General features: G+C 64.6%; 83 protein-coding genes and 2 pseudogenes. 36 read left to right on the top strand and 49 right to left on the bottom strand.

What is annotated here, in order from left to right:
• The 3 genes from ACX80O_RS12190 to putP all read left to right on the top strand — a co-directional run.
• Positions 1 to 1,045 (top strand): HNH endonuclease signature motif containing protein (locus ACX80O_RS12190; protein ID WP_459333610.1); only part of this gene is annotated, 1,045 nt, incomplete at its 5' end.
• Positions 1,046 to 1,153: 108 nt separating this feature from the next.
• Entirely contained in the window at positions 1,154 to 1,351 is a 198-nt protein-coding gene (locus ACX80O_RS12185; RefSeq protein WP_459333609.1) for a hypothetical protein, read from the top strand.
• Positions 1,352 to 1,569: 218 nt separating this feature from the next.
• A complete protein-coding gene (gene putP, locus ACX80O_RS12180) occupies positions 1,570 to 3,081 on the top strand; it encodes a sodium/proline symporter PutP (RefSeq protein ID WP_459333608.1) in 1,512 nt (503 codons plus the stop codon).
• 86 nt (positions 3,082 to 3,167) lie between these two features.
• On the opposite strand, the gene htpX is transcribed toward putP, so the two are convergent.
• The 4 genes from htpX to ACX80O_RS12160 all read right to left on the bottom strand — a co-directional run bounded on the left by htpX (position 3,168) and on the right by ACX80O_RS12160 (position 7,136).
• Positions 3,168 to 4,046 carry a zinc metalloprotease HtpX gene (gene htpX, locus ACX80O_RS12175; protein ID WP_459308128.1) on the bottom strand — a complete coding sequence of 293 codons (879 nt, stop codon included), beginning with the start codon at positions 4,044 to 4,046 and terminating at the stop codon, positions 3,168 to 3,170.
• Positions 4,047 to 4,154: 108 nt separating this feature from the next.
• Positions 4,155 to 5,435: an MFS transporter gene (locus ACX80O_RS12170; protein WP_459333607.1), complete on the bottom strand. Its 1,281-nt coding sequence runs from the start codon at positions 5,433 to 5,435 to the stop codon at positions 4,155 to 4,157.
• A gap of 254 nt (positions 5,436 to 5,689) precedes the next feature.
• On the bottom strand, positions 5,690 to 6,391 hold the full coding sequence (locus ACX80O_RS12165) for an esterase/lipase family protein (RefSeq protein WP_459308126.1): 702 nt from the start codon (positions 6,389 to 6,391) through the stop codon (positions 5,690 to 5,692).
• Positions 6,378 to 7,136, bottom strand: a complete 759-nt coding sequence (locus ACX80O_RS12160) for an alpha/beta fold hydrolase (RefSeq protein ID WP_459333606.1) — start codon at positions 7,134 to 7,136, stop codon at positions 6,378 to 6,380. Before ACX80O_RS12160 ends, ACX80O_RS12165 begins: the two co-directional genes overlap by 14 nt.
• Before the next feature lie 104 nt (positions 7,137 to 7,240).
• Here ACX80O_RS12160 and ACX80O_RS12155 point away from each other — a divergent pair, with 104 nt between their 5' ends.
• Complete coding sequence (locus ACX80O_RS12155; protein ID WP_459308124.1) at positions 7,241 to 7,690, top strand: Fur family transcriptional regulator; 450 nt, start codon at positions 7,241 to 7,243, stop codon at positions 7,688 to 7,690.
• Positions 7,691 to 7,746: 56 nt separating this feature from the next.
• A complete protein-coding gene (locus ACX80O_RS12150) occupies positions 7,747 to 9,240 on the top strand; it encodes a catalase (RefSeq protein ID WP_459333605.1) in 1,494 nt (497 codons plus the stop codon).
• 64 nt (positions 9,241 to 9,304) lie between these two features.
• Here ACX80O_RS12150 and ACX80O_RS12145 read toward each other — a convergent pair whose 3' ends face one another.
• The 7 genes from ACX80O_RS12145 to ACX80O_RS12115 all read right to left on the bottom strand — a co-directional run bounded on the left by ACX80O_RS12145 (position 9,305) and on the right by ACX80O_RS12115 (position 18,381).
• Entirely contained in the window at positions 9,305 to 9,940 is a 636-nt protein-coding gene (locus tag ACX80O_RS12145) for a TetR/AcrR family transcriptional regulator (protein WP_459308122.1), read from the bottom strand.
• 60 nt (positions 9,941 to 10,000) lie between these two features.
• Positions 10,001 to 12,568 carry an MMPL family transporter gene (locus ACX80O_RS12140; RefSeq protein ID WP_459333604.1) on the bottom strand — a complete coding sequence of 856 codons (2,568 nt, stop codon included), beginning with the start codon at positions 12,566 to 12,568 and terminating at the stop codon, positions 10,001 to 10,003.
• An 81-nt stretch (positions 12,569 to 12,649) separates the two neighbouring features.
• Positions 12,650 to 13,315 (bottom strand): TetR/AcrR family transcriptional regulator, encoded by a 666-nt coding sequence (locus ACX80O_RS12135; protein ID WP_459333603.1) that lies wholly within the window; start codon positions 13,313 to 13,315, stop codon positions 12,650 to 12,652.
• Between the two features lie 140 nt (positions 13,316 to 13,455).
• Positions 13,456 to 13,851: a DUF779 domain-containing protein gene (locus ACX80O_RS12130; protein ID WP_459308119.1), complete on the bottom strand. Its 396-nt coding sequence runs from the start codon at positions 13,849 to 13,851 to the stop codon at positions 13,456 to 13,458.
• Between the two features lie 9 nt (positions 13,852 to 13,860).
• Entirely contained in the window at positions 13,861 to 15,384 is a 1,524-nt protein-coding gene (gene exaC, locus ACX80O_RS12125; RefSeq protein WP_459308118.1) for an acetaldehyde dehydrogenase ExaC, read from the bottom strand.
• 111 nt (positions 15,385 to 15,495) lie between these two features.
• Entirely contained in the window at positions 15,496 to 16,803 is a 1,308-nt protein-coding gene (locus ACX80O_RS12120; protein ID WP_459308117.1) for a GAF domain-containing protein, read from the bottom strand.
• Positions 16,804 to 16,941: 138 nt separating this feature from the next.
• Complete coding sequence (locus tag ACX80O_RS12115) at positions 16,942 to 18,381, bottom strand: FAD-dependent oxidoreductase (protein ID WP_459333602.1); 1,440 nt, start codon at positions 18,379 to 18,381, stop codon at positions 16,942 to 16,944.
• Between the two features lie 193 nt (positions 18,382 to 18,574).
• On the opposite strand from ACX80O_RS12115, the gene rarD reads away from it, so the two are divergent.
• Entirely contained in the window at positions 18,575 to 19,549 is a 975-nt protein-coding gene (gene rarD, locus ACX80O_RS12110; RefSeq protein WP_459308190.1) for an EamA family transporter RarD, read from the top strand.
• A gap of 40 nt (positions 19,550 to 19,589) precedes the next feature.
• Here the strand turns inward: rarD and ACX80O_RS12105 are convergent, their stop codons facing one another.
• From ACX80O_RS12105 to ACX80O_RS12090, 4 genes are all read right to left on the bottom strand, one after another.
• Positions 19,590 to 20,432, bottom strand: a complete 843-nt coding sequence (locus ACX80O_RS12105) for a universal stress protein (RefSeq protein WP_459333601.1) — start codon at positions 20,430 to 20,432, stop codon at positions 19,590 to 19,592.
• Positions 20,433 to 20,556: 124 nt separating this feature from the next.
• Complete coding sequence (locus tag ACX80O_RS12100) at positions 20,557 to 22,074, bottom strand: APC family permease (RefSeq protein WP_459333600.1); 1,518 nt, start codon at positions 22,072 to 22,074, stop codon at positions 20,557 to 20,559.
• A 5-nt stretch (positions 22,075 to 22,079) separates the two neighbouring features.
• Positions 22,080 to 23,042 (bottom strand): universal stress protein, encoded by a 963-nt coding sequence (locus ACX80O_RS12095; protein WP_459333599.1) that lies wholly within the window; start codon positions 23,040 to 23,042, stop codon positions 22,080 to 22,082.
• A gap of 5 nt (positions 23,043 to 23,047) precedes the next feature.
• Entirely contained in the window at positions 23,048 to 24,415 is a 1,368-nt protein-coding gene (locus ACX80O_RS12090) for a flavin monoamine oxidase family protein (RefSeq protein WP_459333598.1), read from the bottom strand.
• A 174-nt stretch (positions 24,416 to 24,589) separates the two neighbouring features.
• On the opposite strand from ACX80O_RS12090, the gene ACX80O_RS12085 reads away from it, so the two are divergent.
• The 4 genes from ACX80O_RS12085 to ACX80O_RS12070 all read left to right on the top strand — a co-directional run bounded on the left by ACX80O_RS12085 (position 24,590) and on the right by ACX80O_RS12070 (position 26,606).
• Positions 24,590 to 25,252: a TetR/AcrR family transcriptional regulator C-terminal domain-containing protein gene (locus ACX80O_RS12085; RefSeq protein ID WP_459333597.1), complete on the top strand. Its 663-nt coding sequence runs from the start codon at positions 24,590 to 24,592 to the stop codon at positions 25,250 to 25,252.
• Between the two features lie 299 nt (positions 25,253 to 25,551).
• Positions 25,552 to 26,193: a hypothetical protein gene (locus tag ACX80O_RS12080; protein WP_459333596.1), complete on the top strand. Its 642-nt coding sequence runs from the start codon at positions 25,552 to 25,554 to the stop codon at positions 26,191 to 26,193.
• Complete coding sequence (locus tag ACX80O_RS12075) at positions 26,194 to 26,364, top strand: hypothetical protein (RefSeq protein WP_459308109.1); 171 nt, start codon at positions 26,194 to 26,196, stop codon at positions 26,362 to 26,364.
• Positions 26,364 to 26,606, top strand: a complete 243-nt coding sequence (locus ACX80O_RS12070; RefSeq protein WP_459308108.1) for a helix-turn-helix domain-containing protein — start codon at positions 26,364 to 26,366, stop codon at positions 26,604 to 26,606. The genes ACX80O_RS12075 and ACX80O_RS12070 overlap by 1 nt, the downstream gene beginning before the upstream one ends.
• 101 nt (positions 26,607 to 26,707) lie before the next feature.
• On the opposite strand, the gene gabT is transcribed toward ACX80O_RS12070, so the two are convergent.
• Together gabT and ACX80O_RS12060 are read right to left on the bottom strand one after the other, a co-directional pair.
• Positions 26,708 to 28,084 (bottom strand): 4-aminobutyrate--2-oxoglutarate transaminase, encoded by a 1,377-nt coding sequence (gene gabT / locus ACX80O_RS12065; protein ID WP_459308107.1) that lies wholly within the window; start codon positions 28,082 to 28,084, stop codon positions 26,708 to 26,710.
• A 15-nt stretch (positions 28,085 to 28,099) separates the two neighbouring features.
• On the bottom strand, positions 28,100 to 29,539 hold the full coding sequence (locus ACX80O_RS12060; protein WP_459333595.1) for a gamma-aminobutyraldehyde dehydrogenase: 1,440 nt from the start codon (positions 29,537 to 29,539) through the stop codon (positions 28,100 to 28,102).
• Positions 29,540 to 29,701: 162 nt separating this feature from the next.
• Here ACX80O_RS12060 and ACX80O_RS12055 point away from each other — a divergent pair, with 162 nt between their 5' ends.
• Together ACX80O_RS12055 and ACX80O_RS12050 are read left to right on the top strand one after the other, a co-directional pair.
• On the top strand, positions 29,702 to 31,147 hold the full coding sequence (locus tag ACX80O_RS12055; RefSeq protein ID WP_459333594.1) for a PucR family transcriptional regulator: 1,446 nt from the start codon (positions 29,702 to 29,704) through the stop codon (positions 31,145 to 31,147).
• 98 nt (positions 31,148 to 31,245) lie between these two features.
• Complete coding sequence (locus ACX80O_RS12050) at positions 31,246 to 31,833, top strand: DUF1349 domain-containing protein (RefSeq protein WP_459308104.1); 588 nt, start codon at positions 31,246 to 31,248, stop codon at positions 31,831 to 31,833.
• Positions 31,834 to 31,886: 53 nt separating this feature from the next.
• Here ACX80O_RS12050 and ACX80O_RS12045 read toward each other — a convergent pair whose 3' ends face one another.
• From ACX80O_RS12045 to ACX80O_RS12035, 3 genes are read right to left on the bottom strand one after another with little or no spacing between them, the layout of a single operon-like run.
• The gene (locus ACX80O_RS12045; protein ID WP_459333593.1) at positions 31,887 to 32,621 is read right to left on the bottom strand and encodes an SRPBCC family protein; all 735 of its coding nucleotides are present in this window, start codon (positions 32,619 to 32,621) and stop codon (positions 31,887 to 31,889) included.
• A complete protein-coding gene (locus tag ACX80O_RS12040; protein WP_459333592.1) occupies positions 32,576 to 32,878 on the bottom strand; it encodes a Clp protease N-terminal domain-containing protein in 303 nt (100 codons plus the stop codon). Before ACX80O_RS12040 ends, ACX80O_RS12045 begins: the two co-directional genes overlap by 46 nt.
• Positions 32,875 to 33,117, bottom strand: coding sequence for a hypothetical protein (locus ACX80O_RS12035; RefSeq protein WP_459333591.1), 243 nt, complete (start codon positions 33,115 to 33,117; stop codon positions 32,875 to 32,877). The genes ACX80O_RS12040 and ACX80O_RS12035 overlap by 4 nt, the downstream gene beginning before the upstream one ends.
• A 255-nt stretch (positions 33,118 to 33,372) precedes the next feature.
• Between ACX80O_RS12035 and ACX80O_RS12030 the strand changes: the two genes are divergently transcribed.
• Genes ACX80O_RS12030 through ACX80O_RS12020 form a run of 3 tightly spaced genes read left to right on the top strand, consistent with a single transcriptional unit; the run spans position 33,373 to position 35,713 of the window.
• Positions 33,373 to 34,362: a hypothetical protein gene (locus ACX80O_RS12030; protein WP_459333590.1), complete on the top strand. Its 990-nt coding sequence runs from the start codon at positions 33,373 to 33,375 to the stop codon at positions 34,360 to 34,362.
• A complete protein-coding gene (locus ACX80O_RS12025; RefSeq protein WP_459308099.1) occupies positions 34,335 to 35,018 on the top strand; it encodes a class F sortase in 684 nt (227 codons plus the stop codon). The genes ACX80O_RS12030 and ACX80O_RS12025 overlap by 28 nt, the downstream gene beginning before the upstream one ends.
• A 5-nt stretch (positions 35,019 to 35,023) precedes the next feature.
• The gene (locus tag ACX80O_RS12020; protein ID WP_459333589.1) at positions 35,024 to 35,713 is read left to right on the top strand and encodes a 4'-phosphopantetheinyl transferase family protein; all 690 of its coding nucleotides are present in this window, start codon (positions 35,024 to 35,026) and stop codon (positions 35,711 to 35,713) included.
• A gap of 44 nt (positions 35,714 to 35,757) precedes the next feature.
• Here the strand turns inward: ACX80O_RS12020 and ACX80O_RS12015 are convergent, their stop codons facing one another.
• Positions 35,758 to 36,117 (bottom strand): TraR/DksA family transcriptional regulator, encoded by a 360-nt coding sequence (locus ACX80O_RS12015; RefSeq protein ID WP_459333588.1) that lies wholly within the window; start codon positions 36,115 to 36,117, stop codon positions 35,758 to 35,760.
• 350 nt (positions 36,118 to 36,467) lie between these two features.
• Between ACX80O_RS12015 and ACX80O_RS12010 the strand changes: the two genes are divergently transcribed.
• A complete protein-coding gene (locus ACX80O_RS12010) occupies positions 36,468 to 37,151 on the top strand; it encodes a GAF and ANTAR domain-containing protein (RefSeq protein WP_459333587.1) in 684 nt (227 codons plus the stop codon).
• 17 nt (positions 37,152 to 37,168) lie between these two features.
• Positions 37,169 to 37,882 carry a GAF domain-containing protein gene (locus tag ACX80O_RS12005; RefSeq protein ID WP_459333586.1) on the top strand — a complete coding sequence of 238 codons (714 nt, stop codon included), beginning with the start codon at positions 37,169 to 37,171 and terminating at the stop codon, positions 37,880 to 37,882.
• A gap of 473 nt (positions 37,883 to 38,355) precedes the next feature.
• On the opposite strand, the gene ACX80O_RS12000 is transcribed toward ACX80O_RS12005, so the two are convergent.
• On the bottom strand, positions 38,356 to 39,303 hold the full coding sequence (locus ACX80O_RS12000; RefSeq protein WP_459333585.1) for an alpha/beta hydrolase fold domain-containing protein: 948 nt from the start codon (positions 39,301 to 39,303) through the stop codon (positions 38,356 to 38,358).
• A gap of 71 nt (positions 39,304 to 39,374) precedes the next feature.
• On the opposite strand from ACX80O_RS12000, the gene ACX80O_RS11995 reads away from it, so the two are divergent.
• The 4 genes from ACX80O_RS11995 to ACX80O_RS11980 all read left to right on the top strand — a co-directional run bounded on the left by ACX80O_RS11995 (position 39,375) and on the right by ACX80O_RS11980 (position 41,716).
• Positions 39,375 to 40,007 (top strand): putative glycolipid-binding domain-containing protein, encoded by a 633-nt coding sequence (locus ACX80O_RS11995; RefSeq protein WP_459308093.1) that lies wholly within the window; start codon positions 39,375 to 39,377, stop codon positions 40,005 to 40,007.
• Between the two features lie 111 nt (positions 40,008 to 40,118).
• On the top strand, positions 40,119 to 40,760 hold the full coding sequence (locus ACX80O_RS11990) for a trimeric intracellular cation channel family protein (RefSeq protein ID WP_459308092.1): 642 nt from the start codon (positions 40,119 to 40,121) through the stop codon (positions 40,758 to 40,760).
• Positions 40,761 to 40,820: 60 nt separating this feature from the next.
• A complete protein-coding gene (locus ACX80O_RS11985) occupies positions 40,821 to 41,249 on the top strand; it encodes a hypothetical protein (protein ID WP_459308091.1) in 429 nt (142 codons plus the stop codon).
• 71 nt (positions 41,250 to 41,320) lie between these two features.
• Entirely contained in the window at positions 41,321 to 41,716 is a 396-nt protein-coding gene (locus ACX80O_RS11980) for an HIT family protein (protein WP_459308090.1), read from the top strand.
• A gap of 121 nt (positions 41,717 to 41,837) precedes the next feature.
• Here ACX80O_RS11980 and ACX80O_RS11975 read toward each other — a convergent pair whose 3' ends face one another.
• The 4 genes from ACX80O_RS11975 to ACX80O_RS11960 all read right to left on the bottom strand — a co-directional run bounded on the left by ACX80O_RS11975 (position 41,838) and on the right by ACX80O_RS11960 (position 46,092).
• Positions 41,838 to 42,662, bottom strand: a complete 825-nt coding sequence (locus ACX80O_RS11975; RefSeq protein ID WP_459333584.1) for an endonuclease domain-containing protein — start codon at positions 42,660 to 42,662, stop codon at positions 41,838 to 41,840.
• Positions 42,663 to 42,909: 247 nt separating this feature from the next.
• A complete protein-coding gene (locus ACX80O_RS11970) occupies positions 42,910 to 44,013 on the bottom strand; it encodes a polyprenyl synthetase family protein (RefSeq protein WP_459333583.1) in 1,104 nt (367 codons plus the stop codon).
• Positions 44,014 to 44,022: 9 nt separating this feature from the next.
• Positions 44,023 to 45,339 carry a geranylgeranyl reductase family protein gene (locus ACX80O_RS11965; protein ID WP_459333582.1) on the bottom strand — a complete coding sequence of 439 codons (1,317 nt, stop codon included), beginning with the start codon at positions 45,337 to 45,339 and terminating at the stop codon, positions 44,023 to 44,025.
• On the bottom strand, positions 45,340 to 46,092 hold the full coding sequence (locus ACX80O_RS11960; protein ID WP_459308086.1) for a demethylmenaquinone methyltransferase: 753 nt from the start codon (positions 46,090 to 46,092) through the stop codon (positions 45,340 to 45,342).
• 89 nt (positions 46,093 to 46,181) lie between these two features.
• Between ACX80O_RS11960 and ACX80O_RS11955 the strand changes: the two genes are divergently transcribed.
• From ACX80O_RS11955 to ACX80O_RS11935, 5 genes and pseudogenes are all read left to right on the top strand, one after another.
• Positions 46,182 to 47,522, top strand: a complete 1,341-nt coding sequence (locus ACX80O_RS11955; protein WP_459308085.1) for an isochorismate synthase — start codon at positions 46,182 to 46,184, stop codon at positions 47,520 to 47,522.
• Between the two features lie 130 nt (positions 47,523 to 47,652).
• Entirely contained in the window at positions 47,653 to 48,447 is a 795-nt protein-coding gene (locus tag ACX80O_RS11950; RefSeq protein WP_459333581.1) for a transporter substrate-binding domain-containing protein, read from the top strand.
• A gap of 86 nt (positions 48,448 to 48,533) precedes the next feature.
• The gene (locus tag ACX80O_RS11945) at positions 48,534 to 49,319 is read left to right on the top strand and encodes an amino acid ABC transporter permease (RefSeq protein ID WP_459308083.1); all 786 of its coding nucleotides are present in this window, start codon (positions 48,534 to 48,536) and stop codon (positions 49,317 to 49,319) included.
• Positions 49,316 to 50,080, top strand: coding sequence for an amino acid ABC transporter ATP-binding protein (locus ACX80O_RS11940; RefSeq protein WP_459308082.1), 765 nt, complete (start codon positions 49,316 to 49,318; stop codon positions 50,078 to 50,080). Before ACX80O_RS11945 ends, ACX80O_RS11940 begins: the two co-directional genes overlap by 4 nt.
• A 61-nt stretch (positions 50,081 to 50,141) precedes the next feature.
• A pseudogene (locus ACX80O_RS11935) lies at positions 50,142 to 50,753 on the top strand (M15 family metallopeptidase); the annotation flags it as partial.
• An 846-nt stretch (positions 50,754 to 51,599) separates the two neighbouring features.
• On the opposite strand, the gene menD reads toward ACX80O_RS11935, so the two are convergent.
• The 4 genes from menD to ACX80O_RS11915 form a co-directional block, all read right to left on the bottom strand.
• Positions 51,600 to 53,285 carry a 2-succinyl-5-enolpyruvyl-6-hydroxy-3-cyclohexene-1-carboxylic-acid synthase gene (gene menD / locus ACX80O_RS11930; protein ID WP_459333580.1) on the bottom strand — a complete coding sequence of 562 codons (1,686 nt, stop codon included), beginning with the start codon at positions 53,283 to 53,285 and terminating at the stop codon, positions 51,600 to 51,602.
• 105 nt (positions 53,286 to 53,390) lie between these two features.
• Positions 53,391 to 55,553 (bottom strand): PhoX family protein, encoded by a 2,163-nt coding sequence (locus ACX80O_RS11925; protein WP_459308080.1) that lies wholly within the window; start codon positions 55,551 to 55,553, stop codon positions 53,391 to 53,393.
• A 168-nt stretch (positions 55,554 to 55,721) separates the two neighbouring features.
• A complete protein-coding gene (locus ACX80O_RS11920; protein ID WP_459333611.1) occupies positions 55,722 to 56,654 on the bottom strand; it encodes an o-succinylbenzoate synthase in 933 nt (310 codons plus the stop codon).
• Positions 56,655 to 56,764: 110 nt separating this feature from the next.
• On the bottom strand, positions 56,765 to 57,445 hold the full coding sequence (locus ACX80O_RS11915) for a hypothetical protein (RefSeq protein WP_459333579.1): 681 nt from the start codon (positions 57,443 to 57,445) through the stop codon (positions 56,765 to 56,767).
• A gap of 93 nt (positions 57,446 to 57,538) precedes the next feature.
• Between ACX80O_RS11915 and ACX80O_RS11910 the strand changes: the two genes are divergently transcribed.
• Entirely contained in the window at positions 57,539 to 58,450 is a 912-nt protein-coding gene (locus tag ACX80O_RS11910) for a phosphatase PAP2 family protein (RefSeq protein WP_459308078.1), read from the top strand.
• On the opposite strand, the gene ACX80O_RS11905 is transcribed toward ACX80O_RS11910, so the two are convergent.
• From ACX80O_RS11905 to pdhA, 8 genes are all read right to left on the bottom strand, one after another.
• A complete protein-coding gene (locus tag ACX80O_RS11905; RefSeq protein WP_459333578.1) occupies positions 58,447 to 59,688 on the bottom strand; it encodes an MFS transporter in 1,242 nt (413 codons plus the stop codon). The genes ACX80O_RS11910 and ACX80O_RS11905 overlap by 4 nt on opposite strands.
• A 54-nt stretch (positions 59,689 to 59,742) precedes the next feature.
• Positions 59,743 to 60,180, bottom strand: a complete 438-nt coding sequence (locus ACX80O_RS11900) for a hypothetical protein (RefSeq protein WP_459308076.1) — start codon at positions 60,178 to 60,180, stop codon at positions 59,743 to 59,745.
• Entirely contained in the window at positions 60,177 to 60,638 is a 462-nt protein-coding gene (locus ACX80O_RS11895) for a cupredoxin domain-containing protein (protein ID WP_459308075.1), read from the bottom strand. The genes ACX80O_RS11900 and ACX80O_RS11895 overlap by 4 nt, the downstream gene beginning before the upstream one ends.
• Positions 60,639 to 60,783: 145 nt before the next feature.
• Positions 60,784 to 61,659, bottom strand: a complete 876-nt coding sequence (locus ACX80O_RS11890) for an MBL fold metallo-hydrolase (RefSeq protein WP_459308074.1) — start codon at positions 61,657 to 61,659, stop codon at positions 60,784 to 60,786.
• A gap of 35 nt (positions 61,660 to 61,694) precedes the next feature.
• Entirely contained in the window at positions 61,695 to 62,558 is an 864-nt protein-coding gene (locus ACX80O_RS11885; RefSeq protein ID WP_459308073.1) for an endonuclease/exonuclease/phosphatase family protein, read from the bottom strand.
• Positions 62,545 to 64,095 (bottom strand): dihydrolipoamide acetyltransferase family protein, encoded by a 1,551-nt coding sequence (locus ACX80O_RS11880; RefSeq protein ID WP_459333577.1) that lies wholly within the window; start codon positions 64,093 to 64,095, stop codon positions 62,545 to 62,547. The genes ACX80O_RS11885 and ACX80O_RS11880 overlap by 14 nt, the downstream gene beginning before the upstream one ends.
• Positions 64,092 to 65,168, bottom strand: a complete 1,077-nt coding sequence (locus tag ACX80O_RS11875) for an alpha-ketoacid dehydrogenase subunit beta (protein WP_459333576.1) — start codon at positions 65,166 to 65,168, stop codon at positions 64,092 to 64,094. Before ACX80O_RS11875 ends, ACX80O_RS11880 begins: the two co-directional genes overlap by 4 nt.
• The gene (pdhA, locus tag ACX80O_RS11870; protein WP_459308070.1) at positions 65,165 to 66,328 is read right to left on the bottom strand and encodes a pyruvate dehydrogenase (acetyl-transferring) E1 component subunit alpha; all 1,164 of its coding nucleotides are present in this window, start codon (positions 66,326 to 66,328) and stop codon (positions 65,165 to 65,167) included. The genes ACX80O_RS11875 and pdhA overlap by 4 nt, the downstream gene beginning before the upstream one ends.
• Positions 66,329 to 66,542: 214 nt before the next feature.
• Between pdhA and ACX80O_RS11865 the strand changes: the two genes are divergently transcribed.
• On the top strand, positions 66,543 to 66,986 hold the full coding sequence (locus ACX80O_RS11865; protein WP_459308069.1) for an Lrp/AsnC family transcriptional regulator: 444 nt from the start codon (positions 66,543 to 66,545) through the stop codon (positions 66,984 to 66,986).
• A 333-nt stretch (positions 66,987 to 67,319) separates the two neighbouring features.
• Positions 67,320 to 69,857: a sensor domain-containing protein gene (locus ACX80O_RS11860; protein WP_459333575.1), complete on the top strand. Its 2,538-nt coding sequence runs from the start codon at positions 67,320 to 67,322 to the stop codon at positions 69,855 to 69,857.
• Here ACX80O_RS11860 and ACX80O_RS11855 read toward each other — a convergent pair.
• From ACX80O_RS11855 to paaA, 7 genes are all read right to left on the bottom strand, one after another.
• A complete protein-coding gene (locus ACX80O_RS11855) occupies positions 69,847 to 70,626 on the bottom strand; it encodes an enoyl-CoA hydratase/isomerase family protein (protein ID WP_459333574.1) in 780 nt (259 codons plus the stop codon). The genes ACX80O_RS11860 and ACX80O_RS11855 overlap by 11 nt on opposite strands.
• Positions 70,627 to 71,610: 984 nt before the next feature.
• On the bottom strand, positions 71,611 to 72,519 hold the full coding sequence (locus ACX80O_RS11850) for a TIGR01777 family oxidoreductase (RefSeq protein ID WP_459333573.1): 909 nt from the start codon (positions 72,517 to 72,519) through the stop codon (positions 71,611 to 71,613).
• 382 nt (positions 72,520 to 72,901) lie between these two features.
• Complete coding sequence (gene paaE, locus ACX80O_RS11845) at positions 72,902 to 74,074, bottom strand: 1,2-phenylacetyl-CoA epoxidase subunit PaaE (protein WP_459333572.1); 1,173 nt, start codon at positions 74,072 to 74,074, stop codon at positions 72,902 to 72,904.
• Entirely contained in the window at positions 74,075 to 74,605 is a 531-nt protein-coding gene (paaD, locus tag ACX80O_RS11840; protein WP_459333571.1) for a 1,2-phenylacetyl-CoA epoxidase subunit PaaD, read from the bottom strand. It abuts the gene before it with no gap.
• A gap of 13 nt (positions 74,606 to 74,618) precedes the next feature.
• Entirely contained in the window at positions 74,619 to 75,443 is an 825-nt protein-coding gene (gene paaC, locus ACX80O_RS11835; RefSeq protein WP_459308063.1) for a 1,2-phenylacetyl-CoA epoxidase subunit PaaC, read from the bottom strand.
• Positions 75,440 to 75,787 carry a 1,2-phenylacetyl-CoA epoxidase subunit PaaB gene (gene paaB / locus ACX80O_RS11830; RefSeq protein WP_459308062.1) on the bottom strand — a complete coding sequence of 116 codons (348 nt, stop codon included), beginning with the start codon at positions 75,785 to 75,787 and terminating at the stop codon, positions 75,440 to 75,442. Before paaB ends, paaC begins: the two co-directional genes overlap by 4 nt.
• Positions 75,788 to 76,780, bottom strand: a complete 993-nt coding sequence (gene paaA, locus ACX80O_RS11825; protein WP_459308061.1) for a 1,2-phenylacetyl-CoA epoxidase subunit PaaA — start codon at positions 76,778 to 76,780, stop codon at positions 75,788 to 75,790.
• A gap of 200 nt (positions 76,781 to 76,980) precedes the next feature.
• On the opposite strand from paaA, the gene ACX80O_RS11820 reads away from it, so the two are divergent.
• The 4 genes from ACX80O_RS11820 (at position 76,981) to ACX80O_RS11805 (ending at position 80,944) form a co-directional block, all read left to right on the top strand.
• Complete coding sequence (locus ACX80O_RS11820) at positions 76,981 to 77,289, top strand: PadR family transcriptional regulator (RefSeq protein ID WP_459308187.1); 309 nt, start codon at positions 76,981 to 76,983, stop codon at positions 77,287 to 77,289.
• Entirely contained in the window at positions 77,286 to 77,936 is a 651-nt protein-coding gene (locus ACX80O_RS11815; RefSeq protein WP_459333570.1) for a hypothetical protein, read from the top strand. The genes ACX80O_RS11820 and ACX80O_RS11815 overlap by 4 nt, the downstream gene beginning before the upstream one ends.
• A gap of 83 nt (positions 77,937 to 78,019) precedes the next feature.
• Positions 78,020 to 78,613, top strand: a complete 594-nt coding sequence (locus ACX80O_RS11810; RefSeq protein ID WP_459333569.1) for a hypothetical protein — start codon at positions 78,020 to 78,022, stop codon at positions 78,611 to 78,613.
• A gap of 150 nt (positions 78,614 to 78,763) precedes the next feature.
• Positions 78,764 to 80,944: a S9 family peptidase gene (locus ACX80O_RS11805; RefSeq protein ID WP_459333568.1), complete on the top strand. Its 2,181-nt coding sequence runs from the start codon at positions 78,764 to 78,766 to the stop codon at positions 80,942 to 80,944.
• Here ACX80O_RS11805 and ACX80O_RS11800 read toward each other — a convergent pair.
• Both ACX80O_RS11800 and ACX80O_RS11795 read right to left on the bottom strand, forming a co-directional pair.
• Positions 80,881 to 81,966, bottom strand: coding sequence for a LacI family DNA-binding transcriptional regulator (locus ACX80O_RS11800; RefSeq protein ID WP_459333567.1), 1,086 nt, complete (start codon positions 81,964 to 81,966; stop codon positions 80,881 to 80,883). The two genes, ACX80O_RS11805 and ACX80O_RS11800, sit on opposite strands and share 64 nt — an antisense overlap.
• 39 nt (positions 81,967 to 82,005) lie before the next feature.
• Positions 82,006 to 82,434: pseudogene (locus tag ACX80O_RS11795) on the bottom strand (family 1 glycosylhydrolase); the annotation flags it as partial.
• Between the two features lie 726 nt (positions 82,435 to 83,160).
• Between ACX80O_RS11795 and paaK the strand changes: the two are divergent.
• Both paaK and ACX80O_RS11785 read left to right on the top strand, forming a co-directional pair.
• The gene (gene paaK / locus ACX80O_RS11790; protein ID WP_459333566.1) at positions 83,161 to 84,498 is read left to right on the top strand and encodes a phenylacetate--CoA ligase PaaK; all 1,338 of its coding nucleotides are present in this window, start codon (positions 83,161 to 83,163) and stop codon (positions 84,496 to 84,498) included.
• Positions 84,498 to 85,121 carry a TetR/AcrR family transcriptional regulator gene (locus ACX80O_RS11785; RefSeq protein ID WP_459333565.1) on the top strand — a complete coding sequence of 208 codons (624 nt, stop codon included), beginning with the start codon at positions 84,498 to 84,500 and terminating at the stop codon, positions 85,119 to 85,121. The genes paaK and ACX80O_RS11785 overlap by 1 nt, the downstream gene beginning before the upstream one ends.
• 40 nt (positions 85,122 to 85,161) lie before the next feature.
• Here the strand turns inward: ACX80O_RS11785 and paaZ are convergent, their stop codons facing one another.
• Positions 85,162 to 87,246 (bottom strand): phenylacetic acid degradation bifunctional protein PaaZ, encoded by a 2,085-nt coding sequence (gene paaZ, locus ACX80O_RS11780; RefSeq protein WP_459308054.1) that lies wholly within the window; start codon positions 87,244 to 87,246, stop codon positions 85,162 to 85,164.
• Between the two features lie 177 nt (positions 87,247 to 87,423).
• Between paaZ and ACX80O_RS11775 the strand changes: the two genes are divergently transcribed.
• Positions 87,424 to 87,774 (top strand): PaaI family thioesterase, encoded by a 351-nt coding sequence (locus ACX80O_RS11775; RefSeq protein WP_459308185.1) that lies wholly within the window; start codon positions 87,424 to 87,426, stop codon positions 87,772 to 87,774.
• 66 nt (positions 87,775 to 87,840) lie between these two features.
• On the opposite strand, the gene ACX80O_RS11770 is transcribed toward ACX80O_RS11775, so the two are convergent.
• Complete coding sequence (locus tag ACX80O_RS11770) at positions 87,841 to 88,596, bottom strand: tyrosine-protein phosphatase (RefSeq protein ID WP_459333564.1); 756 nt, start codon at positions 88,594 to 88,596, stop codon at positions 87,841 to 87,843.
• Positions 88,597 to 89,293: the final 697 nt, after the last annotated feature.

The raw sequence follows: 89,293 nt of genomic DNA, 5'->3' as shown, positions 1-89,293 counted from the left end.
CCGCACCGCGACCGACGAGTTTGCCGCCGACTACGAGAGCAGACTTATCACGCTGGCGGGCCGGACCACGGTGACGAAGTTCTGCCGTCAGGCCGGGCGGTTACGCGAGGCGCTGCACCCCGAATCGATTAGCACCCGGCACCAGAAAGCGGTCAGGGAACGCGAAGTGCTCCTCAACCCGGCCTATGACGGGATGGCCTGGCTCGCAGCGTATTTGCCCGTCGAGGATGCCGCGGGAATCTACCACCGGGTGGACACTGCTGCCCGGAACATGCAGGGCCCCGACGAACCCCGCACGTTGACCCAGTTACGCGCCGATGTCCTCGTGGATGTCCTCACCGGCGCCGGCCCCACCGGATATATGACCAGCGGACACAAGGCTACCGGGCCCGGACCCGCAGGTACTGACGCCAGGACGAAAGGTGAGGCGAACGCCCGAGTGAAGGATGGAGCCGATAAGGACAGCGGGAACGGATCGGCTCGCGGTAGCCGACGGAAAGGTCAGTCGTGGGAGGGCAACCAGTTTTGGGGTGTGCAGGCGAAGGTCTTCGTGACGGTCCCGGTGTTGACCCTCATGGGTGGGGATGCGCCGGGTGAGCTCGAAGGGTACGGGCCAATCGACCCGGACACTGCCCGGAGGCTCGCTGGGCACGCGCCGTCGTTTACGAGGATCCTTTGCCACCCCCACACGGGGGCCAGGCTGGGCGCTGATGCAACCACGTACCGGGTCCCCAAAGACCTCCAAGATGCTGTGAGAGTCAGAGACGGGACCTGTCGGCATCCGGGGTGCAACAGGCTGGCGGTGTTCTGCGAACTCGACCACACGATCCCCTGGTCCCGGGGCGGGACGACCAGTTACTCAAATCTTGCAGCGCTCTGTAAACGTCACCATATGTTCAAAACGGAGGGTTTCTGGCACTACACCCAACCCGAACCCGGGACGATCATCGCGATCTCCCCCGCCGGGGAAACCTACACCACCAAACCCAACCCACCACCCACACCACCACCAAAACCGCGACCAGAAACCTCACCACCGTTCTAGGATGATGCCCCCGAGGCGCCGCTATTCTCAAGACATAGCGACTCAGAACACCGTCGACCCGCCAGATCTCACGCCTCGGCTGATACGAGGCGCCGGTAGGCTCGGGGGATGACGACGACGAAACGAACTGGGGTTTCATCCAATAGGGCACTCGGCGAAGGTCTTGGCGGTACGGCACTTGCCGTACTGGCGATAGTCTCGTTCCTCGATTCGGAGACCTGGTACATGGTCCTCGGATCCTGCGTGATCGCCCTTGGCGCGGCCGTGTTCGGTGCGCGGGCGATCATCGCGCTACGCCGCGGCTAGAACTGCCGTCGGCTGCCGGAATGGGCTGGTCTCAGCCCCACCGGACATGCCAGACACACCAGGCACGCAGCCCCCGCCCGCCGGGAGGGGCGGGTAAAGGGGACAGTGCTGGTCCGGGTACGTGAGCGCAATCACATTATTGGCTTATAGCGCTCGTCTTTGGCATAGTCGGCGGCTGCACTCAGCGAATTCCAAGAAAATCATGAGAGGACCTCGTCATGCCCGACCAGACATTCCAAATCATCGCCATGGTGATCTATATGGGCGCCATGCTCGGAATCGGATGGTATGCCTTCAAGAGAACCTCGAACCTCGACGACTACATGCTCGCCGGCCGCGGACTCAAGCCGGGCGTGGCAGCCCTCAGCGCAGGAGCCTCCGACATGTCAGGATGGCTCCTCCTCGGACTCCCGGGCGCGATCTATGCGTCAGGTTTGATCGAAATCTGGATCGCCATCGGCTTGACCGCCGGAGCCTGGCTGAACTGGAAATTTGTTGCCCCACGGCTGCGAAGCTACACCGAGGTGTCAAACAATTCGATTACCGTCCCGAGCTTCCTGGAAAACCGGCTCAAGGACAAAACCCGCATTCTGCGGGTCGTCTCCGGAATCATCATCCTGGTGTTCTTCACGTTCTATGTCTCATCCGGAATGGTCGCCGGCGGGGTCTTCTTCGAAAGCTCCTTCAACTCCAACTACACCCTCGGCATGATCATCGTTGCCGCCGTCACCATTGCCTACACCCTGTTCGGCGGCTTCATGGGCGCCACCTACACCGACGTTGCGCAGGGTTTGCTGATGCTGGTCGCCCTGATCCTCGTGCCGGTTATCGGCCTCGTCCAGGTCGGCGGCTTCGGTGGCCTGACCAACTCTATCCGCGAAGTCGATCCGTCTCTGCTGAACATCGTCGCCGGCGGTTCAACGGTCGCCATCATCTCCGCAGCATCCTGGGGTCTCGGCTACTTTGGCCAGCCGCACATCATCGTCCGATTCATGGCTATGCGCACCCCGCAGGATGCCGTCGCCGGACGCCGGATCGGTATCGCCTGGATGCTCCTCACCGTCGTCGGTGCCATTTCCACTGCCCTGGTCGGCATCGCCTACTTCCAGCAGAACCCGGATCTGTCGCTCACCGACCCCGAGGCGGTTTTCCTCGACCTGTCGCAGGCTTTCTTCCACCCCTTCGTGGCCGGCATCATCCTCGCCGCGGTCCTCGCAGCAGTCATGAGTACCATCTCCTCCCAGCTGGTGGTTTGCTCCTCGGCCCTCGTCGAAGATCTCTACAACATGGTCTCCAAGCGCACCCTGACCAACAAGCAGGGTGTAGTCCTCGGCCGGCTCGGCGTGCTGGTGGTCGCGATCGTTGCCATCATCCTGGCGTCCGGCCGGAACGAATCGATCCTGTCACTGGTCGCGTTCGCGTGGGCCGGCTTCGGTGCGGCGTTCGGCCCCACCGTCCTGTTGTCCCTTTACTGGAAAAAGCTGACCATGCCCGGCGCCCTCGCCGGTATGGTCGCCGGCGCCGTCGTGGTGTTCACCTGGGGCAACTCAGCCCTCGCCGACACCATGTACGAGATCGTCCCGGGCTTCTTCCTGAACCTGATCATCGCCGTCGTCGTCAGCAAACTGACCTATAAGCCCGACGCCGCCATCGACGCCGAGTTCGATCTCGCCGTCAAGGGGACCCGCTCCTTCAAGCGGATAGCTGCCGAAGACAAGGTCACCGTGTAACCCAGACCCCCTCGCAACACCCGAGTACGACGACGGCGGCGCCTCCCTAAATGGGGGGCGCCGTCGTCGTCGTCACGATGAGAGGCCTACCGAAGCGGCTGGCCCGCCATCCGCTCGAGGCGCTGGACCCGATCGTCCATCGGTGGGTGGCTGGCGAACATCTTCTGCACACCACCGCCCTTGAAGGGGTTGGCGATCATCAGGTGCGAGGTGTTGACCAACTGCTGGCTCTGCGGCAGGGGCGCCTGCTGGGTACCGCGCTCCAGCTTGCGCAAGGCCGAAGCGAGAGCGAGCGGATCGCCGGTGAGCTTGGCCCCGTCCTCGTCAGCATCGTATTCACGGGTTCGCCCGATCGCCGAACGCACCAGGACGGCGGCAAACGGCGCCAAAACCGCCAGCAGAATCGCCGCGATGGGGTTCCCACCCGAGTTGCGGTTGCCGCCCATCATGCCCGTGAACGCGAACATCTGAGCCACGGAGGTGATGACGCCAGCCACCGCGGCGGCCATGGAACTGAGCAGAATGTCGCGGTTGTAGACGTGCATCAACTCGTGGCCCAGCACGCCGCGCAGTTCGCGTTCGTTCAGGAGATTCAGGATGCCCTGGGTGCAGCACACTGCCGAGTTCTCGGGATTACGGCCGGTAGCGAAGGCGTTGGGCGCCATGGTGGGTGACACGTACAGACGAGGCATCGGCTTGTTGGCCTTGGTGCTCAATTCGCGCACAATCCGGTACATGGCCGGCGCCTGCTGTTCGGTGACCGGCACCGCCTGCATGGCACGGATGGCCAGCTTGTCGCTGTTCCAATAGCTGTAGGCCACCGAGCCCACGCCGATCAGGGCGAAAATCCAGATGAACGCCGAGCTGCCCGTGGCGCCAGCAATGACCGCCCCGAACACCAGGAAGATGCCCATCAGGGCGCCGAACAACATGAGGGTCTTCGGTCCGTTGAAATGATTGTGCACTGAAACTGCCAACTCCTTGATGTGACGGCCATTCACCCCGTATAACGCACCAAAATACCGTGCTGTTCCACATCCCGTTCCGACCCGGTCTGTGGCTATAGTCTGTGGCTACGGTTCGGGGTTACGTGAATCGTACTGCGCGAAGCGGGGCTGACGCTTCATCAGGATGATCACCAGCAGGATGCAGACCAGCCCACCGAAGACAGCTGTCCAGCCTTCCCCCAGCCACTCGGCGTTTCCGCCTGCCACCATGTCACCCAGGCGGGGACCGCCGGCCACCACCACAATGAACACTCCCTGCAACCGGCCGCGCATCGCATCGGGCGTCGCGGACTGCAGGATGGTGCTGCGGAACACCCCGCTGATGGAATCTGAAATCCCCGCGAACACCAGGCACAACGCTGCCGGAATGATCCACGGGGACAGCGCGTCCGGCGGCACCGCCTGGGAGTTGCCGGCCATCACCACCACCAACCCGAAGGCACTGATCGAGGCGCCCCAGCCCACCACCGACCACATCACAGCCAGTCCCTGGCGATGGATGTGGCCCAGCGGTCCCGAAAACAGCCCCGCGAGGACAGCTCCGACGGCGACCGACGCCAGCAGTATCCCGACAGTCAGCTCACCGCCGCCGATCAGCACCGCGCCGATTGCTGGCAGCAGCGCCCTCGGCTGCGCCATCACCATCGCTGCCAGGTCGATCAGGAAGGTCATCCGGATATTGGGGCGGGTCCCCAGAAACCTGAACCCCTCCAGCACCGTTGCGAGACCAGCCTTCCGGACTTTGCCCTCCGGTGGCAGCGGCGGCAGCTTGAACAGCGCCCACAGGGCGGCAGTGAACGTGACGACATCGATCGTGTAGGTCCAGCCGTAGCCCACCTGCGCCACCAGCAGGCCGGCGAACAGCGGACCCACCGTCATGGCGAGCCCAAACGTGATCATGCTCAGGGCGTTGGCTGCCGGGAGCAGTTCGGGGCGCACCAGACGCGGAATGATTGCCGTCCGGGTGGGCTGGTTGATGCCTGCCGCTCCGGAGTGGACAGCGACCAGCGAGTAGAGGAGCCACACGTTGTCGACCCCGGCCCAGGCCTGGGCGGCGATCGCCATGGTGCTCCCCCACAGGAAGAACCCGGAGACCAGGGCTACCTTCCGGCGGTCGTGAGCGTCGGCGATAGCACCGCCGTAAAGCCCGGCCACGACGAGCGGCACGAGCGCGAACAACCCGAGAAGGCCGACACTCAGGCTGGACTGGGTCAGGCTGTAGACCTGCAGGCTCACCGCCACCAGGGTCAGCTGGGTGCCGACAGCCGAAAGCGCCATCCCGTAGAACAGCCGACGGAACGCCGGGCTCTCTTTGAGAGGCGTGATGTCGGCGAGAAGTTTGGGCACCTACGAAGTGTAGCGGCGAAGTTGTTTCCCCCAGCAACTACCGCTGGCGTGGGTAAAAAGGCGAAAATCCGCGACACTTCCGCCGCGGTCCATTCCCCTGAGCGCGCCCGATTCATACGAACGCGCCCGATACCGGCAACGGCACCCGATTCCGGCGAACGCCCCCGATATATCTGGCGCGTTCGCCGGAATGGGGTGCGCGATACTCCTGGCGCGGGTCAAGCAAGAAATGGAGCCCGAAATACCCGGGAGAATCAGGTGGACTGGTGGTCGGCAATCGCCTGATCGACGACGTCGAGCAGCCGCTTATCGCCGATGATCCTGAAGTGCCCCATCGTCTCCAATTCGATGTTCATAGCGCCCGGAAGTTCGCTCCCTTGCGGAATATGCGGATCGAAGCTGCTGTAGATGGACGTGATCCGCGCGTTCGACCCACTATTGGCCAGCTGTGTCAGCAGGAACTTGTTCCGCGGAGAGAACGCCCTGATACTCGGCAACACAAAGAAGTTGGCATAGGTGGAGCCGGAGAACGGCGTATTCACGGCAATCAGCTGCCGTACCCGGTTCCCGACGTCGGGCTGCGTCATCACATATTTGCCGATCAGTCCGCCCTTGCTATGGGCGACCAGCACGACGTCGGTGAGATCGTGAGCGGCGAGGTAGTCAGCCACATACCTACCCATGGACTGGACGGTTCCCCGGTTATACCCCAGTTGCTGCACCACATGAACCGCGTGCCCCGCCGCCGCAAGGTGGACGGCGACCGGACGCATGAACTGCCAGGTCTCATAGATGCCGGGAATGAGGAGCACCGGCGGACGGGCTCCGGCGTCGGGGCCGACGTCGGGCGTGAGGTAGCGGGTGGGGTCCTCACGAAAAAGGAAACCGTGAACCTGCCAGAACCCCACGTAGGCGTAATCCAGCAGCCAGGACCAGCCACGCCTAAGGAACAGCATGGGAGGTTTCTCCGAGGCAGTGCCGGGCGGTGGCCTCGGGCGAGCGATACATCATCACGTGCGGCTCACCGGGAATCTCGGCGGTGGTCACGTCCCGGCCGATCGCGGCCAGCCGAAGCACCCAGTCTGCCGGCACGATCGGGTCCCGACTGCCGCGGACCAGGGCGACCGGGCAGCCAATGTCCGGCAGCACCTCCTCCACCCGGTGCTGTAGCATCGACGGGAGGGTTTTGAGGTACCACCTCATCCCGGCCCGGAAATAGTCAGACACCACGATGTAGTTCGCGGCCGGTGACTCCCGCAGGGTGTCCTGCGCCAACCGCATCAGCTGCGTCGCTACGGTCCGCTCCTGGTCGTTGATGGTGGGCGCCAACAGAACCAAACGTTCCACCAGATCGGGTGCCGCGCGCACCGCCTCAGCCGCCACCTGGGAACCCATCGAGTGTCCGACGACGACGGCGTCGCGCACCCCCACAATCCGCATCACCGCGGCGGCGATTCTGCCGAACTCCTCGATGGTCAGACGCCGGCGCGGCGCCGGCATTGACCCGAAGCCCGGAAGCTCGATGGCGTGGACGGTGCAGGTCAGTGCGAGATGGGCGGCCAACGGCTCGAAATAGCGGGCGGAGACACCGATCCCATGGATCAGGACCACCTCACGGCTGCCCGTTCCAACGGTGCGAACCGCGCAGGACACCTCGCCCACCACGACTGTTTGGGACTGCTCCCAGATGGACCGGTTCATGGATTCCCCTCTCAGTGATCCATCAACGGTACCTAACGGTCGCCCCTTCACAGCCAACGGCACGCCTATTATGAGTTCCTCACAATAGATGGTTGACTGGGTCCATGACCAGGATGGCACCCTCGCCGAACGCCGCAGAGACACTGTGGGCCACCGCCCTGCGTGCCCACGGTCGTCGGGTGACCCGTCAGCGCCTGGCCGTGCTGGCCGCCGTCGAGCTGTCGCCCCATGCAACCACCGATGACATCGCCGCCAATGTGCGGACCAGGTTGCCGGACATCACCGTCCAGTCGGTCTACGTGGTGCTCGCTGACCTGACGGAGTTGGGTTTGCTGCGCCGGATCGAGACACCCCATTCCCCCGCCCGCTACGAGACCCGCGTCGACGACAACCACCACCACGCCGTCTGCACCGGCTGCGGACGCATTGAGGATGTCGACTGCGCCGTCGGGCATGCCCCCTGCCTCACCCCGCAGTGGCCTGCCGGCGCCACCCCCATGACCATCCAGATAGCCGACGTCGTCTATCAGGGCCTCTGCACGGACTGCCGCTAGTTTCCACCCACCCCACAAACCACCCCAATTCATAACCGAAGAAACAAAGGAGCCAGATGTCCACGAACTTCAGCACTACCCAATCCGGTGCACCAGTCGTCGATGACGCCAACTCATCCAGCCTCGGCCGCGACGGCGCGATTCCCCTGACTGACCACTACCTGATCGAGAAGCTGGCGCAGTTCAACCGCGAGCGCGTCCCCGAGCGTGTGGTCCATGCAAAGGGCGGCGGCGCCTTTGGCGTCTTCGAAACCACGTCAGACGTCAGCCAGTACACCAAGGCGTCGCTGTTCCAGCCGGGCGCGATCACCGAAACGCTGCTGCGCTTCTCCTCGGTCGCCGGCGAGCAGGGCTCCCCCGACACCTGGCGCGACCCCCGCGGGTTCGCCCTGAAGTTTTACACCGACGAAGGCAACTACGACCTGGTCGGCAACAACACCCCGGTCTTCTTCATCCGCGACGGGATCAAGTTCCCCGACTTCATTCACTCCCAGAAGCGCCTGCCAGGTACCAACCTGCGCGACGCCGACATGCAGTGGGACTTTTGGACCCTCAGCCCCGAATCAGCACACCAGGTGACCTGGCTGATGGGCGATCGCGGCCTACCCAACTCGTGGCGCACCATGAACGGCTACGGCTCGCACACCTACCTGTGGATCAACGAAGGCGGCGAGAAGTCCTGGGTGAAATACCACTTCAAATCCAACCAGGGCCACGAGGTGCTGACCGGAGACGAAGCGGGGGCGCTCGCTGGCTCAGACGCCGATCACCATCTCCGCGACCTCTCGGAAAACATCGCTGCGGGCAACTTCCCCAGCTGGGATCTCAAGGTGCAGGTGATGCCATACGACGACGCGAAGGGCTACCGTTTCAACCCGTTCGACCTGACCAAGGTCTGGCCACAGGGCGACTACCCGCTGATCCCGGTCGGTAAGCTCACCCTGAACCGCAACCCTGAGAACTACTTCGCGCAGATCGAGCAGGCCACGTTCGCGCCGTCGAACTTCGTTCCAGGCATCGCTGCCAGCCCCGACAAGATGCTGCAGGCCCGCATCTTCTCCTACGCGGATGCCCACCGCTACCGCGTAGGGACCAACCACGCGCAACTGCCAGTGAACGCGCCGAAGAACGAGGTCCGCAACTACTCGAAGGACGGAGCAGCACGGTATTCATTCAACTCGCCGTCCACCCCGGTCTACGCCCCGAACTCTGTCGGCGGCCCCGCTGCGGATCCGGCACAGTACGGCCCACATGGTGGCTGGGAGAACGACGGCGATCTGGTGCGCGCCGCTCACACCCTTCACGCCGAGGACGACGACTTCGGTCAAGCCGGAACCCTGTACCGCGAGGTGTTCGACGACGGCGAGAAGGCCCGCTTCCTCGACACCATCACCGGTGCCGTGGGCGGCGTGACCGTTGACGCCATCAGGGAACGTGCCATCCAGTACTGGACCAACGTCGACGCCGAACTTGGCGCCAAGCTCCGCGCGTCCCTGGGCAGCGATGCCACCGGTGGCAACACCGAGGCCGAAGCAGCTAACAAGCTCTAACCGAAGCATCACCTACCGGTGGGTACAGGAAGGGCGGGCCCGTGGAGGACCCGCCCTTCCTGCCTTAACCTGTTGGCTGAGGCCCCTGGGCGCTGTCGCCCGACCGCCGCTGCAACTCGAGGGCCCGGTCCAGGCCATCGAAGAAGTAGTCCATCATCAGGAGCAGCGCAGCCTCAACTGACTTGCGGTCCTGGTTGACGACGAAGTCATACTGCAGACCATAAACTCCTGACAGGTGGAGCCGGGCGGCAGTATCCGCCCGGGCAGCCGACATGCCCTGGGACAGTAGCCAGCCTCGAATGAAGCCATGCCAGTAGTCGAACTTCGCCGCAGCGCTCAGCCGCGGAGTGGCGCTGACAGCGTCGTGGAGGGATGCCTCAAACTCCAGCCGCTGCAACTGGCGGTTACGTTCAATCTGCGTCCAGCGCCACGACGCCAGAGACCAGACGCGGAACTCTTCCCGGCTGAGGTCCTCCGGGTGAGGCAGCTTGACGGACTCGTCACGACACTCAATGTGATTCACGATCTGGTTGACGAGTTCCTCGCGATTTCCGAAGTGGTACACCAGCACATAGCTGCTGATGCCAAGACCGTCGGCAAGCGTGCGGAAGCTGAGTCCGGCGAAGGTCTTGTCCAGCAAGTAGTCGAGGATCTGATCGAGCAGTTCCTTCTTGCGTTCCGGGTTGGGAGGTCGGGCCATATCTCGAATGGTACGTCGGCCCGGCACCTATCCACGCCCACAACGTAGGACGCTCCCCTCTCAGCCCTTGATCGTGACCTTATCGACACTGTCCGACGCGTTCTGGTGGGCTTCCGGCTCGGTCCGGGACAGCCGGGCGCCCTCCACATCAACGTCGGGAAGCATACGGTCCAACCACTTCGGCAGCCACCAGGCGTGCCTGCCCAGCAGGTACATGGCCGCTGGCACCAGGGTCATCCTGACAACAAACGCGTCGACCAGCACGCCGAAAGCCAGGCCAAAGCCGATGGGCCGCACCATGGTCAGGTGCGAGAACACGAACCCTGCGAACACTGCCACCATGATGATAGCGGCGGCTGTCACCACCCGTGAACCGTGGCTGAAGCCCACCCGCACCGCGCTCTTCGCACTGCTGCCATGTACCCAGGCTTCGCGCATGCCCGACACCAGGAACATCTGATAGTCCATTGCCAGCCCAAACAGGACACCGATCAGGATGATCGGGAGGAAGCTCAGGATAGGTCCCGGGTTGGTCACCCCGAAGATGTCACCGAACCAGCCCCACTGGTAGATGGCCACCGTCGCCCCAAAGCTTGCCAGCAGTGACAGGAGGAAGCCCGCCGTCGCAATCAGAGGGACCAGGATTGACCTGAACACGAGCAGCAGCAAGACCAGTGACAGGCCCACAACAATCCCGAGGTAGAGGGGCATTGCCTCCATCAGCTGCGCTGACACGTCAATGTTCGCGGCGGTCTGACCGGTCACCGAGATCAACACACCGGTGTCCGATTCAATGGCGGGAGCTGAATCGCGCAGTTCGCGGACCAGTTCCTCGGTGCTCTCGCTGGCCGGTCCCTCGGTGGGGATGACCTGGAAGATGCCGGTGCGCCCGTCGTCGCTCACCCCTGCCGGTACCGCAGCGGCAGTGTTGTCCACTGTCGCAAGTCGGTCGGCTACCTCCAGTTGCAGTTCACTCAATTCAGTATCTGACTCGGTCGCGGGGAGGTTTGCCACGACCAGCAGCGGACCGTTGGTCCCTTCACCGAAGTACTCCCCGGCCAGCTGATACGCCCGAAAAGCAGTGGAATCGACCGGCTCGGATCCGCCGTCGGGCAGACCCACCCTCAGCTCGAGTGCCGGCAGCGCGACGACCGCCAGCGCTGCCACTCCCGCGATCAGCGTGAGGATCGGCTTGCGGGTAGCGAACCCACCCCAGCCGCGACCGCTGGCGGCCTTGTGATCGGCCTTGCGCTGAAACTGCTCCTGCGACGCCTGGAAACCGGACTCGGCCTCAGCTTTGGCCCACCGGCGACGGGAGATGACTTTGCGGCCCATGAACCCGAGCAGGGCCGGGGTCAGGGTGAGCGCCACGAGTACCGCGACGGCGACTGTGCCGGCGGCCGAGAGCCCAAGGAGGGTCAGGAACGGCAGACCAGGTACGGCGAGCGCGGCGAGCGCAATAATCACCGTGATGCCAGCAAACAGGACAGCGTTGCCTGCGGTTCCGGTGGCACGGCCAATCGATTCCTGCAGGACCATGCCGCGGAGCAGCTGGGTCCGGTGCCGGTTCACAATGAACAGTGAATAGTCGATCCCCACGGCGAGCCCGAGCATCAGCGCCAGTACGGGAGTGATGGAGCTCATCGAGATGACCCCGGTCAGAGCGAACGTCACCCCCACACCTATCCCCACGCCGACGATGGCCATCAGCAGCGGCAACCCGGCGGCCACCAGAGTGCCGAGCATGACGATCAGGACGATGACCGCCACCAGCAGGCCGATGATCTCGGCAAACCCGAAGATTTCGGAGATGTCCTGGACGATTTCCTTGCTGTAAAACACGGTGACGCCGGTGTCTGTCGCCGCATCGGTGGCCACCTGCACCGCTTCGCGGGTCTCCAGCGTTACGGCGTCCACTGGTGAGTCGAACTGGACGCTGGCTACCGCTGCGGCGCCATCGTCGGAGACGAACTGGATTCCCGACGACGCATCGAGGGTGCGCTCCGCGAGGTCAAGCTCGGTGCGACCGGCTTCGAGCGAGGTCCGCCCGTCCTCAATCTCGGCGAGCGAGGCGTCCAGCTGAGCTTGACCGTCATCGAACTGACCCTCGATGGCCAGGGCCTGCTCCGGCGGGAGCAGGTCGCGGCCCTGTTCGAACGCCGTACGGTCGGCGTCGAGCTGTGTCTGCCCAGCCGCGGCCTGCTGCGCACCGGCGTCCAGATCGGTGGTGCTTTGCTCAAGCTCCGCCCGGCCCTCCTCGATGCCGGTCCGACCCTCCTCAAGCTGACGGGACACGTCGAAGGGATTGATGACCGCTTCGACCCCCTCAACCTGTTCCAGGTCGGCGAGGGCGTCCTCGACGGCGGTCTGTTGCTCGGCGGTCATGGCTCCGTCCGGGTTTTCGAAGACAATTGTCCCCATTCCTCCGATGGCGTCGGGCATGGTTTCGCGCAGCTGGTCAAGGACCCGCTGGGATTCGGTGCCCGGGATGGAGAAGTTGTTGCTGAGCGTTCCCGAGAACGCTGCAGCAGACCCTCCGACCGCCACCAGGATGGCGAGCCAGGCGGAGACAACCCACCAGCGCCGTCGTGCTGCAAACTTGCCTAGGCGGTACAGCAGGTGTGCCATGAAGTGTTCCTCGGTTCGTTCAGTTAATGGGAGCGGTACTGGCGGAAAAGCAATGGGAGGCGGTCGGCGGTGACCGCCGGGCTAGCTGGGGTCGCTGAATCCGTCGCGCAGCATCGACAGCGCGCCGACAATCTGGTCTTCGAGCTCGGCTGCCGAGCCGCCCTGTCGGTCTTCGGCGGCTGCAGCCCACACCTGCATCGCTGCCTTGACACAGGAGAGCACAGCTCCCACGAGGGCCAGCAGGTAGAGGGGGTCGAGGTTGCCGCCCATGCGTTCGCTCACGGCCTGGCCAATCCGGGCTTCAGCCCGTTCCCACGCGTGCAGCTGACTGCGCATCAGTTCCGGGCTTCCCTCGGCCATCCGGAAGAGCTCGCCGCAGACGCTGAGGTTGTCCGTCTTGGCTATGGCGGCCAGCGCGGCAATCATCGCATCCAGCAGCGGCTCATCGGCGGGCCTGGCCATGAATTCTGCAGCGGCCAACTCGAGCAAAGCATCGGTGGAGGTGGCGAGCGCTTCCTCGGCACTGTGGAAATAGTTGAAGAAGGTCCGGCGTGAAACTCCTGCCTCCGCAGCCACCTGATCCACGATAAAATTCCCGAGCCCATGGGCGCGCGCCAGGTCCAGGGCCGATGCCGCGATGGCCCGTCGGGTGTCGAGCTTGTTCTGTTCACGGCGGCCGGGCGCTACGACGACGTCGGCGGTTTCCGGCAGCGGTGCGGCACCAGTCGGCGCGATCGATTTGCCCATACAGTTACACTAAGTGCATTTTTGCATTCTGTGCAAGTATCACCGGCATCATACCTACCACCCAGCACGGCAGAAACCGGCGAACGCACCGGATATATCTGGTGCGTTCGCCGGTTTCTGCAACCTATAGAGGAAACGTGCTAGAACATCAGCCGGGATCGGATCAGGAACCGCACTCCTTCGGGGGCCTCGACCGAGAAGCCGCTCCCCCGGCCGGGCACCACATCGACGGTCAGATGAGTGTGCTTCCAGTACTCGAACTGTTCACGGGACATCCAGAACTCGATCAGTTGAGTCGACTCGCCCGTTCCAGCACCAACATCCAGCACGCCGAGCAACACGTCGGCCTCAGCGGTGATGAAGTCACCCGCCGGGTAGCACATTGGCGAAGACCCGTCGCAGCAGCCACCCGACTGGTGAAACATCAGCGGACCGTGGAGGTCCCACAATTTCCTCAACAGTTGCACCGACGGTTCAGTCAGCGCCACCCTGGAAAAATCCTCCCCGGGGAGCACAATGGTGGCCTCGACTGTCATCACCCCTCCCTAGAAAAAGCCCAGCTTGTTTTCGCTGTAGCTCACCAACAGGTTCTTGGTCTGCTGGTAATGATCCAACATCATCGTGTGGTTCTCACGGCCGATGCCGGAAGACTTGTACCCGCCAAATGCTGCACCGGCAGGGTAGGCATGGAAGTTGTTCACCCACACCCGGCCAGCCTGGATTTCACGTCCCGCGCGGTAAGCGACGTTGCCGTTCCGCGACCAGACGCCAGCGCCCAACCCGTACAGGGTGTCGTTGGCAATCTGCATGGCTTCGGCGTAGTCGCTGAACCGGGTTACCGACACGACCGGACCGAAAATCTCCTCCTGGAAGACCCGCATGGCATTGGTGCCCTCGAAGATGGTCGGCTTCACGTAGAACCCCTCGGACAGGTCACCATCCAGGGTGATCCGTTCACCACCGGTGAGGACCTTCGCGCCCTCCTGCCGCCCAATGTCGAAGTACGAGAGGATCTTCTCCAACTGGTCGTTGGAAGCCTGCGCACCTACCTGGGTGTCGGTGTCCAGCGGGTTGCCCTGGATCATCTTTTCGGTGCGGGCGACGGCGTCGGCCATGAACGAGTCGTACATCGACTCCTGCACCAATGCCCGCGAGGGGCAGGTGCAGACCTCGCCCTGGTTGAATGCAAACAGAGCGAATCCTTCAAGCGCCTTGTCATAGAACGCGTCATTCTTGTCGGCAACATCGCCGAAGAAGATGTTCGGGCTCTTTCCACCGAGTTCGAGGGTGACCGGAATGAGGTTCTGGCTGGCGTACTGGCTGATCAACCGGCCCGTGGTGGTTTCGCCGGTGAAGGCGATCTTGCGGATCCGTTTCGATGACGCCAGCGGCTTGCCGGCCTCCACACCGAAACCGTTGACCACGTTCAGCACGCCGGGCGGCAGGATGTCGCTGAGGAGTTCCATCAGTACCAGGATCGATGTCGGCGTCTGCTCAGCGGGTTTGAGTACGACGGCGTTGCCCGCGGCCAGCGCCGGGGCAAGCTTCCACGTGGCCATCAGGATGGGGAAGTTCCAAGGGATGATCTGGCCCACGACGCCCAGTGGCTCGTGGTAGTGGTACGCCGTGGTGTCATCATCCAGCTGGGACAGGCGGCCCTCCTGCGCCCGAACGGCACTGGCAAAGTAGCGGAAGTGGTCTGCGGCGAGCGGCAGGTCTGCGGCCAACGCCTCGCGGATGGGTTTGCCGTTGTCCCAGGTTTCTGCCACCGCCAGCATCTCCAGGTTTTCCTCGATCCGGTCGGCGACCCGGTTGAGGATTGCTGCGCGTTCGGCAACGGAGGTCTTTCCCCAGGACGGGGCGGCCTTATGGGCGGCGTCGAGGGCCAGTTCGATGTCCTCGGCAGTGCCGCGCGCCACCTCGCAGAAGACCTTGCCGGTCACAGGGGAGATGTTTTCGAAGTACTGGCCCTTCACCGGGGCAGCCCATTCGCCGCCGATCCAGTTCTCGTAGCGTGGCTTGAACGTAATCTTGGATCCATCCTGGCCAGGCTGGGCGTAAACAGTCATGTGTTTAACTCCTTGGGTTCCGATAAGGACGTCTTCGTCCTTATTCCGAAGTGTAGGCAGGCGTCAGTTGCACGGGGGTTGCACCCGGAGCCCGCCCAGTATGCCGTACGGTCAGGGTAGGTTCAGCTCGGCTTCCAGCCGCTCCACATGGGCGACGACGGCAGCACGCCGCGGCGACCGTGGCGGGAGTACTTTCAGCGCTGCAGTCCAGGCCTCGGCGTCGTCGTTGGCTTCGGGCAATTGCAGGTACTGGAGCACGGCGTCCGCAGCGCCGTCGTTGAGGACTGCTTCGCGGAGCAGCGAACTGACCTCCGCGCGGAGCCGAACAACGGCCGGCGCCTCGGACCGGGGCAGCACCGGTCCCCGGTAGAGATTCAATGCCATCCGGTGCGCACCACGCTGCAGGTAGTCCAGAACCTGAGACGCGTCGACCGGCACCTCGCGGGGCATGCGGTAGGGCCGGGAGCGCGGTACCAGCGACGGCAGATGCTGTGCGAGGATGCGCCGCAGCCGCAGCATCTCGGCGCGCACCGTGGTGACCGAAACGTGTTCAGGGTAGGCCATGGCGGCGAGTTGTTCGGCGCTGAGACCGGCCGGATGCAGGGCGAGCAGGGTCACGAGCTCGGCATGCCTGGCGCTGAGCTCAACCGATCGGCGCCCCAACTGGAGGACACCATGGTCCAATCCCAGGATTCGCAGGCCATCCCGGTAGACGGAATTCGCCTTGGTAGGGGCCAGCTTCCGGGCGGGCTGCCGGGCCAGCAGGCGGTGCAGACTGAGGTGGGCCTCCGCTGCCGCAACCGTGGCCTCCACCAGCGACAAGGTATGGACCGCCACGGCGTCGTCGGCACCAGTAATATCGACGACCCCCAGCACCACTCCCGAATCCGGGTCGTGCACGGGCACGGCAGTGCAACTCCACGGATGGACCCGACGGCTGAAATGTTCGGCTCCGGCGATCTGCACGCTTTGCCCGAGGGCCAGTGCGGTACCGGGCGCGCTGGTGCCGACGGCGCGCTCCGACCAGTCGGATCCGGCCACGAACATCATGCCCTCGGCCCTGCGGCGCAACTTCCGATCACCATCGACCCACAGCAGCCGTCCGTTCTCATCGCCAACAGCGACCAGCAGGCCGCTGTCGATGCTGGGCTGGACCAGGAGCTTCTGAATAATGGGCAGGACCGCGGCAAGGGGGTGGCCGAGCCGGTACGCCTCAAGCTCGTCATCGGTGTAAAACAAGGGGGCCTGGACGGCGTCGGGGTCGGGAAGATGTTTAAGGGAACGGAGCCAGGACTCGCCGACGAGCGTGCGCACGCCGTACGGCGCGCCGCTGCCGAGCTGTTCGTGCGCACGGTTGGCGTACTGCTGCAGGGTTCTCGACGTGAGTCCCCCCGGAATCGGCAGTTGCTGCTGCGTCATCGACACTCCGCTTCATGGTCTCCCCGCCGGTGCGGTGGAACCAGTCTAGTGCCGGTGACGGCGGTCTGTCGCGGGGTGTCCGAAGGTTTTTCCTGAGCGGGACGTCGGGTAAACCACTTTCCGGCCGGCGGGTCCTCCCTACTGGCTGACCGACGAGGTGTCGCAGGAGATCGCGATCATCTCGTCCCGGGGCACAACCTTCACACGTTCCCTGACCAGTTCGGCGTTCGTACCGCCGTCGTGCACAAAGTTGGCGCCGAGTTTCAGCTCGTGGGCGTCCAGCTTCAGCCAGCCTTCCCAGGTGGTGTATCGGATGCCCCGGTCAGTGAGCAGATCGATGATGGCGTTCTCGGACGGGTCCTGAGCCGGTGGCAGGTTCAGGCGGTCTTCCAGAAGGAACCCGATGGTCTCCAGGGCGTCGCCCTTGGTATGGCCGATGAGGCCCACCGGGCCGCGTTTGATCCAGCCCGTGGCGTAAATCCCAGGAACGGGGGCACCCTGCTGGTCGATGACCCGCCCGCCCTCGTTGGGGATGACACCGCGCTGACCGTCAAATCCCACCTCGGGTAGCTCGGAGCCGAAGTACCCGATGGCCCGGTAGACGGCCTGCACCGGGTAATCGATGAACTCTCCGGTCCCCCGGACACTACCCTCGCCGGTGAGCTCGGTGCGCTCGAACCTCATGGTCGCTACCTTGCCGGGGGTCTCGGGCGTATCGGTGATTTCGACTGGAGAGTGCAGGAAGTGCAGGTGCAGTCTGCGGGAGGCGCCGGTCGGTTCGTCGTCGACCAGCCAGTTGGTGAGGGTCTTTACCATGGTTTTGGTCTGGTTGTTGGTGGCGATCAGCTGCTCGGAGGCTTCATCGAAGTCGAAGTCCTCCGGGTACAACACAATGTCCACGTCCCGGGAGTGGGACAGTTCCCGCAGCTCCAGCGGGGTGAACTTCACCTGTGCCGGGCCGCGGCGGCCAAACACGTGAACGTCAGTGACGGGTGATGCCTTCAGGCTCGCGTAGACGTTGTCAGGGATCTCGGTGGCGAGCAGGTCATCGGCGTGTTTGGAGAGCATGCGGGCGACGTCGAGCGCGACGTTGCCGTTGCCGATCACGGCGATCTCGGTGGCGTTCAGCGCCCAGTCGCGCGGCACATCGGGGTGTCCGTCGTACCAGGAGACGAACTCGGCGCCGCCGAACGATCCTTCGAGATCCACGCCGGGGATGTCCAGCTCGGCGTCCTTGATGGCACCGGTGGAGAAGATCACCGCGTCGTAAAACTTGCGGAAGTCCGATAGCGTGAGGTCCCGCCCGTAATTGATGTTCCCAAGGAAGCGGATATCGCCGCGGTCCAGTACCTTGTGCAGGGCGTTGACGATGCCCTTGATACGGGGGTGGTCAGGCGCCACACCGTAGCGGATGAGGCCATAGGGCGCCGGGTGTTGGTCGAAGAGGTCGATGCTGACGGCGAAGTCGCCGCCCTGGACTTCCTGGGATTTCGTCAGAATGTCGGCGGCGTACACGCCTGCCGGACCGGCACCGATGATCGCTACCCGCAGCGGACGTCCCGCAGCTGAGGTGGACACTGATTGGCCTTCTTCCCTAGTCGACTAACAGAGACGCACGTTTAGCGCACAGTTTCCTATTCTAAATGCCCTACGGGGTGCAGTCTAAACCTGTGATGGCCGTCTCCCCGCGCCGCCCTCACCGAAACTGGTTGTCGGCTGGAATAAATTTCACCAAGCCGGTGTTTGAGCGGACGTGACTCCTACCGAAACCATGAGCAAGCGCGAGCCCCGGAGCGAAAATTCGACGGGCATCCTGTACGGAGTTGGCGCGTATGGCCTCTGGGGTCTGCTGCCCTTGTACTTCCTGATCCTGCTACCTGCTAGCGCGATTGAGATTGTCGCTAACCGCGTCCTCTGGTCGCTGGTGTTCTGTGCGCTGCTGCTGACAGTCATGAAGTCCTGGCGGGCAGTCCGCTCCGCCGCGGCAAATCCACGGATCCTCGGCACGCTGGCCCTGGCGGCCCTGCTGATCGCGGTGAATTGGTTCGTGTACACGTATGGCGTGACAACCGGCCACGCGATCGAAGCGGCGCTGGGCTACTTCATCAACCCGATCGTGTCGGTGCTGCTCGGCGTCGTGGTGTTGCGTGAGAAGCTGCGCAGGCTGCAGTGGGCAGCGGTCGGCGTCGGCATCATCGCAGTGGTGGTGCTGGCCATTGGTTACGGCAACGTGCCCTGGATTGCGTTAACCCTGGCCTTCTCGTTTGGCTTCTACGGTTTCGTCAAGAAGCGGGTCGGGTCAAAGGTTGATGCGGTGTCGAGTCTGAGCATTGAGACGGCCGTGCTCACCCCGATCGCCGCGGGCATCATGATCTGGCTGAGCGCCACCGGCGCGGCGACCGTGCTGACCGAGGGTCCGGGACATTTCTGGATCATGGCTGCGTCAGGAGTCATTACGGCCGTCCCGCTGATCTTCTTCGGCGCTGCGGCGCGGCGCCTCCCACTGACCACCATCGGGCTCCTGCAGTACCTCGCTCCTGTACTGCAGTTCCTGCTGGCACTCTTCGTGATCAAGGAAGAGATGCCACTGGAACGCTGGGTCGGGTTCGGGCTGGTCTGGGTTGCCCTCGCCATGCTCACCATCGACATGCTGCACACGGTCCGCAAGAATTCCAGGCCGCGCCTGCCCCGCGCTCCCCGCCGGCCCGGCACTTCAGCACCGGCCCAAGAGACCGCCGCCGTCTAGCAGCGCCCTAAAGCCTCTAGCTGGGTGGTGACGGTGAGTCCTACGCTGCTGGGAGATTCCAGTCCCGGGGGACCACGATCATTGGGACGGGCAGCGCGCGAAGCATCTTGTTGGCAGTTGATCCGAGGAACAGCTGGCTGCGCTTCGCAAGGCGGCTTGACCCAACGAAGACAATCTCTCCCGGATCCCATTCGATGTCATCGATCGCTTGCTCGATGGTTCGTCCGTGGGCGACGGTGATTGTTGTTTCATGTCCCTCGGGAAGCTGTGCCCCCGCGCGGGCCAGCACCGAGTTGGCGTGCTGATGTGCCAGGTTGATGGCCTCACCGGAGTCCGACTGCTCATTGACGTCGAGTGCCACCAGGGAAATCAGCCGCAATGGCATGCCGCGGCGTGCTGCCGAGTCGACTGCCACATCCAGGACCGCCTCGGCGCCGGCGCGGGTGCCGACCGCGCAGGAGAGCCTGGTCATCCGGTCGCGGTGGCGGTAGCCGCGTGGGGCTAGGCCCACCGGCACGGGGGACGAGTGGAGCACCGCGTTCGCCACACTGCCCACAGTGAACCGCCGCAGCAGCCCGTTGCTGGCGGCCCCAATGACGATCAGTCCAGCGTCAAGATCCGCTGCCACCTCAAGCAGGCCCTCAGCGAAGGAGTCGGCCAGTTTGATGTGGGGCACCACCTCGAGGCCGCCGGGGATTCCTGCGATGGCTTCCTCCAACGCGGCAAGAGCCCGGTTGGTGCCGGCGCCCACGCTGCCGTCCTGGGGACGGTCGAGGACCGTCACCAGGTCGATGCTCGCACCCTGGGTCCGGGCCAGCGACGTCGCCAGTGCCAACGCGTCGCGGCCGCGATCGTTGTTAGTGAAGCCGACTACATAACGCATACGGGCGTGCCTTCCGGTTCGGATTCTGACCGGCGCCTCGGGATTACCGCCGCAGATCTGCTCCCGCAACCCTATCGCGGACGACGGCCAGCGCACTCCTCGCACTGGCCACCGGGATGCGCAGCTACCGGACCCCGGCCGGCGCGCTCCCCTTGACGAGGGTCTCACCGCGGAAGAAGCCGGGATTGACCCGGTACATCACCAGCATGAGCACTGCGCCGAGGAGGATCACGCCGGTGCCGAGAATAAACACCAGCCCCACTCCCCCGATCGCCGATCCTGAACCATACTCGGGATCCATCGAGTCGGTTGCCGTCTTCACAAACATCACCAGCAGGATCACGCCGCCCAGCAGTGGTGCGAGGAACTTCAAGGCGAAGTTACGGGCGCTGCTGAACGCTACCGCCCTGAAATACCAGACGCAGGCCATGGCGGTGATCCCGTAGTAGAAGCAGATCATCATGCCGAGGGCGGTGATGGTGTCATACAGGGCGTTTTCGGACACCAGTCGGGTGATCACATAGAACGCCGACGCTGCGACGGCAGCGGCTATGGTGGCGTAGCTCGGAGACTTGTAGGTGGGGCTGATCTTCCCGTAGTTCGCGGGCAACGCCCGGTAGTGACCCATGGCGAGCAGGGTGCGGGCGGGCGAGACGAAAGTCGACTGCAGGGAGGCAGCGGAACTGCTCAACACCGTCAGGGACATCAGAATGGCGAATGGCCCCATCACGGGCCCGGCGAGGACAGCAAAGATACTTCCCTGGTTGTCTTCGTTTCCGACACCGAACTCGCCATCGCCCACACCAGCGAAGGATAGCGTCGCCAACGCGACGGTCAGGTAGATCACCACGATGACGACGACGGTGAGCGTGGCCGCCCGGCCCGGGGTCCGCTCTGGATCCTTGGTCTCCTCGTTCATGGTCAGGGTGACGTCCCAGCCCCAGTAGACGAAGATCGACAGGGAGACACCGGCGGCGAAGGCTGAGAACGATTCGACAGCAAACGGGTTGAACCAGTCGGGGCTGATGGCTGTGGCGTCGAAGGCCGTGCCGTTGGCCACGTGGACAAATGCGGCGATGGCGAACCAGCCCAGGACCAGCAATTGGAAGCCCACCAGCACGTACTGGACCGCCTTGGTCGTCTCCATCCCGCGGTAAGAGACCCAGCAGGCCAGGGCAACAAAGACCAGGGTGGTCGCGATGTTCAACGGCAGGTTGAGTGTCAGGTCGGCCAGCGACTCGTTGCCCGTCAGCTGCGCGAGCATGAGATAGAAGAAATCGACGGCGACAGCTGCAAGATTAGACAGCACAATGACCGTCGCCGCGATCAGCCCCCAGCCGCCCATCCAGCCGATCCAGGGACCGAACGCCCGGGTGGCCCAGGTGAAGGAGGTGCCGGCGTCGGGCATCGCATTGTTCAGTTCGCGGTAGCCGAGGGCGACCAGCAGCATCGGGATGAACCCGACCAGGAAGATGGCCGGCAGTTGCACTCCCACCTCAGCGACTGTGGGGCCCAGCGCGGCGGTCAGCGTGTAGGCGGGTGCAATGCAGGACACACCGATGACCACGGCCCCGAGCAGGCCAACCGACCCGGAGTTCAGGCCTTTCTGGCTCAGTCCGGTGGGGGAATCCTTTGTAGGCATGATGCTCACTGCTTCACCTCGGTAGGTTGGACGTCCTTGCCCTCACCGGCATCGGAGCGTTTGGTAGCGAACCGCTCCGGCTGGCGCGGCGGGTCCTCGGTTAGTACGTAGCTGCGCGGTACAACGACCATGGGTACGGTCAGCGCGCGCAGGATTTTGTTGGCAGTGACCCCGAGGAAGAGGCGGCTGTGCTGGGCGAGCCGGCTGGATCCGACCAGGAGGATTTCGCCTTCGTCCCAGGCCAGAGCCCCGATTGCTGCCTCGACGGTGGCGCCCTGCACCACTTCGACGCTGACCTGACCGCCGGCGGCGAGCGACGCCGCCGCCTCAGCCAACCGCGTGTTCGCGTGCTCATGCGCCGCCTCCACCGCAGCGGCGTCAGCGCCTCCGTCGGTGCCCGTGGCCGGGTCAAGCGCCACCAGCGAAACCAATCGTAACGGCAGGCCGCGCCGGCCAGCGGAATCGACGGCGACGGCGATGACCTCGTTGGCGCCTTCCCTGGTACCCACGGCGCAGGTGAGCCGGGTGATCGGATCGAAGCGTCGATAGCCCTGGGGTGCCAGTGCAACCGGCACCGGCGAGGCGTGGAGGAGAGCTCCCGCGACGCTGCCGACGTTGAACCGTTTACGCAGCCCCCGGGAGCTCGCTCCGATAATGATCAGGGAAGCGCCGGAATCGACTGCGGCATCGATGAGGCCACCCGCCTGCGAATCGGCGCTGATGACGTGCGCCCGGGCGGTGACGTCGTCGGGAACCAAAGCGAGCCCCTCGGCCAGCCATTCCTGCAGTTGCGCCGAGAGGATGCTTTCGAATCCCCGCACGGGAGGGTAGACGGCGTTGTAGGGTGACTGCTCCGGCATCACCATCACCAACTGCAGGTTTGCGTCCTGGCGGCGAGCGAGCGCGACGGCGAGGCTGACGGCATCTCGGCCGCGTTCGTCAGCTGTGTACCCGACGATGTAGTCCATGCGGGTCATGCTCCTTCGGCTGCAATACTCAGGATGTTACGGGCAGTTTGTTGACCCATGCGGACGGCTCCCTCGACGTGCTGGTAGCCCTCCGCCGCGAGGTCGGAACAGGACCAGTGAATCGGGCCGACGGGGGTCAGCTGGTCCGGGCCATAGCGGTGGAGGCCGCCGAGGTCGTAACTGGTGGCGTAGGCGCCCCTGGTCCATTCCTCGGAGCCCCAATCGGACTCATAGTAGACCTCGGGGGTGAGTCCCTGGGTGCCGAGGAAGCCGGCGATGGATTCGAGGATTGCCTGCTTGCGGGCCACGGGGTCCAGCGCGAACATGGCGTCGGCCTTCTCGTCGGACACGAATCCGACCAGCGTTCCGCGGGAATCCTCGTGATTGGTGTTGTCGTAGACCTCCTGCACGATCGACGACGCGCTGAATCCGGTGCCGGACAGGCCGTCGGCCCGCCAGAACGGCGTCGCATACACGGCGTGGACCTTGATGACCAGGCCCAGCGACTGGTGCTGGTGCATCTGATGCTGGCGGCGGGGAAGCGGCGGTTCGTAGGACACCCGCGAGTACAGGTTCGGCGGAACAGCCATCACGGCGTACCGTGCCCGAACGGTCGCGGCGTCGGAGACCGCGGTGACGCCGTCGTCGTCGGACCACCGCAAGGTGCGGACCGGACTGCCCAGGACGACGTCGTCGCCCAGACGCTCCGCGAGGCGTTCCGACACTTGTTGCATGCCGCCGATGACCCGTTTGTCGAGGATGAAGTTCTCGTCGACGAGGTTGGAGAAGGAACCGGCCGAAGCGGCCATCAGCACCGCCTGCAAAGCGGAGAAGGCGTGCGCCGGTTTGGTGAGCATCCCGCCGGCGATGAAGAGTCCGATGTTGTTGCAGGCTTCTTCATCGGATGACTGTTCGCGGAGCCAGTGGTGGAAGGAAACGGTGTCCAGGGCTCTCGCCTCGGGGTGGGTCCACGGGGTTTCAGGGCCGGCTTCAGCTGCCAGCCGATCAAGCAGGTCGATCAACCGGTTCATTTCCGCTTCGGTGGTGGCCGACACGGGGAACATGTCGCCCGTGTAGCGGGTGCGGGTACCGTCAGCGCCGATATAGACGGAATCGCCGCTGCGATACCGGTCATAGGTATCCAGGCCCAACTCGTCGAGCATCCCCTTCAGCGCTGTCTGGTCCGGTGACACCCATTGGCCGCCGATCTCCAGCATGGCGCCGTCAATGGTGTCCGTCCAGGTGCGTCCACCGACGCGGTCCCGCGCTTCCAGGACGGCGACGCTCAGACCCGCTCTCCTCAACTCCCACGCCGCGGTGAGACCTGACGGCCCCGCTCCGACGATCACTACGTCACGTTCCAGATGCTCCACAGTTGCCTTTCACGATTGGGTATGGCGCAGGCCACAAAATGAACGTCATTCATTTATTAGGGATACTGTAGCGATACTCACCCGGGTTTGGAAAGGGCGGAGCCACCAAAGGGGATGACAGTGATGGGGCACCGTAGAATAAATCCCCAACAACGCGACGGCGAAGGGGCGGTCATGGGAAGTGCGGGAGCGTCGGACACTCGTCGTCGGGCGGGCCGACCGCCGCGTGGCCTGCTGTCGCGGGACCTGATCACCGATGCGGCGCTGGGTCTGATCGCCAGCCAGGGATACGAGGGGCTCACCATGTCGGCCCTCGCGCAGCGGCTGCGAGTGGCGCCGTCGGCCCTCTATAACCATGCGGAATCCAAGCAGGAGGTGCTGCGGTGGGTCGAGGACCGTGTGATGGCCCAGGTAGATTTCAGCTCGTTCGCCTCGGCCCCGTGGGACGAAGCGGTCCGCGCCTGGGCGTGGTCCTACCGGAACGTGTTCGCCGCCCACGCGCCACTGATTTCAGTGATCGCGGTACTGCCCGTCACCGGCGCCCCCGAAACGTTGGCCATGTACGAGGCAGTGACCACTGGTTTCCTCGACGCCGGCTGGCCCGAGGATCGCATCATCCCGGCCATCGTGGCGCTCGAATCGTTCATCTTCGGGTCAGCGTTCGACGTCGCCGCCCCTGAGGACATTTTCGAGTCGGGCAGTCTGGGCCCTGACTACCCGAGGTTCACTGCAGCAGTCCGCCGCCGCGACACATCGCAGGCGGATTCCGCCGATGCCGCCTTCACCATCGGCCTTGAAGCGCTCATCGCGGGCCTCCGGGCACAGTTGGCCGACTGACCGAGCGTTCAACAAACCCTCCGCGGATACCTCAGCCTCGGGGAGGCAATAATCTGCCGTCCAGCCGAACCTCTCGGAAATGCGCAGTTGTGGGGGGTCGTTGCAAACAACTGTTCAGTCGTGGTGGGTTGAGGCGCGTTCAACCCACCACAAGTGCGCAAGATTTCCCGACGGCGGCGCTCCCGGACACGGCAACCCACCGCCCACCCGCTATCCCCTCGGCGACAGGAAGGTTATCGACAATCGTAAAGTTAACGTTTATCGTTAGTAGCGATAAACGTTAACCATTGGAGGACGCCATGACTGCAGCACCACCTACATCCCGCCGAGGAACGTCGCTCCGTACTGCCGAACGACTCGGACTGGTTACCGTCCAGGTGATCACTGGCCTTCTCACCGTGATCGTTCTCACCGTGCTCACTGTTTTCCTGGTGCTGGCCTCGCAGGGAAAAACCGAGCTGTATCTGCCAGCGGTCACCCCTGAGGGATCTTTGGCTGGGCTGGGTCCACAAGTATCCGAGGCCTACTTCGACACTGTGACTCTCAGCGTTGAAGGCGTCAGTGGTGCAGCAATAGCGCCCTATGCGGCCACCATGACGGTCGGATTCCTTTTCGTCGCAGCGTCGTTGCTCTTCTTCCTCCACCTCACCCGGCGGGTGCAGCGTGGGCGGCCTTTTGGGCGGTTGATGACGGCAGGTCTAGGCATCCTCGCACTGTTTTTCACTGTCGGATCGCTCATCCTGCCAGCGATTCTCTCCTCTGCGCACACAGAGATCATGGCCGACCTTGCTATCGATCTGGCTGCCGCACCCTTCAGTACCGGCTATTACTTCGGGGCAACTGACTTGCTGTCCCTGATCACCGGAATCTTCTGCGCGCTGTTTGCCGGAGCGTTCAGCATCGGCTCCCGGCTGCAACGCGAAACCGAAGGACTGATCTAGGTGGCAGCTCACACGACTAACCGCCTGGACCGTGGTGCGGCAATCGCCGTCACAGCCGCCTTCATGCTGGCTGCGGCAGGGATTCTCGCTACGGCCATTGGTTCCTTCGCTGTTCCGAGCGCGTTTGAAGCCGCGCATCGGCTCGATCGCGACACCGAGGGCCTGATCTAGTGGCCCCTACTGAATCGGAAACCACCGGCATCCACTGCCGATTGGATGAACTCCTGGCGGACAGGAACATGACCCTCACTGAACTCGGACGACGAGTCGAGATGAGCATCGTGAACCTGTCCATCCTCAAAAACGACAGGGCTCGGGCCATCCGGTTCTCGACCCTACAAGCCATCTGCGAGGTGCTTGAGTGCCAGGTGGGTGACCTCCTGGAAATCCGCCCCGCGTCGCCGGAAGCCTGACCCCCGTTGGAGGCGAAACCCCCTTTCGCCGAAGCGCTACGTCTGATGGGATCGGCGGTCGCCAACCCACCAAAGCTGGCGCTTCGGCGACGGGGAAGTTGCTACCTCGCGGCGCGGATGGCCGCTTCCAAGACGTCCAGCCCGTCGTTCAACAGCTCATCACCGATCACAAGCGGCGGCAGCAGCCGGACCACATTGCCGTAGGTGCCACAGGTCAGGATGATGACGCCCTCCTGCAGGCACGCAGCTGCGATGGCCTTGGTGGCGTCCGGGTTCGGCGTCTTCGTCCCGGGAAGCACGAACTCAAGCGCAAGCATTGCGCCACGGCCGCGGATTTCCCCGATGATCGACTCGGATCCCAGGTCTTCCTGCAGCGCACGCAGCCGGGACGTTGCCAGTTCCTCGATCGCCAGGGCACGGACAACGAGATCCTGCTCCTGCATCGTGTCGATTGCAGCAAGCGCGGCGGCGCACGCCACCGGGTTGCCACCGAAGGTGCCACCGAGGCCGCCGGGGTGGACGGCGTCGAGCAGATCCGCCCGGCCGGTGATGGCCGACAACGGCATGCCGCCAGCGATCCCCTTGGCCATGGTGATGATGTCAGGCACTACTCCCTCATGGTCGACGGCGAACCAGGCGCCGGTGCGGCAGAAGCCTGACTGCACCTCGTCGGCGATGAACACCACCCCATTGGCTTTGGCCCAGGCGGCCAAGGCCGGCAGGAAGCCTTCGGCGGGAACGATGAAGCCGCCCTCGCCCTGAATGGGCTCGATGATGATCGCGGCCAGTGAACTGGCCCCAATCTGCTTCTCCATCATGGTGATGGCGCGCTGCGCTGCTTCGGCCCCGGTAATCGAGGGGTTCTCCTCACGGAACGGGTAGCTCATCGGCAACCGGTAAACCTCGGAGGCGAACGGGCCGAAGTCCCCGGAGGGGCCACCCTTGTACGGGAGGGACTTGGCGGTCAACGCCATCGTGAGATTGGTCCGCCCGTGATAGGCGTGATCGAACGCGGCGACGGCGGTGCGACCGGTGGCCAGACGAGCCACTTTCACAGCGTTCTCGACAGCCTCGGCACCCGAGTTAAACAGCACCGTGCGCTTCTCGAAGTCGCCGGGAGTCAGCTCGGCCAGCTTCTCGGCGACGGCAATATAACCCTCATACGGGGTGACCATGAAGCAGGTGTGGGTGAAATGCTCCACCTGCTCCTTGACGGCACCGACGACGGCGGGATCCGACGCCCCGACGCTCGTCACTGCAATGCCTGAGCCGAGGTCGATGAACGAATTGCCGTCGACGTCGTGAATGATGCCGCCGTCGGCGTCGGCCACATACACCGGCACGCCGGAGGCGACCCCCTTCGCCACCACTGCTGCACGACGCGCGGCCAGCTCGGTGGATTTCGGGCCCGGGAAGTCGGCGATGATCTTGCGCTTCTGCTCAAGCCGGAACTGCGGCTGGATTGCCTGGGTGGTCATAGTGAAACTGCCTTTCTAAACATCCAGCGCGCTCATGACGTGCTTGATCCGGGTGTAGTCCTCAACGCCATACATCGAAAGATCCTTGCCGTAGCCGGAGCTCTTGAAGCCTCCATGCGGCATCTCGGCGGTGAGGAGAATGTGGGTATTGATCCAGACGGCGCCAAAGTCGAGGTCACGGGAGACCCGCATCGCGGTGCCGTGATCGGTGGTCCAGATGCTCGACGCGAGTGCGTATTCGACGTCGTTGGCCAGTTCAATTGCCTCGCCCTCGGTGGTGAACTTCTGCACCGTGATGACGGGGCCGAAGGTTTCCTGCTGCACAATATCGTCATTTTGGCGTGCTCCGGTGATGACCGTCGCTTCGTAGAAGTACCCTTTGTCGCCGGAACGCTTGCCGCCGATCTCCACCTTGCAATGCTCCGGCAGGGCGTCCATCACCGCGTTGACCGCGTTGAAGTGGTTGATGTTGTTCAGCGGCCCGAAGTAGTTCTGCGAGTCGTCAGCGTTACCGGTCTTCAGCGTTTCGGTGTGCGCCACCAGGGCCGCCACCAGTTCGTCGTGCGCCGAATCCTGTACCAACACCCGAGTGATCGCCGTGCAATCCTGACCAGCATTGAAGAAGGAGAACTCGGCGATCGCCGCGGCGGTCTTTTTGATCTCCGCGTCAGCGAAGACGACGGCGGGAGCCTTGCCACCGAGCTCCAGATGGGCCCGCTTGAGGCGCTTGGCAGCTCCGGTGGCGACGGCGATTCCCGCGCGAACCGACCCGGTGATCGACACCAGTCCGGGCACCGGATGGTCGACCATGGCCGCGCCGGTGGTGCCGGTCCCGAGCACCACGTTCAGCACCCCGGGAGGCAGGATCCCCTGGGTCAGCTTCGCCAGCACCAGGGTGGACTCGGGGGTGGTGTCACTGGGCTTGAGGACCACGGTGTTCCCGGCGGCGAGCGCCGGGCCGATCTTCCAGATGGCCATCAGCAGCGGGTAATTCCACGGCGCCACCTGGGCCACTACGCCGATCGGTTCGCGGCGGACATAGGAGGTGTGCCCCTCCACGTACTCGCCGGCCGACTTTCCTTCCATCAGGCGGGCAGCGCCAGCGAAGAACCGGAGCTGGTCCGCGCCCACTGCCACTTCCTCGGCGGCGATCAGGTCGCGCACCTGACCGGTATTGCGATGCTGGGCTTCGACCAGTTCATCGCTCGCCCCTTCCAGCGCGTCCGCCAGTTTCAGCAGCATCAGCTGACGCTGGCCGGGGGTGACGTGTTTGAAGGTGTTGAAGGCAGCCGACGCCGCGGTCATGGCCGCGTCGACGTCCGATGCCAGCGAAACGGGTGCCTTCGCCACGACTTCGCCGTTAGTCGGATTGACGACATCCAGCAACTCTGTGCCGGTCGGCGTCACGAACTCGCCGTTGATGAAGTTCTGGAGGGTGGTTACCACGGTATTCATCCCTTGTCTGGTGATGGGCTGACGGAGCGCTGCGGATCCGTCGCAGTGTAAATCCATTGCCGACCCTACGCCCACTAACATTCCTTGGCCTAGGGTGATCCGCACAACAACCTCCGCCAACCGTAATGCAACCGCACAGTGCACCGGTTCTATAGTTGGGGGATGGCCCTCACCCTCCCCACCCTCCTCACGGCCGCCGGTCTCGGACTTCAGCCGGTGGGGTCCGCCAACGCCCCTGCCATTCCGATTCAGTGGGTCGCGGTCACCGAACTTGAGGATCCTCTCCCGTTCCTCAGCGGCGGAGAGGTGGTGTTGACCACCGGTCTGCGGCAGAAAACGACGACGGCGCAACGCGCTTTCGTCCGTCGCGTCCACGAATCCGGGGCGTTGGGAATCGGCTTCGGCACTGGCCTGGGGCATCGACAGGTTCCGGCCGCGCTGGTCGACGAAGCCGACGCCCTGGGACTTCCCGTTTTTCGTGTGCCCTATGAGACGCCGTTCATCGCCATCGGGAAGATCGTCGCCGATTCCCTCTCAGCCGACCATTATTCGCGGCTCGAGAGCCTCCTGAAGGGCCATCAGATCCTAGCGTCGGCGCTCCTCGGCGAGGGTGGTCTCCCCCAGTTGCTCCGCGAACTCGCCGCCATGCTCGGCACCGACGTCGTGCTATCCCAGTACGGGGCCCAGCTCTTCACCACCGTCCCGGCCCAGGTCCCGGGCGGGCGACCGGGTAAAACAGGATTGGCCGACCAGCACTGGCACCGCCTGCCGGTTGCCACTGGCCTGAAGGACCGCTGCACCCTGGCCATTGCCGAACCGTACACCCCCGAGCCCATCGTGGCGTACGCGCAAAGCTTGATCAGCGTCGAGTTGAGCAACCAGGCCCGACGACGAGCGAGCGAACGGGCGGTGGCGGGTCAGCTTTTCCAGGACGTGGTGCGAGGCACCCTCGCGGGGCCCGACGCCGTCGCACGCCTTGGTGGCGCAGGTATCGACACCACGCTACGCCAGGTGGTGATGATCATCGAGGTAGCGTCGGGGCAGCGCCGGGCGCTGCGGACCCTGCCGACACCCCTCGGATTCGAACCGGGTCTCACTGCGCTGGTGGACGAGCGCCTGGTCATCGCCGTGCCGGAGGGCGACGGCGCCGCACTGAGCCGGCAGATGGGCGACTACCTTCATGGCGCCGGGCTGACCGCCAAGGTGGGCTTCGGCGGCGCGTATGCGCAGGCCAGCGGATTCCGATGGAGCTACTTCGAGGCGCGTGAATCGTTGAGCCGGGGACTATCGGTCAACACCCCCGACCGGCTGAGCCTGACCTCCCTGCTCATGGCGAGCGAAGACGTGCCGCTCGCCGATCTTGCTGCTGAGGCGCTGGACCCGGTGGCCGCGTTCGACCAGCGCCACCACGCCGAGTTGATGGTAACGCTTGAGCGATATCTGGCGCTGAACGGGTCGGTGGCTGCTGTGGCGGAGGCCCTGCAACTTCATCGGAACACCGTGCGGTACCGTCTGCAGCAGATCCAGGACCTGAGCGGTTACGACCCCGGCATCACCGCCGACCGCGTCCATTTGTACCTCGCCCTGAATGTGAGGGGACTGCGGTAGCCAGCTGGACTGTGCTGATGCCTCAGCACAGCGAGTGCTTCGGGTACCCCGCGCACAGCCCTACACCTCGAGCAATGTCAACGGAAAGGCAACGAGCAATGACCAATATCGCGTGGACCGAGGGTTCGTGGACGACACCGCCCGCCCACGAAGAAATCAGGGACGACGGACTACATGTCACCGCCCACGAAGACAGTGACGCGTGGCGGGTCACCGCCTACGGGTTCATCCACGACACCGAGCATGCACTGCTGACGCCGTTCAACCAGAACACGGCCGTCGAGGTGTCATTCCACCTCAGCTTCTCCGCCCAGTTCGATCAGGCGGGGGTGTTTATCCGGGTGGACGACACCACCTGGATCAAGACGGGCATCGAGTGGAGCGACGGCGAGGCAAGCCTTGGCGCGGTCGTCACGCGCGACGTTTCTGACTGGTCGCTGTCGCCTGTCCCCGAGTGGGACGGCCGGCTGGTGACCATCCGAGCCAGCCGCTCCGGGGACGCCCTCACAATCCGGGCAAAGGTCGACGACGGACCGTGGCGGCTGGTGCGCGTTGCGCCTCTGGACCCTGACGCCGTCGTGACGGCAGGGCCGTTCTGCTGTGCCCCCTCCAGAGACGATCTGACGGTGCATTTCACTGCCTGGCACACCACTGCCGCGGACGCCAGCCTGCACCCCGGTTCGTAGCGCCGTCGGTTGAGGGCGCGCCATGCCACCTCGGTGCGACTCCGGCATCTGCTCTAGCGGAAAACCCGGCTGATACCGGCCCCGATCTGGACGATTGTCAGCCAGGTGAGAAAGTGCTGCAGCGGACGCAGGGGCTTGGCGACGATGCTCCGCCAACCGTTGCTCCGTGTCCACGAACCCGTCAGGTGCAGTTGTGTCCCACCGGGGGTTGATCTCAGGGAGATAGTCAGGACATTGGTGTTGCTCCGCAGTGGATCAGGGTAGCTGAAGCGCCAGCCAATGCGAGCGGGCGGGTGTGTCGCTACCAATTCCATCTGGCGCCGTCGGTATTTCGCCTTGATCCGGAGCGGCTTGCCGTCGGGTTTCCGGCTAACCGGGAGGGCAGCCCAGATGGTCGTCGGGGGTGCGGCCTGTTGATGTACCTCGCCAGCTTCAACCGATCCCACGCCGGGGTTCCATTCGGGCATCCGCAGAGGGTCCGACAAGAGCGCCCACACGTCGTCGATGGGCGCCGGGATGAAGGCGGCAACCTGGCACGTCAACATATCGGAGATGCGTGGGTGTTTGTCATGCGAGGCTGTCGGCGGGCGTTCCCCGGCGAGGGCGGTCGTAATTTCGCTGATCGAACTTCCCAGTCGGTTGAGGAGGTCGTGAATCAGCCCGCTTGGCTCGGCAAGCAATTCCTGCAGCACCGCAGACGCATCGCCAACGTTTTTGCCAGCCCCGGCCCGTTCAATAACCTTCAGCGCGCGCGCCGCCCACTCGTACCCGCGCGTCTCGTGGAACACGATCCGCCCCGGATCGGACCGATCTGCCGTGACACACTGCGTAATTGATCAGAGTGCATGGCGTCGACGGCCGACCGCGCCCCGTCCAGGGTGATCCCCGCTTTGCGTAGCGCCCTGCCCGCCGCTTGATCGTTGATTACCAGAGCGAGGAACAGGTGTTCAAGGTCCGCGTTGCGCAGCCCGCGGCGTGAGGCCTCTTCCATGGCTGCCAACGAAAGCGTCTGCACCGACGCAGCAGCGGAGATGAATGAGGTCATAGTTTCCTCCGTGGAATAGGAATGGCCGGATCAACACGTCTTCCATATTTTTCGTGGACCGCCTGCCGGGTTACGCCGAGCGCATCAGCAATCTCACTCCAACTCAGATCGGGGCGAAGTGCAGCCTCGACCTGCCGCAATTCAAGCGCATCAGCCAGCGCCCGGAGGGAAACGATCGCTCGTAGCCCAGCCCGCGGATCCTCAGAGCGCGCCGCTGTTACCAGCTGGTCGTTGTCCATACAAGCAACCTACGTTGCCTATTTGGGGTGAGCAAACCTCATGACTACATGAATGGCCCCGAGTCTCGCCGCAAAAACGGAAGCGGAGCCGGATTTCTGCTACGGAACTGAAACTTTCCCAAAAAGTGCTGGTATTCCACGATTTGGCGTGATCAAATTACGTCAGCCGAAAAGCAACCGCACCTGCGACGCGCGTCCGGCGGATGCCGCTCAAGGGGGACTTGGGGGCCTACCTCAAGGAAAAGACGTGGTTTCATGACGCACCGTAATCGCCTGCTGACTTTCGGCACCTGCACAGCACTTATGGCCGGTTCGGCTTTCCTCTCCGCAGCGCCCGCCGCAGCGCAAACCAACCCGACAACCTGTGTCTCGGTGCAGGTAGCGCTTGGGAGTGCCTTGGACTCGGCGTCAGTGGATATCGAACTGGCCTACCAGCTCAAAGCAGCCATCGCCGCCATCGAAGCCGCCGGTCTAGCCTTCTCTGAGGCTTTGGAGGCCGCCGATCTGGCTGCCGCCGAGGAATACGCAGCGTTCGATGAGGCCATCCAGGCCTACGAGGCGGCCGCAATGGCCGTCGAAGGGACCCAGGCAGCTCTCGATGCGGCGCAGACGGTCAAAATTCTCGCCGACGATCGGGTCGAAGCAGCCGAGCTGGCACTGGCAGCGGTGGTCGATGGCGACGACGCCGGTCGGGTCGCAGCCGAAGCGGAACTAGCCGCGGCGCTGGTCGCCCAGGCGGATGTAACAACCGCACTGACCGTCCGGCAGACGGAACGCGATGCGGCACCGGCAGCGCTTGCCGCGGCTGACGCCATCCTGATGGAAGCTCAAATAGCGTTGGACGCCGTCCTCTATACCGAGGCAGTGAGCACCGCCGAGGATAACTACTTCTCCGCCGTTGAGGCCGCTGAAGCGACCCTTGCGGCTCTGGGAGGTACAGGCACCAGCATTGAAGAGGTACAGACGCTGGTCGACGCCGTGGTCACGGCCTGCGCAGCACCGGGCGGCGACGACGGAGCCGGGCCATCTGTTGCGGCGCCGGTTGTCGTTGTCACACCAAGTGCGCCAACGGCACCGGCACCGGCCGCCGTCGCCGTGACCAAACGGGGTCTGAACGTGCAGACCGCAGCCGGTGACACTGCCGGAGCAAGGGATGATTCCCTAGCCCTCGGGGGCGCGGCAGGAGGGGCACTACTGCTCCTCTCCGGTGCCGCCGTGTGGCTACGGCGATCTGCCAGGGGCTGACGATGGCTGGCTGGCGGCGCCCCGCTACCCGGTGGACGGGCTTGGCGCTGTCGGCTGCCCTGATCATGGGTGCCGCGCCGGTTGTCGGCGCGGCACCCCCGGCAGCTGATTCGGGACGCCAGGTCCACGCTGCCGGGTTCATGCCAACCCCCGCGGCACTCGCCGCGTCGCCCGCACCGGTACCAACCACTGCTCCCGCCCCGGAACCAGGGGCGTCCGCGCCAGGTTGGCTGACCGTGGACGCAGCCGACATTGACATGCAGATTTTGCCGCTGACCCCGTCCGCGGCGGATCTGTCCTCCCAGTCGATCGTGCCGCCGTTGACAGTTGACGCGTATTGGTTGACTTCCTTCGGAACGCCTGGTCTTGCGTCGGAAGACACCACCTACATCACCGGCCATAGCTGGGAGGGCCGCGACGCCCCCTTCAACCGGCTGAGCACCGAGGCTGAGGTGGGCGATTCGATTGTGCTCACCACCGAGACCGGTGTCCTCGACTACGTCATCGATTCGGTGACCACCCACGACAAGAACACCCTGAAGGACAGCGAGATCTGGGACATCGTGCCCAACCGACTGGTGCTGATCAGCTGCTACACCGAGGATATTTGGGGCAAAAACGTGGTCATCACGGCAAGCCCTGCGGGGGACGCCTAAAAGCTGTGGCGGTTCAGTACATTGCGGAGACCGCGTTGAGCGTTGCCCGGGCGCTCGAGCCGCTGGGAGGGCTCGACCGGTTCCTGCCGGCTTCGGTCCGGGCTACGGCCGGTCACCATCAACATGAACAGGACCGGGTGACCTACCGTGCGGCGCACGCAGTGTTTCGCCTCCTGGCAGCTCGGGTCCTCGGCGGCACCCCGTCCCAGGCCGCCGAACTGCACGTGACACGCTCCTGCCGGGCCTGCGGCTCGGATCTGCACGGCAAACCGGCAATTGGCGGAGTGGAGCTGAGCCTGTCCCGTTCCGCTGAGGCCATCTTGATTGCTTCAGCACCGGCGGGGCGCCCCATCGGTGGGGATATCGAGCGCATCCCCGACGTCCTCTTCGACGGCTTCGACGCGTACACCCTCTCTGCCCTGGAGCGGGATCAATTCCGGCCCGACGACGCCGGCTCCCGGCTCCGACTGTGGGTCGCCAAAGAGGCTGTGCTCAAGGCGGTTGGGCATGGACTCACCGTCGAACCTCACACGCTCACCATCTCGGGGAACTCCTGTCTAGGTCTACCGGAAGCGCAGGACCTGCGCCTGACGTGGTTTACAGGCCCTACCGGGCTTGCCGGGTACGCTGCCGCACTCGCCGCACCCGCTGGCCAGGACCCATCCCGGCTTGCGCTAGCCGACGTGCTCGGTTGAACTGGGTTGCCGAAACTCATCCGAACCATGATTTTTTCGAACCGTCACCGCCCGGACGCGTGAACAATGCAATACGGTGTCCACGGCCTGGCCTCGAGGCGTCCGGCAGCGATCGCCTGGCCGCAGATAGCGCACACGCCGAAGCTCTCGCCGTCGAGCCGCTCCAGAGCAGCCCGGATCTCCTCTGACCGGTGCCTGGCGTCCCGGGCGAGAACCGCCACCTGCGAGAGCTCGGAGGCGATCGTGGTGCCCTCCGGGTCATGTTCGTCGTCGACGTTTGAATTATCCCGGGCAGCGGTCACCGATCGGCTATCAGCATCCAACGCAGCGAGGCTCGCACGGGTTCGGGCAAGCTCGGCGTGCAGCAGCGGGCGATAGCGTTCGAACCTAGTCTCAGGTGCCATTTAGCTATGCTAAGGGTGCCTCAGCTACCGGCGTTCTCCGGCGACTGGGTAGGTGAAGCGTTCGGCAGCCAATCCCCCGGTTCAGGTAGCTGATCACCATGGTCCCCGTGTAGAGGATGCCTCTGGTGGTGCGGGAGGCCAGCACCCAGGCATCTCGGACACCACTTAGAGAATAGGTGCCGTCCACCGGGCCGGCTGGGAAATGGCGGAGGCGCTGGAAAATCGGAAGCCCTGTATCTTCGGTGGGCGGATCGACTATCGTAGGATCATAGGCATCCCGCCCCGCGGGTTCGCCGTTGGGCTTGAGGATCGCCCAGCCATACGGCAGGAGCGGCAGAGATGTCAGGGGAATGATGGTTGAGCGGTCTCCTTCCACAACAATTGGTGATGGCGCTAATCTTTGCACCCCATATCTGCAGGAACTGCCGGTCACCGGTGCAGCGATTTCAGTCTTCGGCGGTTCCGTTCAGGAAACCGTCTGCTGCAGTGACGATCTGGCCCACCAGCTCGATGAGCTGCAATTCGAGCTCGGGGAGGGCCCGCGTTGGGAAGCTACGGCGAGCCGCCTGCCGGTCTTGATTCCTGATGTCACCGAAGACTGGCATACCCGCTGGCCCGTCTTCGGCAACGCGGTGCAAGCCACTGAGGTCAGGGCTATCTTTGTCTTTCCCCTCATTCTGGGCGCCATCGATATTGGGGTTGTCGAGCTGTACCGCACCCGCCCAGGGGATCTGAGCAGCGCCAACCAGACCGCGGCGTCGGTCCTTACCGATAGAACTTCCTGGATCCTGCTACGCCGGATGCTGTCCCGGGAGCCCGGTCACAACGAGTCGTTCGGCGGGAACGACGGGTCGTCGCTCTCCCGGCGGGAGATCCATCAGGCCACCGGGATGGTGCTGGCCCAGGCGAACATCGACGCCACCGATGCCCTCCTACTGCTGCGTGGCTACGCTTTTTCGGAGGGACTTCCCCTCACCGCGGTAGCCACGTCAGTTGTTGAACGCAGGCTGGACTTCACGCCGAACTCGGAATAGCGGAGTAAACTTATTCCATGGTGACTTCGACCCGGGCTGAGCGCGTGTGCGCTGCTTTCGTAAAGATCGCTGACACGTTGGTCGACGACTACGACGTTCTTGATCTTCTGCATGCTCTGGTCGAGGAATCGATTGAGATCCTCGACGCGACGGCGGCCGGGCTGTTGCTCGTCGACCAGTATGGCGAACTTCAGGTATTGGCGTCCACCCGCGAGGAGAGTCAACTGGTGGAGGTGCTGCAGCGCGAAGCCGGCGCTGGCCCCTGCGTGGAGTGCTTCCAGACCGGAGGTGTGGTCACCGTGGACGACATCGCCGATCTGGGAGACCGTTGGCCGCAATTCAAGCAGGCGGCCCTGTCCCAGGGATTCCGTTCGGTACATGCCATCCCTCTTCGCATTAGGGGCAGGACTATCGGCGCTCTCAACCTCTTTGGGGTGGTACCGGGAGCCATTTCCAGCGAAGATGCCGCGATCGGCCAGGCACTCGCCGATGTAGCAACGATCAGTATTTTGCAGGAGCGCGCAATCCGCGAGGCAGAAGTGGTCAACGATCAGCTTCAGCGCGCCCTGACCAGCCGCATTCTGATTGAGCAGGCGAAGGGCGTGGTGGCTCAGCTGAGCAACGTCGATATGCACGAGTCGTTTACCCGGATCCGCAATCATGCCAGGCGGAACCACGTCACCCTGCATGAGACTGCGGCGCGGATTGTCGATCGGTCGCTGTCGCTGTAACTGATGAGTCGCTGTAACTGGCGACACCGCTGACCTAAAGTACCTCACGAACTGAAGTGCGCTGCCAGCCGACCCGGTGGCTGGGGGGAATACCGGGTCGGCTGACAACGCAAGTTGTCAGGTTGCCGTCAGTGAGTCGATGTACCTAACCGACTTACTGACCGCGGTTTAGCTGCCATATGATCTCCTTCTAAGTGTCGTGTGACTGTCTCAGAACTCATTACTCATATACCTCCCCGAATACCGACGATCTTGAGGATTAGCTGCGCTGCCCCAGCTTGTGAGCTGGAACCGCCCGAATGAGGAACCCTCCACAGGGCTGGGAATCTCATCGTCGCGAGACATTGAAAGGAAAATGCCCCTACCGGATACATCCGCGGAATGTTTCTTACTCGACACGGTGCCGGGGTCTGGGGCAGTACCTTCAGCATAGTCGCTCCTGATGGCGCCGTCTACGGCTGGGCTGGTCTATTTCACCGGGGCAATAGTCCACCGACGGTCGCCCGAATATTCCTGAACACGGCACGCGATTCGGGCAGCCACGGGAGCCCCACGAAGACATGGAAGGCACCCGGATACCGGTGGAAGGCGAGGTCGCCGCCGTCGCTCATCAGACGATCGAAGGCAACGGCATCCGCCATGCAAATGTCCCAACTCCCCTGATAGAGCGACACCGGCGGAAGGCCGACCAGTGCTGCCGGAGTGGCGAAGACCGGGCTCAGCAACGGTTCCCGGGGGTCCTCTCCCCCGGACCACCAGATACCTGCCTCAACTGCGCCGGGGACGGCCAGCATCGGGTCCACCCGATCGTAATGGGGGATGTCCGGGTTGGTACCGGTGATGTCCAACCAGGGTGAGAAGAGGATCAACCGTCCGGGCCGCGGCAGATCGAGGGCGGCAAAATACAGCGCCTGGCCCACCGCCAGCCCGCCACCCGCGGAATCGCCGGCCAGGACGACGTCGGCCGCGTCGGTGGTGCCGAGCACCATCTGATAAACAGCCGCGAGGTAGTCATACGCTTCCCTAAAGGTGTGTTCGGGAGCCAACCGGTAGAGCGGCACTGTCACTGTTGCCCCGGTGGCTTTGACCAGCGCGGCGATGATCCACCAATGGGGGCGGGCCAGTTCGTTGATGTAGGTTCCGCCGTGCGTGTAGATGATGTGCTGCCTTGACGCCCCGGATCGCGGACGCAGGGTGAGCGTGCGGACGCCGTCGACCTCCCGATCCTCGACGGTGCATCGCCGCCGCAGCGATCGCGTCACCGGTGCGGGTCCGGGATAGCTGCGCTGCATGTATTGCCCTCGCATCCACTCGGGCGACGAGTAATGCCGCTTGGTCGGTGTCAGGCGGAGCGCCGCGCTGACCAGTCGCATCGGGGCACTGGCTGGTGGTTCCGCGGCCGGGCGGAGAGTCGAAGTCATGGGCTTAACAGTGCCATGGACTCGTGCCTCAGGGTCTGGCGTCAGTGCGCGGCGCTCCCTAAGGTAGGAGGATGGCAAACCCATCGCACACCAGCCTCCAGCACAGCTGGCAGGGCTCGGACGATCCCGGCCGTCTCGACACGGCGACGATCAATCTTGAAACCAACCGACTCACTGCCCACGGCACGTCGAGGACAGCTGACTACGCTGTCAGTTGGGCACTTGCGACGGCGTCGGGCTGGGTGACCCAGCGGCTCACCGTGACCGTCCACGGGCAGGGCTGGAGCCGCCATCTCGAGCTGATGAGATCGGACGATGGCGTCTGGTCCAGTGAAACCCTCAGCGCCGGGGACACCGACCTGCCCGAGCCCGGGATCTCCGACCCCGAGGGGCTGGCGGGAGCCCTCGATTGCGATCTCGGGCTGTGCCCGGTGACCAACACGATGCCAATCCTTCGACTTAACCTTGTCTCCGGCGACGGCGCACCGGTCGGCGAGACAGAACTGACCATGGCCCGGGTTGAAGTGCCGAGCCTGCGGGTAGTGCCCAGCACCCCGGTCTACAGCCACGTGCGGGCTGCCCGGTCGGACAGTCCCGCCCTGATGCTGTACAACTCCGGAAACGGTGGATTCGCTGCCGAGCTGACCATCGACCAGGACGGGGTGGTGCTCGACTATCCGGGACTCGCACGGCGGATCAGCTAGGGCCCACCGGGCGAGCATCCCCCGGCAGCCAGCACTGGGTAAACTCATGCTGGCCGGGAATGCCTCCCGCGCAGACCCAAAACCCAAGCAGCCCGGACGACGAGGATCCCCATGACCAACACGGTGGACGTTGCCCTGCTGATCGACCTACTCGGGGTCTTTTTCTTCGCCGTTTCCGGATCCCTGCTGGCGGCCCGCAAAGGGTTCGACCTCGTGGGATCCCTACTGCTGGCCTCCCTGGCCGGACTGGGCGGCGGAGTGGCACGCGACCTGATCATCGATACCGTTCCGGCGGCGTTCTCGAATCCTGCCTACCTGATTCCACCGGTGCTTGCGACCCTGCTCGTGTACTTTTTGTTCTCCGGTGTGGAGCGGGCGAGCAACTTGCTAGTCCTTTTCGATGCCGCGGGCCTGGGCCTGTTCTGCATCACCGGCACGGTGAAAGCCCTGGAGTTTGGCCTTCACCCGGTGGCGGGCATCCTGCTGGGCGTGACCACGGCGGTGGGTGGCGGGCTGCTGCGCGATGTGGTGGCCAACGAGGTGCCCCAGCTCTTCGACCCCCGGGACATCTACGCGCTTCCCGCAATGCTCGGGGCCGGGTTGACCACGCTGCTCGTCAGTACCGGCTGGTTCAACGTGGTGACGGGCGCCGTCGTCGCTGCTCTGGTGTTCATCCTGCGGGTGCTCGCCTGGCGCTTCAGCTGGCGCGCACCGCTGGCAGTCCTGGGCTGGAAGCGGCCCGGGCCGTCGTAGCCCGACCCGCGGCGGGGGCTAGGATGGGTATATCCCCCAACCCCACCCCTGGAGTTCAAATTGACTGAGCTATTCCTGGACAAATTTCGTGCCCTGGTTCCGGCGTACTTCGATGACCAGTGGTCGGCGGAAGATGGCCTGTCGATGGAAGAACTCCAGGACCTGATGGACGGTCGGGACTTTGACCTCCCACTCGCGCTGCGCGACTTCTACCTCGCCGTCGGCGCTGTCGAGGACATTATGGAGGCCTACCACTTTTTCTGGGATCCCGACGAGCTGACCGTCGAAGACGGCCACCTGCTCTTCCTTGAGGACGAAGAGGAAAAGTACACCTGGGGAATCCGCGTGGACCAACTGGATGTCCCCGATCCCATCATCTGGCGTCGCAACAATGCACGGGGCACATGGAAGAGCGAAGAGGGCACGTTCAGTGAATACGTCCTCGACATGTTCGAGTGGGTGTTCGAAGAAGACACGGACGAGGATTGACCGGCTGGGTGGGGCACGCGCCGGACGGTTACCTGTGCCCCTTCTGTGACCTCGCCTCCGGGGACTTTCGGGTGCCCAGTAACCTTTGCCGCCCCGGAGATGTCGTGTACGCGGACGACCTGGTGCTGGCCTTCATCGCCTCCCACGGCTTCGACCCGCACCCCGGCCACGTACTAGTCACCCCTCGGGCCCACTTCGAGCTGTTGTATGAACTGCCCGACGACGTCGCCGCCCGCATCATGACCGTCACCCGCGACATGGCGGTAGCCATCAAACGGGCGTGGTCACCGGACGGCATTTCCACCCGCCAGCACAACGAACCGGCCGGCAGCCAGCACGTCTGGCACTATCACCAGCATGTTCTCCCCCGCTGGCACGATGACGGCTTCTACTTCACCCCAAAGCGGCCCATCGTGGATCCGGCCGAGCGGGCCCGGAAGGCGGCCGAGCTCCGCGCGGTCCTATAGCCACACCGGCTGTTGCCCGTGCAGGTTTGCTCAGGTTTCAGGCCCTCCCTTGCGCGCCGTTGCCTGACACGCCGGCAAACGGCCCGTTCCTGGATCAGTACCTGGGCAAACCTGCATGCCATCAGCGGATTGCGCGACCGGCCAGAACCTGTCGGATCTCCCTGAGCACGTCGTCCGGGTGAAACATGACGTCCTCGTAGATGTAGCGCAGCACCAAATACCCGCCCACGATCGTCGAGTTGTTCCGGTGGAGATCCCGCCTGAGTGCTCGCCGGTCAGAATGGTAGGCGGCACCGTCCACTTCGATCACCAGAAAACCTTCCAGCAGGAAATCCACCCTACCGACGCCGGCCAGTGGCACCTGCGTTTCAACGTGGAACCCGGCCTCAACGAACAGGAACCGGGCCACCACTTCAAGCGGAGATTCGGCCGCACAGCTGACCTTGGCCAAGGTCGCGCGGGCCCTGGAATTGCGGTCACCCGGCAACCGGTCCAGCAGGAAGCTGCGGATAGTGTCACCCCTGCGCAGGGAACACTCGACCATGACGGCCGCCTCCAACGGCGGGAGGCAACGAAGGGCATGGACCAGCACATCAACGACCCCCAGCAGCGGCTCCCGCGGATGGACTGGAACGGTACGCTGCCGATGATTGGTGAACCCGGTACCGCGCCCATGGCTGCAGCTCAGGTGGAGTCGAGCCGCCGGTCTCAGGAGCCACAGGTTGTAGGCTGTCGCCGCCGACAGGCAGGTCAGCCGACCGTCGTTGAGCACTGCGGTGACGTAATCCGGCCGGGCATCGGGCAGCGCAATGACACCAGCGCGCGGCCGGATCATCTCGCCAACCGCCACGTGGCGCTCAATCTGACGGCGGCTCACCCCACGGCCCACGATCTCGCGGGTCCTGGCAACCGACCCAAGACTACGGAGGGTATTGATAGCATCCATCGATCCAGTGCAGCCCCTCTGGACCGACACCTCGGTTGCGTGCGGAGGTTATGTGGACGAGCGCAGCGCAAGGCCGACTGTGGAGGCGAAGTCGGGTCGGGCTATCGGCCGAGGCACGCAAGTTTGCTCAGGTACTGGCCGTCAAGGCGCGTGTCGGCAGTCGACTCGCCGTCGGGCCCGGGATTGGGGACCGACAACCTGGGCAGGCGTGCACACGCGGGGGACAAACACCGCGAGCGGGATCGAACTAGACGTCCCGGGTCACCACCGCCTGGGCAAAGGCCGTGAGCGCCTGCTTGACGGTGCTCTCCGGGAGCGGCTCCAGAGCTGCGACGGCGTCGTCGGCCCACTGCTGAGCGACGGCCCAGGCGTCCTGCGTTGACGGGTGGGTGCTGACGGCGGCAACCGCGTCAGCCAGCGCCTCGTCCGAGGTGAGGTCACCATCAACCAGGTCCAGCACTGCGACGGCGGAGGCGTCGCCGGCGGCCGCGGCCCGCCGGATCAAGAGAATCGGCAGGGTCGGCACGCCTTCGCGGAGGTCGGTGCCGGGCGACTTGCCGGAGGTGACTTTGACGCCGGTGACGTCGATGACGTCGTCGGCAAGTTGGAAGGCCACTCCCACCTTCTCACCGTAGGAGAGCATCACGTCGATCGCCGACTGAGGGGCCTGCCCGAACAACGCACCGAGTTGCCCCGACGCGGCGACCAGCGAGCCGGTCTTGTCGGCGATGACTGACAGGTAGTGCTCCACGGGATCTTCATCCTCGCGGGGTCCCACCGTCTCATGCAGCTGGCCCAGGCAAAGCCGTTCGAAGGTCCGTGCCTGGATGCCGAGCGCGCGACCGCCCAGTTCCGACACCAGAATCGATGCACGGGCGAAGATCAGGTCCCCGGTCAGGATGGCGACCGAGTTGCCCCACACCTCATGAGCCGTCGGGGCACCGCGGCGGTACGGCGCGGAGTCCATGACGTCGTCGTGATAGAGCGTGGCCAAGTGGGTCAGTTCGACGACGACGGCGGCCTGCACCACCTCGGGACGACTGGAGTCGCCGAGGTGCGAGGCGAGAATCGTCAACAACGGCCGGATCCGTTTGCCGCCAGCTTCCACCAGGTGACGGCTGGTGGCGTCGGCGAGGGGGTCCGAGCTGGCGATGGCTTCCCGCAACTGCTTCTCCACCTTGGCCAGGCAGGTGGAGACCGCCGGACCCAGCTCGGGATCCTCGGCGATCAGGGCGAACCCGGGAGGCAGCCGAAGGCCGGTGGCGATGGCACCGGTGGCCGTGTCGAGCTCGCCACTGTCGGAGCGCGGGTGCCCAGCGCTGGTCCAGCCGGGGTTAGCAGATTCTGTCACTGTCCAAGACTAACTAGTAGGGCGCGCGGAGCCGGCATGGGCCCGCGTGCGTGGATGGGATTGGTTGCTGACGGCTGGCACCAGCTGCTCCAGCAGGTGAATTACCCGATCCTCGAAGCCTTTGCCGCCGGTATCGGTCAGGTTGGCGAGCATCCGCACCACAAACCGCATCAGCACCGGGATGGGCATGCCGGTCCTGAGCGCGAGACGCAGGATCGCTGGCTTGCCGATCAGCTGAGCAAAGATGGTCCCGAGGGTGAAATGGCTGCCCCAGAGACCTCGCACGTGCGGGGCGTATCCGGCCAACACCTGATCGCGGCCCAGCGGTGAACTCACTTGCTCGGCGCTGACGATGAACTCGGCTGCGTACCGCGCCGACTCCATGGCGTAGGAAATGCCCTCCCCGTTAAACGGCGAGACCATCCCACCAGCGTCGCCGAGCAGCAGCATTCCCGGGCTGTAGTGCGGCGTCCGGTTGAACCCCATCGGCAGGGCGGCGCCGCGAATCTCGCCGACCTGCTGCTCCGGGACGAACCCCCATTCGGCAGGCATTCCGGCAGTCCAGTCGCGCAGGACCTGCTTGTAGTCGAGCTTGCCGAACTCGGCCGACGAATTCAGGATGCCCAGGCCCACGTTGGAGGTACCGTCCCCGACGCCGAAGACCCAGCCATAGCCGGGCAGCGGCTTCCCCGTCGCGTCGGGCAGTTCAAGCCAGCCCTCCATCCACGGATCCTCGTGGCGGGGGCTGGTGAAATACGTGCGTACCGCCACACCGAGCGGCCGGTCATCACGCTTGGCCAGGCCGAGGCTCACGGCGGTGCGGGTCGAGTTGCCGTCGGCGGCCAGGATGGTGTCGGCGTGAAACTGTCGGGTCTGACCCGTTTTACGCCCCGCCGGGTCGAGGATATTGACGACGACGCCGGTCACCCGGCCGGCGTCGTTGCGGATCGCCGAGCTGACCGAGTGGCCCTCCAGGATCACGGCGCCCGCCGCCCGCGCGTGTTCGGCGAGCTCCTCGTCAAACCCGAGGCGGGTGCGGACTAATCCGTAATCCGGGAAGTCGGTCAGATCCGGCCAGGGCACTTCAACGGTGCGGCCACCGGCTTTGAGCCGTAGCCCTACGTTGCGGCGCCACCCCGCCGACTCCTCGTGAGGCAATCCGAGCAGCTGGATTTCGCGGACTGCCCGGGGCGTAAACCCGTCACCACAGACCTTTTCCCGCGGGAAAATTGACTTTTCGACGACTGTGACGTCCACCCCGGCGCGCGCCAGGTAATAGGCGGCGGTGGAGCCGGCGGGGCCGGCCCCGACGATCAGTACCGACACTTAGTTGGCTGCCCGCGTGCTGCGGCGACGCAGACGGTCCTGGGCTGCATCTGCCACGTCAAGGGGCTTCGTGGCCCGGTGGACTGCCACGATGCCTCCGTTGAGGTTACGGTAAGCAACGTTCTCCCACCCCGCGTCGGAGAGCCAGCCGGCAAGCGAGTCCTGATCCGGCCAGGCTCGGATGGACTCGGCCAGATAGACGTAGGCGGTCGGGTTCGAACTGACCTTGGTCGCGATGGCTGGAAGTGCCCGCATCAGGTATTCGGTGTACATGGTGCGCCACAGCGGAACAGTGGGCTGAGAGAATTCGGCGATCACTAGTTTGCCGCCGGGCTTGGTCACCCGCAACATCTCCGCGAGGGCCCGCTGCGGGCGGTGCACGTTGCGCAGACCGAAGGAGATGGTCGACGCGTCGAAGGAGTTGTCGGCGAACGGAAGGTCAGTGGCGTCGCCGGCAATGAAGTCGATGTCCGGGCGGCGGCGCTTGCCGACCCGCAGCATGCCCAGGGAGAAGTCGCAGGCCACCACATACACACCATTGTCAGCGTAGGGCTCGCTGGAGGTGCCCGTTCCGGCCGCCAGATCGAGAACCTTTTCGCCTTTCACTGCGCCGACCGCATCCACCACAATGCGGCGCCAGCGGTGGGTCTGCCCGAGGGACAGGACGTCGTTGACGACATCGTATTTGGGCGCCACGTCGTCAAACATGGCGGCTACTTCTTCGGGACGCTTTTCCAGTGATGCACGGTTCACCCTTGTATTGTCTCAAACAATTCACTGGTCCCTAATCGGGCCGGGCGACCCGACCGACGCATCCCCGGGCAAGAGTAGGCTTGGAAGTCATGAGCACCCCGTCCACCATCGCGGCCGCGCCGCCCCTGACACCAGTGCGCGGCCTCCGCAGCATCACCATTCCCCGGGGACAGCTCGACGACACCACCGGGCTGCTCGACTATGTGGCACGGAATGACATTCACACCTGGGTCAGGCGCGGCGACGGCCTGGTTGCCTTCGGCGAAAGCGCCCGGTTCACCGCAATGGGCCCCAACCGGTTCACTGACGCCCAGGAGTGGTGGCGCACTCAGCTTCTGGCAGCCGACGCCGTCAACCCGCTGGCTGTTCCCGGCTCCGGCCTGGTAGCCTTCGGCTCGTTTGCCTTCTCCAAGACGTCCCGGCACCCGTCCCGGCTGATCGTGCCACGCGTGGTGGTCGGCTGCCGCGACGGCCACAGCTGGTTGACCTACATCACCGACGACGAGGATGCCGAGGTAAGCGCCGACGCCGCGGAGGCGGCCCTGGCCGGCTACCTTGACGAGACCGCCGTCGAACGGGACCCGAACCCGGCGGACCACCTTGCGCCGGGCATCCTCTCGGAGGAGCAATGGATGACGGCGGTGGAACAGGGAATCGAGCACATCCGGACCGGCGAGCTAAGCAAACTTGTGCTCGCCCGTGACGTGGTGGCTGAACTCGGTTCACCGGTGGCGACGGCGCAGGTACTGCGCGAACTGGCCGTCAGGTACTCGGACTGCTGGACGTACTCGGTGGACGGGCTGATCGGTTCAACACCGGAAATGCTGATCAAGGTGGAAAACTCGACGGCGCGGGCCAGGGTCCTCGCCGGTACGCTGGACCGCGCCAACGCCCCGGCCGACGACCCGGACTACGCCCAGCGGGTACTCGCCGGCTCCGAGAAGCAGTTGCACGAGCACCAGATTGCTATCGACTCCCTGACCCAGCAGCTCGAACCGTTCACCAGCACCATGACCTCGCACAGCGAGCCCTTCGTTCTGGAACTTCCCAACGTGTGGCATCTGGCCTCCGATGTGACGGCGCAGCTGGAACCGGGCGCCAGTGGCGATGTGCCGACGTCGTTGGCCCTGGTCGGTGCCCTGCATCCCACGGCGGCGGTCTGCGGGACCCCAACAACTGTGGCAGGGGGCCTGATCCGGGAACTTGAGCATCTGGAGCGCGGCCCCTACGCTGGCCCGGTCGGTTGGATGGACGCCCGCGGAAACGGCGAGTGGGGCATAGCGCTGCGCGGTGCGATGATCGAAAGCCCCACGCGGGTGCGGATGTACGCGGGGTGCGGGATCGTCGCCGGCTCGGATGCGCAGGCCGAGCTGGCGGAATCGTGGAGCAAGTTCAGACCCATGATCGAGGCGCTGGGCATCCGGCGGTAATGTCCGCCGGCCGTTGCGAGCAACTCTTCCTATTGGTTACCAATACGCAATGCCTGTAGCCTGTGATGCACATCTCTATGCAGCTAGAATTTGAAACGAAGTTTTCCCCGTCCACAAATGAGGTATTTGCATGTTCGTCAAGCGCTCGACAGTTCCCAAGACACTAGCCATCGCGGCCATCGGCGCGTTGGCGCTCAGCGCCTGCGGCGGTTCCGATGAGCCAGCCGCCGACGAATCAGGGCTCGGCCTCGTTGCCGAAGGCTCCCTGACCGTGTGCTCGGACATCCCCTACGCACCATTCGAATACGAAGAAGACGGCGAGTACGTCGGCTTCGACATGGACATCATGCGCGCCATCGCCACCGGAATGGACCTCGAACTCGAGGTAGTCGACGTTGGCTTCGACGGTCTCGCCAGCGGGGCTGTCCTCGCCTCCAATACTTGCGACGTGGGAGCCAGCGCCATCACCATCACCGAGGAACGTGCCGCGAACCTCTCGTTCTCCGAGCCGTACTACGACTCCCTGCAGTCACTGCTGGTCCCAGTCGATTCCGACGTCGCGTCCATCGATGACCTGGCAGGTATGCAGGTGGGCGTCCAGGCTGGCACCACCGGCGAGTCCTACACCCGCGAGAACGTTCCCACGGATACCGAGGTTATTGCCTTCCCGAGTGACGCCGAACTGTATGCGGCGCTGCAGGCCGGTAACGTCGCGGCCATCCTGCAGGACCTTCCGGTGAACCTCAGCCACACCGAGGACGGCACGTACACGATCGCCGAAGAATACGAGACCGATGAGCAGTACGGTTTCGCGATGACCAAGGAGGGCAGCGAGGATCTCCTGGCAGCCGTCAACGAGCAGCTCGCCGAGCTGCGGGACAACGGCGAGTACGACGAGATTTACGACACCTACTTCACCGAGTAGGAATTCTGGCCCGGAGCCCGCGTGGAACTCTTTGATTCCGCCGGGCTCCGGGACGTCGTGTCCTTGAGAAAAGATTGGCTCCCCACGTGAAACGCTCAACCCGCAGACGTCTGACCCGCGGCGCCCTGTACGCACTCTTCATCTTCGCCGTCGCTCTTGTCGTCTCGCTCGCCGACTGGAATGCGATCAGCACCTACTTCTTTGATCTGGACATTGCCGCTGAGGCTTTCCCGGACGTCATCCTGGTGGCAGCGAAAAACACCGTCCTGTACACGGCCATCGCGTTCGTCGGCGGGCTCATTCTGGGGCTGATCCTGGCACTGATGAAGCTCTCGCCGGTGCTGCCCTACCGCTGGGTGGCCACCGGTTTCATTGAGCTCTTCCGCGGCCTGCCCGCACTGCTGGTGATCTTCGGGTTTGCCTTCGCCGTGCCGATCGCGTTCGAATGGCGTCCGCCGGGCGGCAGCACCGGTGCGGGCCTGATCGGCCTGATCATCGTGTCCTCCGCCTACATTGCCGAGACCATTCGCGCCGGGATCCAGGCTGTGCCACCAGGTCAGGTGGAAGCCGCCCGATCCCTGGGCATGCGCCCCACCTGGGCCATGATCTCGGTGGTCCTGCCGCAGGCGTTCAGGATCATCACCCCACCGCTGACCAACGAGCTGGTCATCCTCATCAAGGACACCTCCCTGCTGTTCATTGTCGGGATGGCCCTGGCCGATCGGGAGCTGACCACGTTCGCTCGCGACCTGACCTCAGCGACCGCCAATGCAACCCCACTCGTGGTGGCCGGTCTGATGTATCTGATCATCACCTTGCCGCTCACCCAGTTGGTGGCCAAACTTGAACGACACAACAAGAGAGGGCGGTGAGCATTGTGACTGATGCAGCGCTCCGCACGGATGTGCCGGCCATTGAGGTCCGCAACCTGCACAAGAGCTTTGGCGACAATGAGGTCCTGAAGGGTATTGATTTCCATGTGGATCAGGGCGAGGTGGTCTGCGTCATTGGCCCGTCCGGTTCGGGCAAGTCGACTCTCCTGCGATGCGTTAACCGCTTGGAGGAGCCCACCAGCGGCACCATCCTGGTGGAGGGTATCGACATTACCGATGGCGAGACCGACCTGGATCGCGTGCGTACCCGTATCGGCATGGTGTTCCAGCAATTCAACCTGTTCCCCCACCTGAATGTGACCCGCAATCTGACGCTCGCTCAGCTCCGGGCGAAGAAACGCAAGAAGGCCGACGCCGAGGAAATCGCCAAGCGCAACCTCGCCAAGGTGGGTCTCGCCGAGAAGGCTACGGCCTTCCCTGCTCAGCTTTCCGGCGGCCAGCAGCAGCGTGTGGCGATCGCCCGGGCACTGTCGATGGACCCCGACATGATGTTGTTCGACGAGCCCACCAGCGCGCTCGACCCCGAGTTGGTGGGGGACGTGCTGGACGTGATGAAGCAGTTGGCCAAGGACGGCATGACCATGATGGTCGTCACCCACGAGATGGGCTTCGCCCGTGAGGTCGGTGACAGGGTGGTGTTCATGGACGGTGGAGTCGTTGTTGAACAGGGCACGCCCGCGGAGGTCCTCGGCAATCCGCAGCACGCTCGCACCAGGGAGTTCCTCTCCAAGGTCCTCTAGCGCCAGACCGGACCGCGTGGGACGATAAGTCCACCAGACCCTCCTACCTGCGGGAATCCTCATGTCCTCATCCACCCGGGCTGCGCACCTTCGCGCGCGTCTCGTCGGCGTCGTCGTCCTGTGCTGTGCGCTCCTGGGTGGAATGCTGTCGGTCCAGCCGGCGACCGCCGCCGTTCCCGTGAGCGACCCCAACAGTTATCACGTGTTCGTCACCAAATCCCGGCCGCTGAACCCGCTCAACTATGTTGCACCGGACCTCGTGTATCACCCGGGTACCAGCTATGTGCTGCGCCGCGCGGTCTCAGCGAACCTGCAGAACCTCTTCGCTGGAGCCCGAAATGCTGGCGCCCCATTGAGCGTGGTCAGCGCCTACCGGTCCTACGATGAGCAGGCCGCGCTCTACAGCAATTATGTGGCGCTGTACGGGCAGGCGGTAGCGGATACCCTGTCGGCACGGCCTGGCCACAGCGAGCACCAGACGGGACTCGCCGTCGACGTCGGCAACGCTGACGGATCGTGCGGTCTGGGGTCCTGCTTCGGGAACACCGCTGGCGGCCGGTGGGTAGCGATGAACGCGTACAAGTACGGGTTCATCGTTCGGTACCCGGACGGCTATCAGTCGACGACCGGGTACACCTACGAGCCGTGGCACTTGCGCTACGTCGGTCGGCCGTTGGCCACCGAGATGAAGACCCGTGGCATCCCGACGCTCGAGCACTATTTCAACGGGGCCAACCCCGCCATCAAAAGTGCAAGCGGTCTCACCGCCGTCGACTCGTCAGGTGTGTTGTGGACGTACCCGCCCACCTGGTCCGGCGGACTCCTCAAGCGGGCCCGGGTGGGCAGCGGGTGGGGCGGGCTGAAGGCCGGCTTCGCTACTGACTGGAACGCGGACGGCGTCCAGGATGTCCTCGCACAGTGGCGCGATGGCAGGCTGACCCTGTACCGCGGACTGCGCGCTGGCGGGTTCCAGGCGCCCATCACGATCGGCAGCGGGTGGGGTGCCAACGAGATCACCGTCGGCACCTGGTGGCGTGGGAGCCGTTACCCCTCAGTGGTCACGAAGGACGGTGCCGGCCGGCTCTGGCACTACGCCAACAGCACCGGTGGTGCCTTGTCCTCGAAGGCGCGCGGGCAGATTGGCGCGGGCTGGCAGGATCTCAGGATCACGCTGGCCGATTTCGACCGGGACGGCAACCAGGACGTCCTGGCAACCAGAGCCAGCGGAGAACTGGTGCTCTACCGGTCGAACGGTAAGGCACGGTTTATCGCCGAGAACCAGCGGACCATCGGTTCCGGCTGGCAAAACATTGACGGCGCCCGAGTCGTTTCGGGCTTTCAGGGGCCGGGTTCCTACGGGTTGACGGGGCGGACCGGTTCCGGTGCCCTCAAGCATTACCCGATCACTCAGAGTGGCTGGGGCGGCTCCTTCACCATCGGCTCAGGATGGCAGGGGTACAAGATCTTCCGGTAGGGCTCGGCGATTTTCTTCAGCCGTCCTTCTTGTCCGCTGCCCACGTTACAGAACCCCCGCGATGCGTGCCCGGATTGCGGCGTGCAGAGCGCGCAGCCCCGACCGGTCGGCCCTAATCTCGACGACCGAGCGTCCCCGAATGGGCAGCGCCAACACAGCATCGAGGTCAGCCGCTGACGCGACCAGCTGATGCCTCACCCCGTAGCCACGGGCCAGCGCCCCAAGATCGGCAGTGTGAGGGGTGCCGAACAGCCGCTCGACGGCGACGCCGTGGCGGCCCACGTTTCCGTCCTCGCCGTGTTCCAGTAAACCGAAAATACCGCCCCCGGCGTCGTTGAGCACCACCACCTGCAGATCAGCCTCGTCCTCCCCAGGTCCCAGAAGCAGCCCCCCGGCGTCGTGCAGGAAGGTCAGATCCCCCACCAGAAGGCGCGTGGGAACCCCCGTCGCGAGGGCCACCCCGGAGGCGGTGGAGATGGTGCCGTCGATTCCCGCGAGGCCCCGGTTGGCGTAGACCTCCAACGGGTGCCAGCCTGGGGACGCCATCAAATCGGCGTCGCGAATGGGGTTCGAGGATCCCAGCACCAGGTTGCCGTCGGTGGCCTCCCAGACGGCGTCCGCCACCTGCAGCCCGTTCAGCGAGGTGGTCTCCGCGAGCAGTGAACGGAGTGCGGCGTCCGCATACGACCCGGCCTGCTGCCACCGTTCCAGCCAACCTGGCTCACCCCGGCCAGCGAACTGCAGCAGCTCCTGGAGGGACTCGATGATACGTTCCCGCCGCCGGCCCTCCGTGAACCAGGCCACCGGTCCCGGAAGGTAGAGCGCTTGTTCCACCTCCGGCCGGGCCAGCAACGCGGCGACCGGGCGGGAAAGGGTGGGCCGCCCGAAGACGACGACCCGTTCGACGTCGGACCCCAGATGCTCCAGAAGCAGCCGGTATTGAGCCACCGCGTTTGGGCCGAAGCGGGCGTTGGAGGAGGGCTCAGCGAGCAACGGAAGGTTGAGATGCTGGGCAAAAACCGCTGCCAGCTCTCCGGCGCCGTGGCCCGCGACGACGACGGTTCGCGCAGTGGTGGTGGGCGCTACGGTGGTGGGCGCTACTGCGGAGGGGGCAGCCAGGACCGTGGTCGTGGTTGCAGGTTCACCGCCGGGCTGCGCAATGTGTGCGGTGGCTGCGGCGGGATCGGGGACCAGTGGGTCGCGGAACGCGAGATTCAGCTGCACCGGACCCTGCGGACCAACGAGGGCCTTCGCGAGCGCTTCGGTGACGAACGGCGAAGGGTCGGCACCGGCCGGGACGTCGAGAGCACATCTGACGTGCGACCCAAAGAGACCCACCTGGTTGGTGGTCTGGTTGGCACCGCTCCCCCGCAACTCCTCGGGCCGGTCGGCGGACAACACCACCAGCGGCACAGCGGCGTGGTTGGCCTCCATCACCGCTGGCAGCAGTTCACCGACGGCGGTTCCCGACGTCGTCAGGACCGCGACGGGTCCCTGGACTCCCTGCGCCAGACCGAGTGCGGTGAACCCGCCGACCCGCTCATCGATGCGCACATGCAGCCGCACCGCTCCAACGCCTTCAGCTTCGGCCAGCGCGTACGCCATCGGGGCACTGCGTGATCCCGGGGCGACGACAACGTGACGGATGCCTGCTGCGGTCAGCGCGGCGACTGCCAGCCGGGCGGCGTCGATGGAGTTCAGCGGCTCATTCACGCCTCCATCCTCACACATTCCGGGCTGCCCCCGGCGCCCCGGACCCCGCCCGGCCGGGCAGGGTCTGGGGCTGGCCACCCCCGGATCGGAGGTCGCGTTCAGCGGAGGTGGCGAACAGTCGCCCTACGCTTTCGCTTCCCTGCCGCCGCGGTTGTCATCGTCGCGCGACTTTCCGCGGCCTCGGCCACGACCGCGGCGCTTGTTGTCGCCTGGAAACACCTGCACCACTGATGGTCGGGGCACTGCGGCATCTCCCCGGCGCGGTTCGCTGCCCTCGGCCACATAGTCGGGAAAGAGGGAGGTCTGGTTTCCCCAGACCCCGTCCTCGCCCGGATGTTGGACGGCGACGAAGACGTGACGGTCCTGGTCTTTGATGATCGGTCCGCACGTCTCGCCGTCCCGGGGCACCGCCAGGAACTGCTCTACCTTGCCGCGTTCCTCACCCTCAAGCGTGACCTGGAACAGGCCATCGCAGTACCCGATGGTACCGGGTTGTCCATCAGTGGAGATCCACAGGTTGCCCACCGAATCAAACGCCAGGTTGTCCGGGCACGAGATGGGCGACACCTTGTCCGCCGGGAAACCACTGAAGTAAACGGTGGGATCCTTGGCCGGGTCCCCGCAGACCATCAGGAGGTTCCAGGTGAACCGTGCTGACGTCTGGTCCCCGCCGTTCTCGGTAATTTCGACTACGTGGCCCGACCGGTTGGCGGTTCGCGGATTCGCCTCGTCGGCGGGTGAGTTGGCACCGACACCGCGATTCGTATTGTTCGTGCAGGCCACGTAAACCTTGCCGGTGCGTGGGTTGGGCTCGACGTCCTCCGCCCGATCCATCTTGGTGGGCCCCACCTTGTCAGCTGCCAGCCGGGTGTAGACGGCCACTTCTGCTGCGCTCATCCCCGACACGGCCGACTCGTTGTTGATAATCAGTGGCAGCCACTCTCCGACGCCGTCGAACGACCCGTCGGTCGGCACCCTGCCCGACCCGTCGATCTCCACCGTCGAATTGCCCTGGAACCGTGCCACATAGAGTGACCCTTCGGAGAGCAAAGACATGTTCTTCCGCCGGGCGGAGGGCGTGCCGGAGGTGTCCATCCGGTTCTTGGATACGAACTTATAGAGGTAGTCGAACCGCTCGTCGTCGCCGGAGTAGGCGACCACCCTGCCGTCACCGGCCACGATCACGTTGGCGCCCTCGTGCTTGAAGCGACCCAGCATCGAGTGCTTCTTCGGCGTCGACTTGCTATCGAAGGGGTCAACCTCAACGATGTAGCCGAAGCGGTTGGTTTCGTTCTGATACCCCGGGTTGCGGGTGTCCAACCGAGGCTCGTCAAGCTCCCAGCCGCGGGCTGTCGGCTTCGCGGTGAGCCCGTACCGGCGGTCCGAGGCGCTGGTTCCCGGGCTAACAAAGTACCCGTTGAAGTTCTCTTCCCCGGACAGGATGGTTCCCCAGGGTGTGGTGCCGCCAGCGCAATTGCCGAGGGTTCCGAGAATGGTGCGGCCCGCTGGGTCGTCGATGGTCTTGACCAGATCAGATCCGGCGGCGGGACCGGTCAGTTCATAGGGGGTGTCCAGCAGGAAGCGGCGGTTCAGCGGTGCGCCCTGCACATACTTCCAGGGCTTCGACGCATTCTTTCGTTCCAGCTCGACAACCGTCAGACCGTGAGCGGCGCGGCCGATGCCGCGCACCTCGGCGGCAGGCATCGTGGGTGGCACCATGATGGGCTCGTTGGTGTACTCGTGATTGACGAACATCACCGCCCGCCGCCTTTTACTTCCCGGCAGATCGAGGATGTCCGTGTAGTCGCAGTTGTAGCCGAACTGCAGTTCCTGCGCAGCCGCCGACTGGTTGAAGACGTCGAACTCGGGAGAGTTACGGAACAGTGGGTCGCCCCAGCGGATCACAGGCTGCCAGGCGAAGCCCTTCGGCACCGTAAAGTCATCGACCAGCGCATCCACCGGACGGATCGGCGTGAACTTGAGGTCGCTGCGGGGCCCGCGCCTTTGCACGGCGACGGCGGGCGCCAGTTGAGGACCGGCCGGGGCCAGTTGGGTGCCTGCCTGCCCACCGCCCACGATGAGAGCCAAGGCCCCTACGGTGCCGACGCCGAGGACGTTCCGTCGGGAAAACTCGGTTGAGACGATGTCCCGGAAGTAGCTGTTGTCTGTCGTGTTGCAGACCGCCGATGCACATGCGTTGTCGCACTTCAACGCGCAGGTGACGGCACTGCGCTTCCCGTTGGTGTGGCCAAGCATGGGCAGCAAACGCTTCTTTGTGTCACTCATGGTGGTGCCTTCCAGCAGTGGAACAGGGTGAGCGGGTTCCACTCTGCCAAGCTCAGGCAAACTCCGTGGGCCTCTGAGGTAACGAGCAGGTGAACTTCCTCCTCCGCTTGGCCGCCCGCAGGCCAGTCGCCGGTTTCCGGGAGTACACCCCTGGACGCGCAGAGAGATTCAGGCGCCGCCGAGGATCGCCCGGGTGCGCTCCAGCCGGTCCAGCCACCAGGCAATACGTTCAGGATCGGCGGCGTACCGCTCCAGCAGCCCCTCGGACACCCGCACCGGTTCTGTCGGCAGCCAGCCGCCGGCGGGAACCAGCGGGTTCACTGCCACATCACCACGCATCAGCGACACCGTGCCCAGCCCACAGGCATAGGGCAAGTCGGGGAGGGCCGCAGCGAGAGCCACGCCAGCACTGATCCCCACCGACGTATCGAGGGCCGAGCTGACGACGACGGGAAGCCCGGCCTGCGCGACGATCTCGAGGGCACGGCGAACACCGCCGAGCGGTGCGGCCTTAATCACCAGCAGATCGGCGGCATCCTCCCGTGCGACGCGCAGCGGATCCGCTTCCTTGCGAACCGATTCATCGGCGGCGATCAGGACCGGGATGCCACGACGGCGCAGCTCGAGCCGGACCTCCCGGAGCCCGTCGATTGACATGACCGGCTGCTCAGCATACTCGAGGGTGTGGGCGGCGAGCGCCTTCAACGCCGTCACCGCCTCCGGGACCGTCCATCCGCCGTTCGCGTCCACCCGCAGGCCAGCCGCCGGCAGCAATCGTCGGACCTCGGCGACGCGCGCCAGATCGTCCGCGAGGGTCTGGCCGCGCTCCGCAACCTTCACCTTGACGGCAGTGACCGGACCAAACCGCGCCAGAACCGACTCGACGTCGACGGCCGGGATAGCAGGGACGGTCGCGTTGACTGCCACCCGTGATCTGAGAGCAGGAGGGAATCCCTCCCAGCCGGCTTCGATGGCCGCCCGCAACCAGGGCGCGGCCTCGGCGTCGTGGTATTCGGGGAAGGGGCTGAACTCGCCCCAGCCCGCTGGCCCGTGCACCAGCAGAGCCTCGCGGAGCAGCACGCCTCGGAACTTGACCCGCATGGGGATCGACACCACCCGGGCGGAGGAACGAAGTTCGGCAGCGGAGGGGAAAGTGCTCACACATTGAGGTTACGCGACTCACCCGTCACCGGGGGGCGGCCGGCGATGGGTCAGGGAACCGGTCGAAGCGCCGACTGAACAATCACCGTGTCGGGGCCATATTCGGCGTCGTAGCGTTCCTGAAGGGTGCCGTCGTCATAGATGGCCGTGACGACGAGGTAGCCGTTGGACACGGTAGAACCCACGATCGAGGGTCCCACAGTGGTGAACAGTTCCTCCTGAAGTTGCTCGAGGTCGGCCTGGTTGCCGGGGCCGGGGTTGGCCGGGTCCAATCTCGGATCGAGGTCAGCGATCGGGTCGTACAGCGAGAGCGGTGTCGCGATGCCCGTCCGGGTGAAGGCGGTGCCATCCCAGGTACCCTGCAGAGCGTACGCGCCCCAGGTCACCCCTGAAGCTGTCTCTTCCTGGTCCACCGCATCCCAGTCCCAGTTGAGCAGATCCGGCCCGGAACACTGCGGCGGATAGGACTCGGCAACACCACCCAGGCACAGCTGTGGCAGCGAGTCGCCCTGCTGCAGAATGGTTCCTTGCGCGAGCACCTCCCCTGCTGCGGCGATGCCGCTCGGTGCCGTTGAGGGAGTGGGCGACGAGTCCGGCGCCGGCGCACCAGAAGAACGTGAAGAATCAGAATCCGAGGGCGCCGAGGCGGGAACCCCGACCACTCCGCACGCCGACAAAATCACCGCGGCCGAGGCCAGGGAGACCGACAAAAACACAGCTTTCTGTCTCATGGACTTATTGTCCCGGGTCAGCGGGCTGTCGTGGCCCCGACAAGATCACGATTGGATTGCAGAAGTGAGACGCCGGTGTGAAAGTCTTGCAGGGTGAGCTCACAGAAATCCGCGAACTCGACGGGGCGGCGACTTCCTGCCGCACGAAACCCAGCCTTGTTCCTCCTGGGTTCGCTGCTCTGTGCCCTGGCCCTGGCCTGGACCTACTGGGCTTTCGTGCGAACCAGTACCGGCCAATTCGCCGACGAATCGGCATGGCGTGAAGCCGGTTTCGCCGCACCGGATACTCAGGAGCCTTTCCTGCAGTTCCTCGATAGCCTGCCGGCACTCTCGGTCCTGATCGCTGCCGCGGTGATCCTGTTCGTCACCCTGCGCAGGCAGCGCTGGTCGGCCGCGGCCATTGCCCTCGGAACAATCGCCGGGGCGAACCTCACCACCCAGGTTCTCAAGAACCAACTGTTCGACCGTCCCGACCGTGGGGTGCCGACCCTCGACTTCAACTCGCTCCCGTCCGGTCACACGACCCTTGCCGCCTCCGCGGCGGCGGCAATCTTCCTGGTCGTGACGCCCCGGTGGCGGCCCCTTGCCGCTGCTGCGGGTGGCGCCTACTCGGTGGCGGCGGGCGCGGCGACGTTCCTCAATCTGTGGCACCGCCCAGCCGATGTTATTGCCGCATTCCTCGTCGTGGGCGCCTGGACCCTGCTGGGCGGTCTGATGATCATGCGGTTGGGCAACGCCTGGAACGTGTGGAGCGGCTTCGGCGAGCACTGGGCGGCCTTAAAGCTCTGGCTCACCCTGTGCTGGGCAGCGGGCGTCGCCGGTCTGGCGCTTGGGGTAGTCCTCTACCTGTACGTCCAACTCATCGGTCCTGCGCCAATGCCAGGAACCGCGCAGATTCCCCTGTTCTTCTGGTCCGGGTTATCGATGATCGTGGGAGTGGGATTCACCCTCAGCGCCGCTGCAGGCTGCCTCTTCGCTCACCAGGCGCGACGGCGCGAGCCCTAGTTCCGGGTCGCCGACGTCGGCCTGCGCGTCGGAACCCAACGCCACAGCACAGCGGCCGCTGCCATGCCCAGGCCACCGGTCGCCCAGATTCCCGCCGAGAGCGTGGCGACGGCGGTGACCGCCGCGAGGATTCCTGGTCCGGCCATGGTGCCGATGTCGCCCAGGAGTCGCCAGATGCCCAGGAACTGGGGGCGGCCGGGGTTTGGTGAGAAGTCGGCGCCGAGGGTCATCACGATGCCAGACCCGATGCCATTGCCGAATCCGATCAGCAGGGCGACCAGCAATAGCCCCACCGCGTCTGCGGTGAATGGCAGGAGGATCAGGGCTACCCCCATGGTGAGCATGGAGGGAACAGCGACCCAGCGGCGTCCTTTGACGTCCATGAGCTTGCCTGCGGGGTAGAAAACCAGCATGTCAATCGCACCGGACAGGCCGTAGATCAGGGCAGTGGTCGTGACGTCCAGACCTATATCCTGCGCCCAGAGCGGCAGCACCGCCTGACGGGTGGCCCGGGTTGCAGCGATCAGCATCACCCCTACTCCCACAGTGGTGAAGATCCGCCGGTGCGAACGCAGGATCGACCGGACGGTGGGTACCATCGGCGGATCAGCAGCAGGAACCGCGCCGTATCCAGTCGTGGCAGCCCGCCCGGAAGCGCACAGTTCGGGGACTCTACTGCTTAGCGCAGCCGCCATAAGGGCAGCTCCGGCGCCCACCCAGTACGCGCCGGCCAACCCGGCGAAGCTCATCATCAGGGCGGCGGCGAACGGGCCGAGGAAGACCCCGATCCGCGTCACACCGCCTAGGGTGGATAGCGCCCGGGCCCGGAGCTGGATGGGTACCGCCTCAGTGAGGTAGCTCTGGCGGGCCAGCCCGAACACGGCGCCGGCCATCCCGACCATGAAGATAGCTGCCGCAAATACTGCGAGGTTGGGGGCCAGTAGACCCAGCACCATTGCCGCCGCGCACCACAGGGAAGCGCCTACCAGTGCCCGGCGTTCACCAAACCGGGCGGCAATGAGCGTGGCCGGAACATTGGTGATCAGCGAGCCGATCCCGGTCAGGGTGATGACCAGGGCAGCAGTCGCGATATCTGCCCCCAGATCGCGGGCGGACAGTGCTATCACCGGGAGGATCGCACCGGACGCCATCCCGTACAGCAGCGACGGGCCGTAAGCCCCAACGGCAATCGTCCTGAGCTTGAACGGTTCCGGCGGCACGCCCTCCACTCTAGTCATCGGGCAGCGCAAAGCTGGGCCGGCCTCTGCGGGCCGTCCCAACTGTTGAACCTCTTAGCGTCCCCTGGTACGTCGCCCGACCAGGATCATACCGACCACAGCGAGCATCCCTGCAATTCCTTCGGCGACGGCGCTGAGCGCCTTGTCGAAGAACCAGATCGGCTCGTACATCGCCGGAATGGGCCCGATCGCCGGCAACTGAACGTACACCGACAGCACAACGGCGGCGAACGCCGACAACGCAACCACAGCGGCTATGAGATAGGAAAGCCGGCTGCCACGGATCAGCACATAGAGGGCAGCGAGGATCGCCGCGGCTGCCTGGATGCGGAACAGGTTCCCGCCGCCGATTCCTCCGGGAAAGGCCATCTGGTAGTTGGGGGCCAGTTGGATGTGGACGAAAGCGTCGATCGCGAGCCCGACGGCGATTGCCACCCTCAGCCACACCAGCGCCGGCCCCTTTCGGGTCCGGACGGGGGCGGCGTTACTCATCCTTCGACGACCAGCGTGCCGACCATCGCTGGGTGGTAGGTGCAGATGAAGGAATAGTCTCCGGGCTCGTCCGGAGCTGTAAAGGTGACCGTCTCGTTTGGGCCGAACACTGAGTCAAACATTCCCTCCTCGTCGGACGTCACCGTGTGCGCGGCCGAGTCGTTGTTGATGACCGTCACCTCGGCGCCCGGGGCCACTGGGCCGGAGATCTCATACTTGAAATCGGTGATGGTGATGGTGACCTCTTCGACGGCCGCCTCGGGTTCCTCGGAGGCGCTTTCCTCCTCGGTCGCCTCGGTTGGGGCTTCGGTGGTTTCCTCAGCCTCGGTTGCGGGGCTGGTGGTGGTGGTTTCCGGGGCCGGGTCCGGGCTGCCGGAATCCTCCGACGCGCCACAGCCGGCAACTCCAACCAGTGCTCCGGCCAGAAGTATTCCCATAACGCTCTTGCGGATGTCCATGATTACCCTTTCCTGAAGGATCCCGATCGGAGCTGCTCTCCGAAGCCCCGGGCGCCGATAGCACCATATCCTCTTTGCTATGAGGTTCGTCACGGGCGAGGTTACGGATTGCCCGGCGGAGGCTTCGTCAGCGGGTGGCAGCCCGCTACCACTTCCACTGCGCCAGCGTACGCAGGCGGATCAGGAGTGCCCGCGACTGTTCTGGACCGTAGGGCAGGATCGGAATGGCCTTCGTCATGTCCACTGATGCTTCGTCCATGGCCACCTTCGTGACGCGCACTGCGGTCCGCATCTTGTACAGCTGGGCAGTAACGAATTCAACCCCGACGGGGTTTCCGTGGCCGGGGACAAAAACGTCGTAAAGATCCTCCAGCGCGGCGATCTTGCCGAGGGTACGGATCCAATCAGCAGGGTAGGAGTCAGCGAATCCAGGGTCGCCGCCCTCTTCGACCAGATCGCCGGTGAACAGCACACTGCCGGCGCCAACCAGGAGATCGTTGTCGGTGTGACCCCGCCCCAGGTGAAACAAGGTGACCGAGATACCCCCCAAATCGAGGTCGACCGGGCTGCCCTCCACCACCCGGTTCGCGGGGCGGATGGACGTGTGGGGGCCGGCGTCATCCGTCATGGCAGGCTCAAGGCCACTGGCGAGCGGACGCTGGCGCTCGCCGGTCTCCGCGAGGTCCCCGGCGCAGCGCGCTGTGGCCCAGATGTCGTCAACGCCGTGGGCGGCGAAGTAGGCATTGCCGGACGCGTGGCTGAAATGCGAGTGTGTGTTCACCGCCGTCACGGGCAGGCTCGTCAGCTCCCGCACGGCGTCCAGAATGGCTGCCGCCTGCGCGGGGCCAGCACCGGTCTCGATGACCAGTGCGCGCTCGGTGCCCACCACCAGCCCAATGTTGACGCCATATCCGGCGTCGCGCAGGATCCACGTCCGCTGCCCGACCTCCCGCCAACGGGACGTAGTATCCACCGATCCGGTGTCACCCGGTTCGGTGTTTGCCACTGGGGTTTCGGACATCTATTCCTCTCGACTGCTTGGGGTATGCCGACCGCTCACGCCCTGACTCCCGCACCCGGCAGCAGGACAGCCTGCACTGGTGCGTGATCGGACGGCCACGCCCCACCGTACCGGGTGACGTTGATTCCCGCCCGCAGCACGGTGAAGCCGGGGCTGGAGAGGATCCAGTCGATCCTTTTAGTGCCCCGCTGAGGTTTTCGATAGTGCGGAAAGGTGCCCCACTGTTCGGTGAGCTGACGGTGTGCCGCGGGCCAGGTGTCCTGCAGGATCCCCGACCCGGTCAGAATGTCGTAGGGGCCCGAGGGCGCGTCGATGTTAAAGTCACCCATCACGATGCCGGGAAGCCGGGAGTCCCGCACCCGGTGGCGCAGGGTGTCCGCCGAGTACAGGCGCGACCGGCGGGACAGATGATCGAGGTGTGTGTTGATGACCCCGAATTCCTTCCCGGTGGTCTGATCGCTGAACACGGCACTAACCGCGATCCGCGGGATCCGGTTACCCCACGACGCCGAGCCGGGAACTGTTGGGCTGTTGGACAAGGCCAACTGCTCCCAGCTCAGCAGCGTCAGCCGACGCCGGTCATAGAACAGTGGGCACTGTTCGCCGTTGCCGTCCGCGTTACGCCCCTTCCCGATGCCGGCGTAGCTGGGCCCGAGCCCCGCGCGCACAGCGTCCAACTGGGACGGCAGCGCTTCCTGCACTCCGAGTAGCGTGGGCTGCTCATCGCTGAGGAGTCGCGTCACCAGTGGCGCCCGCACGGTCCAGGAATCCCGGTTCCCGGGCAGCAAATGAGGCATGGACCGTCGGATGTTGAAGGTCATGACGTGGAATTCGGGGGCTGCTACCGGCCCGATGAGCGGGGTGGTTACCGCTGTGCCGCGCGCTTCAAAGGTCCGCAAGCACGCTGCCCGGATTCTCGATAGCGTCCGCAACATAACGGAGGAAGCCGCCAGCAACCCCGCCGTCACAGACCCGGTGGTCGAAGGTAAGGGTGAGTTCGGTGATTTTCCGGACCGCCAATGCACCGTCGACCACCCAGGGCCGGTCGATGATCCGGCCGATGCCCAGGATCGCAGCTTCGGGGTAGTTGATGATCGCAGCGCTCCCATCCACGCCGAACACGCCGTAATTATTCAGGGTGAACGTCCCCGAGGTCAGCTCGGCGGGTGTCGCCTTACCCGCCCGCACGACGGCGGCAAGACGCCGGATCTCTGCGTCCAGGTCTCGGGCACTCAGGGTGTCGGCGCGGCGCACACACGGAACCATCAACCCGCGGTCGGTCTGGGCGGCAATTCCCAGGTTGACTCCCTCGACGCTGAGGATTTCCTGGCGACCCTGACCATCGGTGAGGAAGCGGGTATTCAGCTCCGGATACCGGGCCAGGCCTGCGGTCACGAACCGGGCAACAAAGGCCAGCAGCCCGGGCGTGTTCTCCGGGTGTGAACGCTTGAGGGACGCCCTGAGGTCCATCAGCGCCGTGGCATCCACATCCACCCAAACGGTCGCCTCGGGGATTTCCCGGCGGCTACGCGACATCGTCTCGGCCACCGCCTTCCGTACCCCCCTGACCGGGATCCGGGAGGTGACAGCAAGCCCGGATCGGAGATCTGTGCCTGCTATCCCACCCGCTGAGGCCCTCGATCCTGCGTCGCCCAGGAGGCCGCCGGCGTCGAGGTCGACACCAGTCGGCTGGCCCTTCAACCGTCCAGTGTCGCGGCTAATGGCGTGCTCCACGTCCCGGCGCAGCACCAGTCCGCCGGTGCCCGATCCGGTAAGGTCTGCCGCGGTGAGGCCCGCGTCCCTGGCCAGTTTGCGCACCAGCGGCGAGATGAATAAGGGGGCACCGGACAGGGGCGCATTCGGTGCCGAGTCGCGGGAAAACCCCTGGGTCGCAGACCGGCCGGCCGTCGGAGCCCGTCCGTGGTCTGTGACCGGCTGGATTTTGGGGCGCCTTCGCCGGCCGGAGGTGATTCCCCCGGGGGTGCCGTAGCCGATCAGAACGTTGCCGGAGCCCTCATCGGGTGCTGACGCGGATACTGGTGCAGCGTTTCCGGGCAGGGTGATCCCGGCCCGTTCCTCCTTGCGATACGTCTCTCCCGCCGAGGTCGGCTGGAAGCCGACGGGTGAGCCGCCGTCGGGCTCGGTCGCATCGGGTGTTCCGACCGCGCGCACTGAAATGAGCGGCTTCCCCACGTCCATCGTCTCGCCCGCGCGGCCGTGGAGTTTTTCCACGACCCCGGCAAACGGTGACGGCACCTCCACCATAGATTTTGCGGTTTCCACTTCGGCAATGGCCTGGTCCACGACGACGACGTCGCCCTCGGCAACCAGCCAATTCACCAGCTCCGCCTCGGTGAGGCCCTCACCCAGATCGGGCAGGTTGAAAATCTGGAGGGCTGCACCGGTCGCAGCAGCGCTGGTGGTCGTAGCACTCACGCCTGGTCCTCCCACTGCAGTTCGTCGACGGTGTCGAGAATACGGTCAACACTTGGTAGGAAGAAGTGTTCCAGCTTTGGCGAAGGGTAGGGCACATCGAACCCTGTGACACGCCGGACCGGTGCCGCCAGCGAGTGGAAGCAACGTTCCTGGATGCGCGCCACGATCTCGGCCGCCACCGACGCGAACCCTGGTGCCTCAGCGATGACGACAACCCTGCCGGTCTTGCGCACGCTGGCGCACACGGTTTCGTCGTCGAACGGGACGATAGAACGCACATCGACGACCTCAAGCGAGCGTCCCTCCTCCGCGGCAGCGGCGGCGGCGGCCAGGGCGGTGGGCACCGACGGACCGTAGGCCACGAGCGTGGCGTCAGTTCCGGCACGGGCGACCACCGCGCGGCCGATGGACGGCGTCGCAGCGGCGGACTCGAAGGTGTCGCGGAGTTCCTCCAGGTCGAGGACTTCCTTGGACCAGTACAGTTTTTTCGGTTCGAGGAAGACCACCGGGTCCGGGTAGCGGATCGCCTCACGCAGCATCGTGTACGCGTCCCTGACTGTTGCTGGGGCCAGCACCGTCAGACCAGGAGTATGAGCGTAGTAGGACTCGGACGAATCGCAGTGGTGTTCAACCCCGCCAATTCCACCAGCGTACGGAATCCGGATCACGATCGGCAGTTTAACTTTGCCCTTCGTGCGGTTCGGCATTTTCGCGACGTGGCTGACGACCTGCTCGAAAGCGGGGTAGGCAAACGCATCGAATTGCATCTCCACCACCGGACGCATCCCGTTCATCGCCATCCCCACGGCCATCCCCATGATGCCGGCTTCGGCCAACGGGGTGTCGAAGCAGCGCCCGGTGCCGAAACGCGCGGTGAGCCCGTCGGTGATCCTGAAGACCCCACCCAACGCTCCGACGTCCTCACCGAACATCACCACTGACGGGTCGGCGGCCATCGCGTCGGCGAGCGCGGCGTTCAGCGCTTTGGCGAAAGTGACTGGCTGGACGGTGCGCGGTTCGGGCTGCGTCGGGGCTGGCGCGTTGTTTCGCACCCGTTCGGTGATGTCGGTCATGGGGACACGTCCTCGGAGGGCTGTTCGCGGCTGAGTTCTCCGCGCAACAGATCAGCCTGTTCGCGCAGCTGGCTGGTTTTTTCGGTAAAGACATAGTTGAACAGGTCTTCCGGGTCCACCACTGGATCGGTATTGAGCCCGTCCCTGAGGGTGGCTGCCATTTCCTCGGCGTCGGCGGCGATGCTGGTCTCGCCGTCGTCGTCGAGCAGGTTCAGCCCGCGCAGGTAGGTGCGCATCCGGCTGAGCGGGTCTTTGGGGACCCACTTCTCGACGTCGTCGGCCGAGCGGTAGCGGGACGGATCGTCGGCGTTGGTATGAGCCTGCATCCGGTAGGTGTGGGCTTCGATCAGGGACGGGCCGCCGCCGTCGCGCGCCCTGTTCACCGCCCGACCGAGCACCGAAAGGAGGGCGGCGAGGTCGTTGCCGTCCACCCGCTCCCCCGGCATGCCGTACCCGATCGCCTTATGGGCGAGCGATGGCGCCACCGTCTGCGATTTCAGCGGCACAGAGATCGCGTACTCGTTGTTCTGGATGAGGAAGACCACCGGGACGTGGAAAACAGCCGCGAAGTTCAGCGCCTCATGGAAGTCACCCTCACTGGTGGCGCCGTCGCCGCACAGCGCGAGCACCACGGTGTCCTCGCCCTTGAGCTTCGCGGCGTGCGCCACCCCAACGGCATGCAACAGCTGGGTGGCCAGCGGGGTGGCCTGGGTGGCGACCTTGTGCTTCAGCGGGTCATAACCGGAATGCCAATCGCCCCGCAGCAGGGTGAGGACTTCCAGCGGGTCCACCCCGCGGGTGATCACGGCGACCGTGTCACGGTAGGTGGGGAACAGCCAGTCCTGCTGGTCGATGACGACGGCGGCCGCCACCTGGCAGGCCTCCTGGCCGTGGGATGAGGGATAGACGGCCATCCGACCCTGCCGGACCAGAGCATTCGCCTGATCGTTGATCCGACGACCGATGACGAGCTTCCGGTAGGCCGCTAGAAGGCTTTCGGCGTCGGGTAGCGGATAGGCGTCGTTGGGGGTGTGAATCCCGTTCGGGTCCACCAGTTGCACCGGGACGTCCGAGGGCAGCATGTCCGCCTCGGCAGCCCCGGACCGCTCGGTGGTGTTTACAGTGCCGTGGGCCATGTGATTGCCGCCTGAGATGGTCATCTCCGCCTCCGTCTTTCCGCCCGGTGGGGCGGTGGTTCGCCTGTTCCTACGCACCCGGATGGTGCCGGGAGTTGGATACTGTGTAGTCAATTATGAACTTCGGCGGCTTTTCGTATCTACTAGGGGGCATAGGTGTGGACCATATTTCATCGACGGTGAACTATTGTGGACGAATTGTCATTGTGAGCTGGGTTACGTGGAAAGGTGTGGACGAATGGTGGACAAACCTTTGGACGAAGTGGACCGGCGGATCCTGGCCGAGCTCACCCGGGACGGTCGGCTGTCGGTGACCGCGGTGGCGGAAAACGTTCATATTTCCCGCGCACACGCCTACTCGAGGATCGCCCGGCTCACCGAATCGGGGGTACTCACCAAATTCACTACGCTGATCGACCCCATTAAAGCCGGGCTCCGATCCTCCGCCTACGTCACCCTCAAGGTTCAGCAGCACGCGTGGCGGGAGCTTCGGGAACAGCTCTGCCTCATCCCGGAAATTCACCACATCGCCCTGGTGGGCGGGGACTTCGACGTCATCCTGTTGGTGCGGGCCGAAGACAACGTGGGGCTCCGACGGGTTATCTTCGACCAGCTGCAATCGATGCCGGGCGTGATGGACACCCAGACCTTCCTCGTCTTCGAAGACATTGACGCTCGCTGAGTAGCCAGGGCATCGGTAGGTATGGTCAAGGGACGGATCCTGACTGGTGGTGACATCCCGTTCTGAATGTCATCCTCCCCCATGAGACGCTGCTGAACCGTCCCTTGACCACCTAACCAGTAAAAGTCATTGCCTGGGGAAAATACTGTAAAAGTCGACATTCTTATAAAGATTTTCCGAAAAGTTATAAACGTTCGCATCCAGGCATTCGTCGGACGAGGGCGATCCGCAGCCTCAACCTGCTCCATTCCGCTCTATGGTTTAATACGATCACCGGCCACCGTAGACGGTCTGAACGTGCCGCCAACGGGCTGGCATCAAAAGGGGAACAGCATGGTTGAGAACGGCGTGCCAGGTACTGGAGTGCGCGAGACAGTTGGTATTCCAGACGCGAAGGCAGCGGCATTGTTTGAATCGGTTGTGGTCAATGCCAATGATGTGGTCCTGGTGACCAGGGCAGAACCCATCGATCTCCCCTCGGGCGGACCCGAAGTCATCTACGTCAACCCTGCTTTCACCCGAATGACCGGGTACCAACCGCACGAGATCGTCGGCAAAACCCCGCGCATCCTGCAGTCGCCGAAGACAGACCGGACGGAACTGGATCGGCTGCGCGTTGCCCTCAAAGCGTGGGAGCCGGTCGAAGTGGAGCTGCTTAATGTCCATAAGGATGGGCGGGAGTTCTGGGTCCAGATCAGCATCACCCCCGTCGCCAATTCGCGGGGCTGGTTCACCCACTGGATCGCTATCCAGCGCGACATCACCCACCGAAAGCACCGCGAGATTGCTGTGCAGACGATGTTGGCCAACACATCGGACCTACTGGTCATTCTCAACAATCAGCACCTGGTGACATCGGTCAGCCCCACCTCCGAACAGCTGCTGGGTACGCCGGCCGTGGCGCTGACCGGAGGACCCTTTCTTGAGCTGGTGCACCCCGACGACAGCCGCAGCGCCCGTGATCTTTTGGCCGCCCCTCCCGGACTTCGGCTAGGCCGCAGTTCCATTACCGAGCTCCGTCTGCGCCACCGTAACGGCGACTGGCACTGGTTTGAGGTAAGCATCGCCGACCTTGACGCGACCGGCGCTGATCCCGTCAGCTCGCTGGTGCTGGCGTGCAGCGACATCACCGGCCTCAAGCTGACCGAGTTGGAACTGGAAAAGTCGAACCAACGCTTCCGGAGCGCTTTCGACGACGCCCCGATCGGCATGGCGGTGACGTCGCCCACCGGTGAATTCATCCAGGTCAACCGGGCGCTGACCGAGCTGCTGGGCCGCGACGAGCAAACCCTCCTGACCATGTCGGTGCAGGAGCTGACGCACCCGGATGACCGGGAGCCCGCTGAACGCCAGCGCCGGTCGCTGCTGCGCGGGGTCTCCGGCCGACGGCGGCACGAAACCCGCTTCCTTCATGCCGACGGCGCTGTGGTGGGCATCCTGCACTCCTCCTCAATGGTGCCCGACGACGACGGCGGCCCCGGGATGCTGATCGACCACATCGAGGACATCACCGACCGGAAGGCTTTTGAGGCGATGCTGCAGCATCAGGTGCTGCATGACACGCTGACCGGCCTCCCGAACCGCGCCCTGCTGGTGGACCGCCTTGGTCAGACCCTCAGCGCTGCCCGGGGTAACGAAACCGCCGTCGCCGTCCTGTTCTGCGACCTGGACCGGTTCAAGGCCATCAATGATACGTATGGGCACCAGGCCGGCGACAGCGTTCTTACGGAAGTGGCCCGCCGGCTCCAGTCAGCAGTGCGCCCCGCCGACACGGTGGCCCGGCTGAGCGGGGACGAATTTGTGGTGCTGTGCCTTGACACGTCCAACGAGCAGGCCACGGCCGCGGCGGCCAGGATTCTCTCAGCCTTCAAGCCGCCCATCTTGGTGGGTGGAGTCGAGGTCTTCGTCTCCGCATCCATTGGCATCGCCCTCTCGGGCGCCGAACACACCACCACCTCTCAGATGCTCCGCGACGCCGACGACGCCATGTACGCGGCCAAGGAACAGGGTCGAAACCGGTCCTCCGTGTACGACAAAGGGCAGTGCAACCGAGTGAAAACCCGCGCCCAATTGGAGAGCGACCTGCTACAGGGCATCCGCGAGGGGCAGCTTCGCCTGCATTACCAGCCCGAGATGAGCCTCGCCGACGGTGAAGTAGTGGGCCTTGAGGCTCTGGTCAGGTGGCAGCATCCCGTTCGCGGGCTGCTGATGCCTGCCGAATTCATCGATCTGGCCGAGGAGACCGGCCTGATCAACGACCTCGGCGCCTGGGTGCTGGAGGAAGCCCTGCGCGAGGTCGGCAGACGACGGGCTACAGGTGTTGACTGCCCGGTGGTGTGGGTCAACGTGTCAGCGTTTGAACTGCGGAGCCCCGACTTCGCCGCCACGGTCCGCCGCGCCCTCGACGCGCACCACCTTCCCGGCAGCGCCCTGGGCCTGGAGATCACTGAGAGTGTCCTGATGGTCAATCTCGACCGCGCCAGGACCACGCTTACCCAGTTGCGCGCCACAGGGGTGCACCTGGCGATCGACGACTTCGGCACCGGCTACTCGTCGCTGTCCTACCTCGCCCAATTCCCCGTAGATACCGTGAAAATCGACGGCTCGTTCACTGCTGGCCTCGACGACAATGCCCGACGCCGGGAAAGCTTCGCCGTCGTCAACGCGGTCATCGGACTCGCGCATGCCCTCAAGCTGCGAGTGGTAGCGGAGGGAATCGAGACCACCAGCCAGGCTCAGTCGCTCCACGGGCTGGGGTGCGACTTCGGCCAGGGCTACCTGCTGGGGCGACCCACCGAGCAGTGGCTCCCCCAGGAGATCTCTGCGCCGCTGAGCACCGCCGACCCTCGGACGACCGCGTTCAGCCTCTGAAAACCGGTTTGCGCTTGTCCTGGAAGGCGGCGAATCCTTCGGCGTAGTCGTCGCTGCCGCACAGGTCGCCCTGCGCCTTGTTCTCCTCGCTGATGGACTCCCACAGGCCGAGCCGCCGGTCGCGGATCGCCGCCACGAGTTCCTTGGAGGCCCGGAACGCGCCGGTTGCTCCTGAGGCGACCCGTTGCGCCGTGTCGCGGGTGCGCTGCAGCAGCTCATCGGCGGTCATCACCCGGCTAAACAGACCGGCGGCTACGGCGTCGGCCCCGGTCATCAGCTCGGCCGTGTAGATCAGGTCAAGGGCGCGGTGGGCTCCCAACCGCTCGGTGAACAGCCAGTGTCCGCCCGAATCCAGAGTGGCCCCCAAATTGGCGAAGGGCGAGCCGAGCTTTGCGTCCTCGGCCACGTAGACCACGTCGGTGGCCACCAACAGGCCGAGCCCGACGCCGAGGCACGCCCCGTGCGCTGCGGCGAAGGTCGGCGCGGGGAATGCAGCCATCTTCCGCAGTAACGGTGTGACGAGGCCGCCGAGGTAGGCGACGGCGTCGTCGGTTTCGGGGTGAACGTTGGAAATGTCGCGACCAGCGCAGAAAGCCCGGCCCTCGCCGCGGAGCACCAGAGCCCGGACGGCGCCGGTGGCCGCGGCCTCGGCAGCTTCGTCGTAGGCGTTGGATAGCCCGCCGAGCGCCTCCTCGTCCAGGGAGTTCAGTTTCGCTGGAGCGTTGAGAACAATTTCGGCGACATTGTTCTCGATGGTCAGTTCAATCATTGCCAGAGCCTTCCGTGATTTTTTCCCAGCCTAGCGGTGGAAGGTTGCGGCGGACCCGCCGATGGTTGTGCGGCGGGGGCCGTTCCTTATGACTGGCAGGCTCTGGTCTACCGGTCTGGGAGTTACACCATCACGGGTGACTATCGACCTGCGCCCAACCACGAAATGTATCTTCGCACCGGAACTACCTGGCGGACGGCGTTCCAGGCTGCCGACGTGGGGTTCGAGTGCCTGACCGGGATATGTGGCCTTCAGACGATCGCTAAGAGCGCCTGAGATATCTGGCGTGGGTGCCCGGAGGAAGTCGTTTACTGCGGTTTCGGGGTTAGGGCGCGGTAGGTCAAGAACCCATAAACAATCGCTACTCCGCCGCAAAGAATGACGCGCCCCGACCATGCGATCTGGGGGTTCGAAGTCCAAAAAGCCGTTACCCAAAATGCGGCCGCCGCCGACACAGTGGTCCACACCAAGACTCGCCATCCGCGTCCCGCTGATGGCGTGCTCCTGGTGTTAGTCCTCAGGTGCGCGAAGACGAGGACAATACCGCCAACAATCCCCACCATGAACCCTGGCACGACACCCGAGCTCAGCATGGTGCCTTCGGGCAGGAGGACTTGACCCATCATGCCGGCGATCACACCCAAAAGAGCTGACTCGATCATGGGTCTGACGACGGACGGAAGCATTCGTCCCGGCCTTACCTGCATCACAACGCACTTCCACCTGGAACTTTGCCCACGGACAAGGGAAGGTCGCGACGTGGACGACGTGCTTGGTCCCTGCGTCCCTCAGCGCCTGTCACACCTCCGACGCGGTTCTGCCCACGAAAGCGCACTCGATGCCCGGAAGGGGATTCGTGCCGATTCTTGTTAATAGGGTTTACCTGGAGACCTTTCTGTTGGTAGGACGGTGCGGTTTACTGACGATGACCGCAGGGCGCTCTGGGTATTCCCAGCCAGCCCTTGCAGGCCAGAATAACCTGTATCAAGGCCGGGACAGCAGGTCTTCTAGACTTTCCCGTAAGTCGCTATGGACGAAGTTGAAATTTAGTTGGCTCAACCGAGCTGGGATTGCTTGGCGCCCGGATAAGGCTAGGGCGGGGTCCGTCCGTAGCACCCAAGCGCCCACGCGCACCAAAACCTCCGGAGTTGGAAGGGCCGCGGGCCGCCCCAGTACGCTCCGCAGCGAGGTCATCAGTTCAGCATTTCGAACTGGCGTGGGGGCCGTGGCCAGCACAATACCTTCCAAAGCGGGATCGCACAGCACCTGATCGACAATGGCCAGCCAGTCCATAATGTGGATCCACGAAAACCATTGTTTCCCAGACGCTACTCGTCTGCCAAGGCCAAGCCTCGTCAGGAGAAGAAGTCGATCCAAGGCCGGAGTGTCTCGATCAAGGACGATACTGGTACGCAGCACGGTCTTGCGGGAGGCATTGACACCGTTCGCTGCCTCTTCCCACGCGCGAGCTACCCCGGCCATCTGTGGTGGGCCGTCCGCAAACGGTGACGCTTCGGTAAGTAAACGCTCGCCGGCATCACCGTAAATGGCCAGCGTGGATGCCTGAACCCACACGGGGACTGGACTGCAAAGTTCGGCTGCGGCTCTGGCGAGGGCCTTGGTTGGTTCAACCCTGGATTCGGTGAGCAGCCTTGTGTTCGCCGTAGTTGGGCGGCGGTCGACGAGCTCCCCCGCCAAGTTGATAACAGCTGCTCCCTCCAGCTCGGCGGCCCAGTCGCCTATTGTTCGTCCGTCCCAGTGGACCAATCGATGCGGCCCTGCCCTTTTTCGGGAATTACGGGTAAGAACCACAATGTCGTGTCCTCGGTCGTGTAAAAAGGCGCACAATCGCCGCCCAAGGGCGCCAGACCCACCTGCAATAACGACCTTCACCGTGCCAGCATAGGGATTATCCAATTTGAGGGATGCTCCTATGTTCGTGAAAAGCCCCTTTGGTGGCTGTTGCAACGCCTTCAGTGGGGATGGACGAAGGCGTCCTACAGGGGTGCCCCTTGCCCCAAATCAGGGGCACCTTCCACCGACACGTTCCGCGTCACCGCATCCTCCCCCTTCGCGCCGCAAGTTTTTCTCGATGCCACAGGTCGGGTCGTCGACACCCGTCAGCCGAAATCATTCAATGCCGCAGCTGTCGGGCCATGATCGCCCACACCAACCAGCTCGTGATCCCCACAACAACCGTGGAGGACCGCGCAGAGGCCGCGAAGCTCACCCTGCAAACTCTGGCCGTACGAGATGAATACTCAGATTCGCTTACTTAGGCGTCGTAGTCCACCGACACGGTGTCGCTGGTGGGACGGGACTGGCAGGTGAGGACGTAGCCCTTTTCGATCTCGTCGGGCTCCAACGCGTAGTTCTCTTCCATCTCTACCGTGCCGGTGACCAACTTCGCGCGGCACGTCCCGCAGACACCACCGGCGCAGGCGAACGGGACGTCGGCTCTGACCCGGAGTGCGGCATTGAGAATTGACTCCCTCGCGCGGGTGGGGCTGGACACCGTGCCCTGCAGCCCGTCGAGGTTGAACGAGATAGTGAAATTTTCGCCGTCGTCCTCGGCGCGGACTGGACGGCCGATCTGCCCTTCGGGGCGACTGGGCTCGCCACTGGAGAAGAGCTCAAACCGGATCTTTTCGGGGGCGACGCCGCGCTCCCCCAGGGTGTCCCGGCACAACTGGACGAGTTCAAAGGGACCGCAGAGGAACCATTCGTCGACGTCGTCAGTCCGGATCACGGTGCCCAACAGTTTCTCCAGCTTGTCCGCATCGATTCGACCGCTCAGCAACGGGGAGATGCGCTGCTCGCGGGATAACACGTGGTGCAGGGCGAACCGTGCGGGATAGCGGTCCTTCAAGTCGGCGAGTTCCTCGAGGAACATCACATCCATCGCTGCTTTGTTGGCGTAGATCAGGTCGAAGCGCACGTTGTCGCTGGCGGCGAGCGCGGTGCGGGCGATGGCGATCACCGGGGTGATCCCCGACCCTGCTGCCACGGCGACGAAGGTGGTCTCCCCGGCGACGGTGAGGTTTTTGTGTAGGTGCTCGGGCCGGTTGAGTTCGGTCATCTCGTGTTTGGAGATGAACTGACCCATGGGGCTCATCACGTCGAGCCGGTCGCCGGCCTTCAGGAACTCGTTCGCCCAGCTGGAAAAAACGCCGCCGAGATCCCTTTTGATGGCCACCCGGATCTCGCCGGGCCGCGGCTCAGCGCAGATGGAGTAGCTGCGGCGCACCTCCACGGGGGAGCCGTCGACGTCGAGAGTGGTGCGCAGGGCAACGTACTGGCCGGGCAGGTAGTTGTATTTGCCGGCCAGGTGCTCGGGGACGGCGAAGGTCACCTCAATGGCGTCGCCCGTGAGCCGCCGGACCTCGGCGACGGTGAGCTCGTTGAAGGCCGTGCGGCGCTGGGTGGACGGGGCGAGCTTGACTGCCATCTAGTGCACCTTGAAGTAGTCGAAGGGTTCCTTGCAGTCCTGACAGACGTAGAGCGCCTTGCAGGACGTGGAACCGAAGCGGGTGAGTTCGCGGGTATTGAGGGAGGAACATTGGGGACACTTCACGCTGAGCCCCACCCGGACGGGGCCGGCCGCGGCGAGGCCGGTGGGTGGCGCTATGCCGTACTCATCGAGTTTGGCTTTGCCTGCACTGGTCATCCAGTCGGTGGTCCAGGCCGGGGCGAGGGTGAGACGCACCTGGACGTCGTTGTGGCCGTGGGCCGAGAGAGCGCTGACGACGTCGTCCCGGATGGCGTCCATCGCCGGGCACCCCGAGTACGTGGGAGTGATGATTACGGTGATGGCGCCGTCGTCGACCCGGGCCTCCCGCAGGATCCCGAGGTCCTCGATGGTGAGGACGGGGATTTCGGGGTCCACCACGGTGGCGGCGATATCCCAGATCCTCGCGGTTTCGGCGTCGGCGGGCCGGTGAGCGGTATTGGTGCCGATGCTGGATGTGTCGATACTCATGGCTGCACCTGGCCTACCAGGTGGCGCCGGGATGCTCGCGGGCGAGCACCTGCATCTCGGCCAGCAGGTAGCCCAGATGTTCGCTGTGCCGTCCGGCGCGGCCGCCGCCCACGGCGCCTGGGACGGCGGGTATCTCAAGCTCGGCCTCGGTAAAGAGGGCGGCGATGAGCGAATCGAAGGGAGCCCGGAGGGTGCTCGGGCGGACGGCGGCGTCGCCGAGCGTATCGAAGAGCTGGTCGTCAACGAACAGTTCCTCGACGTAGGGCCAGGTCAGCTTGAGGCCGGCGATCATCCGGCGGCGGGACTCATCGGTGCCGAGGGCGAGACGCAGCACCCACTGGCTGCTGTGGTCGCGGTGGTAGTCGACTTCTTTAACGGCCTTCGCGGCGATGGCCGCGAGCGTCGGATCAGTGGAATGCACGAGCCGGGAGTAGAGCTCGAACTGGTAGTGCGAGACCACCAGCTGGCGGGCGATGGTACGGGCGAAGTCGCCGTTGGGCTGCACGAAGAGGTGGGCGCAGCGGAATTCCGGTTCGCGGCGGAAGTAGGCGAGATCGTCCTCGGTTTTGTCCAGGCCGTGGCCGGCATAGCTGAGGAAGGACCGCGCGTGGCCGATCAGGTCCAGGGCAATGTTGCCGAGGGCCACATCCTCTTCCAGCTCGGGCGCCCGGGAGATCCACCAGCCGAGCCGCTGGGCCAGGATCAGTGAGTCGTCGCCCAGGCGCAGTGCGTATTCTGCGACGTCGATGCTCGGCTTCAGGTCCGATGCGGCAATGTCCTCGGGGCGCAGCGCGTTGCCCGGGGTGATCCGGGTCGCGCTGGCGTTCGATTCACTCACAGGTGCCTCACCCCGTCGCTCTTCGTGTAGTACGTGGCGTGCCGGTAGTCCTTGCCCTGCGGGGATTCGAAGAACTGCCCCTTGGCGTCGGGGTCGCTGGTGATGATCGACGACGCCGGGACCACCCACAGGCTGACGCCCTCGTTGCGCCGGGTGTACAGGTCACGGGCGTTCCGGACGGCCATCTCGGCGTCGGGCGCGTGCAAGGAACCGGCGTGAACGTGGGATAGTCCGCGGGAAGACCTGACGAAGACCTCCCACAGGGGCCAGGGCTGACGCTTCTGGGGAACCGCGGGCGCCGGCGCCGCGGAGCCGTCGTCGCCTGTGGTTGAACCGCCGGTCATCTAGGCCGCCTTCTGCTGTGCTGCTGCTGTGGCACGCTTGTCGGCGTAGGCTGCCGCTGCTTCGCGTACCCAGGCGCCGTCTTCGTGGGCCTCGCGGCGGCGTTCCATCCGCTGGGCGTTGCAGGGCCCCCGGCCGGCGAGGACCTCCTTGAACTCGTTCCAGTCCAGGGGTGCGTGCTCCCACTGCTGGGTGTCCTCGTTGAACCGGATCTGGTCATCGGGGAGGGTCAGGCCGAGGACCTTGACCTGCTCAACCATCATGCCGACGAAGCGTGAGCGGAGTTCATCATTGGAGAACCGCTTGATGTTCCAGGCCATGGACTGCTTGGAGTTGGGCGAATCGTCGTCGGGTGGGCCGAACATCATCAGTGAGGGGGCGTACCAGCGGTTGACGGCGTCCTGCGCCATCTCCTTCTGGGCGGGCGTGCCGTTGGCGAGTTCCAGCAGGATCTCGAAGCCCTGGCGCTGGTGGAAGGATTCTTCCTTGCAGATCCGCACCATGGCCCGGCCATAGGGGCCGTAGGAGGCCCGGCAGAGGGGTACCTGGTTGGCGATCGCGGCGCCGTCGACCAACCAGCCGATGGCACCCATATCTGCCCAGGTCACTGCCGGATAGTTGAAGATGCTGGAGTAGCGGGCCTTGCCGGCGATCAGGTCTTCGGTCATCTTGTCCCGCGGCGTGCCGAGGGTTTCAGCGGCCGAGTAGAGGTACAGGCCGTGACCGGCCTCATCCTGGACCTTGGCCATGAGGATGGCTTTGCGCTTCAGTGAGGGTGCACGGGAAATCCAGTTGGCCTCGGGCTGCATGCCGATGATCTCGGAGTGGGCGTGCTGGGAGATCTGCCGGGCGAGGGTCTTCCGGTAGGCGTCCGGCATCCAGTCGCGGGGCTCAATCCGGGAGTCCTCGCTGATAAGCCGTTCGAACTGCTCCCGTCCGGCCTGCTCGTCGGGCGTTTCGGACGGCGTCTGGTCAACCGCTGGTGCTGTTGCCATGGTGGTCACCTCACTGTGAGCGTCAAATGTGCGTTGAAGTCGGTCGCAGATTAATTACTGACCGTTCGTTCAGGATATCGGGGCGGTGGCCGGACCGTCAACAACCGCCCCGCGACTAGGTAGACACGCCGACTAGTTAGTGTGACTATGTAGTTGTGACCGACAAACACGTGTCAGACAAACAATGGCCCAGCGAATGGATGCGCGGCGCGCTGGGTATGAGTGTTCTCAAGGTCCTCGCAGCCGGGCCGACCTATGGTTACGCGGTCGCCACCGCACTGGAGGAGGCTGGTTTTGGCTCCATCAAGGGCGGGACGCTGTATCCGCTGCTGACCCGGTTCGAGTCGGCGGGGTTCGTCACTACCGAATGGCGGGCCGGCGACGGCGGTCCTGGCCGCAAGTACTTCTCCCTCACTGACGCCGGCCGCACTGAACTGGCCCAGCAATCCGCCGACTGGCGCGTCTTCACCACCCGGACCCTGACCCACCTGAACGGAGCTATCCAATGAATGACACTCGAAAAAACCAGCAGTGGCTGACTGATTTCGTACTGGAGCTCTCGCACCGCGGGGTTGGTGGACGGGATATCGGCGATGCTAAGGCATCTGTCGAATCACATCTCGCCGATAGCGGAGAGTCGGCTGAGGAGGCGTTCGGCGACCCTGTTGCCTACGCGCAGGCGCTGGAATTCACGAGCACACCGGGCTTGCACTTCCCTCGGGTGCTGGTTCCTGCTCTTCTGGGCATCCTTGGATTAGTGATCTATTTCCCGGCCATTGCTGCTGCGGGTCGGGGTGAACCGGTGAGCTTCAGTGGCGTCGAGTTTTCGCTCTTCCTGGTTCTTGCGCTCACCATGCTCTTGATTGCGAAGAACATCTTCCGCCTAGTGAAGAGGTGGTGGGTGCTGCTGGCGATCTGGATGGCTGTCGTGGGCCTGGGAATCCTGGCCCCGATTTTACCTATGCTTCTGCGTCTACCCCAGTGGGAGGTCTCGTCTGCTGCTGCCGCTGCGCTGTCGGGAGCACTCATCATAGGCGCAGGATTCTGGGCCCGCGCATCGATCAAGAGCAACGAGGGCATCGTGAGACCTGCCAATGCGGGCGCACCCGAACAAGACACAGCTACCGACCGCGTGATGGTGTGGTTCCCTGCCTGATGGCCATCGGCGCAGCCGTCTTCACAGCAGGAACTTTCCTTGCCGCATAGCAAAAACACACGCCTACCCGATCGGAGACCCCAGTGAATGACACCAGCAGTGAGCACCAGAAGTGGCTCGAAGATTTCATCCTGGAACTACGATTCAGGGATGTTCCCGGCCACCTGATCGGCGACGCCGTGTCCACCGTCGAGGCCCACCTCAAGGACACCGGGGAACGGTCCGTCGACGCCTTCGGGCTACCCGGAGATTATGCGGAAAACCTCGACCTGCCCCGGCGGCGGCCCGATGGTCCGGGTGTCTGGATCGGCAGGACTCTCGCCGTCGCAGCGTTTACGGTCCTGCTCCCCTCCGTCACGGCAATAGTCACCGGGACCGATTTCACTGTGACGGTTCTGCTCCTCGCGCTGATCATCGTCACGGTCGCAGCCCTCGTAGTAGTTGCGGTGAACCTGGCGTCGATCATCAGGTCCTGGGCCGTGTGGCACAGCGGCCTGCTGGGAATGGGCATCGCCCTAGCCTATGCCGCGGTGATCGGCCTGACCCCGGATCTGGTCCTCCTTCGCCTCCCGGCCATCCCGGTAGCCGCCGCGGCGACGGTGGTGGTGACCGGATTCGTCTGGCGATCGGTCAAAAGCGCCGATCCGGTCATCGATCCAACGGTCCACACCGTCTGAGGGCCGCCTGAGTGCGCCCCGGGCGTGCAGGTCTGCCCAGGTACCGCCGCCGTCGTCGACCATAAACCGGCGTGTCGTACCCCGCCACACGGTCTGGGCCCTAGAACCCGGGAAAACCTGCACGCCCGAGTTGATGGCAGGATGGTTTCCATGACTGCAGAGACGCACTTCCCCGCCCCTCCCGTTGCCAAAAAGGTGCCGACGGAACGCACCCACCACTCGGATACCTTCGTTGACGAGTACGAGTGGCTACGGGAAAAGGAGAGCCCAGAGGTGGTCGCCCACCTCAAGGCCGAGAACGAATACACCGACGCCGTGACAGCTGGCCAGGAACAGCTCCGGCGGGACATTTTCGGCGAAATCAAGAACCGGACGCAGGAAACTGATCTGTCGGTACCCTCCCGCAAGAAGGGATGGTGGTACTACGCCCGCACCGAAGAGGGGAAGCAATACGCCATCAATTGCCGGGTAGCTGCCACTGATACAGGTGACCTCGCCAACGACTGGACGCCACCGGAGATTGTCCCCGGTAACCCCATCGAGGGCGAGCAGGTCATGCTGGACGGCAACGCGGAAGCCGAAGGCAAACCATTCTTCTCCGTCGGCGGCCTGGCCGTCACCGAAGACGGGAACCTGCTGGCCTACTGCGAGGACAACGCCGGCGACGAGCGATTCACCCTGCGGATCAAGGATCTGCGCACCGGCGACCGACTCCCCGACGTGGTGCCGAACATCTTCTACGGGCTGGCCTTCTCCCCCGACGGCACCCAGGTGTTCTACACGGTGGTGGACGATTCGTGGCGCCCCTACCAGGTCAGGTCGCACACCCTTGGCACCCCGGTGGAACAGGATGCGGTGGTGTATCAGGAGGACGATGTGGCCATGTGGACGGGCTTCGACCTGTCAGCCGACCGGTCGCAGCTGCTGATCGGCATCGGCTGCTCCGAGTACAGCGAGTACCGCGTGCTGGACCTGGCCAACCAGTCGGCTGGCCTGCTCACGCTGATTCCGCGCAGCGAGAAGGTCCTCTACGAGGCCGATCCGGTGACGATCGACGGCGAGCGCCACTACCTTCTGACCCACAACCGGAACGCCAAGAACTCGATGGTCAGCCTCGCCGCCGAGACCGAGGTCGGCAAACCCCTCCCCGACCAGCACTGGAACACCGTAGTGGAGCACGACGACGCCGTGCGGGTAAGCGGGGTCGCAGTCACGTCAACCCATGTGATCGTCTCGGTCCGCAAGGACACCATCGAGCGCGTTCAGGTGCTCCCGCTCGCCGGGCTCGGCACGGCCGGCCAGCCCGCACCCGCCGAACCGGCATTCGATGAGGAGCTCTTCACCTGCAACCTTGCCGACGCCGAGTTCGATTCGCCGATCATCAGGCTCTCCTACACTTCCTTCTTCACTCCCCCACGCGTCTACGACTACGTCCTCGACACCGGGAACCTGCTGCTGCGCAAGGAGACCGAGGTCCGCGGCGGCTACCGCTCGGCGGACTACACTGCCGAACGGCAGTGGGCCACGGCGGGCGACGGCACCCTGATCCCCCTGTCGGTCCTGCGGCGGACCGACCTCGCCGGGGACGGCGCAAACCCGGCACTGGTCTACGCCTACGGCAGTTACGAAATCAGCATGGACCCGGGCTTCTCAATCGCCCGGCTGTCGCTGCTGGATCGCGGTGTGGTCTTCGTGGTGGCGCATATCCGTGGGGGCGGCGAGATGGGCCGCACCTGGTACGAAGGCGGCAAGAAGCTCAACAAGAAGAACACGTTCACTGACTTCGTCGACGCGACCCGACATGTGGGGGCGTCCGCCTACGTTGACCCCCACCGGATCGCCGCAATGGGCGGATCCGCTGGCGGGCTGCTGATGGGTGCGATCACCAACCTCGCCCCCGATCTATACCAGGCGGTGGTAGCCCAGGTGCCGTTCGTCGACGCGCTGACCACCATCCTCGACCCCGAGCTACCCCTGTCTGCCCTTGAGTGGGAAGAATGGGGCAACCCGATCACCGACCCCGAGGTGTACCGATACATGAAGGAGTACACCCCGTACGAGAACATCAAGGCCACCCGGTATCCGCGGATTGCCGCGGTCACCAGCTTCAACGACACCCGGGTGCTGTATGTCGAGCCCGCAAAATGGGTGGCCAAGCTGCGCGATACGACCACCGGCAGCGAGCCGATCGTGTTGAAGACAGAGATGGACGGCGGCCATGGCGGTGCCAGTGGCCGGTACGAGCGGTGGAAGGACGTTGCCTGGGACTACGCTTTCGTCGCAGCGGCCCTCGGCGCCGAGGAGCTTCGCACGACCAGTTCCGCCGGGTAGACCACCGGGTCGGGGTGGGTGCCGGGAGCCTCAATCTCCTCCAGCAGCATGGTGCCGGCCTTGGTGGCCATCTCGGCCATGGGTTGGGTGACAATGCTCAGGGCCGGCGACGCCAGCGCCGAGATGCTGTGGTTGTCGTACCCGACCACTGCGACGTCGTCGGGAACCCGAAGCCCGCGGGCCTGCAGGACCTCCAGCACGCCGACAGCCATCAGGTCGGACGCGGCAAAGATCGCGTCGGTGTCGGGGGCGGCGTCGAGCAGCCGCAGGGTCGCCTCGGCTCCGCCCGCCGTGGTGAAGTCGGCGAACTCGACCGGGCTCGGCGCCGCCCCAGCACCGAGCAGTCCGTCCTGCCAGCCGCCAAGGCGGTCGACGGCGGCGGTCATGTCGGCGGGTCCAGCAATGGTGGCCGGCCGCTGGCTACCCGTTGCGAGCAGGTGCCGTGCAGCCAGGGTGCCGCCGCCATAGTTGTCGGTATCGACGTACGTCAGTCCGTGCCCGCTCTGCCAGGGCCTGCCGATAAAGATGATGGGCAGCCCGCTCTCGGCGAGCGGCCCCACCCATGTGTCCCCCTGGTGGTGCGAGACCACGATGGCCCCGTCCACATGCCCGCCCCGCAGGTAGCGGACCGTCCGCGCCGCATCGTCGCTCCTGGACATGAGCAGGACCAGCTGCACATCGGTTTCCCGCAGCGATTCGGTAACCCCGGTGATGATCATGGCGAAGAACGGGTCCATCATGACGCGCATGTCCGGTTCGGGGATTACCAGGGCAATCGACGAGGTGCGTCGGGTGACCAGCGATCGCGCGGCACGGTTGGGCGTGTAGGCGAGGGCGACGACGGCGGCGTCTACCGCCGCCTGGGCTTCCGGGCTCACCCGGCTGCCCCCGTTGATGGCGCGCGACGCCGTCGACCGGGACACGCCCGCTGCTGCCGCCAGGTCCTCCAGGGTGGGACTGTATTTCGCCTGCGGCAGGTGAGCGAGTCCGGGACGCCCGGCCCGTGGTTGCTGATCATTCATCACCTTGAGAATACGACACGATGACCTGCCAGTAGGGCCCTACCGGATGGCGGCCATCGCAGTGTCCCCCGGGCCACGCACCCCCACCGCGGCGCCCGGTCTTACCAGCGGGGCCTGGCCGGGGGCCGGCAGCGCGTTGGCCGCGGCGGCCCGGGCGTACCAGAGTGCGCTGGCCTTCGGGGTGCGCTGTTGGGTGTCGTAGTCCACCCGGACCAGACCGAAGCGCTGGTGGTAGCCCCAGGCCCATTCGAAGTTGTCCAGGAAGGACCAGGCAAGGTAGCCGCGGACGTCGGCGCCGTCGTCGATCGCTGCCCGCACTGCCCGGAGGTGACTGTCGAAATACGCGAGCCGGTCCTGGTCGTCGACGAACCCCGCCGCGTCAGGTACGTCGTCGTAGGCGGCGCCATTCTCGGTGATGTAGACGGGGATACCCGCCGGCCCAGTGTACTCGGCGTGCACCCGCACCAGGGGTGGAACCGGAACCGCAAGCTGACAGGGCAAGGGCCAGGCAGGCTGCGCTCGCTGAAAGCGCGGTAATTTTGGCTCGATTTTGCACGGGTGACTCCTTTGTCGGGTGATTGCCAATAAGTGTGAGAGCGCTCCCACGCTTTTGAGTTCATCCTGAAAAGGCTCGGCTTTTCCGTCAAGTGGGAGCGCTTCCATTGGCCGGAATTGAAACTGATCCGTCATCAAAACACCTAGTCAGCGAGCGCGACCTCGACCGCCGTTACGGAATCGTTATGTCGGGCTCCGCCAGTCGGGACTCTGTGATCGCCGGTCGAAGCTCAGCCGGGGCGTCATCGCTTGACACCGCACCGTCCGCCGGTATTACCTAAGTGAATTACCTAATGACCATTCGGTCACAAAAGACCGGACGGGTCTCTTAATTCTGTCAACAACCAGTGAGGCTCCCATGGCGGACACCGGCGTCCAACCCACGCATCCTATTCTCGAACAGGACCACGCCTCCCGCTGGCTTGGCATTGAGATTGTTGACGCCACGGCCGACCGGCGCTGCGTAGCGGGTCGCAGCGGTCTGTACGACATCTCCATCACGGCACAGAACGACCACTACTCCCGTGCGATTGCTGAATTCCGCGGCCGCTCACGCACCATCCCTAACCCGCGCCGCACCACCGCGAGCCCTGCCAGTCCCGACTGTCCCGACAGCCCAAGGTCAGAAAAGAGCCTCCCATGACCGGCACGGCACTCAAGGCCAGCGCCGCCGATCCCTCGACGCTCGACGCCGAGGAACTGATGAGCAGGGACCAGATCGAAGAGCTGCAACTAGCCCGGCTTCAGCACACCGTGCAGTATGCCTACGACAACGTCCGGCTGTACCGTGAGAAATTCGACACCGCGGGAGTGCACCCGTCCGATCTCAAGGACCTCAGCGACCTGTCATCGTTCCCCTACACCACCAAGGAGGACCTTCGGAGTACCTACCCGTTCGGAATGTTCGCCGTCCCCCAGGATCGAGTGGCGCGGATCCACGCGTCGTCGGGCACCACCGGGCGCCCGACTGTGGTCGGCTACACCGCCGGGGATTTGGACCGCTGGGCCACCCTGGTCGCCCGGTCGCTCAGGGCTTCGGGCGTCAAGAAGGGCGACAAAGTCCACAACGCGTACGGTTACGGCCTGTTCACCGGCGGCCTGGGCGCCCACTGCGGCGCCGAAAGACTCGGCTGCACAGTCATCCCTGTCTCGGGCGGGCAGACCGAACGCCAGGTCCAGCTCATCACGGACTTTGAACCCGATGCCATTCTAGCGACCCCCACCTACCTGCTCACCATCCTGGACGCGATGGCCGCAGCGGGCATCGACCCCTCCAGCACCTCGCTGAAAACTGCTGTCCTCGGCGCCGAACCGTGGACGGAAGAGATGCGCCACGAACTGGAAAACCGGATGGGGTTCGACGCCTGCGACATTTACGGCTTGTCCGAGGTAATGGGCCCGGGAGTCGCGGGTGAGTGCGTCGAGACCAAAGACGGCTCGCACATCTGGGAGGACCACTTCCGCCCCGAGATTATCGATCCGTTCACCGACAAGGTGCTCGACGACGGCGAACACGGCGAGTTGGTCTTCACCTCCCTCACCAAAGAGGCACTGCCAATCATCAGGTACCGGACCCACGACCTAACCCGGCTGCTACCCGGCACCGCCCGGCCAGGGATGCGCCGGATGGGTCGTATCACCGGGCGCAGCGACGACATGATCATCCTCCGTGGCGTCAACCTGTTCCCCACCCAGATTGAGGAAATCGCGTTGCGCATTCCTGCGCTCAGCCCGCACTTCCAGCTGGTACTCACCCGCCCGGAGGGCCAACGGATGGACGCAATGACCGTCAAGATTGAACCGCGGGAAGGTGTCTCAGCGCACGATGCCGAGACAGCCGCCAGCCAGCTCAGCGAACAGATCAAGATCCATATCGGTTCCAGCTGCGCGGTCACCGTAGCCGAGCCCGGTTCACTCGCCCGATCCAGTGGCAAACTTCGGCGCATTTACGATCTCCGGCCTAAGGCTGGCGCCTGATGTCAACAGCACTCCCGCAGGCCGCCAGCCGGCGCGGACGGCCCGGGTACGATCAGCAGGCTGTCCTCACCATCGCCGTCGACGTGTTCAACCGGCACGGCTACGAGGCCACTTCGATGGGCGTCCTCGCCGAGAACCTCGGAATCAGCAAGTCGGCGATCTACCATCATGTTCCCTCCAAGGGGGACCTTCTTCGCCTGGCCCTGGATCACGCCCTGGGCGGGTTGGAGGCCGTGCTAATCGATCCTGCAGCCACATCGGGCAAGGCGGACGCCCGGCTGGAATTCGTCCTCCGGGGCACGATCGCTGTCCTGATCGAGCGACTCCCCTTCGTAACACTTCTCCTGCGGTTGCGCGGGAACACGGAGATAGAGCGCGGCGCCCTGGAACGCCGACGTACCTTCGATCACCAGGTGGCAGCGTTAGTGGATGCGGCCCGGTCTGAGGGCTCCCTGCGGTCAGACCTTGACCCGCGAACCACCACCCGCCTGCTGTTCGGCACGATCAACTCGATCGTCGAATGGTACAAACCCGGCGGCGCTGTGTCACCCGAACAACTGGCCGACGATGTCATCAGCATGCTCTTCGACGGGCTCCACCGTGTCCAATCCCCGCTTGCCTGAACTTCGCGCCCCAGCCCGCCGAGACCCCCGCCGGAAGGGGTTACTTCTCGACGAGGGTGAGGACGTCGTAGGTGGCGACGATTTCATCGTCCTGGTTGAGTAGCACCGCGTCCCAGGCAACCTCGCCGTATTCTTCGTCCTCGCGCGGGGTAATACGCTTGGCCGTCAGGGTGACCCGGATCGAGTCACCGGCGGCGACCGGCGTGATGAACCGCAGATTCTCCAGCCCGTAGTTGGCCAGGACCGGCCCGGGAGCGGGATCGACGAACAGCCCGGCACCCCAGGACAGCAGCAGGTAGCCATGCGCCACGATGCCCGGGAAGAACGGGTTGGCGGTCGCGGCGTCCTCGTTGGTGTGAGCGTAGAACGTGTCTCCAGTGGTGTTGGCGAACGCGGTGATGTCTTCGAGGGTGACCTGCCGTAGGTCGGAGCGGACGGCGTCGCCAATGTGTAGCGTGGCGAGGTTCTTTCGGAATGGGTGGGTGGCGCCGAACCTTTGGTCGGCGCCAGCATGCCAGACCCCTGTGACCGCCGTGAGCATGTTCGGTGACCCCTGAATCGCTGTGCGCTGCATGTGGTGCAGCACGGACCGGATGCCGCCGAGTTCCTCGCCACCGCCGGCGCGGCCCGGTCCGCCGTGCACCAGGTGCGGTACCGGCGAGCCGTGGCCGGTGGAGCTGCGCGCATCCTCCCGGTTGAGCATCAGCACCCGGCCGTGGTGGGCGGCAATACCGAGGACCAGCTCGCGGGCGATAGTGGGGTCGTTGGTGCACACTGTCGCCACCAGGGACCCGGCGCCCAGGGCGGCGAGCCGCACGGCGTGCGCGGCGTCGTCGTACCCGATCACCGAGGCCACCGGGCCGAACGCCTCAACCGTGTGCAGTTCAATCGCCTCGGCGTTCTCCCAGGTCAGGAGCACCGGAGACATGAAGGCGCCGTCAACGGCGGTATCCACTGTGCCGTCTGCATGGGTGATGCGGGGCGCGTCGAGGGTGCCGTAGGCCAGCTCGCCGCCGGCGGCGAGCATGGTCTCGACGGCCGACCGGACGTCGCGAAGCTGCTCCAGCGACGCGAGGGCGCCCATGGTGACGTCCTCGGCGCGCGGATCGCCGAGGACGATGCGCGCCTCGATGCGATCCTTCGCCGCGGCGACGACGTCGGCCACCAGCGCCTTGGGCACGATCGTGCGGCGGATGCTCGTACACTTCTGCCCAGCCTTGACGGTAATTTCGGTGACGAGGGATTTGATGAAGGCGTCAAACTCGGGGGTGCCGGGAACGGCGTCCTCGCCGAGGATGGCGGCGTTGAGCGAGTCGGTTTCGGAGGTGAACCGGACGCCACCGTGCACCACGTTGTCGTGGGCTTTCAGCTTGTTGGCGGTCGACGCCGAGCCGGTGAACGACACCAGGTCCCGGTAGTCCAGGTAATCGAGCAGGTCCCGGGCCGACCCGGAGATCAGCTGCAGCGCACCCCGCGGAAGGATGTTGGACTCGATGATGAACTTCACGACGGCGGCGGTCAGGTACCCGGTGGGTGTTGCCGGTTTGACGATGGTCGGGACGCCCGCCAAAAGTGCCGGGGCCAGCTTCTCGAGCATGCCCCAAACCGGGAAGTTGAAGGCGTTGATCTGCACTGCAGCCCCAGGAATGCGGGTGTAGATGTGCTCGCCCAGGAATGTGCCGTCCTTCGACAAGGTTTCCGGCGGGCCATCCACCACCACGTTGGAGTTGGGCAGCTCCCGACGGCCTTTCGAACCGAAGGTGAAGAGCACCCCGATGCCGCCGTCGATGTCCACCATGGAATCGATTTTCGTTGCGCCGGTGCGGGCCGACAGCTCATACAGGGAGTTGCGCTGGTCGTTGAGGAACTGTGCCAGAGTTTTGAGCATCAGGGCGCGCTGATGGAAGGTGAACTTGCCGAGCGCACGCTGTCCGGTGGTGCGGGCGTAATCGACCACCTTGGCGACGTCGAGTCCCTCGGTGCTCACCACCGCAAGGGTCTCACCGGTACTTGCATCCCGGACCTCGGCGCTGTTGCTCCCGGTGAGGGACCCGGCGTCGGGGGTCCACCAGGCATCCTCAATGAAACTGGGGACCGTCTCCACGCGTACCGCTGTTGAAGTCATCGTCGACTTGCCTTTCACCTGTGAATGTCTACGGCGCCGACCGTCCGACAAAGATAACTGAACGGACGTTCGGTAATATATCCAGCGTACATTAACCGACATTTCCGTATCCCCCACAAGGAGCCCCCGGTGACCCACCAGCCATGGCAGATCCAGCTCGGCGAACTCGACGAGAAAATGGGCGTGAAAATCCTTGAGCAGTCGGTTCAGCGGGTTGTCGCCACCATGCCCGTGGAGGGGAACCGGCAGTCGTTTGGGCTGTTGCATGGCGGCGCATCACTTGCCGTCGGTGAGGCAGTCGGATCCTGGGCGGCAGTCATTCACGCCAGTACCCTGGGTAAAACGGCTGTCGGCGTCGATGTATCGGCCACCCATCACAAGTCCGCCCGCGAGGGGTTGGTCACCATCACTGCGATCCCCCTCCATCTGGGCGGTACCCTCACCACCCACGAGGTGGTGCTGACCAACGACGACGGCGCACGCCTCTGCAGTCTGCGGATCACCAATCTGCTCCTCGATCGCCGCTAACGAATCTTCGACACCCGGTGCGTGAGTCCTGCCCTCGCCATGGGCCGGGCCATTCGACCATGGGTCCTAGACGGTCAGCCGGACCCGTAATGCTGCCAGCTCCGCGGGGGTCAGACCTGCGTCCAGCAAATACTGCTCCGCGTCGAAGCCAGCCAGCATGTCGCGCAGGTGCGTAGTCGCCCCGTCGAGACGCTCCACCAGCTCATCCTCGGAGAGAGGTGTTTCTCTCGGGGTCTCCTGCGTCGAATGGAAGTCGTTGATCCCTCGCACCCCCAGCACATAGTCGGTCACGATTTCCTCGGCGGACGCCCCTGCCGCTGAGAGCATCACTGCCATCACCAGGCCGGTCCGGTCACGGCCCGCCGAGCAGTGAACCACCACGCCGCCGTTGGACGCATTGATCACTGCCTGCACGACGGCGGCGATCTTGCCTGGCCAGCGCCGCAGATTCTCCGGATAGTGCTCGGGTGAACTCAGGTACGGGCCAACCAGCTCCATGAATTCGGCGTCGGACTGATCCTCGGTGGGACAGTTGACGATCGTAAAGCGGCCCAGGGCGTCATCGGCGACGGCCGGGTCGCTAGCGCGCCGCCCGAATTCTCCGGGATTGCGGAGGTCGACGACGGTGCGGACGCCGTCGTCGTGGGCCTGCAGCCAGCCAGCAGCAGTAATCCACTCGTGGCGGCCCATCCGGTAGATCCGGCCCCGCTGAATGAGGCCGCCGACCCCGCCGAGGTCGCGGGCGTTGACGGCGCCCTCCCACCGGACAGAGCGGGTTTCGGCGGCTTGCTGAGCATCCGGATATCCCGGGCAGGAGGTCATGTCCACACCCTAGCAACTCCCTGCGGCCTGATAAGTTTCGGTATCGCCGCCACGGTCAACGGTTTGGGCGACTGCCCGCCCTCGGCGGCCGCCATTGAGCAGAAAAGTAAGCACCACGCGGTTCCAGCTGTGCCGGAACGGAAGAACGAGAGGAAGGCCACGGCGATCTAGGAAAAGGTGCGCGTGGGTCTGGTCTGGTCTGGTCTGGTCTGGTCTGGTCTGGTCTGGTCTGGTCTGGTCGCCCATGCTGGCTCCTCGGCTGTCAAATAGTCAGCGCGCTAAAACGGTGGACGCTGTGATGCGACTGGTTTTGCTTCCACTGATTCAGCTGTAAAGAGCATGTCTGGACCGACCCGCCATCACCTTCGCCGAACTCTTCGCCGAACCGTGAGCTCGCCGCTGGCGGGCATTTGAGTCGTCAGATCTGACGGTTCGGCGGGCGGATTGAGGGTTTTCGGTGACCGGTTTTCTGGTCTGAAAAATACTTCAAAAAGTTTTTCTGTGCACCTGGTTTAGGCCCTAATAATGTCAGTGCCCGATGATGGAATGGGGGTATGAAAAGCAGTACAGCTTCTTCTACCGGAAAGGGATTCGTTCCCGAATCCGGCGCGGATTCCGGCTCGACCGGCGGGCCCGCGAATACCGCCGCGGGGGCGCCCGGCAGGTCTTCAGGCGGGGCGTCTGGTGGGGCGTCTGG

The organism is Arthrobacter glycogeni (genome assembly GCF_054511155.1).
The sequence above is the reverse complement of the archived record's forward strand: the minus strand, read 5'-3'. Positions and strand labels throughout refer to the sequence as shown.

What these genes read in the sequence shown, in the direction of transcription:
- ACX80O_RS12185 (WP_459333609.1), top strand. Translation starts at nt 1,154, where the DNA reads ATGACGACGACGAAACGAACTGGGGTTTCATCCAATAGGGCACTCGGC.
- putP (WP_459333608.1), top strand. Translation starts at nt 1,570, where the DNA reads ATGCCCGACCAGACATTCCAAATCATCGCCATGGTGATCTATATGGGC.
- ACX80O_RS12165 (WP_459308126.1), bottom strand. Translation starts at nt 6,391, where the DNA reads ATGCTGTTCCTTAGGCGTGGCTGGTCCTGGCTGCTGGATTACGCCTAC.
- ACX80O_RS12160 (WP_459333606.1), bottom strand. Translation starts at nt 7,136, where the DNA reads ATGAACCGGTCCATCTGGGAGCAGTCCCAAACAGTCGTGGTGGGCGAG.
- ACX80O_RS12155 (WP_459308124.1), top strand. Translation starts at nt 7,241, where the DNA reads ATGACCAGGATGGCACCCTCGCCGAACGCCGCAGAGACACTGTGGGCC.
- ACX80O_RS12150 (WP_459333605.1), top strand. Translation starts at nt 7,747, where the DNA reads ATGTCCACGAACTTCAGCACTACCCAATCCGGTGCACCAGTCGTCGAT.
- ACX80O_RS12145 (WP_459308122.1), bottom strand. Translation starts at nt 9,940, where the DNA reads ATGGCCCGACCTCCCAACCCGGAACGCAAGAAGGAACTGCTCGATCAG.
- ACX80O_RS12140 (WP_459333604.1), bottom strand. Translation starts at nt 12,568, where the DNA reads ATGGCACACCTGCTGTACCGCCTAGGCAAGTTTGCAGCACGACGGCGC.
- ACX80O_RS12135 (WP_459333603.1), bottom strand. Translation starts at nt 13,315, where the DNA reads ATGGGCAAATCGATCGCGCCGACTGGTGCCGCACCGCTGCCGGAAACC.
- ACX80O_RS12130 (WP_459308119.1), bottom strand. Translation starts at nt 13,851, where the DNA reads ATGACAGTCGAGGCCACCATTGTGCTCCCCGGGGAGGATTTTTCCAGG.
- exaC (WP_459308118.1), bottom strand. Translation starts at nt 15,384, where the DNA reads ATGACTGTTTACGCCCAGCCTGGCCAGGATGGATCCAAGATTACGTTC.
- ACX80O_RS12120 (WP_459308117.1), bottom strand. Translation starts at nt 16,803, where the DNA reads ATGACGCAGCAGCAACTGCCGATTCCGGGGGGACTCACGTCGAGAACC.
- rarD (WP_459308190.1), top strand. Translation starts at nt 18,575, where the DNA reads ATGAGCAAGCGCGAGCCCCGGAGCGAAAATTCGACGGGCATCCTGTAC.
- ACX80O_RS12105 (WP_459333601.1), bottom strand. Translation starts at nt 20,432, where the DNA reads ATGCGTTATGTAGTCGGCTTCACTAACAACGATCGCGGCCGCGACGCG.
- ACX80O_RS12100 (WP_459333600.1), bottom strand. Translation starts at nt 22,074, where the DNA reads ATGCCTACAAAGGATTCCCCCACCGGACTGAGCCAGAAAGGCCTGAAC.
- ACX80O_RS12095 (WP_459333599.1), bottom strand. Translation starts at nt 23,042, where the DNA reads ATGGACTACATCGTCGGGTACACAGCTGACGAACGCGGCCGAGATGCC.
- ACX80O_RS12085 (WP_459333597.1), top strand. Translation starts at nt 24,590, where the DNA reads ATGGGAAGTGCGGGAGCGTCGGACACTCGTCGTCGGGCGGGCCGACCG.
- ACX80O_RS12080 (WP_459333596.1), top strand. Translation starts at nt 25,552, where the DNA reads ATGACTGCAGCACCACCTACATCCCGCCGAGGAACGTCGCTCCGTACT.
- gabT (WP_459308107.1), bottom strand. Translation starts at nt 28,084, where the DNA reads ATGACCACCCAGGCAATCCAGCCGCAGTTCCGGCTTGAGCAGAAGCGC.
- ACX80O_RS12060 (WP_459333595.1), bottom strand. Translation starts at nt 29,539, where the DNA reads ATGAATACCGTGGTAACCACCCTCCAGAACTTCATCAACGGCGAGTTC.
- ACX80O_RS12055 (WP_459333594.1), top strand. Translation starts at nt 29,702, where the DNA reads ATGGCCCTCACCCTCCCCACCCTCCTCACGGCCGCCGGTCTCGGACTT.
- ACX80O_RS12050 (WP_459308104.1), top strand. Translation starts at nt 31,246, where the DNA reads ATGACCAATATCGCGTGGACCGAGGGTTCGTGGACGACACCGCCCGCC.
- ACX80O_RS12040 (WP_459333592.1), bottom strand. Translation starts at nt 32,878, where the DNA reads ATGACCTCATTCATCTCCGCTGCTGCGTCGGTGCAGACGCTTTCGTTG.
- ACX80O_RS12035 (WP_459333591.1), bottom strand. Translation starts at nt 33,117, where the DNA reads ATGGACAACGACCAGCTGGTAACAGCGGCGCGCTCTGAGGATCCGCGG.
- ACX80O_RS12030 (WP_459333590.1), top strand. Translation starts at nt 33,373, where the DNA reads ATGACGCACCGTAATCGCCTGCTGACTTTCGGCACCTGCACAGCACTT.
- ACX80O_RS12015 (WP_459333588.1), bottom strand. Translation starts at nt 36,117, where the DNA reads ATGGCACCTGAGACTAGGTTCGAACGCTATCGCCCGCTGCTGCACGCC.
- ACX80O_RS12010 (WP_459333587.1), top strand. Translation starts at nt 36,468, where the DNA reads ATGATGGTTGAGCGGTCTCCTTCCACAACAATTGGTGATGGCGCTAAT.
- ACX80O_RS12005 (WP_459333586.1), top strand. Translation starts at nt 37,169, where the DNA reads ATGGTGACTTCGACCCGGGCTGAGCGCGTGTGCGCTGCTTTCGTAAAG.
- ACX80O_RS12000 (WP_459333585.1), bottom strand. Translation starts at nt 39,303, where the DNA reads ATGACTTCGACTCTCCGCCCGGCCGCGGAACCACCAGCCAGTGCCCCG.
- ACX80O_RS11995 (WP_459308093.1), top strand. Translation starts at nt 39,375, where the DNA reads ATGGCAAACCCATCGCACACCAGCCTCCAGCACAGCTGGCAGGGCTCG.
- ACX80O_RS11990 (WP_459308092.1), top strand. Translation starts at nt 40,119, where the DNA reads ATGACCAACACGGTGGACGTTGCCCTGCTGATCGACCTACTCGGGGTC.
- ACX80O_RS11975 (WP_459333584.1), bottom strand. Translation starts at nt 42,662, where the DNA reads ATGGATGCTATCAATACCCTCCGTAGTCTTGGGTCGGTTGCCAGGACC.
- ACX80O_RS11955 (WP_459308085.1), top strand. Translation starts at nt 46,182, where the DNA reads ATGAGCACCCCGTCCACCATCGCGGCCGCGCCGCCCCTGACACCAGTG.
- ACX80O_RS11950 (WP_459333581.1), top strand. Translation starts at nt 47,653, where the DNA reads ATGTTCGTCAAGCGCTCGACAGTTCCCAAGACACTAGCCATCGCGGCC.
- menD (WP_459333580.1), bottom strand. Translation starts at nt 53,285, where the DNA reads ATGTGTGAGGATGGAGGCGTGAATGAGCCGCTGAACTCCATCGACGCC.
- ACX80O_RS11925 (WP_459308080.1), bottom strand. Translation starts at nt 55,553, where the DNA reads ATGAGTGACACAAAGAAGCGTTTGCTGCCCATGCTTGGCCACACCAAC.
- ACX80O_RS11920 (WP_459333611.1), bottom strand. Translation starts at nt 56,654, where the DNA reads ATGCGGGTCAAGTTCCGAGGCGTGCTGCTCCGCGAGGCTCTGCTGGTG.
- ACX80O_RS11915 (WP_459333579.1), bottom strand. Translation starts at nt 57,445, where the DNA reads ATGAGACAGAAAGCTGTGTTTTTGTCGGTCTCCCTGGCCTCGGCCGCG.
- ACX80O_RS11905 (WP_459333578.1), bottom strand. Translation starts at nt 59,688, where the DNA reads ATGACTAGAGTGGAGGGCGTGCCGCCGGAACCGTTCAAGCTCAGGACG.
- ACX80O_RS11900 (WP_459308076.1), bottom strand. Translation starts at nt 60,180, where the DNA reads ATGAGTAACGCCGCCCCCGTCCGGACCCGAAAGGGGCCGGCGCTGGTG.
- ACX80O_RS11895 (WP_459308075.1), bottom strand. Translation starts at nt 60,638, where the DNA reads ATGGACATCCGCAAGAGCGTTATGGGAATACTTCTGGCCGGAGCACTG.
- ACX80O_RS11890 (WP_459308074.1), bottom strand. Translation starts at nt 61,659, where the DNA reads ATGTCCGAAACCCCAGTGGCAAACACCGAACCGGGTGACACCGGATCG.
- ACX80O_RS11875 (WP_459333576.1), bottom strand. Translation starts at nt 65,168, where the DNA reads ATGACCGACATCACCGAACGGGTGCGAAACAACGCGCCAGCCCCGACG.
- pdhA (WP_459308070.1), bottom strand. Translation starts at nt 66,328, where the DNA reads ATGACCATCTCAGGCGGCAATCACATGGCCCACGGCACTGTAAACACC.
- ACX80O_RS11865 (WP_459308069.1), top strand. Translation starts at nt 66,543, where the DNA reads ATGGTGGACAAACCTTTGGACGAAGTGGACCGGCGGATCCTGGCCGAG.
- ACX80O_RS11860 (WP_459333575.1), top strand. Translation starts at nt 67,320, where the DNA reads ATGGTTGAGAACGGCGTGCCAGGTACTGGAGTGCGCGAGACAGTTGGT.
- ACX80O_RS11855 (WP_459333574.1), bottom strand. Translation starts at nt 70,626, where the DNA reads ATGATTGAACTGACCATCGAGAACAATGTCGCCGAAATTGTTCTCAAC.
- paaE (WP_459333572.1), bottom strand. Translation starts at nt 74,074, where the DNA reads ATGGCAGTCAAGCTCGCCCCGTCCACCCAGCGCCGCACGGCCTTCAAC.
- paaD (WP_459333571.1), bottom strand. Translation starts at nt 74,605, where the DNA reads ATGAGTATCGACACATCCAGCATCGGCACCAATACCGCTCACCGGCCC.
- paaB (WP_459308062.1), bottom strand. Translation starts at nt 75,787, where the DNA reads ATGACCGGCGGTTCAACCACAGGCGACGACGGCTCCGCGGCGCCGGCG.
- paaA (WP_459308061.1), bottom strand. Translation starts at nt 76,780, where the DNA reads ATGGCAACAGCACCAGCGGTTGACCAGACGCCGTCCGAAACGCCCGAC.
- ACX80O_RS11820 (WP_459308187.1), top strand. Translation starts at nt 76,981, where the DNA reads ATGCGCGGCGCGCTGGGTATGAGTGTTCTCAAGGTCCTCGCAGCCGGG.
- ACX80O_RS11815 (WP_459333570.1), top strand. Translation starts at nt 77,286, where the DNA reads ATGAATGACACTCGAAAAAACCAGCAGTGGCTGACTGATTTCGTACTG.
- ACX80O_RS11805 (WP_459333568.1), top strand. Translation starts at nt 78,764, where the DNA reads ATGACTGCAGAGACGCACTTCCCCGCCCCTCCCGTTGCCAAAAAGGTG.
- ACX80O_RS11800 (WP_459333567.1), bottom strand. Translation starts at nt 81,966, where the DNA reads ATGAATGATCAGCAACCACGGGCCGGGCGTCCCGGACTCGCTCACCTG.
- paaK (WP_459333566.1), top strand. Translation starts at nt 83,161, where the DNA reads ATGACCGGCACGGCACTCAAGGCCAGCGCCGCCGATCCCTCGACGCTC.
- ACX80O_RS11785 (WP_459333565.1), top strand. Translation starts at nt 84,498, where the DNA reads ATGTCAACAGCACTCCCGCAGGCCGCCAGCCGGCGCGGACGGCCCGGG.
- paaZ (WP_459308054.1), bottom strand. Translation starts at nt 87,246, where the DNA reads ATGACTTCAACAGCGGTACGCGTGGAGACGGTCCCCAGTTTCATTGAG.
- ACX80O_RS11775 (WP_459308185.1), top strand. Translation starts at nt 87,424, where the DNA reads ATGGGCGTGAAAATCCTTGAGCAGTCGGTTCAGCGGGTTGTCGCCACC.
- ACX80O_RS11770 (WP_459333564.1), bottom strand. Translation starts at nt 88,596, where the DNA reads ATGACCTCCTGCCCGGGATATCCGGATGCTCAGCAAGCCGCCGAAACC.